Here is a 109704-nt window from a genome sequence, read left to right on the forward strand (position 1 = left end):
TGCCGGTTCGCTCTATCTCGCCGGCGTTGCCCTCGCGCTCAACGGCACGCCGCCCGATTGATATTATTGCGATTGACTTGCAATAGCGTCCTATGGTGTGATTTGACCCTGATAACCAAGGGAGTCGTCCATGCCCGCTGCCGCCGATTTCTCGACCATGCTGCCGCACCCGATCCCCACCGACGATCGGGCGCGGCTGCTGCTGTTCGCGATCCGGCGGATGGCGGCGGGCGGCCTCGCTGATGCCCACGCCGCCGCCGCCTTCCTCGGCGCCTTCGGCAAGAGCTACCGCCGCCCCCTCGTCCTGCTGCGCGCGTTGATGGCGGAAATGGCGCGTGCCGCCGCCAACCCGATCATCGTCGCCCCCTGCTGCTGCCCGCGCATGACCGATGGCGAATCGACGCTGCTAACCGCGATCGCCACTTCGGAGGCCGACCCGCGCGGCGCCCGTCGCCGGCTTGGCGCGCTGCTGCCGAGCAGCCAGTCGCTCGGCGCCCTGTCGAGCGCCCAGGCGGTCAGCCGCGCCTTTGCCGATCTAGGCCGGCCGCTCCTTGCCTGAATCGGTACCCGCCGTCCCGATCGACGCATCGATCAGCCCGGAACGCATCATCAGCCAGAACAGCAATATTCCCGGCACCGCCGCCAGCGTGGTCAGCAGATAGAAATTCACATAGCCGAAGCCTTCGAGCAGCGCCCCGGCAGTCGTGCCGGTCAGGAAGCGCCCGACGACACTCGCCGCCGCCGAGATCAGCGCATATTGCGCGGCGGTGAAGCGCAGGTCGGTCAACGCCGAGAAATAGGCGACCACCGTCACCCCGCCGACGCCGCTGGCGAAGTTCTCGAAGCCGATCGCCGCCGCCATCCCGGCATTGCTGTGGCCGGCCGCCGCCAACGCGGCAAAGCTGAGGTTCGACACCGCCATCAGGATCAGGCTGAGCAACACCGATCGCTTCATCCCCATCCGCGCGTAGACGATGCCGCCGACGAAGATGCCGATCAGATAGGCCCAGAAGCCCAGACCGACATCGTAGAGCGCGATCTCGTCGTTGGTGAATCCAAGCCAGTCGAACAGCAGCCGCAGCGTCAGATTGGCGAGCGTGTCGCCGATCTTGTGGAGGAGGATGAACAGCAGAACGAGAAACGCCCCCTGCCGACGGAAGAACTCGACCAGCGGCCCCGAAATCGCCTGCCAGCTTTCCGCCAGCCCGTGCCTGCCACCCGGCGCGCGGTGCCGCTCCGGCTCTCCGGCGATCAGCCCGGCCAGCATCGCCGGCAGCGCCAGCGCCGCGCAGGCGAGATAGGCCGCCTCCCACCCGATCCGCGCCGCAACCACCAGCGCGATCGCCCCGGCGCCCGCCGATCCGATTCGCCAGCCATACTGCGACATGCCAGACCCGACGCCCAGTTGCTCCGGCTTCAGCAGTTCGATCCGATAGGCGTCGATGACGATGTCGAACGTCGCGCCGGCGATGCCGACCAGCACCGCCGCATAGGCGGTCTGCAACAGGCTCGTCTTGGGATCGACCAGTGCCAGATTGGCGACCGCCGCCATCACCAGAACCCCGGCAAAGATCAGCCAGGACACGCGCTGGCCCAGCCGCCCGATCAGCGGCAAGCGCACGCCGTCGACCACCCAGGCCCACAGGAATTTCAGGTTGTAGACCAGGAAGGCCAGGCTGAACGCCGTCACCGCTTTCTTGTCGATGCCGTCCTGCGCCAGCCGGGTGGTTAGCGTCGCGCCGATCATCGCATAGGGAAAACCGGACGATATGCCGAGGAACAACGCCGCCAACGGCGCCTTCTCCAGATAGGGCTTCACCGATTCGATCAGGGATGGCCGCGTGGCCTGCGAAGGATTGGACGCCATCGGCGGAAGTGAGCGGCCCCGCCCGGCCCCGTCAAGTCGGAACCTCCCTTGCCGTTCACGTCAACAAGGATCATCCTGCCGGCCATGACCGTGCCCATGCCCACCGCCGGCCAGCTCGCGCTCGCAGACCGCATCACTCATGGCGGGGCCGCGCCTGCCGCTGCGATCAGCCGCGTCGCCGCCGCCGCCTACACCGACCCGGCGCGCTGGGCGGCGGAGAAAGCGGCGCTTTTCGACCGGCTACCGCAGGTCATCGCTCCATCCGCTCTGCTTCCCCAGCCGAATACCGCGGTGCCCCATGACGGCTTCGGCAAGCCATTGCTCATCACCCGTGACGCCGATGGCCGTGCTCATGTTTTCATGAACGTCTGCCGTCATCGCGGTACGCGGTTGGTCGAGGGGACGACGGCGCAGCACGCCCCGCGTCTGGTCTGCCCCTATCATGCCTGGAGCTACGCGCTCGACGGCCGACTGGTCGGCCTGCCCCGCGCCGACAGCTTCCCCGGCCTCGACAAGGTGGGCTACGGGCTGGTCGAGCTGCCCAGCCGCGAAATCGGCGGGCTTATCTGGTTCGCCTTCGCCACGGATGCCGATTTCACTGCCGCAGAGGCGGTCGGCCCGGATTTCGACGCGTTCGCGCTCGGCGCGCTACACCTGTTCAGGCGCCATACCCACGACGTCGCCGCGAACTGGAAGCTGATCATGGACGCGTTTCTGGAAAGCTATCATGTCCAGCGGTTGCATGCCGAGACGATCGGTCCGTTCTTCAAGGATGGGGTAACCGCCGCCGATACGATCGGCCCCCATCAGCGCTCGGCAGTCGGGCGGGTGGCGGATCTGGCGGCACTCGACCCCGGCGATTGGCCGGCGCTGCGCTCCGCCGTCACCTTCGCCTATCAGCTATTCCCCGCGACGGTGATCGTCATCAGTCCCGACTACGTGAACCTGATGGTGCTGATGCCACGCGGCCATGACCGCGTTCTGGTCGAGGATTTCATGCTGATCCCGGCGGCGCCCGCGACCGACAAGGCCCGCGACCATTGGCAACGCAGTTGGGAGCTTCTCGATACCGGCGTGTTCGGCGGCGAGGACTTTCGCGCCGCCATGCTCGGCCAGCAGGGCCTGGAAGCCGGCGCGATCGAACAATTGACGCTGGGTACGCTGGAAAGCGGCGTCCGCCATTTCCACGACGAGGTCGAATCGCGGCTCAATACAGGCTGAGGCCGGCGGGCAATTGCTCCGGGGTTTCACCACGCATCACCGCCTGCACCGTATCGATCACCTGCCGCAACTGGCGATGGCCATAGGGCTTGGCCAGACAGCCGATGGCGAATTGCCGCGCGTCCGGCGGACAGGCGCCGGTGACGAACAGCGTGGCGATCCCGCGCGCATGCGCCGCTTGCGCCACCGCCACCCCATCGCCGTCATCGGACAGCGAGACATCGGCTAGCACCAGATCGATCTGTTCGGCTGCGATCACCGCGAGCGCCTGCGCGACACTGTCGACGGTCGCTACCACCTGATAACCCTGCTCGATCAGGAAATGCTCGCTGTCGAACGCAACCAGCGGCTCGTCCTCGACGATCAACACCCGCTCGATCATCCGCGCCTTTCGGTCAAACAGCATTGCCGCTCCGTCCCGTTTGGGCCATTGCCGCGCTTGGCCAGCCTTGCGCGACATCGCCCGCCGGGGAAGACAACGCCGCAGGCGCCGGTTCGTCGCACCCGCACCCCGGCCCCGTGTGAATTTTTCGAAGGACAAGGTTGATGCCGCCGCCCCGTCGCCAGAAACCCACCCAGCCCCGCCGTTCTGCGGTGGAGAGCGGCGACCAGCGTATCGCCAAGCTGCTCGCCCGCGCCGGAGTCGCATCGCGGCGAGAGGTCGAACGGATGATCGCCGAAGGCCGGATCGCTCTCGACGGCAAGGTGCTCGATACCCCGGCGACCATTCTCGCTTCACTGAAAGGCGTGACAGTTGACGGCAAGCAGGTGGCGCCGGCGGCGCCCGCCCGGCTGTTCCGCTACCACAAGGCCGCCGGCCTGCTGACAACGGAGCGCGACCCGAAAGGCCGGCCGACGATCTACACCCGCCTGCCCGACGGCCTGCCGCGGGTAATGCCGGTCGGCCGCCTTGACCTCAGCACGGAAGGGTTGCTGCTGCTCACCACCGACGGTGGCCTCAAACGCCAACTGGAACTGCCGGCAACCGGAGTTGAACGGACCTACCGCGCCCGCGCCTATGGCCAGGTCAGCCAGGCGGCGCTGGAGGACCTGATCGAGGGGGTGACGATCGATGGCGTCCGCTACGGATCGATCGACGCGAATCTGGAACGCCGGACCGGCGCCAATGTCTGGATCGAACTGAAGCTGCGCGAGGGCAAGAACCGCGAGGTGCGCCGCGTACTGGAGCATCTGGGCCTGAAGGTGTCGCGCCTGATCCGTACCGCCTATGGCCCGTTCGCGCTCACCGACCTGCCGGTCGGGGCGGTGGACGAAGTCCGCCCGCACGATCTTGCCGCCTTCCGAAAGACGCTGGGCTGATGCGCGTCATTGCCGGCACCTGGCGCGGACGGTCGCTGACCGCTCCGGCTGGCCAGGCCACCCGCCCGACCAGCGACCGCACCCGCGAGGCGCTGTTCTCCATGCTGGCGAGCCGGCTGGGGACGTTCGAGGGGCTGCGCGCCCTAGACCTGTTCGCCGGCAGCGGTGCGCTGGGCTTTGAGGCGCTGTCGCGCGGCGCCGCCCACTGCACCTTCGTCGAGCAGGATTCGGCGGCGATTGCCGCGATCCGCGCCAATGCGGCCAAACTGGGCGCCACGGTGGATATCCGCGTCCAATCGGCCACCGCCTTGGCGGGCGGGCCGTTCGACCTGATCTTCGCCGACGCGCCGTATGGCAGCGGCCTTGCGCAGCAGGCGCTGACGCAGGTGGTCCTGGCCCCCGGCGGCTGGGCCAGCATCGAAACTGCGCGGGACGAAGCAGTTACCGTTCCCGGCTTCGTCGTCGCCGCGGAGCGGACGCACGGCAAGGCCCGACTGACCCTGCTGCAACCGGCGTGATCCGGCCGCGCCGTGCCGCCGGCTGCCGTTGCGCTTGCCGCCACTGTTCCCTAACTGTTCGCCAATGACTCTCCCCGCCCCTTCACCGGACGACCCGCCCTATCTGGCCGGCCTCAACGGACCGCAGCGGCAGGCGGTGCTGACCACCGACGGCCCGGTGCTGGTGCTGGCTGGCGCCGGGACCGGCAAGACGGCGGCGCTGACCGCGCGCCTCGCCCACCTGCTCTACACCCGCAAGGCCTGGCCGTCGGAACTGCTCGCCGTCACCTTCACCAACCGCGCGGCTCGGGAGATGCGCGAGCGCGTCGGCCGACTGGTCGGCGAAGCGGTGGAAGGGATGCCCTGGCTCGGCACCTTCCACGCGATCGGCGCGAAGATGCTCCGCCGCCACGCCGAACTGGTCGGGCTGGAAAGCAATTTCACCATCCTCGACACCGACGATCAGCTGCGGCTGATGAAGCAGCTGATCCAGTCCGCGAATATCGACGAAAAGCGCTGGCCCGCGCGCCAGCTCGGTGGGCTGATCGACCGGTGGAAGAACAGGGGCTGGACCCCGGCGGATGTTGATTCCGGCGAAGCGGCGGGTTTCGCCGACGGTGCCGGCCAGCGCCTGTACGCCGCCTATCAGGACCGGCTGCGGGCGTTGAACGCGTGCGATTTCGGCGATCTGCTGCTCCACATGCTGACCATCCTGAAACGCGACCGGGCGGTGCTCGCCCGCTATCAGGAGCGGTTCCGCTACATTCTAGTCGACGAATATCAGGATACCAACAGCGCCCAGTATCTGTGGCTGCGCCTGCTCGCGCAGGAACGGAAGAATATCTGCTGCGTCGGCGACGACGACCAGTCGATCTATTCATGGCGCGGGGCGGAGGTCGCCAACATCCTGCGCTTCGAGCTGGATTTCCCCGGCGCGACGATCATCCGGCTGGAGCAGAATTACCGCTCCACCCCGCATATTCTCGCCGCCGCATCAGCCGTCATCGCCCATAACGGCAGCCGCCTAGGCAAGACGCTATGGACCGAGGCCGACGCCGGCGAGAAGGTGCAGGTTCTGGGCGTATGGGACGGGCCGGAGGAGGCGCGTCGCGTCGGCGAGTTGATTGAGGACGGTCAGCGCCGGGGCGAGCCGCTCGATCAGCACGCCATCCTCGTCCGCGCCCAGCACCAGACCCGCGAGTTCGAGGACCGTTTCATCTCGATCGGCCTGCCCTATCGCATCGTCGGCGGCTTCCGCTTCTACGAGCGCGCCGAGATCCGCGATGCGCTTGCCTATCTCCGCTTGGTCAACCAGCCGGCTGACGACCTGGCGTTCGAACGGATCATCAACGTGCCGAAGCGCGGTCTTGGCGCCAAGGCGGTCGAGACCATCCACCGCGCCGCGCGCGCCACGGACATGCCCCTTGCGGTGGCCGCCGCCCAATTGCTTGACAGCGACGAACTGACTGCCGCGGCCCGCCGCTCCCTTGGCAGCTTCGTCGCGGCAATCGCGCGCTGGCGCGACATGGCGCAAAGCCTGCCGCACCCGGAACTGGCACGGCAGATACTGGAGGAATCGGGCTATACCGCGATGCTCCAGGCCGACCGCACGGCGGAATCGGCGGGGCGGCTCGAAAACCTGACCGAGCTGGTTCGGGCGATGGAGGAATACGAAACGCTCGGCGCCTTCCTGGAGCATGTCAGCCTGGTCATGGACAATGACGCGCGCGCCGACGAGGCGAAGGTGACGATCATGACCATCCACGCCGCCAAGGGGCTGGAATTCCCGACTGTCTATCTTGCGGGGTGGGAAGAAGGCATTTTTCCGTCGCAGCGCGCGCTGGACGAGGGCGGCCTGGCCGCGCTGGAGGAGGAGCGCCGCCTTGCCTATGTTGCGCTAACCCGGGCGCGGCGGCAGGCGATTATCCTCCACGCCGCGAACCGCCGCATCTACGGCCAGTGGACCAGCGCGATCCCGTCGCGCTTCGTCGACGAACTACCCGCCGAGCATATCGACGTGCAGACCAGCATGACCGGTGGCGAAAGCTTGTGGCGCGCCAACTGGTCCGGCCATTCCGACCCGTTCGCCAACGTCGCACGCGCCACGGGACGCGGGCCCGGCTGGCAGCGCGCCGCAACCGGTGGCTCACCTCGCGCGCCTGCCCGTGTCGTCGAGGCTCGTACCAGCGCTGTCAGCCTCGGCAACAAGGGACGCAGTGACCTTGCCGTCGGCATGCGCGTGTTCCATCAGAAATTCGGCTATGGCCGGATTGACGCGATCGAAGGCAACAAGCTGGAGATCCAGTTCGAGCAGGCTGGATCGAAACGGGTGATTGACAGCTTCGTTACCGTTGCCTGACGGCCGATCCGGCTTCCCTATTGCGGGCGAAGTCGTAAAGGTCGCTGCATGCTGACAGCCTCAAAAGCAGACCGCATGATCCGCGAAGGTGTTGCCGCCCTTCAACGCGGCGATGCGCCCACGGCATTGCGCCTGTTCCACGCCGCAAAGGACACGCCCGGCGTGCCGCAGCCGCATATCCTGATCGCGCGTGCGTGCCACATGCTGGGTGATGAGGCTGGTGAAGAATCCGCCCTGGATCTCGTTCTGGCCGAGCGGCCGCGCGATGTTCGCGCCCTCCTGATGAAAGGCGAACGGCGGGCGGGGCAAGGCGACGACCGCGCCGCAACCGCCTTCTACAAGATTGCGCTTGCCAGCGCGCGGGCGAGTGGCCCCCCACCCGCCGGGCTTGTTGCAGATCTGCGCCGTGCGGAATCCTATCTGGCTGGCGCGATGGAGCGCTATCAGGCTCATCTCGCTGAACAACTGGCAGGCGCAGGTTTTTCACCCACCTGGCAAGCGCCGCGCGTAAGGCAGGCGCTGGACATTCTGCTGGGCAAGCGAGGCGTCTATCTTCAACAGCCGAACAGCTTCTATTTTCCCGGCCTGCCCAACATCGAATTCTACGAGCGCAGCGATTTTCCATGGCTCGCCACCCTGGAGGCAGCCGCCCCCGCCATTCGCGCCGAACTCGAAGCGGTCATCCACGCCGATGGCGCCTTTCCACCGTATGTAGAGGCTCATCCCGATCGACCGCCGCCGCCCAATCCGTTATTGAACGACCCGAGCTGGGGCGCCTTCTATCTGTGGCGCGGTGGGGCGCCTGTCGCGGACAATGCCGCACGCTGTCCGGTAACGATGGCCGCATTGGAAGCCGCACCGCTTCCCAGAATTGACGGGCGTTCGCCGATGGCCTTGTTCTCGCTGCTGAAGCCGGGGACCCACATTCGGCCGCATCACGGACTGCTCAACACCCGGCTGATCTGCCATATTCCGATCATCACCGCGCCGGATTGCGCGTTGCGCGTTGGCGCCGAGACCCGCGAATGGCGTGACGGCGAAGCGTTGGTGTTCGACGATTCAATCGAGCATGAGGCATGGAATCGCGGGGACCGGACGCGGGTGGTGCTGCTCTTCGAAATCTGGCGCCCGGAACTTTCCGGCGAAGAACGCTCTGCCCTTACCGCGTTGTTCGAAGCAATCAGCGTTTATGACACTACTGAATAGCCGCGGCTCCTTACCAAAGACGGATGCTGCGCCGACGCTTCCCCATCCCTTCGCCTTCCCGGCCTTCCGTGCCTATTTCGTCGCGCGGTTGACGGCGACGCTGGCGCAGATGGCGATGGTGATCGTCATCGGCTGGCAGGTGTACGACATCGCGCGCGGCAAGCTCGGCATGACGCCGAAGGAAGCGGCGTTTCAACTCGGGCTGGTCGGCGTCGCGCAATTCCTGCCACTGTTACTGCTGACGCTGGTCGTCGGCTGGGTGGCCGACCGGATCGACCGGCGCTGGATCGCCCGCGCGGCCGTCTGCCTGGAATTGGGCTGCGCGCTGGCGCTGATGCTGCTGACCTGGACCGATACGATCAGCTTGCCGGCGATCTTCGCCGTTGCCGCCCTGCTCGGAGTGGCCCGCGCCTTTGCCGGGCCGGCGTTGCAGGCGCTGGCGCCCAATCTGGTGCCGCCGCCGGTGCTGCCGACCGCGATCGCGATGAGTTCGATCGCCTGGCAGGCGGGCGCGGTATTCGGCCCCGCGCTGGGCGGCCTGCTCTATGCGCGCTCCCATGCCCTGCCTTATGAGATGTCGGCGCTGTTGTTCACCGCCTCGTTCCTCGCGCTGATGCTGATCGGGCGAGTCCGCCTGCCCACCTTCGCCGCCGATTCGCCATGGCGCCAGATGATCGACGGGCTACGCTACGTCAGGCGCAACCGGCTGGTTCTCGGTGCAATCTCGCTCGATCTGTTCGCGGTGCTGCTCGGCGGCGCGACGGCCATGCTGCCGATCTACGCGCGCGACATCCTCCATGTCGGGGCCCAAGGGCTGGGCGAATTGCGCGCTGCCCCGGCGGTCGGCGCGGTGCTGACCGCACTCTGGTTTTCCTGGCGCCCGCTCAGATATCACGTCGGCGTCAAGCTGCTGGTCGGCGTCGCGGTATTCGGCGGTGCGACGGTGGTATTCGGCTTTTCCCGCTCGATGCCGCTGTCGCTGGCGATGCTGACCCTGCTCGGCGCCGCCGACATGCTGTCCGTCTATGTTCGTCAGTCGCTGATCCAGATCTACACGCCGGATGCGATGCGCGGCCGGGTCGGCGCTGTTTCTACCCTGTTCGTATCCGGCTCGAACGAGCTGGGCGAAGCGGAGTCCGGCTTTCTCGCCGCGCTGATCGGCCCGGTCGCCGCCGTCGTCGCGGGGGGCGCCGGCGCGATAGCAGTTGCCATTTTGTGGGCCCGCTGGTTTCCCGAACTGCGCAACGCCTATACATTCGATCCGCCCGCGTCCTTGGAGGACGTTCCGATCAAGGAGACCGTTACATGAAGGCCGAGAGCATTCTCGACACCATCGGCAATACCCCCCATGTCCGCATGCGCCGGCTGTTCGGCGACGCGGAGGTGTGGATCAAGTCGGAACGCACCAACCCCGGCGGGTCGATCAAAGACCGCATCGCATTGTCGATGATCGAGGATGCCGAGCGTTCGGGCGCGCTGAAGCCGGGTGGCACGATCGTCGAGCCGACCAGCGGCAACACCGGCATCGGCCTCGCCATGGTCGCGGCGGTCAAGGGCTATCGGCTGATCCTGGTCATGCCGGAAAGCATGTCGCTGGAGCGGCGGCGACTGATGCTCGCCTATGGCGCGAGCTTCGATCTGACGCCGCGCGACAAGGGCATGAAGGGCGCGATCGAGCGCGCGATCGAACTGGTCGAGGGCACGCCCGGCGCCTGGATGCCGCAGCAGTTCGAGAATCCGGCCAATGTTGCCGTTCACGCCCGGACCACGGCGGAGGAAATCCTCGCCGACTTCCGCGATACGCCGATCGATGTGATCATTACCGGCGTCGGCACCGGCGGCCACATCAGCGGCGTCGCCGAGCGGCTGAAGCCGGAATGGCCGGGTCTAAAGGTCTTCGCCGTAGAGCCGGCGCTGTCACCGGTGATCTCCGGTGGCCGCCCCGGCCCGCACCCGATCCAGGGGCTGGGTGCCGGTTTCATCCCGGACAACCTTCACACCAAGGCGATCGACGGCACCATTCTGGTCGACGCCAACGACTCGAAGGAAATGGCCCGCCGCGCCGCGCGTGAGGAAGGCATGCTGGTCGGTATCTCGTCCGGGGCGACGCTGGTCGCGATCGCGCAGAAGCTGAAGGACCTGCCCGCCGGCACCCGCGTCCTCGGCTTCAACTACGACACTGGCGAGCGCTATCTGTCGCTGCCTGATTTCCTGCCGGAAGGGTAGGCGGCGGCACCCGGGTGCGCCGGGCGCGCGCTTCCTTGCCACCGACGGCGTGGGCGATCGTCGCGTTGCTCCTGCTTGCGACGGGGCTCGGGGTGGCAAGCTGGACAAAGTCCCGCCCCGCCCCAGCGCCCGGCGGTGCAAGCCCGCCGCCCCGTAACGCATCGCCACCGCCGCCTGTCGAACCGCTGGAACTGCGCGTGCTGAGCCGGGAGCAGGCGATGGCGATCAACGCCGCGGTGCCGTTCGTCCGCGGGCCGAACCCGGCGGCGCGGCCGTTTCGATTGAAGGGCAGCGGCGACGACCTCGCCCGCGCCATCGACTGCCTGGCGGCGGCGATGCTGTACGAAGCCGGCGGCGCCGATGCCGACGGGCAGCGGGCCGTCGCCCAGGTCGTCATCAACCGGCTGCGCCACCCGGCCTTTCCCAAGACGGTCTGCGGCGTCGTGTTTCAGGGGCAGGAACGCTCGACCGGCTGCCAGTTCACCTTCACCTGCGACGGCGCGCTTGCCCGCGTGCCTGCGCCGGCGGCCTGGCGAGTGGCGCAGGCGCGGGCGCGCCAGGCGCTGACCGGCAAGGTGTTCAAGCCGGTCGGCCACGCCACGCATTACCATACCGACTGGGTCGTGCCCTATTGGAGCGCGAGCCTCGACAAGGTGGCGGCGGTGAACAGCCATCTGTTCTTCCGTTGGACGGGGTGGTGGGGCACGCCGCCTGCCTTTCGTTTCAGTCCTGCCGGGCGGGAACCGATGATCGCGAAGATCGCCTTTCTGTCAGCGGCGCATCGGCCAGCCCCGTCGCCGGCCCTGGTACCCGGCGCGATGGGAGCCGCGGCGCTGGCGGTGCTGCCCGCCAGCAAGCCCATCCGACTGTTGACGGCTTCGGCGGCGGGCGACACGTTCCTCGTCGTCCTCGACCGCACCGCCTCGCCAGACAGCTACCCGGCGCTGGCACTAGAGACATGCGGCGACCGCCCGTTCTGCAAGTTCGTCGGCTGGACCAGCGCGGCGAAGGCGGCGGACGCCCTGCCGCTTAACGACACGCAGGTCGCCGATCAGGCGTTCAGTTATCTGCGCAACCGCACTAACAGCTTCGAGAAGATGCTGTGGAACTGCACGCAGTTCAAACGCCCGCATCCGGATCAATGCATGAAGACGCCGCCGCCGGTGCTCCGGCCCTCGCCGGTCGCTACGCCGCGAACTGCCCCGGTTCCAGCGCCATCAGCGTCTCCGCCCCCGCTTCGATCTCCCGCCTGAGCGCGCCCGCCTGGGGCATCATCCGGCCGGCGAAGAAGCGCGCGGTCGTGCGCTTGGCCTGCGCGAAATCGCTGTCGTCGCCGCTGACCGCCCGCACCGCGCGCAGCCACATCAATCCGACGGCGACGATACCCATCAGGTGCAGGTACGGCGTCGCCGCCGCGCCGGCATTGTTCGGATTGGTTATGCCGTTCTGCACCAGCCACATCGTCGCCGCCTGCAACTGACCCAGGGCCTTCTCCAGCGCCCCCGCAACCTCCGCCGCATCGGTGTCGTCCTTGCCGTCGGCTGCCTCCGCCGCAACCAGCGCGAAGAAAGCCTGGACCGCACGGCCGCCGTTCTGGGCCAGCTTACGCCCGACCAGGTCCATCGCCTGCACGCCGTTGGCACCTTCGTAAATCATCGCGATCCGGGCATCGCGGACATACTGCTCAACCCCGGTCTCGACGATGTAGCCGTGGCCGCCGAACACCTGCTGGGCGTTGGTAGCGATGCGATAGCCCATGTCGGTGCCGTAGCCCTTGATCACCGGGGTCAGCAGCGAGATCAGGTCGTCGGCCGCCTGCCGCTCCTCCTCGCTCTCCGCCTTGTGGCTGAGGTCAACCTGGAGAGCACCCCACAGGCACAGTGCCCGCAACCCTTCGGTCAGCGCCTTGCCTTCCATAAGGATGCGGCGGATGTCAGGGTGGGCGAACAGGGTATCCGCCTTCTCATCCGGTTCGGCGGCGCCGGTCAGCGCCCGCCCCTGCCGCCGCTCTCCGGCGTAGGCGACCGCGTTCTGATGGGCGATCTCGCCCTGTGCCAGCCCTTGCAGGCCGACACCGAGGCGCGCCGCGTTCATCATGATGAACATCGCCGCCAACCCCTTGTTGGCCTCCCCAACCAGATAGCCGGTCGCCCCATCATAATTCATCACGCAGGTGGCGTTGCCGTGGATGCCCATCTTGTGCTCGATCGAGCCGCAGGACACGCCGTTGCGCGCGCCGAGGCTGCCATCGTCGTTGACCAGCAGCTTCGGCACGATGAACAGCGAGATGCCCTTCACATTGTCTGGCGCGCCGCTGATCTTGGCGAGGACAAGGTGGATGATGTTGCTGGTCAGATCATGCTCGCCAGCAGAGATGAAGATCTTGGTGCCGGTGATGCGGTAGCTGCCATCCTCAGCCGGCTCGGCGCGGGTGCGGATCAAACCCAGGTCGGTGCCGCATTGCGGCTCCGTCAGGTTCATCGTGCCGCCCCATTCGCCGGAGACCATCTTCGGTACGTACAGTGCCTTCTGCGCATCCGAGCCCTTGGCGAGGATCGCGGCGACCGCGCCCATCGTCAGCCCGTTATACATGGCGAAGGCCATGTTGGCCGAACACAGATATTCCTCGAAGGCGGTGGCGACGACATGCGGCATACCCTGCCCGCCGAATTCCTCCGCGCCGCCCAGCGTCCCCCATCCGGCGGCGACAAACTGGTCATAGGCGCCCTTGAACCCGGCCGGCGTCGTCACCGCACCATCGGCATGGCGGGTGCAACCTTCGGCGTCGCCGCTCTGGTTCAGCGGGAACAGCACTTCCTCGACGAATTTCGCGCCTTCGGTCAGTACCGCCTCGACCACGTCCGGCGTGGCGTTCTGGAAGCCGGCGAGGTTGCTGTAGCGGTCTAGCCTCAGAATCCTGTCGAGCACGAAGCGGGTGTCGCGGATCGGCGCGGTGTAGATCGGCATGTCCAAACTCTCTCCAGAAGAACGACGGACTAGATTCAGTCGGCGGCGTCGACCTGGGCAACCGCATCGATGAAACGCCGCAGTTCATCGATCGTCGCATCGATGTCCCGCTTCTGCGCCTCAAGCATCTTCACCCGGGCGGAGCATTTCTCGATCGTCACCCGGCGCTGCTCCTGCCGCCCGTCGCCGATATCGTAGAGATCGATCATCTCGCGGATTTCGCCGAGCGAGAAACCGACGCGCTTGCCACGCAATATCCACGCCAGCCGGGCGCGATCACGCTTCGAGTATATTCGGGCGGTACCACGCCGCTGCGGCGCGATCAGCCCTTCGTCCTCGTAGAAGCGCAACGCGCGGGCCGTGACGTGAAACTCCTCCGACAGGTCGGAGATCGAATACTGATGCCGGTTGCGCGTGTCCGGCGTGTCAACGGTCGCGTGATGCTGCGTAGCCATACGTCATCATAGATTGACGTTTACGGAATGATCAATTGACAATATTGACAGCAGCGCAGCCCTCAGTCGCGGACCAGCCCGTCCCCGTCGATCCGCCGGTAGAAGCAGCTTCGCTCACCGGTATGGCAGGCCGGACCGGCCGCGTTCACCCTCAGCCATATCGCGTCCTGATCGCAGTCAATCCGCATGTCGACGACGCGCAGCACGTTACCGGACGTTTCGCCCTTTTTCCACAAGCGCCCACGGCTGCGCGACCAGAAGTGCGCCTCGCCGGTCGACCGCGTCAGCGCCAGCGCCGCCGCGTTCATGTGCGCGACCATCAGCACCGTTCCGTCCGCCGCGTCGGTCGCCACCGCGGTGATCAGCCCGGCCGCATCGAATTTCGGCGCCAGCACGACGCCCTGCTCATGATCGTCGTTCATGTCCTTTTGGCTAGCCGTGGTTGCGAATCCCGTCCAGCCGTTCGTGGCCTCGAAGCATTATGTGACAAGAGGGCGACAAACCGGCCCGGCATTCCTATATGGCAGGCAACGTGCTTCCGTGGGCCGCGATTCCATGCTGACTACCAATCCGTTCGACGACGATAAACTACATGAGGAGTGCGGTATTTTCGGCATCTGGAATGCCGAAACCGCGTCGGCGATGACCGCCTTGGGCCTCCATGCGCTCCAGCATCGCGGCCAGGAAGCGGCCGGCATCACGAGTTGGGACGGCGAACATTTCCACACCCACCGCGCGATGGGCCATGTCGCCGGCAATTTCGACCGCGACGAAGTGATCCGCGGCCTGCCGGGCCGGGTCGCCTGCGGCCATGTCCGCTATTCGACGACCGGCGAGACAGCACTGCGCAATGTCCAGCCGCTCTATGCCGACCTCGCCAGCGGCGGTTTCGCCGTCGCCCATAACGGCAACATCTCCAACGCGCTGAAATTGCGGCGGGAACTTGTCCAGCGTGGCAGCATCTTCCAATCGACTTCGGACACCGAAACGATCATCCACCTCGTTGCGACCAGCGCCTACCGTACGCTGCTCGACAAATTCATCGACGCGCTTCGTCAGGTCGAGGGCGCCTATTCATTGATCTGTCTGACGCCGGAAGGGCTGATTGCCTGCCGCGACCCGCTCGGCATCCGGCCGCTGGTCATGGGCAAGCTTGGCGACGCCATCATCTTCGCGTCGGAAACCGTCGCGCTCGATGTCGTCGGCGCCGAATATGTTCGCGCCGTCGACCCCGGCGAGATCGTCATCGTCACCGAGGGCGAGGTCCGTTCGATCCGCCCGTTCGCGCCGATGAACCCTCGCCCGTGCATCTTCGAGCATGTCTATTTCTCGCGGCCCGACTCGATCGTCGACGGCGCGTCGGTCTACACCGTGCGCAAGGCGATCGGCGCGCAGTTAGCGACGGAAGCGCCGGTTGACGCCGACCTGGTCATTCCCGTCCCCGATTCCGGCGTGCCCGCCGCGATCGGCTATGCGCAGCAATCGGGCATTCCGTTCGAACTCGGTATCATCCGCTCCCACTATGTCGGCCGTACCTTCATCCAGCCCGGCGACAAGGTCCGTCACCTCGGCGTCAAGCTGAAGCACAATGCCAACCGTGCGCTGATTGCCGGCCAGCGCATCGTGCTGATCGACGATTCGATCGTGCGTGGCACCACCTCGCTCAAGATCGTCCAGATGATGCGCGATGCCGGGGCGAAGGAGGTGCATATGCGCATCGCCAGCCCGCCGACGCGGCACAGCTGCTTCTACGGCGTAGACACGCCAGAACGCGCCAAACTGCTTGCCGCCAAGCTCGATGTGCCGGGGATGAACGACTATATCCACGCCGACAGCCTTGCCTTCGTATCGATCGACGGGCTCTACAAAGCGCTCGGGCAGGAACGCCGTGCCACCGTTCGCCCGCAGTTCTGCGATGCGTGCTTCACCGGCGACTATCCTACGACTTTGACCGATCAGGACGATCTCGGCGCGTCGACCGACCAGCTTTCACTGCTCGCCGAACGGGTGATCTGACCGTCCCGGCCTTCTCCCGTTCCCAAGCGAGACTTTCATGACCGACACCAAACCCCTTGCCGACCGCCTTGTCCTAGTCACCGGCGCAAGCCGCGGCATCGGCGCCGCGACCGCCGAGGCGCTTGCCCGCGCAGGCGCGCATGTTCTGCTCACCGCCCGCACCAGCGGCGGGCTGGAGGAAGTGGAGGAGCGGGTCCACGCAGCGGGCGGCAGCGCGACGATCGCGCCTATGGACCTGACTGACAGCGACGGCGTCGCCCGCCTCGCAGCCGCGATCGCCGAACGCTGGACGGCGCTAGACGCGCTTGTCCTCAATGCCGCGATGCTCGGCAGCCTGGGGCCGGTCCAGACGATCGACCCGAAGGAGTTCGCACGTCTGCTGACGCTCAACATCGCTGCCCAGCAGGCGCTGATCGCGGCGTTTGACCCGATGTTGCGGGTGGCGCCGGGCGGCGGCAACCTGATCGCCGTCACCTCCAGCGTCGGCCGGGCGCCGCGCGCTTTCTGGGGCGCCTATGGCGCATCGAAGGCGGCACTCGAAACGCTGGTCGGCGCCTATGCGGAGGAACAGCGCAACCTTGGCAAGGTCCGCGTCGCGATCGTCGACCCCGGCGCAACCCGGACGCGTATGCGCGCAAAGGCGTTCCCCGGAGAGGATGAAACGACCGTCAAGCCGCCGGAAGTCGTCGGCGGCCGCATCGCGGCGCTGCTCGCCAGCGGATTCGACACCGGCCATTTCGAGCGGGTCACCGGCTGACCCTCCAACCGCGCCGTTAAGTGGCGAACGTCACCTCGACCGCCGGCACGCCCGCGATCTCGCCACGTACCGTTTCTCCCCGCCGGATCGGACCGACGCCAGACGGGGTGCCGGTGAAGATCAGGTCTCCGGGTGCAAGCGCGACCCAGGTTGACAGCCCGGCGATGATTTCCTCGACGCTCCAGATCAACCGATCGAGGTCCGCATCCTGGCGGGTATCGCCATCGACGCTCAGGCTGATCCGGCCCGATCGGGGCGGCGGTCCCTGCACGATCGCGCCGACCGGGGCCGAATTGTCGAACCCCTTGGCCATGTCCCACGGCTCGCCGGCAGCTTTGGCCGCCGCCTGCAGGTCGCGCCGGGTCAGGTCCAGTCCGGCGGCGTGGCCGAAGATCAACGCCCCTGCTTCGGCGGCCGGGACATTCTCGCCGGTCGCGCCGATCGCGACGACCAGTTCGATCTCATGGTGCAGATTGTCGGTGCGGCTGGGAAACGGCAATATCGCCCCGCTCGCCACCACCGCACTGGCCGGCTTGGAGAAGAAGAACGGGAATTCGCGATCCGGGTCCGCCCCCATCTCGCGGGCATGGTCGGCGTAATTTCGTCCGACGCAGTAGATACGCCGGACCGGAAAGCGCGCTGTCGCGCCGTCGATTGCAATCGTCACCGGTTCCAATGTGAACATCGCCAATGCCCCTCCCTTACCCTGCGGCAGCCGTGGCGCCGGGGCGCCGACGCGGGCATATACACGCGATGACGACAGAACACAGCCATGCAACGCCGCCACTGATCGCCGATATGATCGAACAGACTCTCGCCGCCGCCATCACCGAACGCGGCGCGGCGTTGATCGCCGTTTCGGGCGGCCGCTCACCGATCCCGATATTCCACGCGTTGCGCGGCCGGCGGCTGCCTTGGGATCGCGTCACCGTCGCGTTGGTCGACGAGCGCTGGGTCGCGCCCGATCATCCCGACAGCAACGAACGGCTGGTGCGCGACGAATTGCTCGCGGACTGCGCCGCGGCGGCCCGGTTCGTGCCGATGAAGAACGCGGCGGTGGATGCGACGAGCGGTCAGCCCGCTTGCGAAGCGGCCTATCGTGCCCTGCCCCGCCCGTTCGACATCATGCTGCTCGGCATGGGCGAGGACGGGCACACCGCATCGCTATTCCCAGGCGCGCCGCAGCTTTGCGAGGGGCTGGAGACCGATGCGCTGACCATCGCCGTCACCCCGCCGGCGGCGGCGCATCAGCGCCTGTCGCTTACCCTCTCCGCCATCCTCGCCAGCCGGCGCATCGTCCTGCCGATCAGCGGCGCGGCGAAACGGGCCACCTATCAGACGGCCCGCAACCCGGGTCCGGTGAAAGCGATGCCGATCCGTGCCGTCCTGCGCCAGAGCGGCACGCCGGTCGAGGTGTGGATCGGCGAGTGACGCCGGGCGTCAGGCGTCAGGCGACACGCGGCGCCGACTGGCGGACACCGTCATCGACATGCGCCTCGAACTGGGCGAAGTTGGCGATGAACTGGCTGACCAGCTTCTGCGCGGTGGCATCATAGGCCGCCTTGTCTGCCCAGGTTTCCCGCGGGTCGAGGATCTTCGGGTCGACGCCCGGGGCGCTGACGGGAACCTGGAAACCGAAATGCGGGTCGGTGCGGAAGGCGACGGTGTTCAGGCTGCCGTCGAGCGCGGCGTTGAGCAGCGCGCGGGTTGCCTTGATCGGCATCCGGCTGCCGGTGCCGTAGCTGCCGCCGGTCCAGCCGGTGTTGACCAGCCAGCAATTGACGCCGCCCTTGGCGATCCGTTCTTTCAGCAGATTGCCGTAGGCCGAGGGATGGCGCGGCATGAACGGCGCGCCGAAGCAGGTGGAGAAGGTGGCGGTCGGTTCGGTCACGCCGATCTCGGTGCCGGCGACGCGGGCAGTGTAGCCGGACAGGAAATGATACATCGCCTGCTCGGGTGTCAACTGGGCTATCGGGGGTAACACACCATATGCATCGGCGGTGAGCATGATAACGTTGCGGGGTACCGGCCCCATATTGTTTGCCGACGCATTCGGAATGAAATCAATGGGATAGGAGCCGCGACTGTTTTCCGCGAGCGTCGCATCGTCCAGGTCGATCTCTCGCGTGTCGCGGTCGATGACGACGTTCTCGAGGATCGTGCCGAACCGCCGGGTCGTCGCGTAGATCTCCGGCTCCGCCTCGGCCGACAGGCGGATCATCTTGGCATAGCAGCCGCCTTCGAAGTTGAACACGGCGGTGTCCGACCAGCCATGCTCGTCATCGCCGATCAGCGTGCGGCTGGCGTCGGCGGACAGCGTCGTCTTGCCGGTGCCGGACAGGCCGAAGAACACCGCCGTATCGCCGTCCGGTCCGATATTCGCCGAACAGTGCATCGGCATCACCCCCTGCACCGGCAGGCGGTAGTTGAGCAGGCCGAACACCGACTTCTTCATCTCGCCGGCATATTTGGTGCCGCCGATCAGGATCAGCTTTTCCGACAGGCTGACGCCGATGATCGTTTCCCCGCGCGAGCCGTGCCGGACAGGGTCGGCGCGGAAGCTGGGCAGGTCGATGATCGTGTATTCGGGGATGAAGGCGGCCAGTTCAGCGCGCTCCGGCCGCACCAGCATCGTGCGGATGAACTGGCTGTGCCAGGCCAGTTCGGTGATGACGCGTACGTTCAGTCGGTATTCCGGCTGTGATCCGCCATAGAGGTCCTGCACGAACAGCGTGTCGCTGGCACCGAGCGCGGCGAGGAAATCGGCCTTCAGCGCGGTGAATTGTTCCGGCGTCATGCTCTTGTTGGTGTCGCCCCACCAGATCGTGTCCTCGGTTTCAGCGTCGCGGACGAAGAATTTGTCCTTGGCCGCCCGGCCGGTATGGGCACCGGTCTCGACGACCAGCGGCCCGTCCTTGGCGAGGATACCCTCGCCCCGCGCCAGCGCCAGCTCGACCAACTGCGCGGGCAGCAGGTTCCAGTGGACGGTGGCGCTGGTGGTAATGCCCTGTTCGGCAAGCGTGAACGACGGTTTGGTGATGGACACGATGAAAACACTCCCGGTCGACGAGCGTCTGCCCGCACCGGAGCACGCCCGCTGAATTGCCATGCAGGGGGATTTCACTAGTCGAAACGCGCCAGACCGGTCAAACGACGAACGTCATTAACTCCGCGCGATTGCCGCGCGCTGCCCGTTGGTCTAGCACGCGACGGAGGCCGTTTTGCAGGAGGATCGGGATGTCCGCGGTGATCGCCCTGGTCGACGACGATCGCAACATCCTTACGTCCGTATCGATCGCGCTGCAGGCCGAGGGCTTCGTCACACGGCTGTATTCGGATGGAGAAGCCGCGCTGAAGGCGCTGCTCGACAACCCGCCGGACCTGGCGGTGTGCGACATCAAGATGCCGCGCATGGACGGGCTGGAGCTTCTGCGCCGGCTGCGCGAGAAATCGTCGCTGCCGGTGATTTTCCTGACCTCGCGCGACGACGAACTGGACGAGGCGCTGGGTCTGGCGATGGGCGCCGACGATTATATCGCCAAGCCGTTTTCGCAACGCCTGCTGATCGCCCGCATCCGTGCGATCCTGCGCCGGGCCGACCTGACCCGGCTCGGCCCGGCCGGTGACGGAGATGGCGAGCCGACCGCCGAGCCGATCGTGCGCGGCCGGCTGTCGATGGACCCGGCGCGGCACCGGGTGACCTGGGCGGACAAGGAGGTGACGCTGACCGTCACCGAGTTCCTGATCCTGGAATCGCTGGCCCAGCGCCCCGGCGTCGTCAAATCGCGCAACCAGTTGATGGATGCCGCCTATCAGGACGACGTTTATGTCGACGACCGCACGATAGACAGCCACATCAAGCGCTTGCGCCGCAAGTTCCGCCAGGCCGACCCACAATTCGAGGCGATCGAGACGCTTTATGGCGCCGGCTACCGATTTTCCGAAGACTGAGGACGACGCCCTCAAGCTGCGCTGGTCGGCGCGCGTCTCGCTGACGTCGCGGATCCTTGCGGTCAACATCTTCGCGCTGGCCATGCTCGCCGGCGGCTTCTTCTACCTCGACAGCTATCGGTCGCGGCTGATCGATTCGCGCCTGCACGCGGCAGTACGCGAAGCAGCGTTCATGGCGGAGGCGCTGTCCGCCGCCAGTCCGGCGGCACGTCCCGCATTGATCCTGCGCCTTGCCGATCGCAGTGGCGCCCGGCTGCGCACCTACGGCGCCGACGGCGCGTTGCAACTGGATAGCTGGCGGCTGGGGCCGCCCAACTACATATTGCGCGACCCGGACGAGGAGGCATGGCAGCGCCATGTCGCCCGCTTCATGGACCGGACAATCGATTTCGTCGTCGGTGCCGACCAGCCGCCATCGTTTCACGAGCCAGCGCGCGATACCGCCGATGCATGGCCGCTGCTGCGCGAGGCGCGGCAGCAACAGCGCATCGCCGCCGGCCTGGCGCGCGCGCCGGACAGCACGCCGATGGTCACCGCCGCATCCCCGCTGGCCGGCGGCGGCGGACTGGTCGTCACCGCCAACGAGCGCGCTATCACCCGCACCGTCCGCGCCGAACGGTTCCGCCTGGGCGTGGTGCTGGCGCTGATCATCCTGGTGTCGGTGCTGCTGTCGCTGTTCCTGGCGCGCACCATCGTTCGTCCGCTGCGCCGGCTGGCGCGCGCCGCCGTCCGCGTGCGGTTGGGCCGGGCGCGCGAGGTGGTGGTGCCGCGCCTGCCGTCGCGCCGCGACGAGATCGGCCTGCTTGCCCGGGCGGTGTCCGACATGAGCCAGGCGTTGCGCCAGCGGATCGACGCAACCGAGGCGTTTGCCGCGGACGTGACCCATGAATTGAAAAACCCCCTCGCCTCGCTGCGTTCCGCCGCCGACACATTGGCCAGCGTCAGGGACCCGGCCGCGCAGGCGCAGATGCTGTCGATCGTGCAGGACGACATCCGCCGGCTCGACCGGCTGATCACCGACATCGCCGAGGCGGCACGCGCCGACGCCCAACTGTCCCGCGCAAAGTTCGAGCCGATCGACCTTGGCCAGCATCTGGAGAAGCTGATCCGCAACTGGGAAGCGCGCCAGCCGGACAGCGGCGTCCGCGTTGCCTTCGCCCGACCGCGCATCGGCGTGGCGGTGGTGATGGGCGAGCCGTCCCGGCTGGTTAGGGTGTTTGAGAATTTGCTCGACAACGCCGTTTCCTTCTCACCGCCGGGCGGCGTCGTTCGCGTGCTCGCTACCCAGGTCGACGGCGATGTCGTCGTCCGGGTCGAGGACGAGGGGCCGGGCGTGCCCGTCGCCCAGCGCGACGAGATATTCCGCCGTTTCCACAGCCTGCGGCCCGAAGGCGAGAGCTTCGGTCGCCATTCCGGCCTTGGTCTCGCCATTGCCCGGACGATCGTCGAAGCCCATGATGGCACGATTTCCGCCGAGGACCGTGCCGACGGCATGGCGGGCGCCAGCTTCGTCATCCGCCTGCCGGCCGTGGGAGCGCCGCAACCATGACCACCCTGTCGACCGAGATGGCGCACGCAACCGCCGTATCGATCCACGGCCGCGGCGTGCTGATCGAGGGACTGTCGGGCAGCGGCAAGTCCGATCTGGCGCTGCGGCTGATCGACCGGGGCGCGCTGCTGGTGTCCGACGATCAGGTGCTGCTGACCCGCGAGGGCGCCCGGCTGATCGCGGCCCCGCCCGCCACGATCGCCGGCAAGATCGAGGTGCGTGGCCTTGGCATCGTCGACCATTACCACCGCGACCGGGTGGCGATTGCCCTGATCGTCCGGCTGGACGATGCGGTCGAGCGGATGCCGGACGCGCCGGAGACCCGCAGCATCGCCGGCGTCGCGGTGCCGGTGGTGACGGTATTGCCGTTCGAGGCGTCCGCGCCGATCAAGGTCGAACTGGCGCTGCGCGCCTACGGTCTGCCGGCATGACCACGCCCAAGCGCATCCTGCTGATCACCGGCATGTCCGGCGCCGGCAAGTCGACCGCGCTCGACACGCTGGAGGACATGGGCTGGGAGGTCGTCGACAACCTGCCGCTGACCCTGCTCGACCGCCTGTTGCGCACGCCGCCGGCCGAGGGTTCCGACGAAGGGCGCCCGCTCGCCGTGGGCCTGGACAGCCGGACGCGGGGGTTTGCCGCCGATGGCATCATCCGCCGTATCCAGGTGCTGCGCGATGACCCGCTCTACGAGATCACGACGCTGTTCCTCGACTGCTCCGGCGCGGAACTGGAGCGCCGCTATTCCGAGACGCGCCGCCGCCACCCGATGGCGCTCGACCGGCCGGCCGCCGACGGCATCGCCCGTGAGCGCGAGCTGCTCGCGCCGTTGCGGCGTGATTTCGGCGTCATCCTCGACACCACCGGCTTCAGCCGCAACGACCTGCAGCACGACATCCGCGCCCGCTTCTCAGGCGAGAAGGGCGCGACCACGACGCTCTTGATCCAGTCCTTCGGCTTCGCGCGCGGGCTGCCGCGCAACGCCGACCTGGTGTTCGACATGCGGTTTCTGCGCAATCCGCACTGGGACCGGGAGCTGCGGCCGCTGACCGGCCTCGACGGCGACGTCGCCACCTATGTGGCGGAGGACCCCGCCTATGCCCAGGCGGTGGCTCAGATCGAATCGCTGCTGCTGCTGCTGCTTCCGCGCTATGCCCTTGAAGGCAAATCCTATGTCAGCGTCGCCTTCGGCTGTACCGGGGGGAGACACCGTTCCGTCCATGTCGCCGAGCGGGTTGCCGCCACCTTGCGCGCCGCCGGTTTTTCCCCCACGGTTCAGCATCGCGACTTGGCCACACCGCCCAAGGACACGATCGAGGATCGCCGCAACGGCAGGCCATGAACGGTATGAACCGCAGTTTCCAGAGGATTAGATGATCGGTTTAGTGCTGGTTACGCACGGCAGGCTTGCCGCCGAGTTCGTGGTGGCGATGGAGCATGTCGTCGGCCCGCAATCCGCGATCGAGACGATCTGCATCGGCCCCGAAGACGACATGGAACTGCGCCGCGCCGAAATCGCCAAGGCGATCGAGGCGGTCGACACCGGCCAGGGCGTCATCGTGCTGACCGACCTGTTCGGCGGCACACCGTCCAACCTCGCGATATCGCTGATGGTACCGGGCAAGGTCGAGGTGATCGCCGGCGTCAACCTGCCGATGCTGATCAGGCTGGAGGGCGCGCGCCGGACGATGGAGGTCAAGGACGCGATCGCCGCCGCGCGCGAGGCGGGGCGCAAGTATATCTCCGTCGCGTCGGAAGTGCTCGGGGAGACGGCGTGAGCCGGATCGTCCGTACCGTTCGCATCACCAACAAGCGCGGCCTGCACGCCCGGGCCAGCGCCCGCTTCGTGACGATGGCCAGCGGACTCGAGGCGACCGTCCGGGTCGAGAAGGACGGCGCCAGCGTTACCGGCACCTCAATCATGGGCCTGATGATGCTGGGCGCAGCGATGGGCGACGAGGTGACGATCAGCGCCGAAGGCGACGGCGCCGAACTGGCGGTCGCCCAGCTGGCGCAGCTGGTCGAGGACCGTTTCGGCGAGGACTGAGATGCCGCGCGAGATTACCGCCTATTCCAACCCGCTGATCAAACGCGTCCGCAGCCTGCGCGACAAGAAGCACCGCCGGGCGGAGGGACTGTTCCTGGCCGAGGGGCTGCGCATACTGGCCGAAGCGGAGGAAGCGGGCACCCTGCCCCTGATGCTGTTCCACGCCCGCGACAGCGCCGACCACCCGATCGTCCGCCGCCTGTCCGCCGCGACCGAGGCGGCCGGGGGTGACGTGATCCGGACCGTGCCGGATATCCTCCATAAGCTCTCCGGCAAGGACAATCCGCAGACGGTGATCGGCGTCTATGCCGAGCGGCTGACCCCGCTCGATGCCATCGACCGGACGGCGGCGCCGATCTGGATCGTCGCGCAAAGCCTGCGCGACCCCGGCAACCTCGGCACCATCCTGCGCACCGGTGATGCGGTTGGCGCCGGCGGCCTGATCCTGCTCGACGAAAGTGCGGACCCGTTCTCGGTCGAGGCGGTGCGCGCCAGCATGGGAGCGCTGTTCACCCAGGCGATAGCCCATGCCGCATGGCCGGACTTCATCGCGTGGCTGCGCGCCGGGCCGGGGCAGCTGGTCGGCACCAGCCTCAACACCGAAACCGACTATCAGGCGCCCGCCTACCAAGCGCCGGTGTTCATCCTGGTCGGCAACGAATCCCATGGCCTGCCCCCCGCTTACGAGGCGGCGTGTGATCTGCTGGTCAAGATGCCGATGCGCGGCAAGGCCGACAGCCTGAACGCGGCGGTGGCGACGGCGGTGATGGCCTACGAGGTGCTGAACCAGCAGCGGCGGGCAGGAGGCTTGCGGTAAAGCCCGTCTTTTCGGGCTGAAAGCTTCGCTGCCCTTGACCCGCAATGCCGTGTTAAGGCACTAAGTCAGTATGGCCGAGACCGATCGCCCCGTCTATCTGCAGTTGCGCGACCGTATCGCCGAATCGATCCTCGACGGCCGCTACCGGGATGGCGACATGCTGCCTTCCGTGCGCGCCTTCGCCGCCGAACAGGGTGCCAACCCGCTGACCGTGGCCAAGGCGTACCAGTTGTTCCAGGACGAGGCGCTGGTCGTCGTTCGCCGCGGCGTCGGCATGTTCGTCGCCGACGGCGCCACCGCGCGGCTCCGCGCCAGCGAGCGGCAGGCGTTCCTGACCGAGGAGTGGCCGCGCATCCGCCGCACCATCGACCGGCTGGGGCTGGACGCCGCCAACCTGCTCGACCGGGCGGACGCCTGAAACGAATCACCTGAATTGCGGGTTATGCGGGTGTATTCGTAACCATCGACGCCTATAGCACCCCTCATTCATCTTTCTGGACGAACATGGTGTTGAAACGCCTTTTGAAGCGCATGGCCGACCCGCAACCCGAATATGCGGTGCCGCCGGGCGAAAGGGTCTATGCGATCGGCGATATCCACGGCCGCCGCGACCTGCTCGATCAGCTTCTCGACCGCATCGCCGATGACGACCGCGCACGCGGCCCGGCCGCGACCACGCTGATCTTCCTCGGCGACCTGATCGACCGCGGCCCGGATTCGGCCGGGGTCGTCGCTCGCGTCAAGGAGGTGGCAACTGGGCCGATGCGGGTCAGGATGCTGCTCGGCAACCATGAGGAAGTGTTCCTGAAGGCGCTCGGCGGCGACCGGCAAGCCTTGCGCTTCCTGGTCCGCATCGGTGGGCGCAGCACGATCATCAGCTACGGCATCCCCCCGGCCGAATATGACGGGATGGATTTCGACACGCTCGGCGCCCGCCTCGGCAAGCAGGTGCCGGACGAGGACATCGCCTTCCTGAAGGGGTTCGAGGACCAGATCCGCATCGGCGACTATCTGTTCGTCCACGCCGGTATCCGCCCCCGCGTCGCCCTCGACCAGCAGAGCGGCAGCGACCTGCGCTGGATCAGGGGCGACTTCCTCGACTATCGCGGCGATCATGGCTGCATGATCGTCCACGGCCACACGATCACCGAGGCAGTCGACGAACAGCCGAACCGCATCGGCATCGATACCGGCGCCTTTGCCAGCGACCGGCTGACTGCGCTGGGATTGGAAGGCCGCCAGCGCTGGTATCTGTCGACCTGACCGGCAGCGCGGTCAGCGCAGGTAGACCGCTTCGAAGCGCGCCAGCGGCGCCATCCGCGCCCGGTTGAGCGTCAGGCGGTCGCCGTTCAGCGAATAGTTGTCGACAGTGCGTAGCACCTGATGGAAGGCACCCTCGACATCCATTCCGGACGTGCAGGCCATCATCGTCGATGCAACCTGACCGAAGCGGATCCGCGATGCCGCCTCGTCCAATTCATACGAGCCGCTAAAGCTGTTGCAGCCGCCGAAACCGTTCACCCGCGTCCCTTCGGCCTTCAGGATCATGTAGGGTTCGCGCTGTAACGCCGGCACCGGCTTGCCGTTCAGTTCGACCAGCTTCCAATAGCGTTCGGTCAACCCTTCACCGATCCTGGTCAACACGTAATTCTCCGCAAGGGCGCCGGTGACCCGCGATCCGTCCTGCGCCAGACGGGTCAGCCGGTTCTCGCCGACGAAATAGCGCGACGGTTCCGCACCGGCGAGCGTCACCGTGTCGCCGGCATCGTTCCAGGCGAAGCGGCCTTCCTCCGAGAACAGTTGATCGCCCTTGCCGAGATATTTGGCCTGCGACCGGAACGTGCCGTCACCCGCCAGAACCACGACGGTCTCGATCCCCTGGCAATCGGCACATGGCAGCACCCCGCGATAGGCCCCGGCCCAGTCGAGCGCGTTGCGGGCGTTGTGCGTCGGATCCGGGTTGCCGGCCGTCGCGACATCCGTCGCTGGCGCGCAAGCACCGACAGCCAGCGCCGCGACCACGGCAAACATCAGTCCAGGATTGGCCTTCATGTGTCGCTCCTCCGCAATCGCCTGTAAACACTATGTTCCGAACGGGCCGCACGCCGCAATCGCCCAGCATTCGCGCAAACGCACAGATGCCCGATGCGTTGCCACGCCCACGCTGCCGGAGTGGTTGATTAACGCGGCCATGCTGGCAGTCACGATGTCGGGAATGGCGCACCCGACAGGATTCGAACCTGTGACCTCTGCCTTCGGAGGGCAGCGCTCTATCCAGCTGAGCTACGGGTGCGTTGGCGGGCGCTTAGCAAAGCGGGATCAGCTCCGCCAGCGTTAGTTGGCCGGGCGGTCGATTGGCTGGAACGGGCCGAGACCGCAGCTTGCTCCCCGACCAACGCCGGAGGAATGGAGCACGGTGATGATGTCGACCGAGCAGAGTTGCGACGTCGATGTCTTGTAGGCGAAACGCTGTTCGAAACCCAGCGACGGGCAGGCGCTGGGCAGGACGTTGCGCAGTACCTTGCCGCCCGCCATCTCGAAATCGATAACCCGGTCGCCGCGCACTCTGGTCGAGCGGATGTTGATCGTCGGCACGCAATCCCGCGCGGCGCCGGCCTTGGTTGCGCCGTCGCCATAGCGGGTGCCGCCTGCATCGAGGTCCGCCGCGCGGGCGTCTGCCGAGCGTTGCTCTGCACGCTGAGTGGCGGTGCCGGCGCAGGCGGTGAGCAGGGCCAGCGGCACGGCGGCGATCAGCAATAGGCGCATCGTCATTCTCCTCAGGCGGCCGGTGCCGGCGTTTTCGGCCGGTAGCGGCACAGATCGGCAACCACGCAACGCCAGCATTCCGGGCGCCGCGCCTTGCAGACATAGCGCCCATGCAGGATAAGCCAGTGATGGGCGCCCAGCCGGAACGGCTGTGGAACGCGCCGTTCAAGCTTTTGCTCCACCGCCAGCGGCGTTTTTCCCGGAGCGAGACTGGTGCGGTTGCCGACCCGGAAGATATGGGTGTCGACAGCGAAGGTCTCCTGCGCGAAGGCGACGTTCAGCACGACGTTCGCGGTCTTGCGGCCGACACCGGGCAGCCGCTCCAGCGCGGCGCGGTCGGCCGGCACGGCGCCACCATGTTCGGCGAGCAGCGCCTGGCTGAGCGCGATCACGTTCTTCGCCTTGGTGTTGAACAGGCCGATCGTGCGGATGTGCTGCTTCAGCCCCTCCTCGCCGAGCGCGACCATCTTGTCGGGCGTATCGACCGTCTCGAACAGCGCCTGCGTCGCCTTGTTGACGCCGACGTCGGTCGCCTGCGCCGACAGCACGACGGCGACGAGCAGGGTGTAGGGGTTGGTCCAGCGCAACTCGGTCTCGGGCGAGGGATTCGCCTCGGCCAGCCGCCGGAAGAATTCGAACGTCTCGGCCCCGGTCATTTAAAGGCCGAGTACGTCGTTCATCGTGTAGCGTCCCGCCGGGCGGCCGATCAGCCATTCCGCCGCCGCGACCGCGCCGCGCGCGAAGATGGCGCGACTCTCGGCGCGGTGGCCAAGCTCGATCCGCTCGCCCTCCCCGGCCAGCACGACCAGATGGTCGCCGGCGACCGAGCCGCCGCGCAACGACGCGAAACCGATCGCCCCTTCCGCGCGCCGGCCGTTGCGGTCTGTGCTGGCGACGGCATCAAGCGCTACGCCGCGCCCCCTCGCAGCCGCGGCGCCAAGCAGCAGGGCGGTGCCCGACGGCGCGTCGACCTTGTGGCGGTGGTGCATCTCGACCACCTCTATGTCCCAGTCGGGGCCAAGCCGGGCCGCCGCCTGCTCGACCAGGCTGGCGAGCAGGTTGACGCCGAGCGAGGTGTTGGCGGATTGCAGCACCGCGACAGATGCGGCGGCGCGGTCGATGCGGGCATGATCGTCGGCGCGGAGGCCAGTGGTACCGATAAGGATCGGCGTTCCGGCGGCGGCCGCTGCGTCGAGATGGCCGGGTAGCGCGGCGGGGACCGAGAAATCGATCAGCACCGCACTGGCGCGGGCGAGTGCGGCGGCGTCGGCATGCGGGCCGACGATCGCTTCGCCCCGGTCGACCCCGCCAGCGACGCTGACGCCCTTTTCCGCCGCGACCGCCGTGATCGCCCTGCCCATTCGGCCCGCCGCCCCCAAGATCCCGATGCCCGTCACCCGTCACTCCCGTTCGATCATTCAAACCCGCGCCGCGCCGTTCTGGCAGAGGATCGCAGGGCGGAACAGGCGATAATGCGCGGCGCCCGCCTTGCGTTATGCCGCGATCGCTGGCCTATGCGGGCAAATGACCGATCGCCGCAACATCGTCGTGCTGACTGGCGCCGGCATTTCCGCCGAAAGCGGCCTTGCGACCTTTCGCGGGCCGGACGGGTTGTGGGAAGGCCACCGGGTCGAGGATGTCTGCACGCCGGAGGCGCTGGCGCGGGATCCGGTGCTGGTTCACCGCTTCTACGACGCGCGGCGGGCGGCGCTGACGCGGGTGGCGCCGAACCCGGCGCATATCGCGCTGGCCCGGCTCGACGCAGCGTGGCCGGGCGAACTGCTGATCGTCACCCAGAATGTCGACGACCTGCACGAGCGCGCCGGGGCGCGGCGGATGCTCCACATGCACGGCGAACTGCGGTCGGCGCTGTGCGCTGCTTGCGGGCGGCGGTATCGCTGGGACGGGCCGATGGGGGCACGGCCGCCCTGCCCCGCCTGCGGTGTGGCAGCGCTGCGCCCGGACATCGTGTTCTTCGGCGAGATGCCCTACGGCATGACGCGGATCGAGCAGGCGCTGGCGACGGCCGACCTGTTCGTCTCGATCGGCACGTCGGGCGCGGTCTACCCTGCCGCCGGCTTCGTGCGGACCGCGCGGATGCACGGCGCCGCGACGCTGGAGATCAACCTGGAACCGTCACAGGGCAGCGCGCTGTTCGACGAGATCCGGGTCGGCCCGGCGGGCGTGCTGGTGCCTGAATGGGTCGAAGCGGTGCTGGGCGAGGCGTCGTTGCCGTAGCGGGACGGTCAGCGGCTCCAGTCGCCGCTGGTATCGGCGCCGCCGGCAACGCGGAGCATCTCCAGCGCGCGGAAGGCGCGGATGCGAAACAGCACCGCCAGCCCGCCCATCCGCCCCCGCCAGCCCGGCAGGCGGGAAGAGACGAGCAGCCGCACGCCATGCGGGATCGCGGACAGCAAGGTAGCGGCGGTCAGCCCCAGCCAACGCAGGCGCGAGCGGCCACGCGGCCCGGCCCGATCATGGGCGATATGGCGGCGCCATTTCGATTCGAGGTCGGCGAAGGCGGCGCGCGCGGGGTGATAAACGACCATCCCCGGCACATAACGCGCCGGATGGCCGGCGGCGGCGGCGCGCTGGCCCCAGTCGCGGTCCTCGGCGATGCCGATGCCGCCGAACGGGCCGACCTGCGCCCAGACATCCGCCACGACCGCGAGGTTGCCGGTGCCGGAAAAACGCATTTTGTCGATATATTCGCGCTGGCGGAAGGCGAAGACCGCCTCGTAACCCTCCAGCGCGGTTGGACGTGCCGGGTCGACGAAATCGATGCGGACGTCACCGCCGACGACGCCAGTCGAATCAGGAGCGGCGAGCGCGGCGACCGCCTGCCGCAGCCAGTCCGGATCGGCGCGGCAATCGGCGTCGATAAAGGCAAGCAGGCTGCCGCGCGCGGTACGCGCGCCGAGATTGCGCGCCGGGCCGGGGCCGGCCTGCGTCTCGACCAGGAAGGTGACCTCGGGAAAGGCGGAGCGCAACGGCGCCAAGTCCTGTATCGACCCGTTGTCGACCAGGATGACCTCGGTCTGCTCCACCGGCCAACTCTGCTCGCGCAGCGACTGCAGGCAGCGCGCCGCCGCGGTCACCTGATTGAAATGCGGGATGACGACGCTGACCAGCGCCGGCATGCCATCGATCGCGCCGGTCACCGCCGCCCCGGTCAGGCGGCGCCGACCTGCCGCCGCGCCGGCCGCGGCTCGCCGCTGGCGCTGAACTGGTCGCGCGCGACCCGCATCAGCAGATAGGTCGGCAGCGCCTCGTCGCGGAAGCGGTAGCGGCGCGGGTCGACCGAGGCGTCGACGTCGAACAACTCGCCGGTTTCGGCCAGTTCGGCGAGCAGCGAGGCGGCATCGGTCCGCCCGTCGACCAGCGGGCCGACATCCTCGGCGGCGAACCAGCCGTCCGGGGTGCTGGCGGCACGGGCCACGGCGGCGAGCGCGCTGCCGTCCCTGCTCTCCAGCAACTGCTTTGTCGCCGCCTTGCTGAGCGGCGTGATGCGGCTCTGCGCTTCGTCGACGATGCTGTCGAGCGCGCCCCAGACATCGGCGAGCGAGACCGACAGCCGGCCCTCGTCCATCGCGCGGAGGCTGGAATGGTGGCAGATCAGCCGCGCCAGATAGGGCGAGCCGTTGGACAGCAGGCGGACCATCTTGACCGCGGGCTCCTCGAAGGAGACGCCGGCGGCGTTTTCGCCGATGCGGATCAGCGCATCGACTTCCGCGTCGGTCAGCCGCGGCATCGGCAGGCCGACGATGTTGCGGCGGATCGATGGGATATAGCCGATCAGTTCCTGCAGGTTGGAGGCGACGCCGGTCAGGATCAGCTGGACGCGCGCGGCGCGGTCCGACAGATTCTTGATCAGTTCCGCCACCGACTGGCGGAATTCCGGGTCGGTGATCCGGTCATATTCGTCGAGGATGATCAGCACCCGGGTGCCGACGATCTGCGAGCAGAGTTCGCTCAGCTCGCGCGGACCAAACGGCCCCTGGGGCAGCCGGTCGGCCATTACCGCACCGCCCTCCGCCTCCGGCGCGGTCGGTGCGACGTTGCGCAGGTAAAGCTGCGGAATTTCGTTCAGGATTGCGCGGAATATTTCGTCGAAGCGGGAATTGGCGCCGCAGGACGCATAGACGACCTGATAGCGCGAATCGCGCGCGACGTCGGCCAGGATATGGACCAGCGAGGTCTTGCCGATGCCGCGTTCGCCATAGACGACGACGTGGCTGCGCTGCTCCTCCAGATCCTCGATCAGCTTGGCTAGAACGCCAAGCCGCCCGGCAAAGCGAGTGCGCTCGGTTACCGGCTGGGCCGGCGTGAACACGTCGCGCAGCGCAAGGCGAGCGCGCATCAGCTTGTTGTTGTCCGCAAGCGTATTCAACTGGTCTATCGCGGTGGCGCGGAACGATGGGAATTGCGCCTCCGCCGCCGGCTCCGTGTCGTCGGTGCCCCATCCCATGCGGAGATGGCGATGCTCGCCCGCGCGGAAGGACACGCGCTCCGGCCGATCGAAAGTGCGTTTCCGCCGGCGGAACAGGCGAGGAATCCAGTTGAACAACGCTGCCACTCTTTACTCCCCGGCACCGGCCGCCCGAAAGCGGGGCGGCCGCATGCCTGTGCTATTTCCTTCGCCCGAACGGCTTCAGGACGAAGTAGCTGTACGCAAGAACTGCTACGATTACGATAACGGCAAAGGCGTCATAGCCTTCATTACCCAGATAATTGGCCACGGCGCAGCCGACCGACGGCGGCAGGTAGCTCCAGATCGAATCCTGCGGTTCGTCGTCAGGCACCGACCGCTGCAAGAAAATGACGATCAGGCCCGCGAAGATCGCGATCGTGATCCAGTCATACGGTGTCTGCATCGTCATCACCCCCAAATGCCGGTGGTGCGACCGCCTAACATCGAACCCCGGTCAAGACAAAGCCCCCTCGCGTTCACGGGGGAGCGAAAATGCGTTAACAGTGCGATCCGGGTGACATCCGTACCAAAACCGACGCGCTGACCCGGTGTGGCCCGAAAAACCGCTGATCATGGAATCATGGTTTCCAAAAGGCCAACGATATTGTGTCGTCGCCCGCAAAAGGTTAGCTCACCCGCTGGCCGGGCTTCTTCACCCGGCTGCCGGATGGCCTGTGGCGTAACTTTTGGGGTGGCACTGTGAGACTGGCTTCGATCATCGCACTCGGGCTGCTGTCCACCAGCAGCGCCGCTTTCGCGCAACTCAAGGCGCCGGTGGAGCGACAGGTCAACATCCAGGCCGCGACCACGCTTACCTATGATTCCAACGTGTTCAACACGAACCCGGCGACGCAGCATTTGTTCGGCAAGGGTGGCAGCGACATCCGCGCGACACCGTCGCTGGATTTCGACGTGGTGCTGCCGGTCAGCCGTCAGTCGATCTACGCCCATGGGACGGTCGGCTATGATTTCTACAAGCGCAATCACCGGCTGAATCGCGAACGGATAGGGGTCGACGCCGGCGCCAATCTGGATATGGCCGGCTGCGCGCCGAACCTGAACGTCAGCTATAGCCGGGCGCAGAGCAACTTCGCCGATATCTTCACGCCGACGAACAACGGCAATGTCGAGACACGCACGACGATGGGCGGGAGCGCGGTGTGCGGCGGGCCGCTCGGCCTGCAGGCGGGCGCCAGCTACAGCCACACCGAATCGCGCAACAGCGGCGCGTTCTTCGACCGGCAGAGCTACAATTCCGACACGATCGGCGCCAATGTCGGCTATATCCGGCCGACCTTCGGCGTGCTGTCGCTCTACGGCAACTACACGACCACCTCCTATCTGAGCCGCCGGTTCCTGGTGCCGGGCGTAGGCATCATCAACGACGGCATCGAGACCTATGCCGCCGGCGTCGAGTTCCAGCGCAACATCGGGTCGCGAATCAGCGGCTCAGTCTCGCTCGGCTACACCTGGGTTCGGCCCAAGCTGCCGATCTCCCCGCGGTTCAACGGCGCCTCCTACGGCGCCGACATCACGCTGATGCCGACCGAAGGCTTTCAGGTCGGCCTGTCTGCCGGGCGGGACATTTCGGCGTCCAACCTGCTCGACGTCAGCTACACGATAACGGATCTTTATTCGTTGAGCGGTACTTATGCGCTCGGGCAGTCGCTGACCCTGACCTTCGACGCAAGCCACCGCAGCCGCAAGCTGCGCGGGCCGGCGGTGGTCCAGGGCCTCGTGCTGCAGGATGACAAGGTTATCAGCGGGGGGGTCGGGCTACGCTATCGCATGAATGAAAGACTGATGTTCGATACCAATTTCGTTCAGGAGCGGCGCGATTCGGACGCGCTGTTCCAGCGGTATCACGACAGTCGGGTCAGCTTCGGCGTAAGCCTCCGTCTCTAGTAGTATGAGGATGAGTAGAATGAGAACGACCACCGCCTGGCTCCTTGCCGCTGCCAGCCTGTGGGCGACCGGCGCGGTTGCCCAGGTTCCGGCGGCGGCCCCGGCCGAACAGCCCGCGCTCGCCAGTCAGGAAAAGGATGCTCTCAAGGGCTATATCCTTGGCCCGGACGATGTGATCGAGGTCGACGTTCTCGGCCAGCCGGAGTTCAAGACCCGCGCCCGCATCCGCACCGACGGGATGATCGCCCTGCCCTTCCTGGGCGAGGTGAAGGCATCCGGCATGACGCCGATCAGCTTCGGCGACATGATCGGCGAGCGGCTGAAGGCAGGCGGTTTCTATGCCAAGCCGATCATGAACGTCGAAGTGGTCAGCTTCGCCAGCCGTTACGTCATCGTCCTCGGCCAGATCGCCAGCCCCGGCCTGCAGCCGGTCGACCGCTCCTATCGCGTGTCGGAAGTGATCGCGCGCGCCGGCGGGCTGCGCGAAACCGGCGCCGACTACGTCATCGTCCGCCGCGCCAGCGGCGAGGAGCTGAAGCTGCCGTTCGAGAAGCTGGCGGCCGGCGGGCCGGAAGACGACCCGATGATCCAGCCGGGCGACAAGCTGTTCGTCCCGCAGGCGGACCTGTTCTACATCTACGGCCAGATCAACGCGCCGGGCGCCTACCCGCTGAAGCCGGGAATGACGCTGCGCAAGGTCATCGCCCGCGGCGGCGGCCTGACCCAGTCGGGCTCGGAAAAGCGGATCAAGGTCTATCACGACGGCGAAGAGCTGAAAGTCAATCTCGACCATGTCATCGCCGCCGGCGATGTCGTCGTCGTCGGCGAACGGGTCTTCTGATCCGGCAGGCGAGAGGAACCCTCCGTGAATATCATCCAGTTCTTTCGTATCCTGCTGGCACGGCGCGCCATCATCCTGGTGACGCTGCTCGCATCGCTGATCACCGCGATCGTTGTGTCGCAGCTGCTGCCGCCGCGCTACGAGGCGCGCAGCCGCGTGATCCTGAACACGCTGAAGGCGGATCCGGCGACCGGGCAGCTGATTGCCACCAACATGCTGCGCAACTACATCAGCACCCAGGTCCAGCTGATCAAGGACATGCAGATCGCCGGCCCGGTCATCGACAAGCTGGGCTGGGCGAACGACCCGGCGCTGATCCAGAGCTATGCCAACGCGACCGACGGCCGCGGCACCGACATCCGGCGCTGGCTGGCGCAGCAGATCATCGACAGCACGACGGTCAGCAGCGTCGAGGGCAGCAACATCCTCGAGATTGGCTATCAGGGCTCGTCGCCGGAATTTGCCAAGCAGATCGCCGACCTGATCCGCGACACCTTCATCGAGCAGAATCTGCGCAGCCAGCGCGACACTGCGGCGCGCAGCGCCGACTGGTATCGCGACCAGGCCGACCGCACCCTGCGCGCGCTGGCGGTGGCTGAGAACGCCCGCACCGCCTACGCCAAGGAAAACGGCATCGTCCTCGACGCCAACAACGTCGACCTTGAAAGCTCGAAGCTGCAGGCGCTGTCCGCGTCGAGCGCGATGCCGACGGCGGCGCTGGCGGCGCCGATCTCTCCGGCCAAGGTCCAGCTCGACCAGATCGACCAGCAACTCGCACAGGCGGCGAGCACGCTCGGCCCGAACCACCCGACCTTCCAGGCGCTGCAGCGGCAGCGCGCGGTTGTCGCGGCGGAAGTCGCCCGCTCGGGCGGCGGCATCAGCGGCGTCAGCCAGGGGCAGATCCAGAGCGCTTATGCCGCGCAAAAATCGCGCGTGCTGGGCGAGCGCGACAAGATCGATCAGCTGAACCAGATGCAGCGCGACATCGACATCAGGCGCGAACAGTATCAGAAATTCGCCGAATCGGCGTCGACCCTGCGCGCGCAGGCCGACGTCGGCGAGACCAGCCTAGAGCCGTTGGGCAACGCCACCGCGCCGACCCGGCCGAGCTTCCCCAACGTGCCGCTGATCATCATGGGCTCCGTCGCCCTCGGCGCGATCCTCGGCGTCTGCCTGGCGCTGCTCGTCGAGCTGCTCAATCGGCGGGTACGCAGCGACACCGACCTGGAGCACGCGGCCGACGCGCCGGTATTCGCGATCGTCGGCAACCGCCGCAACCCCAACGGCTGGGTCAGCCGGCTCATCGCCTGGTACAACCGACGCAGGCAAAGCGATCAACTGGTGGAGGCGTGAGCGTGAGCGAGTCCGTTATGACCGACGAAGCCGACCACGACGCGGCTGCCCCGGACATCGACGCCGAGGCCGCGCGCGAAGCCGCCGAGGCCGACCGCGAGTACCATATCGCGTCGGTCATGCTGTCCGACCCGACCGGGCTGGAAGCGGAGGCCATTCGCGGCCTGCGTACGCGCATCGTCGCGCAGCATGTCCGCGAGGGCCGGCGCGCGATCGCCTTCTGCACCCCGTCGACCGAATCGGGCTGCACTTTCGTCGCGTTCAACCTCGCAGTGGCGATGGCGCAGATCGGCATCCCGACGGTGATCGTCGACTGCGACCTGCGTAATCCCGGCGTCGCCGAACTGTGCGGCATCGGCGAGCACGAACCCGGCCTGGCGGAGCTTCTCGGCGACGACGCGACCCACATGGCGCAGATCATCCATGGCGACGTGCTGCCGAACCTGTCGGTGCTGCCGGCCGGCAACCGCCCCGCCAACCCGCAGGAGTTGCTGTCCAGCGATCGTTTCCGCACGCTGGTCGATCAGTTGCTGCGCCAGTTCCAGCTGACCATCCTCGACACCACACCGGCCAATACCTGCACCGACGCGCAACGCGTCGCTACCGTCGCCGGCTACAGCGCGATCGTCGCGCGCAAGCACCAGACGCATTATTCCGACATCCAGACGCTGGCGCGACTGCTCCGCGCCGATCGTTCGGCGGTCGTCGGCACCGTGCTGAACGATTTTTGATGGAAGCGGCCGTTCCCGCCCCGCGCACCCCCTTCCCGCTGCTCGCCGCGCATTGGCCGCTGGCGATCGGGCTGCTGGCGCTGCTGATCCCGACACTGATCTCGCTCGGCGAGCAGACCTGGTCGACCGACGCCGGCGTCCACGGACCGATCATCCTTGCCACCGGCATCTGGCTGTTCGCCCGGCGCTGGCACGAATTGCAGGCGATCCGCACGCCCGGCAATGGCGTGCTGGTCGCCGCCGGCACCGCCTTCGCCCTGCTCGCCTATGTGTTCGGCCGGGCGTTCGATTTCCTGGCGATCGAGGTCGGCGCGCTGATTCTGCAGTTCGTCGTGCTGTTCTATGCGCTGTTCGGCTTCGAGGCGACGAAGCGCATGTGGTTTCCGATTCTCTACCTGTTCTTCGTCGTGCCGATCCCAGGCTGGGTGGTGGATTCGCTGACCGCACCGCTGAAATCCTACGTCTCGCACAGCGCCACCTGGCTGCTGTCGGCGGCCGGCTATCCAATCATCCGCGAAGGCGTCGTCCTCTACATCGCCCAATACCAGTTGCTGGTCGAGGATGCCTGCGCCGGGCTCAATTCGCTTATCAGCCTGACCGCGATCAGCCTGTTCTACATCTACATCCTCCACAATGCGTCGTGGCGTTATTCGCTGTTGCTCATGCTGTGGGTTATCCCGGCGGCGCTGCTCGCCAACCTGGTGCGGGTGATCGCGCTGGTGCTGATCACCTATTACCTGGGCAATGAGGCGGCGCAGGGCTTCCTGCACTCGACCGCCGGGCTGATCATGTTCGTGACGGCGCTGCTCGGCATCTTCGCCGCCGACAGCCTGATGACCCCGCTCCGCAAGGCGCTGACCCGGGAGAGCGCAGCATGAACCGGCGCGACGTCCTGATCGGCGGTGCCTGCCTCGTCGCGGCCGGCAGCGCGCACGCGCTGCGCCCGCGCGACCGCATGTCGCTGGTCCACGGCCGCAAGATCGCCGACGCGATCCCCGAGAGCTTCGCCGGCTGGCGGAAGATGGACAGCAACGCCATCATCGCGCCGGAAAGCGACAACAGCCTAGCCGCCAAGCTGTATTCGGAGCAGGTATCGCGGCTCTACGTGCTCGACGAGCGCAACTACGTGATGCTGCTGATCGCCTATGGCGACACGCAGAGCGACACGCTGCAGTTGCACCGGCCGGAGGTCTGCTACCCGGCCTTCGGATTCCAGGTGTCCGACAGCACGCGGACGGAGGTGGCGCTGGCCCCCGGCCTGTCCGTCCCCGGCCGGCGGCTGACCGCGTCGACCCCCGACCGGGTCGAACATATCAGCTACTGGACCCGGATCGGCGAATATCTGCCGGTCGACGGCAACGAGCAGCGAGTGATGAAGCTGCGCACCGCCTTTCAGGGCAGGATTCCCGACGGCGTGCTGGTCCGCCTGTCCAACGGCCTGACCGACGCGAACGCCGCGACCGAACTGAACGAGCGTTTTGCCGCCGCGATGGTTCGGGCGATGCGCCCCGACATGCGAGCCGCCCTGATCACCACCGAGAAGGCGCAGGAACTGGCACGGCGCCTGGGTCTAGGCTGACCCCGCGATGCCGGACACCGACCGCATCGGGCTGGAGCCCGCCGCTACCGATCCATCGGCTGCGCATCCGCCGGCACCGGCGCCGGCGCACGCGCCGATATCGGACCTGCCACCGCGCACGCCAGTCCTGCTCGACCTGACGACTTTCCTGATGCGCATCGCCGAACTGCTGACCATTCCGGCGGCGGCAGCAGCGGCGGCACTGCTCACCCTCGATTTCATCCCGGACGGGATGAGGTCCGCCTACGTCAACACCGCGCTGATCGCGACGTTGTTCTTCGGTGGGCTGGCGGAGATCACTGGCTGCTACGACGTTGACGTGCGCTTCTCCGCACGGGCGGCATGGGCGCGGGTGATGACCGCGTGGACGGCAACGTCGATCTTCCTGCTCACCCTCGGCTTCCTGCTGAAGGTGTCGGGCGACTATTCGCGCGGCTGGGCACTTGCCTGGTTCGCGATCGGTGGCATCGCGCTGCTCGTCGTCCGTGCGGCCGGTACCGCCTGGATGCTGCGGATGAAGCGGCGCGGCGTGTTCAACCAGCGGGTGGCGATCTTCGGTGCGGCCGCCCAGGGCGACCGGCTTGCCCGCTACATCAGCGGCAACGAGAAGCTGACCATCGACCTGGTCGGCTTCTTCGACGACCGTATGCCCGACCGCCTGCCGGAACGCGAAACCGCGCTGGCGCTGCGCGGCAACCTGCACGACCTGATCGACCTGATCCGGCGCGGCAATGTCGACCAGGTCATCGTCGCCCTGCCCTGGTCGGCGGAATCGCGGCTGCAGGAGATTGTCGGCGAACTGGCGATCACCCCGGTCCGCATCCGCCTGGCGCCTGACCTGGCCAGCTTCGCCTTTGCCCAGCGACAGGTGGTGCTGCTCGGCGACCTGCCGGTGATGACGTTGTTCGAACGGCCGATCTCCGGCTTCGACCAGATCGTCAAGAAGGTCGAGGATCTGGCGTTCGCCAGCGTAGCACTGATCCTGCTGGCGCCGCTGCTGCTGCTGACCGCAATCGCGATCAAGCTCGACAGCCGCGGCCCGGTGTTCTTCCGCCAGGAGCGCGAGGGCTTCAACAACCGCCACTTCCGCATCTGGAAATTCCGGTCGATGCGGATCGACCGCTGCGAGGCCGACGCAATCGTCCAGGCGACCCGTGACGACCCGCGCGTCACCCGCGTCGGGCGCTTCCTGCGCCGAACCAGCATCGACGAGCTGCCGCAACTGTTCAACGTGATGACCGGCGAGATGTCACTAGTCGGCCCGCGCCCGCACGCCCCCTCGACCCGCGCCGGCCAGCGGCTGTTCTCCGAAGTCGTCGGCCATTACGCGGCCCGCCACAAGGTGAAGCCGGGAATCACCGGCTGGGCGCAGGTGCATGGCTGGCGCGGCGAGACCGACACCGAGGAGAAGCTGCTCCGTCGGCTGGAGCACGACCTCTATTACATCGAGAACTGGTCGGTCGGCCTGGATATCTACATCATGGCCCGCACCGCGGTATCGCTGGCGTTTCAGCGCACCGCCTACTGACCAGCCGGCGTAACCGCGCCGCACCGGAAAGTTCCCTGATAGGATCGCGTCGCCAACGCTTCGCCCCGAAAGGCCGGCGACTCGCCGTCGTTTACCATATTTTACTTGCGTCAACCCGCCAATCCGAACGAGATAAATCAAGTCAAATTGCTCGGAATGGACAACGCTACCGAAATGAATTGGGTGTGCCGACCTAAATTCAATAATACCGCCTAATTATTTCTTGAAAATCCTGATCGTTAACCAACGCCGCAATTGGAATCCAATTGTGACGGCGGCGGAATATTGCCTGCTTTCAACCAAGTTAATTGGTTTCTGGAAATTAACTATTGAAATGAACCGATATATAATGCTCACCACGGTAAATCCCAAACCCTCAACAGATGCGTCGACCTCGCAATCGGTCGACGAGTGGGGGTCGCGAGTGGACGAAATTCAAATCAACGGCCGGGCCGCGCTGCTCGACGCGCTGAGCCACGCCAAGGGCGGTGAGACCTTCATTCTCGCCGCGGGCGATTACGGCACGCTGTCCTTGTCCAACCGCAGCTTCCTCGACACGGTGACCATCAAGGCCGCCAGCGCCGGGGATTCGGTCCATTTCGACGGCATCAAGCTGCTCAACGTCGCCAACATGGCATTCGACGGCATCGACATGGGCCGCGCGCTCCAGGCGGGCGAGCCGGACTATACCCAGATCAACCGGGTCGACGGGTCGAGCAACATCAGCTTCAACGACGTCCACATCCATACCTCAACGGACGGAGACGTTTCGAACGATGCCTGGGGCATGTATGTGGCGCGTTCCAGCCAGATCAGCATCACCAATTCCGAGATCAGTGACGTCGTCCGCGGCGTGATCTTCGACAAGACCAACGACATCGTCTTCCAGAATAATTTCGTCCACACCGTCCGCAGCGACGCCGCCGACTTCAGCGCGGTGAGCAACGTTCTAATAGATGGCAATACCTTCACCGACTTTTTTCCGGTAGCCGGCGATCACCCAGACACGATCCAGTTCTGGACCAATGGGCAGACTATCGGTTCGTCGAACATCGTCATTACCAACAACGTTATGCTACAAGGTAGTGGCGTCGGCCCGCAGGGTATTTTCATGGCCGACGAGGTCGGTACGCTGCCCTATTCGAACGTGCTGATCCAGAACAATCTGTTGTTTTCGGCCGACCAGTATCATGGCATCGCCGTCTATCACGGTGACAATGTCCGGATCATCGGCAATACGGTCGCCTCGCCTGGCGATGACAGCAAGATGTACTGGATCCTGGTCGATCGCCTGACGAACAGCACGGTCAGCCACAATGTCGCCGACAAGATCCTGAACCAGAGCTCCACCGACCTGGTCACCGACGGCAACCTGCTGTTGAACGGCAACGCCGATGCTACGGCGCTGATCCCCAACCTGTTCGCAGGGGCCGGGACGACGATCGCCGACCTGCTGGTTGCCGGCTACGGCTATCATCGCCCGACGGAGTCAGCACCCGAGACACCGGCGTCGAAGCCGGATTCAACGCCGACCCCGGAGCCCACGCCCGAGCCGACGCCGGAACCAACCCCGACACCGGAGCCAACTCCAACGCCCGAACCCACGCCCACGCCTGAGCCGACGCCAGAACCAACCCCGACACCGGAGCCGACTCCAACGCCGGAACCCACGCCCACGCCCGAGCCGACCCTACCGGTGGTCGGGCACAATGCGGGTAGCCTGTTCGGCACCGCGATCATCCACGCGCTGCAGGACCTGATGCTGTCGCCGAGTTCACGCGCGGCCACCACACTGTCGCTGTCCAGGGCGCTGAACGTGATCGACGCCGCCGACAGCCGCGATGCAACGCCGGAAACACCGAGCCCGCAGGACATACAGCATGCGGTGACCGCCGGTATCGGCGAGAGCCTGGCGGCGGCGGGGATCGGCGGGCTGATCGGCCATGCCCTGCCCGGTTTCGGCTCTGGCTTCGGCACCGCGCACGAGGCATCCGGCAACCCCTATCTGCAACTGGGCCATGACAGCCGCGGCGGCATGCCGTGGCTGCGGACCGAGAATTTCGCCTGATCCGGTAAGGCGGACGGCCGCCGTCGGCCGGCCCCCTACTCCGTCCAGTCGAGGCCGATGTCGCGATAGACCGCGCGGTCCTCATCCCAGTCGGGCTTGACCTTGACGTGCAGATAGAGGTGGACGCGGCGGCCGAGCAACTGCATCAGCTCGGCACGGGCGCGAGCGCCGATCTCGCGGATGCGCTGGCCGCCCTTGCCGAGCACGATTGCTCGCTGGGTCGGCCGCGCGACCAGAATTTGCTGGTGGATCTCGACCGATCCGTCGTCCTGTTCCCGATATTGCTCGGTCTCGACGACGCTGGCATAGGGCAGCTCGGCGTGGAGTTGGAGGAAGATCTGCTCGCGTGTCACCTCGGCGGCGAGCATCCGGTCGGTGGCGTCGGACACCTGATCTTCCGGGAAATGCCATGGGCCGGGCGGCATCCGCTCCGCCAGTTCCCGCTTCAGGTCGACGATGCCGTCGCCGGTCGCCGCGCTGACCATGAACACCGCATCGAACGGCAACGCCGCACTCAGCCGCTCGGCATGGACGAGCAGCTTGTCCTTTGCCGCGATGTCGACCTTGTTCAACACCAGCAGCTTCGGTTCCCGGCGCCTGGCCAGTGCCTCGACGATCGCCATCACCTTCGGGCCCAGGCCGGCGCGCGCGTCGACGACCAGCGCGATCAGGTCGGCATCCTCCGCACCGCTCCAAGCGGCGGCGACCATCGCCCGGTCGAGGCGGCGGCGCGGCTCGAAGATGCCGGGCGTGTCGACCAGCATGATCTGCGCCTCCCCGGCGATCGCAACGCCGAGCAGGCGGGTCCGCGTCGTCTGCGCCTTCGGGCTGACGATCGCCACTTTCTGGCCAACCAGTGCGTTGACCAGCGTCGACTTGCCCGCATTGGGCGCGCCGACGACGGCGACCAACCCGCAGGATGGGCCGCCGCTCATCGCTCACCCCCCTCGCCGCCGGTCAACATCGCGAGCAGAGCGCGCGCGGCCGCCGTCTCCGCCTCCTGCTTGGAACTGCCCTCCGCCTGCGTTTCTCCCGCACCCTTGATCGAGACGGCAACGGTGAAGCGCGGCGAATGGTGGGGGCCGGAGCGCCCGGCCAGCGCGTAGACCGGCGGCTTGCGGCGGTTGGCGGCAGCCCATTCCTGCAGCGCCGATTTTGGGTGCTGGGGCGCCCGTTCGCGGGCGATCCGCTCACCCCAGGCGGCGCGAACGAAGCCGTCGGCGGCGGCAAACCCGCCGTCCAGATAGAGGGCGCCGATCAGCGCCTCGACCACGTCGCCCAGCACATGGTCGCTTTCCATCGCCCCGTCGTCGCGCGCCTGCTTGCCGAGGCGCAGGTGCGGGCCGACGCCGATCTCCCGCGCGATTTTGGCGCAGGTCTCGCCGGAGACCAGCAGGTTCAGCCGGCGGGATAGGTTGCCTTCCGGTTCGTCCGGGAAGCGGGCATAAAGCCAGCGCGCGACGATCAGCCCCAGCACCCGGTCGCCAAGAAACTCCAGTCGCTGGTAATCCTCCGCTTCCCGGCTGCCATGGGTCAGCGCGCGCCGGAACAGCGCCTCGTCAACGGGCCGATAGCCGAGCGCGGCGGCCAGCCAGGTGGTCAGATCGCCGCTCATCAGAATCGCCCCCCGATCCGTTCGGCCCGTACAGCCGGCCACCAGGTCCACGGCCGGACCGGACTGGCGGAACCGTCGGTCGAATAGACGACGACCAGCGCCCGGCCGACCAGATTGTCCTGCGGGACCAGCCCGATGCCGCCGGCATCGGTCGCGACCCGGCTATCCTCGCTGCGATCGCGGTTGTCGCCCATGACGAACATATGCCCCACCGGCACGTTGAACACCGGCGTATCGTCGACCCCGGTTACGCCGATGTCGAGCGTCTCGTAACTACGCCCGCCGGGCAGCGTCTCCCGGTAGCGGGGATAGCGGCAGGCGCCGCCGCCACCCGCCGCCGGCTCGCTGTACAGGGTGGAGAAGCACGGACTGTTGGGACTGGCCGGCACCACCAGATCCGCGATCCGCTCGCGCGGTAGCCGCCGGCCGTTCAGAATGACGCGCCCGCCGCGCAGTTGCACGCTGTCGCCCGGCAGGCCGATCACCCGCTTGATATAGTCGCGCTGGTTGCTTGGCGGCGCGCGGAAGATGACGACGTCGCCGCGCTCCGGCTGGGCGGCCAGCACGCGGCGCGGCAGCAGCGGCACGTCGAACGGCAGGCTGTAGCGCGAATAGCCGTAGGGCCATTTGGCGGCGAGCAGATAGTCGCCGATCAGCAGGCGCGGCTGCATCGATTCCGACGGGATGGTGAACGGCGCGACGACGAAGCTGCGCACGACGAACACGACAAGCGCGAGCTTGACGAGGAAGTAGAGGAAGTCGCGCATCTCGGACCGGGATCGCGAGCGGCGCCGGGCGCGATCGCCGGCGGCGTTTCTGGGCATCGGCGGCCTTTGCGGCGGTCGGCCGCGATCGTCAAGGATGGCGGCGCGCGACGGCCGGGTTCGGCGGGAAAGCGGCCTTCCATGGTTGACAACCAGCCGCTTGTCCCGTAGCGGGCCTGCTTTCCGCGCCGGGCTTGCGCTTGGTCGCGGAACTCAGTCTTGAAGAAGTGATGAGAGCCATGTTCGCAGTCGTGCGCACGGGCGGCAAGCAATATCGCGTTGCCGCAGGAGACAAGATCGTCGTCGAGAAGCTTGCCGGTGAGGCGGGCGACACCATCGCGCTCGGCGATGTGCTGCTGGCGGGGGACGGCGCTGAGCTGAAGCCCACCGACGGACTGACCGTTTCGGCCGAGATCGTCGCGCAGGCGAAGGGCGAGAAGGTCATCGTCTTCAAGAAACGTCGCCGGCATAACTACCGGCGCCGCAACGGCCATCGCCAGCAGCTGACGATCCTGAAGATCGTCGCGATCGGCGAGGAAAAGAAGAAGGCAGCGCCGAAGAAGGCCGCCGCCGAAGACAAGCCGGCCGCCCCCGCCAAGGCCGAGGCCGCCGCGGAAACCGCGGCGCCCGTCGAGGCGAAGAAGGCTCCGGCAAAGAAGGCCCCGGCGAAGAAGCCGGCGGCTGATAAGGAGTAACGGGCAATGGCACACAAGAAAGCAGGCGGCTCGTCGCGCAACGGTCGTGATTCCGCTGGCCGTCGCCTTGGCGTGAAGAAGTATGGCGGCCAGGAAGTCGTTGGCGGCAACATCATCGTGCGCCAGCGCGGCACCCGCGTCTATCCGGGCCGTAATGTCGGCATCGGCAAGGATCATACCTTGTTTGCGCTGACCGCTGGCCGCGTGGCGTTCCACGAAGGCAAGCTCGGCCGCAAATACGTATCCGTGGATATTATGGCCGAGGCGGCCGAATAGCGGACGAACCGGTTATCGGGTCGTCCTGGGGGCGACCCGAAAGCCTGCTGCGGCAGGTGTAGAGGGAGACGGGTAGCCCCCGCTCCCTTTTTGCATATCTCCCTCAAATCCCTGTCGCACCGCTGTCATGCCCGGCTGGCATGGCGGCGCCGGAATTTGGAGAGAGATATGTTCGCGCGGACCGATAGACTGCTGCTGCGGCCCGGCTGGGCCGAGGACGCGCCGGCCCTGCATGCCGCGATCGCCGAACCGGCGGTGGTGCGCAACCTAGCGCGAGCGCCCTGGCCGTACCGGCTGACCGACGCGCAGGCCTTTCTTGCCGGCGCCGATACGCCCCTGCCCACCTGCCTGATGTTCGCGCGCACCCACGGCGCCCCACGTCTGGTCGGGGGCGTCGGACTGCACCCGGCCGCTGACGGACGGATTGAACTGGGTTTCTGGGTCGCGCGGCGGTTCTGGGGCCTCGGCTATGCGACAGAGGCCGGCCAGGCAATGCTGGCAGCGGCACGCGATACGCTACGCCTGTCGGCGATCGAGGCCGTCCACTTCGTCGACAATCCGGCCGCCGGGCGGGTGTTGCACAAGCTCGGCTTCCGCCCGATCGGGTGCCCTGCCCCGCGCTTCAGCGCCGGGCGGGGCGAGGCGGCTCCCAGCCGGCGCTATATCAGCGAAGGCGACGGAATGCCCTGTGACGGGGACATGCCGCAGCTGAAGGCCGCCTGATCGGGGAACCCCGGCGCGACCGCATTCGTTGCTTTTTTTGCCTGTTTTACAAGCGTTGGAGTTCAGTCGATGTCGAAATTCCGTTTTTCCGCCCTTGCCGCCGCTGCGGCGATGCTCGCCGCCAGCCCGGCGCTGGCCGCCGGGACCAGCGCCAGCCGCCTGTCCGTCACCGGCGCGCGCACGGCGGCGCCTGTGGCCCAGACGAGCGAAGCCGCGGGCGGCAATGTGATCGCGCTGGCGCTGGCCGCCGGCATTGCGGCGATCGTCGTTCTGGCCGTTATCAACAACGACAATGACGACAAGCCCGCCAGCGCCTGAACCGGCTGTCGAGCGGGAAGCGGCGCCGTCCCGGCCCAGGCCGGGGCGGCGCTTCGCTGTTCAGGCGGCGCTGGGCATCAGCGCGGCTTCGTAGGCGCTGTCGGCCAGACGGATCAGCGCCCGGTCGTCATGATTCCACGGGTGGAAACCCGGCATGAAATAGGCGATCCACGCCGGTACCAGCCGACGCAGCACACCAGGGCTGCCAATCAGGTAGCGAGCGATCCCCCAATAGGCGCGGGCGCCGATAATCCCGTCCTGCCGCAACAGGTGGAGCATGCCCTGCACCCGACGAATCCAGAATTCACGGGTAACAAGCAGCATCATGATCGAGCGGACTTTCCACCGCTTCCACGCGCTCCAGTCGCGGGTCGCATGCATCCAGGTGTCGTAGGCGACGCCCTTGTGCTCGATCTCCTCGACCGCATGCCAGCGCCACATCTCGGCGATTTCGGGGTCGGCGCCCTCGAACAGGTCGCTGCGCAGGATCATCGCCGCCATCATCGCGGTGTAATGCTCCAGCGCCATCGTCACCGCGAGGTTCAGGATCTGCGGCCGGTCCCTGGTCATATCCAGCGATTCGGTGACCCGGTCCTCCAGCACGGAAACATCGTAGCCGGCGTCGGTCACCCGCTTGTTGAACGCGACATGCTCGCGGCTGTGCATCACCTCCTGCATGGTGAACGCCTTGATCTCGCGTTCCAGCTTCGGCGACGCGCCGTCGCGGAATGCCTTCACCGATTCGATGAAGAACGCCTCGCCGCGCGGAAAGGTGATCGATAGCGCGTTGTAGAAGGCGGTGCCGATCGGGTCGCCGTTCATCCACCAGCGCTTCTGCGCCATCCCGCGCCCGAAACGCCGATCACGCGGGGTGATCGTCAAGTCGACGGGTGTTTTGTCCTGCGCCATGCTATCGGCTCCGTTGCTTGCAACAATCTGGTTTTTGTTTACATAAATGTCAATAGTGAGAAAGAGGCTATCGCCTGAGGAAAGCCGCGCTGCGGCGCTGGTAGCAGCACGCGCGCTGCTGATCGAAGCGGGGCCGCAGGCGGTGACGCTGAAAGCGGTTGCGGCGCGGGTCGGGCGCACCCACGCCAACCTGCTCCACCATTTCGGCTCGGCCGCCGGCCTGCAGAAAGCGCTGGCGCAGCACCTGGCCGAAACGGTTACGCTCAGCATCGGCGAGGCGGTGCTGCGCGAACGGCGCGGCGACGCGGAACCGGACGAGATCGTCGATTTGACCTTCGATGCGTTCGACAAGGAGGGGGCCGGCGCGCTGGCATCATGGATGATCCTGTCGGGCAGTCATGAGGCGCTTGACCCGATCCTCGACGCGATCCGCCAGTTGGTCGAGGATCTGTCGGTCGAGCACGGCCATGCCTTCGTCGCCGAACGGACGCTGTCGCTGGTATTGATGGCGCTGGGCGACGCACTGCTCGGCGCGCCGATGGCCCGCGCGCTCGGCCTGCCGCGCGGCAAGGCGCGCGAGTTGGCGCTGCGCCAACTCGCCGAGACGGGGCTGGGCGCGGCGGATGTTGTCGCCTAGGGGGCGGCGCGACCCCCTTTCCCACCCCCATTTCCTTTCCGGGGCGGCGGCCAGTTCCGTGCGCGCCCGAAATGCTCTAGGCACCCGGCGATGCACTTCCTCGATCAAGCCAAGATTTTCATCCGGTCCGGTGCCGGTGGCGGGGGCGCCGTCAGCTTCCGGCGCGAGAAGTTCATCGAATTCGGCGGACCGGACGGCGGCAACGGCGGCAAGGGCGGCGACATTGTGTTCGAAGCGGTGCCCGGCCTGAACACGCTGATCGATTTCCGTTACACTCAGCATTTCCGCGCCCTGCGTGGCAATGGCGGTTCCGGCAGCAACCGGACTGGTGCCGGTGGCCCGGACCTGATCATCAAGGTTCCGGTCGGCACGCAGGTGCTGTCGGAAAACAGGGAGCATGTGCTGGCCGATTTCACCCGCGCCGGCCAGCGCGTCGTGCTGCTGAAGGGCGGTGACGGCGGGCGCGGCAACCTCAGCTACAAGACATCGACCAACCGCGCGCCGCGCCAGCACGGCACTGGCTGGCCGGGCGAGGAGATGTGGGTCTGGTTGCGGCTGAAGTTGCTTGCCGATGTCGGGCTCGTCGGCCTGCCCAACGCCGGCAAATCGACCTTCATCAACGCGGTCACCAATGCCCGCGCCAAGGTGGGCGCCTATGCTTTCACCACCACGCGCCCGCAGCTCGGCGTCGTCAGCCGCCACCAGCGCGAATTCGTCGTCGCCGACATCCCCGGCCTGATCGAGGGCGCGGCGGAAGGCGCCGGGATCGGCGACCGCTTCCTCGGCCATATCGAGCGCTGCCAGGTGCTGCTCCACCTTGTCGACGCGGAGAGCGAGGATCCGGCCGAGGCCTATCGCATCGTCCGCGAGGAACTGGCTCGCTACGGCGCCGGTCTGCCCGACAAGCCGGAGGTGATCGCGCTGAACAAGGTCGACCTGCTCGATGCCGAGCTGATCGCCGCGCTCAGCGCCGAGCTGGCGGCGGCCAGCGGCGCTGAAATACTGCCGCTGTCCGGCGCCGCCGGCATCGGCCTGGAGGCGGTACTCGACCGGCTGGAGGCCGCCCTGCCCCCGCCGGTGGCGGACGACCCGGCCGCCGACGGCGAAACCGACGGTGAATGGTCGCCGCTGTGAGCGATACCAGCATGCCGTTCACACCAGGCGCTTGCCCGCGGCTGGTGGTCAAGATCGGCTCGTCGCTGCTCGTCGACCGCGAAGGCGCGGTACGGCGGGAGTGGCTGGCCGGGCTGGCCGACGACCTCGCCGCGCGCCACGCCGCCGGGCAGCGGCTGGTCATCGTCTCGTCCGGCGCGATCGCGCTCGGCGCGCGCCGGCTGGCGCTGGCCAAGGGCGGCCGCGCCAGCCTGGAGGACGCGCAGGCGGCGGCGGCGGTCGGCCAGATCGCCCTGTCGCAGGCCTGGGCCGAACTGCTCGGCGCGCGCGGGCTGACCGCCGCGCAGATGCTCGTCACCCTCGACGACCTCGAGGATCGACGCCGCTACCTGAACGCCAGCGCCACCCTAGGCCGGCTGCTCAGTCTGGGCGCGGTGCCGGTGATCAACGAGAACGACAGCGTTGCCACCGCCGAAATACGCTTCGGCGACAATGATCGGCTGGCGGCGCGGGTCGGCCAGGCGGCGGGCGCCGACGGGGTGATCCTGCTGTCCGACGTCGATGGCCTGTTCACCGCCAACCCCGGTCGCGACCCGAGCGCGAAGCTGGTCAAACGGGTTGAGGCGGTCGACGATCAGATCCGGGCGATGGCCGGCGCCGATAGCGGATCGGGCATGGGTTCCGGCGGCATGGCGTCAAAGCTGCAGGCGGCGGAGATCGCCACCCGCGCCGGCATCGCACTTGCCATCACCTCCGGGACCCGCGCCAACCCGCTCGCCGCCTTCGCCGCCGATGGGCGCGGCACGTTGTTCGTCGCCAGCGGCCGGGCACGGGCGCGGCAGGGCTGGCTCGGCGGCCGGCTGACCGCGCGCGGGCGCATCCGCGTCGACGCCGGCGCGGTTGCCGCGCTGCGCGTCGGCAAGAGCCTGCTTCCCGCCGGCGCGGTCGGTGTCGAAGGGCGGTTCGAACGCGGCCAGGTCGTCGACATCGTCGGGCCGGACGGCGCCGCGGTCGCGCGTGGGCTGGCCGAATACCCGGCGGCGGAGGCGGCGCTGATCGCCGGGCGGCGCAGCGGCGAACTGGCCGACCTGCTCGGCCACGCCCCGCGCTCCGCCCTCGTCCACCGCGACCATCTGGTGCTCCTGTGAAGCCGCCCCGCCCAACGCTGGCGATCACCGGCGGCACCGGCTTCGTCGGGTCGACGCTGATCCGCCACGCCGCCCGGCGCGGCCACCCGGTCAGCGCCCTGACCCGGCGTCCGCAGGAGGCGTTGAAGGGCGTCAACTGGATCGACGGCGCCCTCGACCGGCCGGACAGCCTGAAGCGGCTGGTGGAAGGGGCGGACGCGGTGATCCACGTTGCCGGCGTCGTCAACGCCCGCGACCGTGCCGGCTTCGCCGCCGGCAACGCCGAGGGCACGCTGGCGATGGTCGAGGCGACGAAGGCGGCCGGGGTGCGGCGCTTCGTCCATGTCTCGTCGCTGGCGGCGCGCGAGCCGGAGCTGTCCGACTATGGCTGGTCGAAGGCGCGGGCCGAGCAGATCGTCGCAGCGAGCGGCCTGGACTGGACGGCGGTGCGCCCACCCGCCGTCTACGGCCCCGGCGACCTGGAGCTGCTGGAGCTGTTCCGCATGGCGAAGCGGCGGCTGATCCTGCTGCCGCCGCCCGGCCGCATCTCGGTCATAGAGGTAAGCGACCTGTCACGGCTGCTGTTGTCGCTGGTCCCGGAAAGCGAGGAGACGCTGACCCGGGTGTTCGAGGCCGATGACGGCCGCCCCGGCGGTTGGAGCCATGCCGAGTTCGCCGAGGCGATCGCCGCCGCCGTCGGCCGCCGCGCCGCCGCTGTCCATGCCCCGCCCGGCCTGCTTCGCCTCGCTGCCCGCGCCGACCGGCTGATCCGGCGCGGGCGGGCCAAGCTGACGCCCGACCGCGCCGCCTATTTCTGCCACCCCGACTGGGTGATCGACCCGGCGCAGCGACCGCCCGTCGCCATCTGGCAGCCGCATATCGCGACGCTGATCGGACTGAAAGCGACGGCCAATGCCTACCGCGCCGCCCGGCTGCTGTAGCACATCGCGATCCTGCCCCATCGCTGCCGCAATCCCTTGGCAAGCCGCGACCATCCCCTTTAAGGACGGACGATGACCGACCGCGCACAGATATTCGACACGATTGCCGCCCAGATCGCGCCGTTCAACAAGAAGGGCATCGCGCTGACGGAGACGACGACCTTCGCCGGCGATCTGGAGTGGGACAGCTTGACCGTGATGGATTTCGTCGCCGCCATCGAGGACGAGTTCGACATCATCATCACGATGAACATGCAGGCGGAAATCGAAACCGTCGGCCAGCTTGTCGACGCGGTCGCGAAGCTGAGGGGCTGAATGACAATGCGCGCCACCCGGCCGCGCCCAGGGACACCGAAATGACCGATCTGCTTTCCAAATTCGATCCGCTGATCGCGGAGCGGCAGGCGCTGCTCGACACCGGCGTGCGCGATCCGTTCTCGATCGTGATGGACGAGGTGAAATCGCCCACCCTTGCCGTCATCAAGGGCAAGGAGACGATCCTGCTCGGTACCTATAATTATATGGGCATGACCTTCGACCCGGACGTGATCCAGGCGGGCAAGGACGCGCTCGACGCTTTCGGGTCCGGCACCACCGGCAGCCGGGTGCTGAACGGCACCTATCAGGGTCACAAGGAATGCGAGGAGGCGCTGAAAGCCTTCTACGGCACCCGCCACGCGATGGTGTTCTCGACCGGCTATCAGGCCAATCTGGGGATGATGTCGACGCTGGCCGGCAAGGGCGAATACATCATCCTCGACGCCGACAGCCACGCGTCGATCTATGACGGCTGCGCGCTCGGCAACGCGGAGATCGTCCGCTTCCGCCACAATTCGGTCGAAGACCTCGACAAGCGGCTCGGCCGGCTGCCCGCCGAGGCCGGCAAGCTGGTCGTGCTCGAAGGCGTCTATTCGATGGTCGGCGACATCGCCCCGCTGAAGGAGATGGTCGCCGTCGCCAAGAAGCACGGCGCGATGATCCTGTGCGATGAGGCACACGGCATGGGCTTTTTCGGCCCCAACGGTCGCGGCGTGTTCGAGGAGGCCGGGGTCGAGGACGATGTCGATTTCGTCGTCGGCACCTTCTCCAAGTCGGTCGGCACGGTCGGCGGCTTCTGCGTATCCAACCACCCGAAGTTCGAGGTGCTACGGCTGGTCTGCCGACCCTATGTGTTCACCGCCTCGCTGCCGCCGTCGGTGGTGGCGACCGCCGCCGCGTCGATCCGCAAGCTGATGCACGCCGGCAACAAGCGGCAGCATCTGTGGGAAAACAGCCGGCGCCTGCACGGCGGCCTGCGCGAACTGGGCTTCACGCTGGGGACGGAAACGCCGCAATCGGCGATCATCGCGGTGATGCTGCCCGATCAGGAGCAGGCGGTCGGCATGTGGGCGGCGCTGCTGGAGCTTGGCCTCTACGTCAACATGGCGCGGCCGCCGGCGACGCCGGCCGGCACATTCCTGCTGCGCTGCTCGCTGTGCGCGGAGCACTCCGCCGAGCAGGTCGAGCAGATCCTTGGCATGTTCGCGGCGGCGGGCCGCGCGGTTGGCGTTATCGCGCCGGCTGTGTAGGATATCGAAAGGCGATGGCCTTTTGGACCCTGATTGATGGACGAAGACGCGCTTCCGGCTAACGGCGGGGAAACGACATCGATCGGCTGGCGCCAGGTCCTGCTCGCGATCGGCGGCGTTGCTGCGGCGGTTGCCCTCGTTGTCCTGATCGTCATGGTCGCCATGTCCAACCGCGACCGCGACCGCGCCCTCGCCGCCCAGCGCCACAGCTTCGAGGTGATGATCCTCGCCCGCACGCTGGAAAGCACGATGACGCGGGCGGAGGCGGCGCTCGGCCGCTTCGTGGTCAGCGGCGACAAGCAGGTCGGCCGCTTCTATTACGACGAATGGCGTCGGGCCGGGACGATCATCGACCGGCTCGACACCGTCACCCGCGACAATGCGGAACACACCGCGCTGATCGCGACGCTGCGCGGCATCTATCGCGAGCGCGGGCAGCAACTGTCCGAAACCGCGCTGCGCACCAATTACGGCCAGGGCTGGAACGCGCTGTCCAAATACTACCAGGCCGGGCAGGCGCGCAGCCTGGAACAGCTTTCGACCACGCTTGAGAAGATCATCGCCAACGAGGCGTCGGTCCTCGACCAGCGCAACGGCGTGGCGGCCCGCTCGATCGCCTATTCCAACCGGTTGGCCAAGACGCTGTCGCTGTTCGGCATCGCGGCGGTGATCGGCGCGATCCTGCTCGGCTGGGCGACGCTGGAGGCGCTGGCGCAGCGCCGTCTTGCCCGCCGCGATACCGAAGAAGTGTCTCGCCACGCCGACGAGATGGAGGAGGCGGTACGTGCCCGCACCGAAGAGTTGCGCGACGCGAACCGGCGGCTCCTGGCGGAAGCGGCGGAGCGAAAGCAGGCGGAGGCGCAGCTTCGCCAAGTCCAGAAAATGGAGGTTGTCGGCCAGCTGACTGGTGGTATAGCCCATGATTTCAACAATATGCTGGCGGTTGTCGTCGGCGGACTGGAACTGGCGGGGCGGCGGCTGAGCGACAACACCGCCGAGGCCGCCCGCCATATTGACAGCGCGATGGACGGTGCCAAGCGTGCCGCCGCCCTCACCCGCCGGCTGCTGTCCTTCGCCCGTTCGGCGCCGCTGCTGCCCCGCGCCGTCGATCCGCATCAGCTGATCCAGGGCATGTCGGACCTGCTCGACCGCACGCTGGGTGAACGGATCACCGTCACCGTCCGCAACGACGATAACGGGCCGCCCTGGCTGATCTGGGTCGATTCCCATCAGCTGGAGAACGCTCTGCTCAACCTGGCGGTCAATGCTCGCGACGCGATGGACGGCGAAGGTGTGCTGACCATCGCGCTCGGCCAGAAACGGCTGGTGGCTGGCGAGCGGCCGGACACGCCTGCCGGCGATTACGCGACGATCAGCGTCATCGACAACGGCGGCGGGATGACGCCCGACGTGCTGGAGCATGTGTTCGAGCCGTTCTTCACTACCAAGCCGGCCGGCAAAGGCACCGGCCTCGGTCTTAGCCAGATATTCGGTTTCGTCCGCCAGTCGCGCGGCGGCATCGATATTGCCTCCACCCCCGGAGAGGGCACCACGGTGACGGTGCTACTGCCGCGCCACGCCGGGCCGGCGCCGGCGGCGCGGCCAGCCGGTACCCCCGTCACCGCTGCCGGCGCGGCGCAGCGCGTGCTGGTGGTCGAGGATGATCCGCGTGTCCTCGCCGCGACGACGGAAACGCTTGCCGAACTGGGCTATGTGCCGGTGCCCTGCGCCAACTCCGCCGATGCGGCAGCGATGATGATCGCCCATCCCGACGTCGCGCTGATCGTCAGCGACGTGGTGATGCCGGGCGTGTCCGGGCCGGACATGATCGCTGCCCTGCGCCCCGATTATCCCGATGTCGCGGTGCTGTTCGTCACCGGCTTCGCCGGCGAGGTCGAGAAGGCGGACGCCTTTGGCGGGCATGAGGTGCTGCGCAAGCCGTTTACAATGGCAGCGCTGGCTCGCGCGGTCGAAAAAGCGCTGGCAGCCGGTGCCCGGCCGGAGGCGGTCAGCGGATCGAGCCGGATCGCAACAGCCGGGGCAGCAGGCTGATCGCGCCGAGGATCGGCCAGCGCCGTTGCCATGGGCGAAGCACGATCGGCGTGCCCGAATGGCGGCCGATCTTCCACACCAGATAATCGATGCCGCCGGCGAAGGTCAGCGACGCCTTGGCCAGCCGCACCAGCGTCAGCGCCTTACCGCGCCGGCGCAGGCCGCGCCAGCGCCGGTCGAGGCCGGGCAGCGGCGCGACGTCGGGCAGCGCGACGGACAGGGCACGATACCAGTCCGGCGCAAAATCGACGATCGCGCCGGGCCGATCGCCGCGCTCGGCGCGCAATTCGGCGCCGTAGGTCAATGTAAAGCCGCGCCGCCAGCGGTCGAGCGGCCCGTCCGCCGCCTCCGCCGGGGTCAGTGCCAGCAGGCTTTCCGGCGCCTGGGCGACCGCTGCCGCCACGACCTCCGCCGCCATCGGGTCCGCCCGCCAGACCAGCCGGACCGGCTGGGCAAAGCGCGCCCAGACCGAAACCGTCGCCGCATCCGGTCGGCACAGCCGAACCAGATCCGCCTCGCTCAGCACTGCATATTTGGCCGCGATTCCATCCGCCTCGAACGGAAAGACGTTCGGCGGGATCAGCCGGTTAGCCGATGCCAGCCAGCCGCCGCCATAGGCCGCGCTATAGCTGGATACGATCAGGTAGAAATCGAGCATCTGCCCGTCGATCTCGCCACTGCGCAGGCAGGAACCGTAGAACAGCACCGCCCGCGCCGCGCCGGGGAAGCGGGCGGCAATCGCGGCAGCGGCGGCGCCAGCGCGCGGATCGACCGGCTTGTCCAGCTCGGCCGCGACCAGCCGCTCGATCGGGGTCGAGGTCATGGGCGGCGGGGCGGTGTCAGGCCGCCAGCTTGACGAAGGACACCGGCTGGGTGGTGCGTAGCACGATCGGCTGGCCGACCCGCGCCTCGAACAGTTCACCGTCGAGGATCACGCTCGACCGGTCGCCGTCGATGCGGATCTCGTCACCGCGCTCGACATGCACGCCGGTCAGCAGCCCGCGTCCCAGCCTGCCGAGCAGGCTGGCATAGGCGGCGCGCAGCAGCGCCATCGGGCTCTGATCCACCGCCATCAGCTTCAGCCGGCCATCGTCGCCGGTTTCGGTCCGGCTGCCGAACAGCATCCGTTCCAGCGTGGTGACGATCAAAAGGGTAAAGCGCCCGCTGATCTGCCCTTCGCGGATCAGCGAGACACTGATCGGGCGCGGGCGGGGAGGAAGAAATCCAGCGCTGCCGAACACCAGCGAGACCAGAACCGCCAGGAAGGCAAGCACATGGCTGATCCCGTTGGGCAGGCCGAGCGGGTAGATCTTGTTACGGCAATAGAGCATCGCATCGGCCAGCCCGGCACCGCCGAGGAACATGCCGAGCACCGGCCGGGCGTCCTCCTCGCCATTGCTGAGGGCGATCAGCTCGCGCAGGACGATATGCGGCGCCATATCCGCCTTGGCGATCTCCACCACCCGGTCGAGCGCGGCCAGCGGGTCACCATGCGCGCCCAGGTCGAGCGCGATCAAGTTGGTCTTGCCGTTGGGCAGCACCGCCACCGGCGGCGGCGCGCCGTTGAAATGGTCGCCGGCGTGCAGTTCGGTCAGCGCCGCCTGCACCGTGCCGTCGCCGCCGTTGATGACCAGAACGCGCGGATTGACGCAGGCGATGGAACGCATCGCGTCGGCGATCTGGTCGACATGCTCGACCTCATAATGGAAAATGTCCGGGTGGCGGGCGCAATAGCTGCGCACCTTCGGCAATAGCGCGCGGTTGCCCGTCGACTTGGGATTGGACAGAAGCGCGACACTGACCATCTGGCTAGCGAGCCTCCCTGATCGGCCCGATCGACAGGCCCCGGACATAATTGAGGACCACGTCCACCGGCTTCGGCTGCCCGCCGACGGTGATGACGACATCGCGGTAATTCGGCTTCAGGCTGAGCAGCGACAGGCCGGGATTGCGCGAGAAGCCACCGCCGTCGCTGCGGTCGCCGGACTTGCCGTTGCCATTCACGTCGTGCCGGACGGCGACGGCATAGGCGCCCGGCCGCGGCAGGCCGACGCACACCTCCATCGGCCCGGCTCGCACCGGCACCGGCACCTCGATCCGCTTCAGCCAGCGGCCCTTGGCCAGGAAATCCTCCGGCTTGTCGCCATAGATCTGGACACGCAGCGTGCCGGTGTGTGCTTTGAACCCGTCCACGCGGACCAGGACAGCCGGTTCGCCGCCGCGCGAACAGATCGCCGCATCCGGCCCCGACGGCGCCGCATGCGCCTCCGCCAACGGCGCAACCATCGCCGTAACGGCGGTGACGGCGATGAAAGCGAATTTCGACATGACCAAGCCACTCCTGGAAGCTATAGGCTCTGCCTGACGGCAGGCATTGCGTGCCCCCAATGCCGTTCTAGATCGGCTGCGTTTGCGGCCAAAACATGGTCGCGAGGCGTCGAAATCCTGAAATGCTGACCGCCATGGACCGCTATATCGCCCGGCTGATCGCCCTGCCCCTGTTCGGGACGCTGGTGATCGCCGCGATGCTGCTCGTCCTCGACAAGATGCTGCGCCTGTTCGACTTCGTCGCGCAGGAAGGCGGACCGGTCAGCGTCGTCTGGCGGATGCTGGCCAACCTGATTCCGGAATATCTGTCGCTCGGCATCCCGATCGGGCTGATGCTGGGCATCCTCCTCGCCTTCCGTCGGATCGCGATGTCGTCGGAACTGGACGTGATGCGCGCGCTCGGCCTCAGCTACGGCCGGCTGCTGCGCGTGCCCTATCTGTATGCGATCGGGCTCGCGCTGGTGAATCTGGCGATCGTCGGCTTCGTCCAGCCGCACGCCCGCTATGCCTATGAAGGGCTGCAGTTCGAACTGCGCTCGGGCGCGCTCGGCGCCTCGATCAAGGTCGGCGAATTCACCAATCTCGGCCGCAAGATGACGCTCAGAGTTGAGCAGAGCCGCGATAACGGCACCCAGCTTTCCGGCCTGTTCGTGCGGGCGGAGGGCAAGGATGGCAACACTGTTGCGGTGACCGCGCAGCACGGCCGCTTCCTCGCCACCGACGACCCCAATGTCATCATCCTGCGGCTGACCAACGGCACGCTGGTCAACAATGCCCCGGAATTCGCCGCGCCCCGCGTGCTTAGTTTCTCGTCGCACGACCTGCCGATCAACCTACCGAAGATCGAAAGTTTCCGCGGCCGCGGCCAGGCCGATCGCGAACTGACCATCCCCGAACTAGTCCGCATCGGCGGCGCGCCGGATACCAGCCTTGCCGTGCGCAACGAAAGCCGGGCCAATTTCCATTTCCGCGTCGCGGAGGTGGCGATGATGATGCTGTTGCCGTTGCTCGCGGTGGCGCTGGCGGTGCCGCCGAAACGCTCGTCATCCGCCCTAGGGGTTTTCCTGTCGATCGTGATGGTCGTCACCTACCACAAGATCAACGAATATGGGGAGGCGATCGGCACGCTCGGCCGGGTCGATCCGGCGCTGGCGCTGTGGGGGCCGTTCCTGTTGTTCGCGCTACTGATCTTCTGGATGTACCGGCAGATCGCCTATGTTCCGGGCGGCCAGCCGATCGGCGGGCTGGAACGGATCGCGGCCAAGATCGGCGGTGCGGTGCGGCGCTGGCTGCACATCCGCAAACGCCGGACGACGGGGGCCTGATCCGCGATGCAGACCCAATTCTTTCCATCACGCACCACCACCCTTTACATGGCGCGGATGTTCCTCGTCCGCACCTTCTCGGTGCTGGCGGCGCTCGTCCTGGTCCTGCTGGCGCTCGACCTGCTCGGCGAATCCGGCGACGTTCTCGCCTACCCCGGCAATGGCGACGCCCAGCTATGGTATTATGCCAGCCTACGCACACCGCAGATCATCGCGCGCTTCCTGCCCTTCTCGGTGCTGCTCGGCACGCTGGTCACGCTGACCACGCTCAACCAGAACAGCGAGATCATCTCGCTGAAAAGCGCCGGCCTCTCGGCTCACCAGATCCTGGCGCCGCTGATTGTCGCCAGCCTCGGTGTCGCCGCCATCTCCTTTGCATTCAACGAGCGGGTTGTCGCCCGCTCGACCGCAACGCTCAGCCGCTGGCAGGCAGTGAACTACGGTCCGCTGCCGCCCGGCACCGGCGTGCTGACCAACATCTGGGCGCGCGAGGGCGACGACTTGATCCATGTCGACACGGTGTCGGGACGCGGCGATGCTACCCGCCTCAGCGGCGTCACTGTCTATGACCGGACCAGCGGCGCCCTGTCGGCGATCATTCGCGGCAAGGAAGCCCGCCGCGCCGCCAACGGCTGGCAGTTGACCGAGGCATCGCGGTTCAGCGTCGCGACCGGGGAGGTAGAGACGCTCGGTACGGCGCGGATCGCGCGCGGCGTCAGGCCGGACCAGTTCACCCTGACCCGGGTTGACCCGGATGGGCTGTCCTTCACCGAACTGGCCGCCGCGGTGAACGACCTGAAGGCGGCCGGACGACCGACCGACGCGCTGGAGGCCAGCCTGTGGCATAAATTCTCAGGCCCGCTGTCGTCGGTGCTGATGCCATTGCTCGGCGCGGTCGCCGGCTTCGGGCTGGCGCGCTCCGGCCAGTTGTTCCTGCGCGCGGTGATCGGCATGGGGCTTGGCTTCGCCTATTTCGTCGCCGATAATTTTGCGCTGGCGATGGGCAATCTCGGCGCCTACCCGCCATTTCTGGCCGCCTGGGCGCCCTTCCTGCTATTCCTGCTGATCGGCGAAACCGTCCTGGTCCGCACAGAGGAATGAGCGGCACCATCGGGCGCCGGGACGTTGCCCGAGGCGCCGGGCTGGCCGCCCTGTCCCGACTGGGCGCGCTGATCGAGGTCGTCTCCCAGCCCGCCTTCACCTGGATGTTCGGCATTGCCACCTACGGCATCTACACGGTGCTGTGGGCGGTGGTGAACATCGTCGAGAACGTCATCGACCTGTCGATGACCCAGGCGCTGCAGCGCATCGTGCCGCGCGAGGACGAACGCGGCGCCCATGCCGCCGTCCGCTTCGCGCTGATCGTTTCAGTGTTGCCGGCAACAGCGATCGCCCTCGTCGTCACCCTGTTCGCGGTACCGCTTTCCGGCTTTCTCCAGACGGCAGCGGCGGATCGCGCCACTTTGCCGCTCGGCATCGCGCTGTTCGCCTGGGCGCTGCCGCTGTGGACGTTCATCGAAGTGGCGACGTCGGCGGCGCGGGCGCGACGCGCCTTCGGCCCGGAAATCCGGCTGCGGATCTTCTGGGAACAAGTGGCGCGGCTGGCCTTCGCCGTGCTGCTGTTCGCCGTCGGTTTCCAGAGCCTTGGCCTGCTTATCGCGCACCTGCTGTCGCTAACCCTGACCGCGCTGCTCGCGGTGCGGCTGCTCGGCCGATACTACGACCTGTCGCTGCTGCTGTCGGTGCGCGCCAGCCCGGAGTTGCGTCGCGAATTGCTGATCACCGGCTTCGCGCTGCTGCCGACCAACATCGCACGCCGGCTGTTCATCGACCTGCCACCGGTGATCCTGAACCTGGTGCTGCCCGGCGCGAAGGGGGCGACCGCCGCCGGCCTGTTCGGCATCGCCCGCAAGATCGCGACGATCCCACTGATCGTGCGCCAGGCGTTCCAGTACGTGCTGGCACCGCTCGCCTCGGCGCAGGCGGCGGTCGACCGTGCCGGCATCGCCCCGCTCTATGCCTTTTCGACCCGGCTGTCGGTGGCGGTCGTCGTGCCGTTGTCGACGCTGCTGATCCTGACCGGCCGCGACATATTGAGCGCGTTCGCGCCCGGCACGATCGCCGGCCTGCCGCTGCTCGTCATCCTCGTCCTCGGCCGGGCGATGGAGACCATCGTCGGCCCGGCGACGCCGGTGATCGAAATGATCGGCCACCGTCTGCTGCCGCTGGTCAACACCGTTGCCGGTTTCCTCGCCTGGGCGGCGTTCGGTTACTGGCTGATCCCTTCTCACGGGGCGACCGGCATGGCGATCGCGGTCAGCATCGGCACGGTGCTGATCGCGTGGATGGCCAGCGTCGAACTGCGGATCAGCGACGGGCTGTCGGCATTCGATCGCGGCACATGGCGGGCGCTGGCCGCCGCCGGGGTGGCGGCGCTGCTGCTGGTCACCCTCGCGTTTATCGTGCCTCGGCCTGCGCCTCTGCGCGCGGCATTGCTGCTGATCGCCTTCTTTCCCGCACTGTGGATCGGCCTGCGCGCCGGCCTGAACGGGGAGGACCGCCGCGCGCTCGGCCCGATCGCCCGCCGGCTGCGTCTTGTCCGCGGCTGAATATGGCATCATATCGGTGAGGCGGTCGCAAAACCGCCGCATTGCACCGCCAGAAGCGCCCGACGCGCATGACAAGGAACGTCCCGTGAAGACTGCCGACGCCAATGCTTCCGGTTTCTGGAAGCGATCGCATCATCTGGACCGGATGACCTTCCGCGAGTTGGTCGTCGCCTATTTCCAGTATCCGGCGATCATCGCCTATCTGACGCTGGCGGCGGTGATGATCGGCGTCTGGGTGTGGCAGCCGGCCGGGCTGCTGGCGACGACGGTGGCGGTCGCGGCGTCGATCCTCGCCTACCCCCTCGCCTGGTACCTGCTGCACCGCTATGTTCTGCACAGTCGCTGGATGTTCAAGTCGCCGCTGCTCGCCGCGACCTGGAAGCGTATCCATTACGACCATCATCAGGACCCCAATCATCTGGAGGTGCTGTTCGGCGCGCTGCACACCACGCTGCCGACGATCGCGCTGGTGACGGCGCCGTTCGGCTATCTGGTCGGCGGCATCGGCGGTGCGGCGGCGGCGATGGCGACCGGCCTGCTGACCACCTGCTTCTACGAATTCTGCCACTGCATCCAGCACCTGTCCTACAAGCCCAAGAACAAGCAGCTTGCGCTGATGAAGCAGCGCCACATGATGCACCATTTCCACGACGAGGACGGGAATTACGGCATCACCAATTTCTTCTGGGACCGGCTGTTCGGCACGATGTACGAGCGGTCCGGCGACCGGCCGAAAAGCCCGACGGTGTTCAACCTCGGCTACACGCAGGAAGCGGCGGAGCGCTATCCGTGGGTGTCGCGGTTGTCGGGCGGCGTCGCCGTCGGCCATCCGCGCTACCGCGACCAGCAGCAGGACTAGCTACAGCGCCGAAAAGGCCGGTGCATGGACGATCTCGCCCGTGGTCACCGGCAGGTTGCCGCCCACGAGCGCCGCAACCATCAGATGCGGCCCGGCATAGGGTGAGGCAAAGCCGCGTGCGGATTCGGCGCTGAAGCCGAAGCGGCGGTAATAGGCCGGGTCGCCCAGCACGAACACCGCCTGGCACCCCTCCGCCGCCGCCCGCGCCATTCCGGCCCGGACCAGGGCCGCGCCGATCCCGCGGCGCTGGTGCTCCGGCGCAACGGCAAGCGGCGCCAGCGCCTGCGCCCGCATCGGCGCGATCATCGGCGAAAACAGAATATGGCCGGCGACAGCGCCACCGATACAGGCGACGAGGGCGATCGCGGCGGCACCGTCGGCGTGCAGCCGGGCAACCAGCGCTGCTTCGTTCGGGCCGCCGAACGCCCGCGTCAGCAGCACCGCGACGGCCGCCGCATCGGCAGGGCGTTCAGGGCGTATGTCCATGCCCGCTTGTCGCAGCGGCCGTCACCGGCGGCAAGCGCCTCGCCGCATGACAAGCGGCCAAGCTTGGGCTAGCTCCCGGCAATGACATCTGCGCTCACCATCGCCCCCGCCGACGGCAAGGCCGGCCGCGCCGCCTTCGTCGCCTTCGCCTTCCAGCATTACGCCAATGACCCGAACTGGGTGCCGCCGTTGCGCGGCGAGGCGATCGGCATGCTCGATCCGGCGAAGAACCCGTTCTTCGGCCATGCCGAGGTGCAGCTGTTCCTCGCCCGGCGGGGCGGCCGCGTGGTCGGCCGGATCGCCGCGCATATTGATCGGCTGGCGCTGGCCCAGCCGCCGGAACAGGGCATGGGGCCGGGCACCGGCTTCTGGGGTTTCATGGATGCCGACAATGAAGCGGACGCCCACGCGCTGATCGCGACCGCCGAGGACTGGCTGCGCGCGCGCGGCATGACCCGGGTTCTCGGCCCGATGAGCCTGTCGATCTGGGAGGAGCCGGGCCTGCTGGTCACCGGCTTCGACCACCCGCCGACGGTGATGATGGGCCATGCCGATCCCCGCTACCGCGCGTGGATCGAAAGCGCCGGCTACCGCCCGGTCAAGACGCTCAGCACCTATGAGCTGGACATCACCAACGGCTTCCCGCCAATCGTCGGGCGGATCGTCGCCGCCGGCGAAAAGAACGCGCGCATTCGCATCCGCCAGGTCAACAAGCGCCGCTTCGCTGACGAAGCGGCGGTCATCCTCGGCATTCTGAACGATGCGTGGTCGCACAACTGGGGCTTCGTACCGCTGACCGACGCCGAAATCGCCGATGTCGGCAAGAAGCTGAAGCCGATCGTCCGCGAGGACCTGATCCGCATCGCCGAGGTCGACGGCGAAGCGGTTGCGTTCATGATGACGCTCCCCGACCTGAACGAAGCGATCAAACCACTCAACGGTGCACTGCTGCCGTTCGGCTGGGCGAAGCTGCTGTTATGGCTGCGCAAGCCGCGGGCGCGGACAATGCGCGTGCCGCTGATGGGCGTGGTCAGCCGCCTGCAATCGTCGCGGCTGGCCAGCCAGCTTGCCTTCATGATGATCGAATATATCCGCCGCGATGCGATCGCCCGGTACGGCGCCAGCCGCGGCGAGATCGGCTGGGTGCTCGATGACAACCAGGGTATGATCGCCATCGCCGACGCAATCGAAAGCAAGATCAATAAGCAATATGTGGTCTTTGAGAAAGCGCTGTAACGCTGCCGGGCGCGGCGTTCTTCACATCGCGCACCCGCTTCGTAGCAGCACCGCCTTTACCGCAGGGTGATCCAGGTCGGTGCGTGGTCGCTGGCCTTTTCCCGCCCGCGATAGGCCTTGTCGACACCGGCGGCGGTCAGCCGGTCAGCCGCCTCCGGGCTGAGCAGCAGATGGTCGATACGGAAACCGGCGTCGCGCTGCCACGCCCCCGCCTGATAGTCCCAGAAGGTATAGAGAGCCCCCTCAGGCTGGCGCGCGCGCAGCGCATCGGTCCAGCCCGTCGTCAGCAATCGGCGGAACGCCTGCTGGCTTTCCGGCTGCATCAGCGCATCCTCGGCCATTGCCCGCACCGAATAGGTGTCGTCGTGGCTGCGCGTCGGGATGACGTTGTAATCGCCGGCCAGCACCACCGGCACCTCCCGCGCCAGCAATTCGGCGGCCCGCGCCGCCAGCCGTTCCATCCACGCCAGTTTATAGTCGAATTTCGGTCCCGGCTGCGGGTTGCCGTTGGGCAGGTAGAGCGACGCAACGACGATATCGCCGACCCGTGCCTCGATATAGCGGCTATGGCTGTCTTCCGGGTCTCCGGCCAGACCGCGCCGAACCGCCTGCGGCTCTGCCCCGCGGGTCAGGATAGCGACGCCGTTGAACCCCTTCTGCCCGTGCCAGGCAACGCCATAGCCGGCGGCGCGGATATCCGCTTCCGGCACGGTTTCATCGCTGCTCTTCAATTCCTGAAGGCAGACGATGTCCGGCTGCTGCTCGGCAAGATACTCGATCAGGCGGGGCAGCCGCGCCTTGATGCCGTTGACGTTGTAGGTGACGATGCGCATCGCCCGGTCATGCCCCAGCCGGCGCTGTGGCGCCAGAGCAAGGGCGCGTTTTCAGACCGAGAAGCTGGATCCGCAGCCGCAGCCGGACGCGGCGTTGGGGTTGGTGACCTTGAACGCCGCACCGCCCAGATCCTCGACATAATCGACACTGGCGCCGCGCACGAGGTCAAGGCTGACCGGGTCGACGACCAGAGTGACCGAATCGCGCTCGATGCGGATGTCGTCGGCCTCGACACTGTCCGCCAGGCCGAAACGATACTGAAAGCCGGAGCAGCCGCCGCCTTCAACCGCAAGACGCAGGATGGCGGGTTTGCCCTGACGCGCAGCGATCGCCGCGACGCGCGCGGCGGCCGATCCGGTCAGGTCCATGGTAGGGGTTTCGCTCACCCCCCGGAGATAGGCGCGCAGGCCGCGCGCCGCAAGGTCACTCGGCCGGGCCGCCCAGCGCCAGCGCGCTACTGCCGGTGCGCTCGCGCACGGCCAGCACGTAATCGGCGGACTGCAGGAACGGCATCGGGTTCACCGCCCGTCCGTCGAGCCGCACCTCGTAATGCAGATGCGGGCCGGTCGACCGGCCGGTCGAACCGACGCGGGCGATCAACTGACCGCGCTTTACCCGCGCGCCGGGCGCAACCAGAATACGCGAAAGATGGCCGTAGCGGGTCTGAACGCCACGACCGTGGTTTAGCTCGACAAGATTGCCATAGCCACCGTTCCAGCCGGCCCGCTCGACCATGCCGTCGGCGGTCGCGTAGACTTCGGTACCGGTCGGGCCGGGGATGTCGACGCCGGCATGCATCGCCGCACCGCCACGGAACGGATCGGAACGAACGCCGTACATGCTGCTGAACGCCATTTCAGCAACCGGCTTGCGCGACGGGACTGCCATCACGCCCTGGCTGGCATTGTCGCTGCGCGACCAGGACTGGAACAGCGCCTTGAACTGCGGGTCGCCAGCGCTCGCGTCGATCGCTTCGAACGGACCGCCGGTTCCGCCGTCTACGGTCGCGTCGGTCGGCGCTGCCGTTTCGCCAGCGGCAAGAGCCGGCGTGGTCGCGATAAGGCCGGACAGCGCGGCAGCCCAGATGCAGGCGGAAATCGGGAACCGCACGGCACGGCGATCGTTACAGCTGGACGACAAGAGAACCATAGCGATGCGGCGCGACCTTTTTCTTGCGCCGCCCATCGGGTCGACGCCTGATTATTCCAGCGAGTGCGGATCAAGCCCCCCGCATTCGGTATTGACGGTGTGTCTTGGCCGGGTGGGTAGATCAATAGCGGTGTAATAATCGCGCGTTAAACCGGCTGCGCCGCGCGCCGAGTCGTTGAATGGCGGCTTAATGGCGCCCGGAACATGGCGTTCGACCTGCATTTTCCACTGCGTCACCGGGTCGAGCCCGGACGATTCGCAGGCGTATCGAAACCACGCCGTGCCGATGCCGACACGGCCGATCTCGTCGCGCAGGATGCGGGCGAGAACCTGTGCCGTCGTCGAATCACCAGCTGCCTCGCATTGCGCGATCATCGTCGGCGTCACGTCCAGCCCGCGTGCCTCCAGCACCATCGGTACCACCGCCAGCCGCGCTACCGGGTCGCCCGCCGTCGCCGCCGCCGCTTCCCATAGCCCGTCATGCGCCGGAAACGCGCCATAATGGCTGCCGAACGCGCGTAGCCGGCGCTGGAGCAGCGCGAAGTGCATCGCCTCCTCCGCGCCGACGCGAAACCAGTCGGCGACGAACGCAGGCGGGAAGCCGCCACCGAACCGCCCGGCCATGTCGAACGCCAGGTCGATCGCAACGCATTCGATATGGGCGATCGCGTGGAGCAGCGCGATCCGCCCGCGCAGCGACCCGCCCCTCCCCCGCTTCGGCATCCGGCCGGGCGACAGCAGCAACGGACGGTCCGGGCGCGCCGGCCGGTCGGGCATCGCCGTATCGAAACGCAGCGCAAGTCGCCCGGCGTGCAGCGCTCGCGCCGCCGCGCGCGCCGCCTTCACCTTCACGGCCGGATCGGCAGCGTCGAGCACCGCACGGGCAGCGTCGGCAACGCTCGCCCGCTCCCCCGGCGTCAATCGCCGAGCGCCTTTGCCGCCGCCAGCACGGCTTCGGCATGGCCGGCGACCTTCACCTTGCGCCAGACCTTTGCAACCTTGCCGTCCGCATCAATCAGGAAGGTCGCGCGCTCGATCCCCATATATTTGCGGCCGTAGAGGTTCTTTTCCACCCACACGCCGAATGCCTCGCACAGCGCGCCGTCCTCGTCGCTGGCCAGTGTCACCTTCAGCCCGTGCTTGGCTGCAAACTTGCGGTGGGAGTCGAGGGAATCGCGCGACACACCGAGCAACTGGACGCCCGCGTCCGCGAATTCCCCGGCCAATGCGGTGAAGTCCAACGCCTCGCGGGTGCAACCGCTGGTATCGTCCTTGGGATAGAAATACAGGACGAGCGGGCGGCCGAGATAATCGGAAATCTTGCCGCTGCCGACATCGCCGAGCGCGAACGGCACGTCGGGGGCGCGCTCACCGGGTTGGATCATGGCCTTATCTCCTCCTCGATACTGGCAGCGATCGGCCGCCACAGGGCACTGACCGTCTGCCGCGCCCGCGCATAGGCGGCAAGCAGCGCCGCCCAGTCGGCAAAGCCACAGGCCCGTGCCGCCAGTGCCTGGGTCGCCGGCGCCGGCTCCTGTCCGATCAGCCGCAGCACGACCAGCAAACGCGTCAGCATCTCATTGGCTTCACCGAGCGCGGCGGGCAGGTGCCCGGCGGCGGCCAGCGCCGCGATCGCACCCGGCAGATGCGGGTCGAAGCCGGCGCGGTTCTCAAGCTGCGCGACATGGACGCAGAACTCCAGATCGACCAGCCCGCCGGGAACCAGCTTGGCGTCGAGCGGGCCGGCGGGCGGCTTGTGACGGGTAATTTCCGCCCGCATCTCCGCCGCCGCCCGCTGCGCCTCACCCGCTTCACGCGAGCGATGGAGCACGTCGGAGACGATCCCCGCCAGCGCCTCCCGCGCTTCCGCCGAGCCATAGACCGGCCGGGCACGAGCCAGCGCCATATGCTCCCAGGTCCAGGCGCTCTCCCGCTGATACTGGGCGAAACTATCGAACGACACCGCCAGCAGACCCTGATTGCCGGACGGGCGCAGCCGGGTATCGACCTCGTAAAGCGGTCCGGCGGCGGTCGGCACCGACAGGGCGGCGCTGACCCGCTGGGCCAGCCGGTTGTAATAGAGCGTGGCGTCGAGCGGTCGCCGCCCGTCCGAACTGGCGGTGAAATCGCCGGTGAACAGATAGACCAGATCAAGGTCGGACGCATGGGTCAGCGCCTCGCCGCCAAACCGGCCAAGGGCGAGGATGACCAGCTCGCTGCCCGGCACTCGCCCGTGTGCTTCCTCGAACGCGGCGACCGCCGCATCGGCGAGCACGGTCAGCGCCGCCTCCGCTACCCGCGAATAATCGGCGGCGACCGCTAGCGGATCGCGCCCGCCCTCGATCAGCTGCACGCCCAGCGCAAAGCGCTTCTCGTTGACCCGGCGCCGCACCCCGTCGAGCAGCGCCTGATAATCCTCGCCCTCTTCGCCGGCGGCGAATGCCGCGACCAGCGCGGGCACGTCGCCCGGCGGGGCGAGCGCGGTCGCGTCGATCAATCCGTCGAGCAGTTCCGGCCGCCGCCCGATCTGTTCGGCCAACGTTGGCGCGTGGCTCAATATGTCGGCGACCATCCGCGTCAGGCCCGGCCGCGCCTCCATCAGCCGGAAGAAATTGATCGCGCTCGGCAGCCCGCCGACCAGCGCGTCGAACCGGTTGATCGCCGCGTCGGGGTCCGGCGCCGCGCCGAACGCCGCGACCAGCACCGGCAGCACGCCTTCCAGCGCGGCGCGCGCCGGCTCGCTGCGCAGCACCCGGATCGTGCCGTCGCGCCAACGCGTGATCCGCGCCGCCGCCGCGTCGGTGGCAAAGCCGGCCTTGGCCAGCGCGGCCGCCAGCAGCGCTGGGTCGCGCGGCAGCCGCGGCGCAGACCCGTCGTCCAGTGCGTCGTAGACATGACCGACCCGCTCAACATGCGGGGTGAGCGCGGCGACCAGCGCCGCCCCGTCGGCCAGTCCGTGCAGCGCCGCGACATTGTCCAGCGCTTCCGCCTGAACCGGCAGGCTGTGGGTCTGGCGATCGTCGACCATCTGCAGCCTGTGCTCGACAGTGCGCAGCACACGGTAGGCGGTGGCCAGCGCCGTCGCATCGCGCGGGTCGATCCGCCCGGCATCGGCCAGCGCGGCGAGCGCGGCCAGCGTCGCCGGCGCGCGCAGTTCCGGTTCGCGCCCGCCGTGGATCATCTGGTGGATCTGGGCGAAGAACTCAACCTCGCGGATCCCCCCGCGCCCGCGCTTCAGGTCGTATCCGGCGCCGAGGACCTGCCCTTGGGCATGGTGGTCGCGGATGCGCGACGACATCGCCCGGATCTGGCCGATCGCGCCGAAATCCAGCGTCCGCCGCCAGACGAACGGCCGGATCGCATCAAGGAAATAGCCGCCGAGCGCCCGGTCGCCGGCGCAGGCGCGGGCGCGGATGAAAGCGGCCCGCTCCCACGGCAGCGCGCTGGATTCGTAATGGCTGATCGCCGCGTTGACCGGCAGCACGATCGGCGTCACTTCCGGCGCCGGGCGCAGGCGCAGGTCGACGCGAAAGACATGGCCGTCGGCATCGCGCGCCTGCAACAGTTCGACGATCCGGCGGCCGATCCGGACCGCCGCCTCCTCCGGCTCCTCGCGCGGCCGGGTCGGCAGGGTTTCGGGGTCGAACAACAGGATCGGGTCGATGTCGGAGGAAAAATTCAGTTCCCGGCTGCCGTGCTTGCCGAGCGCGATCACCGCAAAGCCACGCGGTTCGGCGTCCGGCGTGCGCTCGGCGACAGCAGCGGCGATCGCCGCGTCCAGCGCCTGGTCGGCCAGATCGGACAGCGGCTCGACCACCTGTTCCAGCGTATAGGCCCCGGCAAGGTCGCCGATCGCCAGCACCAGCATCACCCCCTCGCGCAACCGGCGCAGCCGTCGCGCGATCGGCGCATCCGGGTCCTCGTCGCCGCGCCAAGCCAGCGCCAGCGCCGCATCGAGCGGCCCATCGGCGAGCAGCGCGACTATGTCCGGTCGCCGGCCGAGCGCGTGGCGCAGGAACGGGGAATGGCGCTCCGCCCGCGCGAGCGCGCCGGCGATGCCGTCTGTGGGCGTGTCGGTCATCGGCGCTGTTTCGCGTGCCCGGCGGCGAGAGGCAATGGGGCGCTGTCCACCGGCGCATTTTCGGTGCTCGAGACGCCGCTCAGTGCTGGCCGCTCAGCTCGTCGACTTCCGCCATGATCGTATCGAGGGCACTGCGCCCGCCGTTCGACGGCCCGTCACGCCGTGACGGCAGGGTGCCGCCGTTCAGCAACCCTTCTAGCGCGACACGACCGCGCGCCACCCGGCTCTTGATCGTGCCGACGGCGACGCCGCAGATCTCCGCCGCTTCCTCGTAGGCGAAACCACCCGCACCGACGAGGATCAGCGCCTCGCGCTGCGGCTGCGGGAGGTGGAGCAGCGCGCGCTGCATGTCGGCGAGCTCGATCTGCTTGTCCTGTCCGGCCGGTGCCGCGAGGATGCGGTCGGCAACCAGATCGTCCCATTCACCGCGAAAGCGCGCCCGACGCATTTGCGACAGGTACAGGTTACGCAGGATAATGAAGGTCCAAGCGCGCATGTTGGTGCCCGCCTGAAACCGCTTGCGCGCCGCCCACGCCTTCATCAGCGTTTCCTGAACGAGATCGTCGGCAGTGTCGCGGTTGCCCGACAATGAGCGCCCGAAGGCGCGCAGATGCGGGATGACCATCGACAATTCCGTCTTGAAGTCAGCGTCCGACAGGCTTTGGTGCGGCGGCGCCGGCGCCTCGACGCTATCCGATGTCGCAGTCATGCAAGTCCGATCAGTTGACCAGCGCGGCGGCGATCATCGCCAGCACTGCCAGTGCCAGTGAAATCAGCAGGATATACCGCACGACATGCGGAGTGATCCCGGCGCGCGCTTCGGTCTTGCTGCGATGTATTTCCTCATCCTGCATGGCCGCACACGCTCCTCTCCATTTCGGCAGCAGAACGCCTTTTCACGGGTTGGGTTCCACCCGTTTCTATGCCGGAACGGTTTCCGTGTCGAAGAATAGCGCCTGAGCGATCGCCGCCTTCACCGTCGCCCGCTGAAACGGCTTGGTAATCAGGAAGGTCGGCTCCGGCCGCTCCCCGGTCAGCAGTCGTTCGGGGAAGGCAGTGATGAAGATGACCGGTACGGTGAAGCGGGCCAGGATGTCCTTGACCGCGTCGATGCCGGAACTGTCGTCCGCCAATTGGATGTCAGCCAGCACCAGCCCCGGCCGATCGGCCAGCGCTTGCGCCACCGCCTCGTCTCGGGTCACGGCGATACCCGTGACGTCGTGGCCCAGATCGCGCACGATCGTCTCCAGGTCCATCGCGATGATCGGTTCGTCCTCGATGATCAGCACGCGCGACCGGGTCTGCCGCGCGATCTCGGCGAGCGCATCGGCGACCAGTTCGTCGACCTCGGCCGGGGTCGAATCGACCAGATAGGCAGCGTCCTCGGCGGTAAACCCTTCCATCGCGGTCAGCAGCAGAGCCTGGCGCGACAGCGGCGTGATCCGGCTGAGCCGGGCGCTGGCGATGCCTTCGCGCCCCACCGCTTGCGCGCCGCCGTCGTCCAATTCGGGGTTGGCGGAACTCCAGATCGCCTGAAATGTTCGATAGAGACCAAGCCGTGGGTCGACATCGGCGGGGAACTGCTCCGGCGCCTCGATGATCGCCTCCAGCGCGGCTTTTACGTAGGAATCCCCGTGGGACTGGCTACCGGTCAGAGCCCGCGCATAGCGGCGCAGGAAGGGCAGATGGGGCGCCAGTTTCTGGCCAAGCGACATGGGTTCCTGCACTCCTTTTTCTTGCTGACTCGTCACGCAGCCAAGGGGATTGGGGCAGGCCCTCGCCCCCCGGCCAGAGTTGAATGTCCGCTTTTCACACAGAAAGCGCAATTGACGTGGAACAAACAAGCGGTGATTTGGTTTCACCGCAGTTACAGATAGTGTGCTCGACGGCCCCCGGGTAGCCGCCGAGACGGGTGAGAGAATGACATGCTGGAAACGGCGTACATGAATGGGGGGTCTGCCTTGGTTTCCGACACCGCCAACCGGGCACCGGGCACAAAAGGCAAGAGACGCAGGCGGGATGTCGAAAATGCCAATGGCAGCATCGGCCGCGCACTGCGGACGGTGTATCAGCAGGCCGTGGACGAGCGCGTGCCCGACGACATGCTTGAACTTCTGCGGAAGCTGGACTGACGGCTGACTGAGGTGAGCGGCCTGGCGCCCGCGCCCCCCGACGGCATTCTCGACCGACTGGGCCGGCTGTCTACCGCCGCCAAGATGCTGGGCTTGCTCAGTGTTGCGCTGCTGCCGCTCGGCCTGATCATCCTGCTCGCCTCGCTGCAGACCAGCCGTACCGCCGATCTTGAGCGTCGCGCGGCGCTGCGCGTCGCGCTCAGCGAAAGCACGCGGAGGGTCGCCTCCGAAATTGCCGTTGATATAGAGGCGATACGCGCCGCGACCCTCGCTCTCGACGCCGGGCAGCCTTCCGAGAGCGTCTGTACCCGCACCCGGACGGTCATTCACACTGCTGCCGGCGACTCCGCCAGTTTCGTCCTCGTCGACCCGGCCGGCAATCCAATCTGCGGCACGCCGGGGGTAACAGCGCCAGCACGCGGCAGCGGGCCGCTCGGCCCGCCAGCAACGCTGGTACTCGACGGCAACGTGCTGCAGATCGGGCTGACCGGCGCAATAGGCGGCCATGCCGGCGCCGTCGCGCTGACCACAAACCAGCTCGCCCGCCTCGCACGCCCGCTCGACTTCCAGCTACCCTACCGGCTCGAGATGTCTGACGGTCGCCATGTCGCCGTCCTCGCCGACACCGCCCGCCTGCCGCCGCTCTCCCGGTCGGAGGAGATGACCAACCGAATCCGCAATACCGACCTGGCGCTGACAATGCAGGTCCGGGCAATCCCGCTGACCCCGCCACAACTGCTGACCATGCTCGTGCCGTTACTGATGTGGGTGGCAGCCTCGCTGATCGGCTGGCTGGTCGTCGACCGGCTGGTGCTGCGGCCACTGGCGGAACTGCGCGCCGCGATCGAATCCTTCCAGCCGGGCGAGCCGTTCGGCGAAGGGCGCAAGCTCGCCACGCCGGCCCGCGAGATCCGTGCGCTCGGCGACACGTTCAGGACGATCACCGAATCGCTCGCCGCGCACGAAACCGAGCTGGCGCTCGGCCTGCGCGAACAGACCCGGCTGACCCGCGAGGTCCACCACCGGGTCAAGAACAACCTTCAGATCATCGCCAGCCTGATCAACCTGCACGCGCGCGGCGCAAAGTCGGCTGAAACCATCGCCGCCTATGCGTCGATCCAGCGGCGCGTCGACGCCCTCGCCGTCGTCCACCGCAACCATTATGCGGAGCTGGAGAACAGCCGCGGCGTCGCCCTTCGGCCGCTGGTCGGCGAAATCGCCGCCAGCCTGCGGGCGACTGCGCCGACGGCGTCGGGCATGGAGCTGAGCGTCGAGGCGACGGCGGATCACGTCACCCAGGATGTCGCGGTCGCGCTCGCCTTCCTGATCACCGAACTGGTCGAACTGGCGATGCTGACCGACCCGACCGCCGCGATCCGCATCACCGTCACCGCGACCGACGCGCCGGGGCAAAGCCGGCTGACCATCACCTCCGCCGCGTTTACCGACAGCCGCCGCCTGCGCGCCCGGCTCGATGAACGCTATGGCCGGGTGCTGGAGGGACTGGCCCGCCAGTTGCGCGCGCCGCTCCATGTCGACCCGCTATCGTCCAGCTACGCCATTGTTTTCACGCGGATGGCCGGCAGTTGATCGTGCCGTTCCGAAAAATGCGAAAATGCCGGGAACCCGCCCTCACATCGGGCGTTCTACGGCACGGATAGTGACCTTTTGCCCCCCGCTCTCGCTATCCAAGGAACGGACCCGGAGTCGTCGCCATCCCCCCCGGCGGCGGTTCCGGGTCCAATTCGTTTATTTCGGTATCGGAACGAAATGCGCGCCCGCGCATTGTCTCCTTCACGCCTCCCCGGCTGGGGAGCCATAGGACGAGGAGACAGGATATGACCCGTAAGATCATCGCCGTGGCGCTGGTCGCCGCTGCGTTCGCCGTGTCGGCGTGCAATACGGTTTCCGGCGCCGGCGACGACCTGAAATCCGCCAGCCAGGAAACCAAGGACGCGATCAACAAGTAAACCGACGCGCCCTTCGCCGGATCAGCGCGGGCGGCCCCCCGCCCCGCCGATCCGGTAGAAATCGGCGAGCCGGTCGAGCGCCAGGCCAAGCACCAGCTTGCCCGCCCGCGCCGGCCAACCCAGCGCCCGCTCCGCCGGTGCCAGTCCCTCGCCGGCGCACACGACCCGCCAGGCGATGTCGGCGAGGCCGGGGCCCACCGCGGCGATCGCCGCCTCGAACCGCCTCTTGGCATCGAGTGCGGCCAGCGCCGGATCGGGCGCCGCCCCGCCCCGATCACCCCGCCCCGCTCCGTCCCAGCGCATTGTCACTCGCGGCGCCAGCCCGGCACGCTCCCAGTCGGCACGCAATTGCTCGCTGGCGTCGAACTGGCGGGCGCTCAGCCGCCCGCGTGCGCGCAGCCAGACCAGCGGCGATTCCGCCACGTTCACCGTCACCACCCGCGTCGCCGCCGCACCCGCCCGGTCTTCTGCCCCGCCGTCCGCGCGCACCGCCCGTTCCGCCAGCAACCGCGCCCCGTCCCGCCTGATCCCGCTCGTCGCCATCACGCCCTCCCATTCTCATGTCCACCGCCGTCTTGCCATGTCGGCAATTATGTAGGAAAGAGAGGAACCAATAAGGTTCGAATCCTATCTGGTGAGGATTGCCGATGATTACCGCCATCCGCGAGATTCGCCGCGCCCGGGGTCTGACCCTGGCCGATGTCGCCGCCCGCTGCCGGCCGCCGACGACGGCGCAGACGATCGGGCGGCTCGAAACCGGCACCCGTACGGTTTCGGTCGCCTGGCTGAACCGGATCGCCGACGCACTCGGCGTCACCGCCGCCGACCTCGTCCAGCTACCGGAGCGGCCCGACCTGCCGGTCGCCGCGATCCTCGCCGCGGACGGCGCCCACGCCCCCCGCCACGCCGGTGCCGTGGCCCCGCCGCTTCCCACCCCCGGCCTGGTCGCCTTGCTGGTCGAGGCCGGGATCGGCGATTATCGCGCCGGGGACGAGATCTGGTGCGACCGGCTGGCACCGGACGCCTTCGCGACGGCGCTCAATTGCGACGTGCTGGTGCCGCGCCCGGCTGGGCGCTTCCTGTTCGGCCGGCTGATCGGTCGCGACGGCGAGCGATTGCACCTGCTGCCGCTCGGCGCCGGCGCCCGCCAGCAAGTCGTCGCCGATCCGCCCTGGCTTGCACGCGCCATCCGCCTGGTCCGTCCGCTCTAAACGGGCAACACCTCCAATTGCCGTGCGAGTAGATACCGTCTGAGTCGCCTCTCCGTGCTCCTGCTTGCGCAGGAGCACGGAAGCTTAACCTGGCTTCAATCCGCCTTACAGCGCCGCGCCGCCCAGCTTGTAGGTCAGTTGAAGGAACATGCTGCGGCCGACGCTGTCATACCAACTGGCGTTGTAATAAGGATAGGACGACCATGTCGGGTCCTTGACCGGCATCTTGTCCAGCAGGTTCCGCACGGTCAGCGATCCGCGCAGATAATCGGTGAAATCATACTGCAGCGTCGCGTTGAACAGGTAGCTTGCCTTGATATAGGCGTCCTCGTCATAATTGGGCAGCTTGCCGAGCCGGGTGCCGGACAGGGTGAACTTCACCGCATCCTGCGACCAGGTCAGGCTGGCGTTCGATTTGTCGCGCGGGATGTAATAACTGCTGTCGTATGCCAGCTTGTTGATCACCGGATCGCCCGGATATTGCTGGAAGCTGTGCTTGAACACATGGCTGTGCCCGATGGACAGGGTGAAATCGCCGATCCCGGTCGGCAGCGTGCCGCGCAGCGCGACGTCGATGCCACTGGTCTTCTCGCGGGCGATATTGACCGGATTGATCAGGATCGACGCGACCTGCCCGTCCAGCGCGCCGCCCGAGAAGCGCTTGATGCGGGCGAAGGCGTCCTGGCAGCTTGGCGAGTTCGGATCGAGCGTTGCCGCACCGCCGGGGGTTGCCGGCACGCAATCCGCCTCGATCCGCATCAGCCGCTCGGCATCCAGATCGTCGACCTGGTTGGTCAGGGTGACGCGGAAATAGTCGACCGACAGATGCAGGCGCGGCGTCGGCGAGAACACCATGCCGGCGGTGAGCGTACGACCGGTTTCCGGCTTCAGGTCGCGGTTGCCCGAACGACTGGCAACCACGCCGGTATCGGCATAATCGCACTCATCGATCGCCTGGTTGTTCTCCTGGCACAGGCGATAATCGTTGACGCTGGTTTCGACGTTACCTGGGCCGGTGAACAGATAATGCAGATCCGGCGCCCGAAACGCAGTGCCATAGGCGGCGCGGAACAGCAGGCTTTCCACCGGCCGCACCTCGATGCCGCCGTTGTAGGTGAACTTGCCGACATTGCGGCCGGCGAAGCCAAAGCGGTCGTAGCGGGCGGCGCCGGTCAGCGTCACGCCGTCGATCACCGGTGCACGAACCTCGCCGCCGACTGCCGCATGGCTGCGCTTGCCGACGCCGTCGCTGTCCTGCCAACTATAGTAGTAGTCGGTCAGCGCCAGCGGATCGGGCCGCAGATTGTACCCCTGCTTGCCGTATTCGGCGACCAGCGCGACGCCCAGCGCTCCGCCGGGTAGCTGGAACAGCTCACCGTTGGTTAGCGTCGCCTGAAGGTTGTTGGTCCAGCTATACGGGCGATAGGTGGTATAGGCGAAAATGCTGTCATATTCGGCGCGGGTCAGCGCGGTGTAGAGCCGTGTCGGATCAGCATCGTAAATCGGGTAGCCGGTGCCGGCGTCGATGCCCAGGCGCGGCCCCAGGAACAGATCCTGCGCTTTCTTGCCGACGATCTGCGGCCAGCGCACGGTCGACGAATAGCGGCTGTAGTTGAACGACAGTTCGTAATTCCAGCTCTTGCCGAAATCGCCGCGAATGCCGGGGGTGATGCTGTAGGTGGTCTGCTTGGTGTGCTGCATCTGCAGCCCGCCGGTCTCCTCCGGCGTGAACTGGCGCGACCAGTCCTCAAGCTGCCCGGTAAAGGCATTGAAGAAATAGTTGTCCGAGCTGCTCGACGTCTGCTCGAACGCCCAGCTGGTCACGTCATACATCAGCCGCAGCTTGCTGATCCCCAGCTGGAAATCGGCGAACAGCTTGGCATTGTCCGACAGTTCGTAGGACATGGTGCCGAAGCTGTTGAACCCCTTGCGGCCGGAAACGATGGTGCCGTAGCCGATCGACGTCTTGCTGCCGCAATAATTGCCGTAGCGCGGCCGGAAAGCGGTGATGATCGACCCATAATTCAGTCCGGCCAGCGCGTCGCAGGCGCCCACCGGCGGGTCGATATAATCGACATTCTCGTCGATGCGCAGGAAGGTGCGACGCGGGATCGCCGTCGACGCGACCGGGCTGTCGTCGGTGCCGTCCTGAATGCTGCGGCTATACGCCCAGAGCGGCCGTTGATCGATATATTCGATGCCGCCGGCAATGGTGAAGCGGTCGGTGGACCAGCCGGCGGTCGCCGTGATCCTGTGCGATGCACCACCGCCGTGCTGGGTGCGGCCGTAGCGGTAGTCGAGGGTGACGCCGTCCAGCTTCTCCTTCATCTTGAAATTGATCACGCCGGCGATCGCGTCCGATCCGTAAATGGCGGAAGCGGCGCCGCTCAATATCTCGACACGGTCGATCAGGCTGACCGGAATATTGGAAATATCGGTGAAATTGCTGCGCCCGACATAGGGCAGCGGGAAATCGGCGATGCGCCGGCCGTTGACCAGCACCAGCGTGTGGTTGGGACCAAGGCCGCGCAGGTCGACCTGCTGCGCGCCCGGGGTGAAATCTGCGCTGTTGCCCGACTGCGGGCTCATCGTCTCGCCGCTGTTCTGGGTCATCGACGCCAGCAGTTCGGGAACGGTGGTGTAGCCGTTGGCGCGAATCGCATTCGAGTCGATCACGGTGACGGCAGAAGGCCCCTCGTCGCGAATCGTCGGAATGCGCGATCCGGTAACGATGATCTCGTCCGGGGCAGCGGCAGCCGGCGCCTCGTTCGCCTGGCCATATGCCGGCGCAGCCAATGCCGGCAGGCAGCACCCAATACCCAGCATGATGCGAAATGCGCGGCGTTCAACAGCATTCATGGCGATGCCCCCTTGTCGCATAAGGGCGGGCATTCCCGACCCTTTCTCTCCTAGCCATGCCACGCTCGCAGGAATCCCCGGATATTTCAATCATTATGACATAATCAACGATCATATTGTTTTTTTGTGCGCTCATTATGTAACATACGAGTTTCAATATGCCTGTCACGGGATGGGCACGAGGGGGAGAAAGACCATGCTGCGATCCACGCCGTTTCGGATGGCTGCGCTACTCATAGCCGGGGCAATGCTGGTCCTGTCGCCGGCGATGGCGCGCGAGCCGGCCTATCGGCGCCATGTGATCGGCACGCTTTCCACCCCTACTCCTGCCCCGGTTTCCGGCGGACTGCTGCTGATGGGCGGCGGCGACCGCAACCTCGACGCGATGCGCTGGTTCACCGCCAAGGCCGGGCACGGCCATATCGTCATCCTGCGCGCGTCGCAGGGGCCGGAAATCGGCGAGGAATTCTATCGCGACGTCGGCGGCATCCAGTCGGCGGAAACCTTCGTCTTCGCCAGCCGCACCGCCGCCACTGATCCGAAGATACTCACCAGTCTCAGGAAGGCGGACGGCATCTTCATCGCTGGCGGCGACCAGGCCCGCTACGTCCGCTACTGGCGCGGCACGCCGGTGGCCGAAATCCTCGACGCCCATGTTGCCGCCGGCAAACCGCTGGCCGGGACCAGCGCCGGGCTGGCGATCCTCGGCGAGCGGCTCTACGGCGCAATGGACGACGGCAGCATCACCAGCCCGGAAGCGCTCGCCGCGCCGTTCGGCCCGGCCAACACGATCGAGGGCGATTTCCTCCATATCGCGCTGCTGAAGGGCATCGTCACCGACACCCATTTCAAGGAACGTGACCGGCTCGGCCGGCTGTTCGCCTTCGTCGCGAAAGCGCAGGAATCGCTTCCCGCCGACCAGCCGGCGATGCTCGGCCTCGGTGTCGACGAAAGCGCGGCGCTGGCGGTCGAACCGGACGGCACCGGTCGCATCTATGCAACGGAGCCGGGCGGCGGCGCCTGGCTGGTCGACGGCACCGCGCTGCGCGGCCTGGACCGGCGCGGCCCGCTCAACGCGCCGCGCATACGGGTGACCGGCATCGACACGCGTTCCATCATCCACTTGCCCGCCGGCACGGTCGAGCGACCCAGCTTCGTGCGCCACTACGCGGCGCGGGCCGGCGGGCTGGCGGAGGTGCCGCGCTGGTCGCTTGCCATCCACGGCGGCGCCGGCGTCGTCCAACGCGCCACCCTCACCCCGGACAAGGAGCGCGCCTACCGCGCTGCGCTTGACCAGGCGCTGCGCGCCGGCGGCGCCGTGCTCGACCGCGGCGGCCCGGCGCTCGACGCGGTCGCCGCCGCGGTCCGGGTGCTGGAGGACGACCCGCTGTTCAACGCCGGGCGCGGTGCGGTGTTCACCGCCGAAGGCCGCAACGAACTGGACGCCGCGATCATGGACGGCAGGACGTTGAAGGCCGGGGCCGTCGCCGGCGCCACCCGCACCCGCCATCCGGTCGACCTCGCCCGCGCGGTGATGGACCATAGTCCGCACGTCATGCTGATCGGCGCCGGTGCCGACCGCTTCTCGGCCGAACAGGGCCTGGAACAAGTAGACCCCAGTTGGTTCCGTACCGAGGAGCGCTGGCGGCAATTGGAGACCTGGCGCCGCAAGCCACAGACGGCGGTCGACCCGACCCACCTGTTCGGCACTGTCGGCGCGGTCGCGCTGGACGCGGACGGCAACCTCGCCGCCGCAACCTCGACCGGCGGCATGACCGGCAAGCGTTGGGGTCGGGTCGGCGATTCGCCGATCATCGGCGCCGGCACCTATGCGAAGAACGGCCAGTGCGCCGTCTCCGCCACCGGCTCCGGCGAATATTTCATCCGCGAAAGCGCCGCCCGCCAGCTCTGCGACCGGGTCGCCTGGCACGGCGAAAGCCTGGCCGACGCGGCGCAGGCGACGATCATGGCGGTCGGAGCGATCGGCGGCGACGGCGGCCTGATCGCCATGGGGCCGGACGGGCAGCCGGCCTTCGCCATAAACGATCTCGGCATGTACAGGGGCAGGATGACTGCAAACACCGCCCCCGCCACCGCGATCTTCGCCGACGAAAGGATCAGCGAATGATGGCGACGCCCCGCCCGGTGCTCGACGATATCGACGAACGACTGCTCGCCCGGCTGCGCGAGGATGCGCGCCAGTCGATCGCCCAACTGGCGAAGGATCTCGGCATCTCGCGCGGGCAGCTCTATTCCCGCCTGTCACGGCTGGAATCGGAGGGGGTGATCGCCGGCTACACTGTCCGGCTGGGGTCGGCCTTCGTCGCCAGCCGCCTGCGCGCGCATATGATGATCAAGACCCGCCCGCGCTTCCACCGAGAGGTCGAACAGGCGCTGGCCGAAATCACCCTGATCCAGGCGATCCACGCGATCAGCGGCGAATACGACATCATCGCCGTGCTGGAGACCGAAGACGGCACACAGATGAACGAGCTGATCGACCAGATCGGCCTGCTCGACGGCGTCGAGCGCACCACCACCTCGATCATCCTGGCGACCAAGCTGGAACGCTAGACGCCACTGCCCGATCGCACTCCACCTCAACATACTCCCGCGAAAGCAGGAGCCTCCGGGACATACGGCACGCCCGACTCCAGCTTTCATCGGGCAGGACTGGACGCCTAAAACGTCCTGCGGTCGCGGGTCAGCCGTGCCGCCAGTGCCAACAGGCCGAAGCCGACGATGGCGGCCAGCGTGGTAACGATCGCCATCGCCTGGCCGATCATCATGTCGTCGGCAAACAGCAGCGCGTTGGTGGCCGCGACGATCGTCGGCCCGGCGCCAAGCCCCACCACGGTCGCCGCCAGCAGATAGATCGCGATCAACTGGCCGCGATGCTCGTTCGGCGTCAACTGGTAGAGCGCGAGCGGCGCAAGCCCGGTCGGCATCGCGAGGAGGAAGCTGCTGGCCGCCAGCGCCGCGAGCGACACACCTTCGCTGACGGCCAGCCCGACCCACAACGATGTCGGAATCACCAGCGCCAGCGCCCAACAGGCCAGGGCCAGCGGACGAGGGCCGTCGCGTTTCGCCATCCTGTCGGCCAGCCAGCCGGCAAACATGATCCCGGCCGCACCCGGTACCGCCAGGATCAGGCCGTAAACGACGCCGATCGTGCTTGCTTCCCACCGGAACAGCCGGATGAACACCGTCGGCGTCCAGCTTATCAGCGAAAAGCTGGCAAGCGCGTTGCACGCCAGGCCGGCGATTACCACCGACAGCACGCCGATATTGGCGCGCAGGAACCGCAGGGTGGACGGCGCCGCGCCCGTCGTCGCCCGCTCGCGCCGCACAGGTTCCCGCACCGAGAGCATCGCGGCGACGACCAGCAGGCCGGGCAGACCGACGACGATGAATGCTGCCTGCCAGTTGGTCATCGGGCCGATGATCGGCACTTGCACGCTACTGCCGCCCATCGTCGACAGGATAGCCAGCGCGCCGGCGATCATCGCCACGCCGGAGCCGACGAACGTTCCCATCGTGTAGACGCCCATCGCCCGGCCCCGCCGCTCGGGCGCGAAATAGTCGGCGATCAGCGAATAGGCGGCCGGGGACAACGCCGCCTCGCCTACCCCCACCGCCATGCGCGCGGCGAACAGCTCGGCGAAATTGCGGGCCAAGCCGCAGCCGGCGGTGGCCAGGCACCAGATCAACATGCCGATGATGATCAGGTTGCGGCGGTTGCCGCGATCCGCCACCCGCCCGAAGAACAGGCCGAGCGCGGTGAAGGTAATGACGAAGGCGAAGCCGTGGAGCAGGCTGACCTGGGTGTCGGTGATGCCCAGGTCCCGCCGGATCGGCTGGACCATCAGGCTCAATATCTGCCGATCCATGACCGCGACGATATAGGCGAGCAACAGCAGCACGACGACGCGCCACGCTGTGCCTGTGGCGGGATAAGGAAGCTCGCGGCCCGCAACGCCGGTCATCTCGACGTCTCCTCGCCGTCGTGGAGCGGAACGCGGATCAGCGCACCGCAATCTATGTCGGTCAGCCGGCGGCGGCCGGTCATCGCCATCGCCGCTCGCAGATCCTGCCCGAAGCCCTCGATGAGCGCGGACACGCCCCGCTCCCCCTCCGCCGCCAGCGCATGAACCCAGGACCGGCCGAGCAGCACGCCATCGGCACCCAGCGCCAGCATCCTGAACAGATCGATCCCGGAGCGCACGCCGCCGTCCGCCAGCACCGTCACCCGCCCGCCCACGCGGGCGGCTACCGCGGGCAGCGCCTCGGCGGTCGCCGGTGCGCCATCGAGCTGGCGGCCGCCGTGATTGGAAACGACGATGCCGTCGGCACCAGCGGCAACAGCAGCCTCCGCGTCGTCGGGATCGAGCACGCCCTTGATCACCAGCGGCCCCGGCCAATGCGCGCGGACGAAGGCCAGGTCGTCCCACGTGACCGATGGGTCGAAATTGCGCATGATCCAGGCAGCGAAATCTTCCGTTCCCGCCTGTCGGCCGAGCACCGGCACCAGGTTGCCTAGGACATGCGGCCGGCCGCGCAGCCCGACGCGCCAGCTCCAGCCCGGCCGAAGCGCGGCATGGAAACCACGCCGCAACGCGCCGCGCAGCCCCGGCGCACCCGACATGCCGGAGCGGAAATCGCGGTGGCGGGTGGCGGCCACCGGCATGTCGACCGTGAACAGCAGAACCGTGCAGTGCCGGGCCGCCTGGGCCAGCAGGTCGACCATGAACGCCCGGTCGCGGATCATGTAGAGTTGAAACCAGAACAGCGTCGACGTGCCCGCCGCCACTTCCGCCATGTCGCAGACCGAAACGGTCGACAGGCAGAAGGGGATGCCGGCCCGCTCGGCGGCATGCGCCGCCTTCACCTCGCCGCGCCGCGCGCACATCCCCGCCAAGCCGACCGGGCCGAGGGCAAGCGGCAACGGCATGTCGCGGCCGAACAGCCGGGTCGTCGTGTCGATTGCGGACACATCGCACATCACTCGCTGGCGCAAGCGGACCGACTGCAGCGCCGATCGGTTGGCGCGGAGCGTCAGTTCGTCATAAGCGCCGCCCTCGATATAGTGGAACAGGAAGTGCGGCAGGCGGCGCCGCGCACGCTCGCGCAGTTGCTGGTGGTCGACGGGCATCGGTCAGTACACCACGTCGGCGGCACCCGCCTCGAACGGGATCAGTTCCGAGAACCGGCCGTCGCGGACCTTTTCGATCCAATGGGGGTCGGCAAGCAGGACGCGGCCGAGGCCGACCAGGTCGAAATCCCCGCGCGCGAACCGCTCGACCAGGCCGGTCAGCGGCGCCGGCGCCGCCCGATCGCCAGCAAAGGAGGCGGTGACGTCGCGATCCAAGCCGATCGACCCGATCGTCATCGTCCGCGCCCCGGTCAGCCTCTTGACCCAACCGGCAAGATTCATGTCGGATCCCTCGAATTCCGGTTCCCAGAAGCGCCGCTGCGAGCAGTTGACGAAATCGACCCCGGCGTCGACGAACGGACCGATCCAGCGGGCCAACGCATCGGGCGTCGTCGCCAGCCGCGCTTTGTAATCCTGTTCCTTCCACTGCGAAATCCGCATCGACACCGGCATGCCCGGTCCCACCGCCGCGCGGACCGCACGGTAGACCGCCAGCGCGAAGGCAAGCCGGTCTTCGATATGGACTCCGCCCCAGCGGTCGGTCCGCATATTGGTCCGGTCCCAGAAGAACTGGTCGATCAGGAAGCCGTGCGCGGCGTGGATCTCGACCGCATCGAAGCCGACACGCCTGGCATCCGCCGCCGCCCGGCCGAAACGGTCGACCAGATCGACAATCGCCTCGTCGCTCAGCGGTTCGCCGACGACGAAGGCCGGGCCGCCCAGCCCCGACGGGCTGACCAGGGGTGCCGGGTGCCACCACGGCTCACGGTTGAACCGCCCGCCGGCATGCCACAGTTGCAGTGCGATCCGCCCGCCGGCATCGTGCGTTTCGCGCACCAGTCGCTGCCACGCCGGTTGCGCTTCGGCACGGAAATCCGCGAGGACCGGTGAATTGTTCGCGGCCGGATGGTCGATCGCCGCGGCGCCGGTCAGCATCAGGCCGACCCTGCCTTCCGCCCGGCGCCGGTGATAGGCGGACAGTTCCGGCGTCGGGATGCGGTCCGGGCAGGCATAGCGCGACATCGGCGCCATCACGAAGCGATTGGGCAGCGTCAGCGCGCCAAAGCTGACCGGCTGGAACAGGGCATCAAGCTTCATCGCGCGCCGGTCCACGGATGCTCGGCCACGGCGTCCTCGTTGACGTCCGCGCCCCAGCCTGGCGTGTCGGGGAGCATGAAGCAACCGCCGGCGATCGTCGGCGCCGCGGTCAGCAGCGCGTATTTCCACGGCACATCGTCGCCTTCGATCTCCATGATCTCGAAATTGGCGACGGCGGCGCAGAAGTGTGCGGCCATCAGGTCGGCGAGCGGCCCATAGAAATTATGCGGCGCGACATTGATCTCGCCGATCTCGGCAAGCGCGGCGATCCGCACCGACTCGGCTATGCCGTTCCACGCGACGTCGACGATCGCTACGTCGGCGGCACGCACGGCGAGATAGGGTTGGAAGCCACGGCGCCCGTAAAGCGTTTCCAGTGACGCAAGCGGCATCGGCAAGCGTTCGCGCAGGGCGGCGAGCGCGTCCGGCGCGTGCGCGTCCGCTTCCAACCAGCGTAGGCCATGGCCGGCAAGCGCCCGGCCGATCCGGGCGGTTCCTTCCGGCGTCGCGCCGAAATTGGCGTCGAGCATGATATCGAGGCCGGGCCCGCCGCCATCGCGAAAAGCGGCGATCTGGTCGGTGATCGCCGCGATCGTCGCCGCATCCACCGCCCGCCCCGGATCGCCGCCAGGCACGAAGCCGGGGTTGAGCAGCACCGCCCCGTCGGCCGTGAAGGCGATCGGATTGGTCTTGGCCGCGCCGAAGCCGCGCGCCGCCGCCTCCGCCGCCAGCGCCTTCATGTCGTCGAGCGTTTCCAGGCGCGGGCGGCCGAGGATCCTTTCGAAATAGGCGCTGTCGCGGACGCGGAAGCTGCCGCAATGCGACCAATAGAGCGGCAATCGGTCGCGGAACGGGCCACCGAGCAGGCGGGCGACCGGCACGCCCGCCGCCTTGGCCGCCAGATCGACGCAGGCATTTTCGATCGCGGCGATCGCCTGGGCGTTCAGGCCGCCGGGGGCGAAACGCGCCCCTGCATGGAGTTCGGCAGCAAGGCGGGCGAAGCCTCGCGGGTCCTGCCCGATTACTCTTGCCGCCAGTGTGTCGATCATCTGCGGCAGCGCCGGCGCCCAGGCGCCCCGGCCATATTCGGACCAGCCGACCAGCCCCTCGTCGGTCTCGATCTTCAGGAAGCTGAACGGCCGCCAGCCGCCATCGGCATGGATACTGGCGGCGCGGGTGATCCGCATTTGCCTCCCCCTCCCCTATGCCGCTTCGCGCGCGGCGCAATCGACGACGTGCAACAACGGCTCGTCCTGCGCGAAACGTCTGGCGTTTTCCGCGGTCAATGCAACCATGTGCGCGCGGTCGTGCGGCGTCGGGCCGGCGGCGGCGGTGTGCGGGGTGATGATCAGGTTCGGCGCCGACCATAGAGGATGCCCGGCCGGCAGCGGCTCCGGCGACGCAACGTCGATCGCGGCGCCCGCCAGCCCGCCCGCTTCGAGCCGCGTCGCCAACGCCGCCGCATCGACGATACCGCCGCGCGACAGATTGACGAGGAACGCGCCGGGGCTGAGCAGAGCCAGTCGAGCCGCATCGAAGAAGCGGTCGGTCTCCGGCGTCAGCGGCAAGGCGATCGCGACGAAATCGACTTGTGGCAGGTGGGTGTCGACGCCGGCCAGCGTGCAACTGGCGTCGGCAAGGCCATCGGCGTCGCCGCGCCGGCTGACCGCGATCACCCGCATCCCGAACGCGCGCAGCAGCCTGGCCAGCGCCTTGCCGATATGGCCGAAGCCGAGAATCATCGCCGTCCGCCCCTGCAACGAAACCAGGCGGCCGCCGAGCGCGTAGTTCCAGTGCCGCCGCCGCTGCTCGTCGAGTGCATCCGGAATCCCGCGGCCGAGCGCCAGCATCAGCCCGACGCCATGTTCCGCCACCGTCGTCGCCCCCGCCCCCGGCGTGTGGGTAACGACCAGGCCGGCGGGCAGCGGCTGGCCCTGCACGTTGTCGTAACCAGCGTTGGTCAGATGGATCCAGCGCAGACGCGGCGCGTCGCGGCACAGCCGCTCCAGCAACGCCGCTGAAATCTGGGCCGCCGACAGGATCAGCCCGTCGATGTCGGCGACACCTATGGCCGCGGCGGGCACCGGCGCGCCGGCGTCGTCGCACGCGACCGACAATCGGATATCGAGTGCGCCCAGCGCCCTTTCCAGTTCGCCGTCATCGGCGTTCCACAACAGCACATGGGGACGGAGACGGGTGGTCATCAGACATGCTACTCGATCGGACTCGACACGGGCTTGGGACGGGGCGGCCGACCGGACGGCGGGTTTCGTCCGGCCGGCCATACGGCGTCAGAAGTCCCGTTTGACCGTGAGCAGCCATTCGCGCGGCCGGGTCGGCTGGCCAATCTGGGCGTTGTAGACTGGCGTGCCTGTCTGGTAATAATTGATATATTTGAATGTGCCGAACACGTTCGTAACGCCCAGCGTGACGATCCAGTCCTTCTTCGTGTCCCACATGATCTGGGCATCGGCCAACGCACGCGGCGTGATCCGCGTCAGCGGGGTATTGACCGGATCCGAATAGGTCGCGCTCAGATAGCTAATATCGAAGCGCGGCGTGATCTCGCCCGCGCCACCGGCATCGAAGCTGTACTGGATGCCACCGGACGCCGTCCATTTCGGCGTGTAGACGTTGGTCATGTCCAGCGTCACGCCGGTGAACGGCAGCACCCGCTTGTACTTGAAATCGAGATAGCCGACCGACGCGCTGGCCAGCAGCCCGCCGCTGCGCAATTCAAGCTCCGCCTCGGCGCCGTTGATCCGCGCGTCGCCGATGTTGGTCGCCGCGGCGCAGGGTCCGGCGGCATTGTTTGGCGTGATCGCCGGGCAGGAGTTGATCTTGCCCTGAACATTCTTGAACTGATTGTGAAACACCGCTGCGTTGAGGCGCAGGACCCGATCGAACAGGTCGCTCTTGAAGCCGACCTCGTAGCTCGTCAGCGTTTCCGGATCGAACGGCACGACCTGGCTGGGGAAATACGGGCGCGGGTTGATGCCGCCGCCTTTGAAGCCCGTCGCGTACTGCGCGTAGACCAAGGCATCGTTGCCGATCTTGTAGTCGGCGGCGACGCGCACGTCGACGCGGTTTCCGTCATAGACGCCCGTCACCCCGTCGAGGATGCCGAGCGTCGGATGCAGCCCGCCGTCGACGGCATAACGGTGAAACAGGTAGGTCTTCCTGTCGTTGGTATAGCGCAGCGCGCCGGTCAGCGACAGGCCGTCGACCGGGTGGACGATCGCCTGCCCGAACACCGATTTCGACGATGTGTTGATCGGGTCGTCGGTGATCGCGCGCAGATCGACACCGCCGCCGCCCAGTGCGAGGCCGCCGCGTAGATTGAGCCGAGTGCGCGACACGCCCTTCGCGTCATAATAGAAGCCGCCGATCGTCCACTCGACCATCTTGTCGGCGAAGTCGCCCGACAGGCGGATCTCCTGCGTGAACTGCTTGTGGTTCAGCCGCCAGATCTGGTCGAGGATGTTGGCGGGCGATACGTCGAGGTCGACCGGAAAATAGGTATTGGATACCCGATAGCCGGTGATCGACGTCAGTGTCACGCCGCCGAGATCGGCGGTAAGGTTGTTGGACAGGCCCCAGCCGTGCAGCGTCGTCTTCGGTTCATAACTGAACTGGGTCGGCAGGCCGGGGTCGCCGATGTAAGTGGCGTAGTTGGTGTAGCTGCCCTTCGGCGTCATATAGTTGTTGGTGCCGGCCCAGATCGGGTTCTGCACCGTCAGCTTGCCGGCCGGATTCTCCGAATCGTCCTGGATCGTGTCGACAATCAGGTTGTTCTCGATCCCGTCCGCCAGCAGAAAGCGGAAGGCGGCACGGCCGGTGAACAGTTGCTGCCCGCCCTCGCTGCCGATCTTGCAGCCTTTCATCGTCCGCTGCGTCGGTCCGCTGGCGATGCCGGTTGCACAGCCATAGTCGAGCCGGGTCAGGTAGCCGTCGGCTCGCCGGCCGGAGGCGGACACACGGACATAGAGCCGGTCGGGGATCAGCGTGAAGTTGGAGGCCGCCCGAATGTTGACGCGGTTGAACCGGCCATAGCCGACTTCGATAGAGCCGTTGGTCGTGTCGTCCGGCTTCTTGGAATAGAGCTTGATCGCGCCGCCGATCGAATTCTTGCCGGCCAGCGTTCCCTGCGGCCCGCGCAGGATTTCGGCACGCTCGAGATCCATGGTTTCGAACAGGCTGCCGGAAATGACGCCGTAATAGACATCGTCGACATAGATGCCGACACCGGGCTCGACCGCGAAATGCGGGTCGGACTGGCCGATGCCGCGAATATAGGCGCTGGCCCCCGCCCCCGTGCCGGCGACCTGGCGCTCGACGAAGACGTTCGGCACGCTCTTGGCCGCTTCCGCTACGTCGCGGATGCCGCGATCGTCCATCAGGTCGCCGGAGAGCGCCGAGATCGACAGCGGCGTGTCCTGCACCCGCTGCGCCTTGAACTGCGCAGTGACGACGATGTCGCCGGCGGAAAGATCCCGGTCGACCTGTGCCGCTGGGGCGGCCGCGTCCTGCGCCGCTGCTGGCTGCACCGCGGCGATCGCCGCACCGAGCGCCAGCAGCGAAGCTGCGAAGCGCACGCTTCCAAGCGCATTATTCCCTGTATCCTGCATCGCGTTCTCATCCAGCCGATCGTTGCGTGCCACGCCGCGTCTAAGCCGCGACAGCACGATCGCTTGGTAGGCGGCGAACAGCCTAAACTCTTGCCTCGCCGTGACAGGGAATGTTGTTGTTGCGGGACAGACGGCACTCGCGGCGGTGCTCACGTGGCGACGCCCCATAAGCCTCGCGGAAGCTGCGGCTGAAATGCGCGGCGTCGTTGAAACCCCAGCGGAACGCAATCTGGATGATCGACAGGCCAGCCAGCGTCGGGTCGAGCAGATCGCGGCGACACGCTTCCAGCCGGCAATGACGGATCCAACTGCACACCGACCATTCGGTGCCTGCAAACGCGCGATGCAACCGGCGCACGGAAATGCCGCAGCCGCGGGCGATCCGCGCCGGGCTCAGTTCCGGATCGGCCAACCGCGCGTCGATGAACGCGCGGATCCGGCCGCCGGGCAGCCCCTCGGCCTCCGCCCGCGGCCGGCCTTCGCGGCCGATCATCCGGCGAACGACGCCGGTCAGCATCTCTCGGGCGACGACGGCATCGTCGTCGAGCAACCGGTCCGCCGATCGCGCGATCGTCAGCAACGTCGAACGGGCGAGCGCGCCAAGCCCCTCCTGACCCGACATCGCATAGGGGCGTGCCAGTCCGCTCGATGCGGTCGGGCCAGTGAATTCGGCCGCGGGCAGATAGGCGATCAGCTGCGATGTCGGCCCGTCGAAGCGGGTGACGAACGGGCGAAAGCTGTCGATGATCGCAAATGCCCCGGCGGACAGCATCAAGTCGTTGTTCGATTGGCTGACCTGGCTTCGCCCGCCGAGCTGCATGATCAGCATTATGTAGCGGCTCTGGTCGGCTTCCAGCGACCGCCTGTCCTGCGCAAGCTGGCGGATATTATGCTTGAAATGGCAGATGCTGACGCCGCCGACCTCACGATGGCGGATCGACCCGGTAAACGGCTCCGGCGAAAACTGCACCGCTGCGCGCCGGCCGCAGAGCGCCGCCATCCGCTCGCGCCATGCCTCGCGCCCATCGTCCGGATGCATCACCGCCGTCGTGAAATCGGCCATCCGCGCCCCCTCTCAGGCTCCACCGGCTCCGGCTATCTCGTGCCGGCTGCCATCGCGGCGGGACCATAGGCCGTTCGCAACCGCCGGTCGATCACCGAGATTCCGGGTCGAGCGACCAAAATAGCCGCCTACGCCGCTGCCGGAATCACGCGAATGTGCCACCATTCCTCCAATCGATCGACCAGCGCATCGCTGGCGAAGCGGCAGCGGAACATGCCGTCCAGGTCGATGGTTTCGCCGCCCGGCACGCCCTTGAAGGCGGCGTGCCAGTGGCACAGGCCGGTATCGCCGGCACAGGTCACGCCGTCGTAGGTGAAGACGACGTCGGCTTGCCCGGCCGTCACCTTTTCCCAATAGGCACGGACCCCCGCCTGCCCTTCCAGCGGCGGGTCGTAGGGCGTTTCGTGATAGCGAGCATCGGGCGTGAACAGGGCGGCGGCGGCATCCGGGTCGCGCCGTTCCCACGCCGCCTTGTAGCCGTCAAGCCAGGCGGTGAACACCGCTTCGGTCACTGCGTGGGTCATCAGTCTCGCCCTCCCCTTTCCATGCGTGCAGCGATCTCGGCGACATGCCGTCCCTGGAAGCGCGCGCCGTCCAGTTCGTTGCCGCTCGGCCGGCGGCTGCCGTCGGCGCCGGCAATGGTGCTCGCGCCATAGGGGGTGCCGCCGCTGATCTCGGTCATGATCGTGTTGCCGGCAAAGCTATACGGCAGGCCGACGATGACCATGCCGTGGTGCAGCAGGGTGGTGTGGATCGACGTGATCGTCATTTCCTGCCCGCCATGCTGGCTGGCGGTGGAGGTGAACGCGCTACCGACCTTGCCGACCAGCGCGCCCTTCACCCACAACGGCCCGGTCTGGTCCAGAAAGTTGCGCATCTGCGCCGCCATATTGCCGAACCGGGTCGGCGAGCCGATTATGATCGCGTCGTAATCGCCCAGTTCCTGCGGGTCCGCGATCGGCGCCACCTGATCCAGCAGCACGCCGGCGCTGCGCGCCACCGCCTCGGGCATCAACTCGGGCACCCGCTTGACCGCCACCTCGGCGCCAGTGGTGGCGGCGCCTTCGGCCACCGCCTGCGCCATCGTCTCGACATGGCCGTAGCTGGAATAATACAGAACCAGAATACGCGGCATCACCTGCTCCCGATCGATCAGAACCTGAAGCCAAGCTCGGCGCCGTAACGACGCGGCCGGGCCTTGAACACGAACCCGCCGGGCGAGAACTCGGCATTGTATTTCTCGTTGAACAGATTGCTCGCGAAACCCGCCAGGGTGAAGCCGCCGAAATCGACGCTCAGCCGCGCGTCGACCAGGTCGACCGGCTTGCGAACCGTCGAATTCTCGACATCCCACCAGGTCTTGCCGGTCCGCCGGTAATCGACCCGCGCGGTCAGGTGGACATCATCGCTGACGGCGGTGCGGTACTGCGCGCCCGCGTTGAAAGTATAGCGCGAGATCAGCGGCGCCTCATTGCCGATCACCGCCGGGTCGGGGAAGGCCCTGATGTCGCTGGCAGTGTAACCGAAGCCAAGATTTACGTCGAAACCGGGCGCCGGCCGCGCCGTCGCCTCCAGTTCAAACCCTTTGATCCGGGTGCGCGGGACGTTGCCCAGATTCTGGGTCGAGTTGGCGGCGAGGAAGACGAAGAAATACGAATTCTTCGATTCCGTCGTATAGGCATTGGCGCTGAGCGTCAGCCGCCGGTCGAGCAGCTGGGCGCGCGTGCCGACCTCGAACGTATCGGCGGTTTCCGCCTGGAAGACATCCTCGACGCCGACGATGCCATTGGCCGCCGCGACGCCGCCGACCCCGGTCTGGTTGAAGCCGCCGCTGCGGAAGCCCCGGCTATAACCGCCGTAGACCGTCAGCATGTTGGTCGGCTTCCAGGTCAGCGTCAGCTTCGGCTGCCAGTCGTCGAAGGTGGCCTTGCGCACCTCGCCGGTGGTGCCGTCGGGCAGGCCGGGCGCGTTCATGAACTGCGGCGGCGTCAGCGTCGTGTTGCGGCGGCGGTCGCGGTCGTACCGTATGCCGAAATCGGCGCGGAACTGGTCGGAAAAGTCGTAGGACAGGTTGGCGAACACCGCCCAGGCGAAATTGTCCTGCTTGTCCGACAGGAAGCTGAACTGCGGGTTCAGCGGGTTCGTGCTCGGCTCACGATAGACCGGAAACGCGTCGTTGCCGGTATCGATCATGTTGCCGGTCGAAATGAACCGGTTGGTATCGATGAAATAGGCGCCGACAATATAGCCGAACTTGTTTTCGGCCGGCGATGTGAAGCGGATCTCCTGGCTGAACGCCTTGACGTTCAGATACTGGCTCTGGTTCAGGTCGAAACCGAAGATCTGGTAGAACAACGATTCCTGGATCGGCAGGAAGTCGAAGGCGTCACCGGTCAGTATCTCCTTCAGCGTGTCGTAGGAGGTAACGGAACTGATCACCCCGGCGCCGGTGTCATAGGTCAGCCGCAGCGACAGGTTGTTGATGTCGCGGTCGTTCTGGCCACGGTTGTTGACCCTGACCGGCAGGCTGGTGTCGTTCACGTCCGACACGATGTTGAAATACAGCGCCTGGGTGCGTAGCCGGCTGATCGATCCGCGCAGGTCGGCGGTAAATTCCGGCGTCGGGTTCCACAGCAGCGTGCCACGCAGGCCCAGGTCCTTCACCGGGTCCGCATCCTCGTTCAGATAGGCGTTCCGGATGAAACCGTTGGTGTCGTACCACGACCCGGCAAGGCGGAAACGCACCGTGTCGGACAGCGGCCCGCTGACCCCACCGCGCAGCCAGTAGCCGAAACCATTGTCGATACCGGCGCGGGCCTGCCCCTCGAAAATATCGGTCGGCTGCTTCGTGCGAATGACGATCGCGCCGCCAATCGCATTGCGGCCATAGATCGCGCCCTGCGGCCCTTTCAGCACCTCGATCTGCTCGATATCGAACAGCTCCTGGTTGAACTGGGCCGGATTGACCTGCTGCACCCCGTCGACAACGACTGCGACCGATGGCTCCGAATTGCGCGCCTGGGTGATGCCGCGGATGATGATGAAGGCGTTGCCGGCGTTCTGGGTCTCGACCAGATTGACGTTGGACGTCAGGTTGATGAAGTCGCTCGGCCGCTCGATACCCGCCGCCGCAATAGTTTCCGACGTATAGGCGGCTATCGCCGCCGGCACGTCCTGCAGGGATTCGGACCGGCGCAGCGCGGTAACGACGATGTCGCCCTCGCCGGCGGCAGCGGCCGCATCGCCGCCGGCGGATGCCGCCGACTGCGCCTCGGCCCCGCTCGCGGCGACACCGGCAATTCCCATCGCGCCCGCCAACAGCACGACACGTAGAGACCGTATCTTCCTCATCCCCATTCCCCGCTTTTATTGGCTCGGGTGGGCACCCGGCGCCGGCCGTTTTCCGGCTGGCGGACACCTATCCGATCGTTTGTCGGGGTACGAATTTCGATTATCGAAGTCAAGTTCGCATTGCGAAACCCATACGAAACCGCTCTGCTGTTGCGCACCGGAAACAATGCCAGGCGCCACAACCTTGCTGTCTTGCGATTAAGAAGGGAGTGTTAGGGTCGCAGCGCGTGCGACAGGAACGGCCAGCGCTGCAACGCGCCCTCGATCTCGACGGCGGCGCGCTGGAGCAGCGGCAGCCGGCTGGCGACCAGCTCGTCGCGCGCGATTCGGGTCGTCGATGTCGAGCAGTTGATCGCGGCGGCGATCTGCCGGTCTTTGTCGAACACCGGCACCGCGACGGAAACGACACCGTAATCCAGCTCGTCCTGGGCGGAAGCATAGCCGTCGACCCGCGTCGCGTGCAGGCTTTCGCGCAGCGCCGCCTTGTCGGTCACCGTATGTTCGGTGAACCGGTTCAGCGCGACCGATTCCAGATAGGCGTCAATCGCCGCGTCACCCTGATAGGCGAGCAGCACCTTGCCCAGCGACGTCGCATAGGCGGGAAAGCGGGTGCCGACGCTGGCGCCGATGCGGATGCGGCGGTTGGTCGAAACATGGGCGATGTACAATATGTCCTCGCCCGACAGCACCGCCATCGACGAGCTGTCGCCGGTTTCATCGCGCAGCGCCTGAAGGTGCGGTCCGGCCACGCCCTCGACATTCATCGAGGCGAGGAAGGCGGAACCGAACACCAGCACTTCCGGGCGCAGCAGGAATCGTCGGCCGTGCTGCGCGACATAGCCGAGCTGGACAAGCGTGTTCAGGCAGCGCCGCGCCACGGCCGGGTTCAGCCCCGTCGCCACTGCGACCTCGCTCAACTGCATTTCCGGACGGCTCTGGTTGAAGGCGCGCAGCACCGACAGGCCGCGCGCCAGCGTGGAGAGATATTCCGGGTCCTGCCGCACCTTCGGCGTCTCAGCCATCCTGCCGCCCCTTAGTCGTTCCGGCGGCTATAGACAGGCGCGACCGCCCGCGCCAGCCGCGCTATTCGCCGGGCGGCGTCCAGGCCGGGCGGCCCAGCACCGCCGGGTTGTCCACGCCCAGCACCGGCGGCGGCACCACCGTGTCCGCCCGCTCGCCGTCAAAGCTGACCGGCGAACGGATCGTGCGGAACAGCCCGGTCTCCGAGTGGGTGGCGGACACTTCCAGCGCCAGCGCGCGCGCCTGCTCTGTCTCCAGCACCTCGTTCGATGCATAGACCGGCGACGACGGCACGCCCTTCTCCAGCAGCAGTCGGCGCCATTCCTCCCGGTCACGGGTGCGAAAGATCGGTGCCAGAAAAGCGACGACATCGTCATAATGGGCGATGCGCGCGTTGCGGTCGGCGAACTCGGGCAGCGCCAGCATGTCCGGCCGCCCGACCGCCTCGGCCAATGCCTCCCAGAATTTGGTCGGCGACGACATGTGCAGCGCGATCCAGCCGCCGTCGGCGCACTGGAAAACATAGGATTGCGACACGTTGGGCCGGCTGTACGGCCCCATCACCTCGCCGGCCGAGAAATAATGGGTGAAGTCATCAAGGTTGAAATGGCACATCGCCTCCAGCATCGATACCTCGACCACCCGGCCGCGGCCGGTCGTCGCCCGCTCGTGCAACGCGCCCAATATGCCGTAAGCGGCGTAGAAGCCGGTGATGGAATCGGCGATCGCCGGGCCGACGACGCGCGGCTGCGCCGGGTTGAGCAGCAGGCGCAGGAACCCGCTCGCCGCCTGCGCCACCGTGTCGAAGGCCGGGCGCTTGCGGTCGGGTCCGGACGCGCCGAACCCGGAAATCGCGCAATAGATCAGCTTCGGGTTGATCGCCTGCAGCCGCGCCGCATCGACGCCCAACCGGGCGGCGACGCCGGGCCGGAAATTCTGGATGAACACGTCGGCGTCGGCGATCAGCGCGTCGAGTGCCGCCAGATCCTCCGGCTGCTTGGTGTTCAGCGTGATGCTTTTCTTGTTGCGGTTGTAGGTCTGGAAATGCGGGCTGTAGAGCCCGCCCTTGAACGCGCGGAACGGGTCACCGCCGTCACTGTTCTCCACCTTGACCACGTCGGCGCCCAGATCGGCGAGCAGCATCCCGGCGGCCGGGCCGGTGATGAACGTACCCATTTCCAGGACACGGACATCGCCAAGAACCTTCGCCATCACCGACCCTCCCAAACGAATCATGCCGGCCGGCCGCAGTGTCGTGCTGCGGGGCCGGATCGCCGCATATAAGAAAATTCGTATAGCGAAAACAACTTCGAAATGCGAAAGGTTGTGAGTCGGCATGTCGGCCGATAGCCTTGTCGCCCTGCCCGCCCCGGATTTCCGGGCCGGATCGCGGCGGCCGGGCCGGGCACAGACTAGTGAGATGGCGATGAGAATAGGCAAGCAGGATCAACCGTACAGCGCGATTTCCACCTCCACCCCGGCCGCGATCACCGTGCGCGGCAAGGACCTGTGCAGCGAGGTGATCGGCCAGACCGACTTCACCAGCTATTTCTGGCTGCTCGTCACCGGCACCGAGCCGAGTGCCGACCAGTTGTTCTTCGCCAATGCCGTGCTGACCGCGCTCGCCGAACATGGCCTGGTGCCCAGCGTCGTCGCCGCGCGGATGACCTACGCCGCCGCGCCGGAGGCATTTCAGGGCGCCGTCGCCGCCGGGCTGCTCGGCTGCGGATCGGTCGTGCTCGGCAGCGCGGAGGTTTCCGGCGCCTTTCTCGCCGACATCGTCGCGAACGACCGGGTGCCGGAAGAAGCGGTGCGGGCCCTGCGGGCGGAGGGCAAGGCGGTGCCCGGCTTCGGCCATCCGCTGCACAATGCCGGCGACCCCCGCGCCAACCTGCTGCTACGGCTGGCGGCGGAGCGCGGTACCGAAGGGCCGCATATCGCCGCCCTGCGCGCGGTGAAGGCCGCCCTCCCCGCCACGATCGGCCGCGACCTGCCGATCAACGTCAACGGTGCGATACCGGCGGTGATGCTCGATGTCGGCTTCCCGCTTCGGGCGCTGAAGGGCATCGCCCTGCTTGCCCGCACCGCCAGCCTGATCGGCCATCTGCAGGAGGAAAGCGAAAGGCCGATCGGCTTCATCCTGTCCGGGCAGGCGGCGGCGGCGATCGCCTATGACGGCCCCGGCCCCGACGCCGATGCCGGCGGCGACGCGGACGCCGGCACCGCCGCCCATGCCTGATTTTCGTTATGCGAATTTTACTTCGCAAAACGAATTGATGCCCCCAATGGGCTGTGCTAGCTTTTGCCGCCGGGTAGAGAGCGCGCAACGCCGCGCCCGCTAAGGAGAGGAACCGACCATGACGAGATTGCCGTCGCGGCTGCACCATACCGCCTATGTCAGCAAGGACCTGGAAGCGACCCGCAAATTCTACGAAGAGGTGATCGGCCTGCCGCTGATCGCGACGTGGAGTGAAAAGGACGTGCTGTTCGGCGCAGAGCGCGTCTACTGCCACTGTTTCTTCGGCCTGGCGGATGGCGGCGCCCTCGCCTTCTTCCAGTTTGCGAAGCCGGAGGATCAGACCCTGTTCGATCCGGAGCTGAGCCCCTCACCGTTCCGCCACATCGCGCTCAACGTCGACGCGGAAACCCAGGCGGAGATCGAGCAGCGAATCAAGGCCGCCGGCTATCGGGAACCCGATACCTATGTCCTGGAGCATGGCTATTGCCGGTCGGTCTACATCACCGATCCCAACGGCATGATCCTCGAATTCACCCTCGACGCGCCCAATGCGGATGAAATCAACGCCAGACGCCGCGCCGCCGCCCATGAGGAGCTGCGCCGCTGGCTTGCCGGCGATCACGAAACCAACAACCATTTCCGCCACGAAGAGCACGCCTGACGGCACGGCCATGGCCAGCCTGCCCGCCGACGGCCCGACGATGATCCACGACATTCCGGTCGCGAACGGCGCCGTCCGTATCGAAATCGCCGGCGAGGGGCTGCCGCTGGTCCTGCTCCACGGCTGGTCGCTCGACCGTGGCGTCTGGCAGGCGCAGCTCCACGCGCTGGCCGCGCGCTTTCAGGTGATCGCGGTCGACCGGCGCGGCTTCGGCGGATCGACCGCTCCGCCGGGGCTCGCGCAAGAGGATGGCGACCTGCTCGCCATTCTCGACCGGCTGGGGCTGGCGCGCGCGGTCATCGTCGGCATGTCGCAGGGCGGCCGGGTGGCGCTGCATTTCGCCATGGCCCACCCGGACCGGGTGATCGGCATTGTGCTGCACGGCGCACCGCTTGACGGCTTCCTGCCCGCTCCGCGCGGAGAGGACTGCATACCGATCACCAGCTATGCCGCGCTTGTCCGTGGCGGGCGGATCGACCGGATGAAGGCGCTATGGCGCACCCACCCGCTGATGCGGGTGGAAGACCCCGCCGCCCGGCGCATCGTCGACCGGCTGCTCGCCGCCTATCAGGCGCGCGACCTGACCGCGCCGGCGGCGCCGCCGCTGGCTCCGCTCGCCGGCGAACTCGATGCCATCCACGCGCCGGCGCTGGTCCTGACCGGGGAACAGGATACGCCCTGGCGGCGGCTGGTCGGCGATGCGCTTGCCTATGGCCTGGCCAACGCCCGCCGCGCCACCATCGGCGGCGGGCATCTGTGCAACCTGACCGATGCCGGCGCCTATAACGCCGTCCTCGCTGGCTTCGTCGACCGCATCCGCCGCGCCGCATAGGCGCGACCGCCGGGCGCTTACCCCCAGTAGCGCCGGCTCGCCCGCCGTGCCCCTTCGGCCAGCGCGCCTAGCTTGGCCCAGACCACTTCAGGGTCCAGCCCGCCGCTGCCGACATGGATCGAAAAGCCGCAGTCGACGCCGCCGATCACCCGTTCGCGCCCGACGAGGTCGGCGTAGCGGCCGATCCGCTGGGCGACCAGGTCGGGATGCTCGATATAGGACGATTGCGGCTCGATCAGCCCCGGCGCCAGTATCTTGTCCTCGGGCGGCCGGACGGTTTCGAACAGCGCGAATTCATGGGCGTGGCGCGGGTTCGCCGCCTCGAACAACACCGTGCGCGGCTTGGCGGTCCAGACGATGTCGACGATGTCAGCCAGCGGCACGTCGCAATGGTGCGGGCCGGGGTAATTGCCCCAGCACAGGTGCATCCGCAGCCGCTCCGCCGGGATGTTGGCGACGGCGTGGTTCAGCGCCTCGATATGCAGTGCGATCTTCTTGCGGAACCCGGCAACGTCGAGGTCGGCATACTGGACATGGCGGCCCATCGCGAGGTCGGGGCAATCGATCTGCAGGTCGATCCCGCTGGCGGCGATCGTCTCATATTCGTGCCGCAGCCCTTCGGCGATCGCGAACAAATAGGCTTCATAGTCGGGATAATGGGTGTTGCCGAAGAACAGCGCCGTTGTCCCCGGCGATACCGCGCTCATGAACAACCGCCGGCCCGGCGCCGCTGTCTTCAGCCGCTCGGCGTCGCGGCGTGGCGCCTCCATGTCCTTGACGGAGATCGGGCCGTTGCACGCCGGAGCGGTGCGCCGCGCCCGCCCGGTATCGGCGAACACCTTGGCCTTGGTCCCCGGAAACTCGTCAAGGTCGCGAAAGCTGTAGCTGCCGCTCTCGCCGCCGAAGCCGTTCAGCCGATCCTTGATGTAGGTGGCATAGCTCGGCTTCGACATCTCGCCGTCGTTCAGTACGTCGATACCGGCTTCGACCTGCCGCGCGACCATCAACGCCACCGCCTCGTCGACCGCGACCGCCAGCGCCTCCGGTTCGATCGCCTCGCCGCCCTGCTGCGCGAACATCATCGCCATCAGCGCCTCGGGGCGCGGCAGGCTGCCGGTATGCGTGGTCAAAAAGCGATCGGCCGCCATTCCCCCTCCCCAATGTCTGCAAAGCTCAGGTCAATCACGCTAGGTATTCGCATATCGAAGTCAAGTTCGCTTTGCGATAAGAATACAGCCGGCGGCGCAGGCGCGAGGGATTCTGGATCTGATCGGGCACTGAGCCACGGCTCATCCCTATATATCATAGTTAATGCTCTGTTATTCGTTCCGCCGCCTCGGTAGGGAGCCGGGCGGCCGGGATAGTTCCCTGGCTTATAGGGGCAAGGACATGCGGAAATTCTCTCTGATGGCGGCGGCTGCGCTGGGCGCGATGGCAGTGGCCACACCAGCTTCGGCGGCAAAGGTGTTTGTCCTCGACGGCGTGACCCTCCAGGGCGGCGGCACGCTGACCGGCACGTTCACCACCAACGACGCGATCACCGCGCTTGAGGCGGTCAATATCACCGCGTCGGCGAACGTGTACAACCCCGGCAACGGCATCAACTACAACCTGCCGGGCTTCGTCTACGACAACATCAGCTATGTTGACTGGCAGCAGGTTCCCAACTTCTTCCGCATGACCTTCAGTGATGCCGGCAAGAATTTCCAGATGGTCCTCTACTTCACGCCAGCGCTCAGCGACGCCGGCAGCAAGATTTCGACGACGCAGTCGTTCGAGTCCGAAATCGGCGTGCATCGCTACGTCACGGCCGGCAGCGCGGCCCTCAGCGCAGGAGCCGTCCCTGAGCCGGCAACCTGGGCTCTGTTGATCGCGGGCTTCGGCCTGGTCGGCGGCGCGATGCGCAGCCGCAAGCGCGTGACCGTCGCCTTCGCCTAAGCCAGGCATTGATTGCAGCGACGCCGCCGGCCTTCGGGCTGGCGGCGTTTCTGTGCGTGGAACGGCGCTCGCAACCATCTCCATCGCGATCAGCCGCCCGCGCTAGTCGCCCAGCTTCCGCCCCATCGTCCAATTGGCCTTCATCCGCACGATCGGATTCGGCGCACACCAGATTTCGCCCGTCTCGTTGATGGCTGTCACCCAGATCAGGTTGTGCTCTTCACCGTAATCGATGACGCCGATCGCCAGGCCATCGCCTTTTCCCTGCACGTGGAGCGGAATGGACGGGTTGAGTTGGGTGAACATGAGACGCGCCCCTTTGATTTGAGGCGGCGGTAACGCGGCCGGACGGCGATGGTTGCGGACGCGTCGGCGGCGACCGGCGCAGCGCCAGTCGTTCCGGCAGGGTATCGACTCTCATTCTAAAGTCACCTCGGCTACCCTCGAGCGCAGCCTGCAAGCCTTTCCCGGAGATACGGTTGTCGACCATGATCGGGTCGACGTACGCTCCAGCATGTAGTTACAATCGTCACCACGGCCGGGGATGAATAACCAGGCTTAAAATGGTGGGCGCTGACGGGCTCGAACCGCCGACCCTCTCGGTGTAAACGAGATGCTCTACCAACTGAGCTAAGCGCCCGCCTGACGGGAATGGCGGGCTTTATGGTGTTTGGTCCGGTTAGCCAAGCCCGAACGACCCATCACCGCGTTACGCCAGAATCGCGCCCGCCTGCCGCGCGGCGGTGAAGTAGCGCTGCATCGCCTCCGCCGCCCGGTCTGCCAGCGATATGAACACCCGTCGCCCATCACGCTGGTCCGGCCGGCGTTCGATCAGATTGGCGTCGGCCAGCGTCTGGATCCAACGCAGCGCCGTCGTCGGCGGCACCGCCGCGGCGATGCACAGGCTGGACACCGCAACCGGCTGCGCCTCCAGCCGCGCCGCCATCAGGTCGAGCAGCATGTCCCAGGCCGGGTCGGCGAACAGCGCCGGCGGCAAATACTGGTCGCGCAGCCGCCGCGCGCGGATCACCGCGCGGATCGTCACCGGCTCGACCGGGTCGCTCCGCGTTTCGGCGGCGAAGCGCCCGGCGCCGTCATGCACCGCCGGCCCCGGCCCAAGCTCGCCGGCGGAGAGTTCGGCCAGCGCCTTGGCGATGCGCGCCACCTCACGGCTCAACTGCATCAACCGCTGCGCCTCGGACTCCGCGCCGATATCGGCCAGCATCAACTGGCGGGGCTGTACCGCCAGTTGCAGCGCGGCAACCCGCTCGATCATTGTCGGCGCGCACAGCAGGGCGACGCGCGCGCTGCTGATCCCCGCCGCGACGATGTCAATCAGCGACTCGGGAAAGCAGACGACCGCGTCGATGCCGGCGTCGCGCGCCGTCCGGTCGACCAGCGCGAGCAGCGCGTCCAAATCGGCGCCACCGTCGCGGTCCAGTTCGACGATCAGCGCGTCGGCATTGCCGATAGCGGCCAGCCGCCCCTCTCCCACCGCGCCCGGCTCCAGCAATTCGGAGCGCAGCACGCGCGCGCCCAGCACATCCGCGGCCTGCGCCGCGACCGACAGACCCATCGACGTATCCGCCAGCACAACGACCGCCGTTTCGGTCATCGTCGTCCCGCCGTTGCGATACCAAAGCTCCATGGCCACCCCCGTTCGTCCGCGTTTGATCCATTCTGGACCATGCCCGATCCGGGGATGGACTCCAGTGGATACGTGTCCGTTTTGGATAAAAAAATTGAGTTAAGACTGCAACATAGCAGAATTACGACGATCGCGTCCAAGTCTCTCGGCTTCGCCGATCGCGGAGTCCAGCGCGGCCAGGCAGGCCGCATGGTCGGCGCGCATCCCCGGCGGCGCACCGGTCTGCGCCAGCGCGGCGCGTGCCGCGCGCAACGCGGCGTTGATCTCGTCGATATCCACTGCTCCGTCCTCCTGTGCGAAGGACGGTCGTTGCGGCGGCGGCTTGCGCGGCGATTGCTCCGCGGCGGAGCGTCGCTGCCCGCCCCTACTCCATCGCCTTGACGATTTCCTCGACCATCTTCTTGGCGTCGGCAAGCAGCATCATCGTGTTGTCGCGGTAGAACACGTCGTTGTCGACGCCGGCATAGCCGACACCGCCCATCGACCGCTTGACGAACAGCACGGTCTTCGCCTTCTCAACGTCGAGGATCGGCATGCCGTAGATCGGCGAGCTCTTGTCGGTCTTGGCCGCCGGGTTGGTCACGTCGTTGGCGCCGATGACGAAGGCGACGTCGGTGCGCGCGAACTCGGAGTTGATGTCCTCCAGCTCGAACACCTCGTCATAGGGCACGTTCGCTTCGGCCAGCAGCACATTCATGTGCCCCGGCATCCGCCCGGCGACCGGATGGATCGCATATTTGACGGCGACGCCGTGCTCCTTCAGCTTGTCGGCCATCTCGCGCAGCGCATGCTGCGCCTGGGCGACGGCCATGCCGTAACCGGGGACGATAACGACCTGCTCGGCCTGGCTCATCAGAAAGGCGGCGTCCTCGGCCGACCCGCGCTTCCACGGCCGGTCGGTCTTGGCGGCCGCGGCACCGCCGCTGTCGCTGTCGCCAGCGCCGAAGCCGCCGGAAATCACGCTGATGAAGCTGCGGTTCATTGCCTTGCACATGATGTAGGACAGGATCGCGCCCGACGACCCGACCAGCGCGCCGGTGATGATCATCGCGGTGTTGTGCAGGGTGAAGCCCATCGCCGCCGCCGCCCAGCCGGAATAGCTGTTCAACATCGAGATGACGACCGGCATGTCCGCCCCGCCGATCGGGATGATCAGCAGGAACCCGATCAGGAAGGATAGCGCGACGATCACCCAGAACATTCCCGGCGTGTCGGCGTGGAACAGGAAGACCAGTGCCAGGATCGCCGCCAGCATGCCCAGGTTGATGACATGGCGCAGCGGCAGGATGATCGGCGCGCCGCTCATATTGCCGTTCAGCTTTAGGAAGGCGATAACCGATCCGGAAAAGGTGATCGCGCCGATCGCGACGCCAAGCCCCATCTCGATCCGGCTGTTGAACGCGATATCCAGCCCGTCGGCGGCAAGGATGCCGAACGCCTCCGGGTTCAGAAAGGCGGCCGCGCCGACCAGCACCGCCGCCATGCCGACCAGCGAGTGGAAAGCGGCGATCAGCTGCGGCATTGCGGTCATTGCGATCCGCCTGGCGACGATGAAGCCGATCGTCCCGCCGATCAGGATCGCGCCGGCGATCTCCGGCAGGCTGGCGATATCGTGGGTGACCAGCGTGGTGCCGACGGCCAGCGCCATGCCGGCCATGCCGAAACGGTTGCCCCGCCGGCTCGACGCCGGGCTGGACAGCCCGCGCAGCGCCAGGATGAAGCAGACGCCCGCTACCAGATAGGCGAGCGCGACCCAGGGATTGACGGCGAGCGCCTCGTGCATGGTCCTAGCGCCCCTTCTTCTTGTACATCGCCAACATGCGTTCGGTCACCGCGAAGCCGCCGAAGATATTGACGCTAGCCAGCACCACCGCCGCCAGCCCCAGCCATTTCGACAGGGGCGACCCCGCCGCCGCGCTGGCGATCAGCGCGCCGACGATGATCACCGACGAAATCGCATTGGTCACCGCCATCAGCGGCGTGTGCAGCGCCGGCGTCACTGACCAGACGACATAATAGCCGACGAAGCAGGCGAGCACGAAAATCGAGAGGATCGAAATGAAGTCCATCGTCGAGGTCCTTGTCTCGCGGTCAGCCGAGCAGGCGGGTGTTCACCACCTTGCCGCCCTGAGTCAGGCGGATCGCCTGGGTGATCTCGTCGTCGTCGGGCAGGATGGGCCGGCCCTGTTCCTTGTCCCAGAAGGCACTGAGGAAATTGTACAGGTTGCGCGCGAACAGCGCCGACGCGTCCGCCGCCAGCCGGCCGGGCACGTTGCGGTGGCCGACGATCCTGACGCCGTGCTTCTCGGCAATCTCGCCGGCAACCGCGCCCTCGACATTGCCGCCCTGCTCCACCGCCAGGTCGACGATCACGCTGCCCGGCCGCATCGACGCGATCTGCGCGTCGGAGATCAGCCGGGGCGCCGCCCGGCCGGGGATCAGCGCGGTGGTGATGACGATGTCCTGCTTGGCGATATGGCTGGAGACAAGATCGGCCTGCGCCGCCTTGTACTCGTCGCTCATCTCGGTGGCGTAGCCGCCGGAGCCTTCACCCTCGATGCCTTTGACCGCCTCGACGAAGATCGCCTTGGCGCCAAGGCTCTCGATCTGTTCCTTGGTCGCGGAGCGGACGTCGGTGGCGGACACCTGCGCGCCCAGCCGCCGCGCGGTGGCGATTGCCTGCAGGCCGGCCACGCCGACGCCCATCACGAACACGCGTGCGGCGGAGATCGTGCCGGCGGCGGTCATCATCATCGGAAAGGCCCGGCCGTAGACGCCGGCCGCATCGATCACCGCCTTGTAACCGGACAGGTTCGACTGCGACGACAATATGTCCATCGACTGGGCACGGGTGATGCGCGGCATGAACTCCATGGCCAGCGCGTCGACCCCCAGCGCGGCATAGGCGTCCACCCGCGCCCGCTCGCCGAACGGGTTCAACCCGGCGACCAGCCAGGCGCCTTGCTTCACGCCTTTCAGGCTGTCCGGCACCGGCCCCTGCACGCCAAGCAGGATGTCGGCATCGGCCAGCGCCGCGGCGCGCGTGCCGACGGTGGCGCCGGCATCGGCATAGGCGGTATCGGCAATCGACGCGCCGGCGCCGGCGCCGGCCTCGACCGCGACGGTGGCGCCCAACGCGATGAATTTCTTCACCGTTTCCGGGCTGGCCGAGACGCGGGTTTCGCCGGCGGCGGTTTCCTTCAGGACCGCTATCTTCATCGCAGACCGCTCAGCGCGCGATCAGCATGATGATGATCATCGTCGTTACGAAGCTGATAATCGCCGAATATTTGATCAGCGACGTGAAACCGGAATAGGTCTGCTCGTGAGCATCGAAGTCGTTGGTCGCCACGGGCGCGCCCTCCCCTTGAATCCTACGCCGCCTCCTTAGCCAGCCGGCCTGCCCTTCTCAAGCCTTTTGGCCGGCGCTGGGCGCCGAGGCGGTTTAATCCGCCATTTACACTGCGGTGCTAGATCCTGTCTCTCATAGGGACTGTGGATAGGGGATCATGGCGCGCAACGGAGTTCGCCTGTTGATGCTGGTCGATGACGAACCGGCGCAGCGCCGGCTGGTATCGGCCATCGCGGCGCGGGCCGGCTGGCGGACGATCGGCGCCGCCAACGGCGAGACCGCGATCGCCACGCTCGGCACCCAGGACGGACTGTCGCTCGACGCCGTGCTGATCGACCATGCCCTGCCTTCCGCCGATCTGACAGGGCTGATCTGCGCGATCCGCGACCGGCGACCGGCGCTGCCGGTGGTGACGATGACCGCGCTCGATTCCGCCGAGGTCGCGGTCGAGGCGATGCGTGCCGGCGCCACCGATTTCCTGCTGAAGCCGATCGCGCCAGACCGGCTGCTAGCCGCACTCGACGCGGCGGTGAACAGCGGCGCCGGTGGCGGTGAGCTGCGCCCGCTGTCCGAAAAGATCAGCGCGCCGCTCGGCTTCGACGAGATCGTCGGCGCCGCGCCGCGCTTCCGCGCCGCCCTCGCCATCGCCGCCAAGGCCGCGCGCGCGCGCGTGCCGGTGCTGATCGAAGGAGAAAGCGGCACCGGCAAGGAACTGGTGGCGGAGGCGATCCACGCCGCCTCGCCCCGCGCCAAGCGGCCGCTGATCGCGGTCAATTGCGGCGCAATTCCCGAAAACCTCGTCGAATCGGAATTGTTCGGCCATGAACGCGGCGCCTTCACCGGCGCGTTCGAACGCAAGGTCGGCCGATTCCAGGAGGCGGACGGCGGCACCCTGTTCCTCGACGAGGTCGCCGAACTGCCGCTCGATGCGCAGGTCAAGCTGCTGCGCGTGCTGGAAACCGGCGACATCCAGCCGGTCGGCGGCCGCGTCGTCCACGACATCGACGCGCGCGTCATCGCCGCGACCAACAAGGTGCTGCTCGACGAAGTCGCCGCCGGGCGCTTTCGCGAGGATCTGTATTATCGGCTGAACGTCGTCCAGCTCGTTATCCCGCCGCTGCGCGACCGCAAGGGCGACATTCCCGCCATCGCCCGCCACCTGCTCGCCCGAATCGCGCGCCAGCCGGGCCTGCGCGGCCTCGGCATCACCGACGAGGCGCTGTCGCTGCTCACCGGCTATGACTGGCCGGGCAATGTCCGCCAGCTCCAGAACGCGCTGTTCCGTGCCGCGGTGCTGTGTGAGAGCGACGCGCTGACCACCGACGATTTCCCGCAGATCGCCCAGCGGTTCAGCGGCGCAGACCAGCCGCAGGCACCGGCGACGGCGCTGAACGCCACCGGCTCCGGCGTCACCCTGTTCGAAGCGGACGGCCATCTGCGCTCGCTCGAGGCGATCGAAGCCGACGTGATCCGCCTCGCCATCGGCCATTACCGCGGCCGGATGACCGAAGTCGCCCGCCGCCTCGGCATCGGCCGCTCGACCCTCTACCGCAAGCTCGCCGAACTCGGCATCGGCGACGCGGCGGCGTAAATTCCCCCGGCCCGCGCCGCGTCCTTCAAACCCGCCGCCATGCCCCCTACATAGGCGGCAATGCCCACCGCCGCTTTGTCCGCCATGATCGTCGCCGACGGGCTGCGCCTGCCGTTGCGGCTGACCCCGCGCGCCCGGCGCAGCGCGATTACCGGTCTTGGCGCCGATGCCGACGGCCGGCCGCTGGTCCAGCTCCGCGTCGCCGCACCGCCGGTCGAGGGGGCCGCCAACGCCGCGCTCGCCACGTTTCTCGCCACCACTCTCGGCGTCCGCAAGGCTGACGTCACCCTGCTGTCCGGCGCCACTGCACGGGTGAAGATGGTGCACGTCGCCGGCGACGGGCCGGCACTCGCCGCCCGCCTCGACGCCATTCTCAGTTCCGTCCCGAAAGGAGATTCGCAATGACCGACCTGTCCGCCTTCCCGATCACCCGCCGCTGGCCCGCCGCCCATCCCGACCGGATTCAGCTCTATTCGCTGCCGACGCCCAACGGTGTGAAGGTGTCGATCATGCTGGAGGAAACCGGCCTGCCCTATGAGCCGCACCTGATTGATATCGGCAAGGACGAGACCTGGACGCCCGAATTCCTGTCGCTCAACCCCAACGGCAAGATCCCGGCGATCATCGATCCCGACGGTCCCGGCGGCAAGCCGCTCGGCCTGTTCGAATCCGGCGCGATCCTGCTCTACCTCGCCGAAAAGACCGGCAAATTCCTGCCAGCCGACCCAGCGCTGCGCTATGAAACCATCCAGTGGGTGTTCTTCCAGATGGCGGCGATCGGCCCAATGTTCGGCCAGGTCGGTTTCTTCCACCGCTTCGCCGGCAAAGAGTTCGCCGACAAACGCCCGCTGGAACGGTACGTCAACGAAACGAAGCGCCTGCTCGGCGTGCTGGAAACCCGCCTCGACGGCCGCGACTGGATCATGGGCGACGCCTATACCATCGCCGATATTGCCACCCTCGGCTGGGTGCGCAACCTGATAACCTTCTACGAAGCCCGCGACCTCGTCGCCTATGACAGCCTGACCCACGTCCCCGCCTGGCTCGAACGCGGCCTTGCCCGGCCCGCCGTCCAGCGCGGCCTGACCATCCCGGCCCGCCCAGCGGCCTGACCCACAAGTCCGTCATCGCGAGCCCCCGGATGGGGCGCTCGCGGTGGCGCGCTTACCCGACCAGCGCCTGGTCCCGCATCCCGCGCCACAGCTTCACCGCCTGCACCGTCTCCGCCGCGTCGTGGACGCGCAGCAGGTGGACGCCGCGCGCCACGCCGTGCAGCGCCACCGCCAGCGACCCGCCCAGCCGCTCCTCGGCGGGCACCTCGCCGGCCAGCGCGCCGATGAAACGTTTGCGGCTGGCGCCCAGCATTACCGCGCAGCCAAGGCCGTTCAGCATCGCCAGCCCGTTCAGCAGCGCCAGATTGTCCGCCACCCCCTTGCCGAATCCGATACCGGGGTCGACGATGATCCGGTCGCGCGCAATGCCGGCGGCGACGGCCGCGTCCACCCGGTCGGCCAGCCAGTCGTAAACCTCGATCAGCGGGTCGCTCAGCTTCGGCCCGTCATGCAGGTTGCGGCCGCTATGATGCATCAAAATGACCGGGCAGCCGGCCTTCGCCACCACTTCGGCCGCGCGCTCGTCATGGAGCAGTGCAGACACATCGTTGACCAGCCCGGCACCGGCGGCCAGCGCCGCCTCCATCACCGCCGCCTTGCGGGTGTCGATCGACACCGCGACGCCACCGGCCGCCAGCCGCTCGACCACCGGTACCACCCGCTTGATCTCGTCGCCTTCCCAGACGGTTGTCGCCCCCGGCCGCGTCGATTCCCCGCCGACGTCGATCAGCGCTGCGCCCGCCTCCGCCATCGCGAAGCCGGCATCGGCGGCGGCCTGCGGCTCCGCGGCATTGCCGTCGCCGGAAAAGCTGTCGGGCGTCACATTAAGGATCGCGGCAACCTGCGGCTGGTCAAGCCGGATTACCCTTTCGCGGACAGTGATCGGCGCGCGCGGCGCCGCGAAGCGGGCGAGCAGCGGCGCCACCTCGTCCGGCAGCCGGTCCTGTTCGGCCACCGGCACCAGCGCCCGGCCGCAGCGCGTGCCGCCGCTTTCGACGATCACCTCCCACGCCGCGTGCCACAACATCGTGCCCGCCAGCCGCGCCACCTGCCCGTCATTGCCGACCGGCGTGTCGACAAAGCCTTCCGGCCGCAGATAAACCTTGGCGCCCGGCGGAATCGCCGGCAGCGTCACGGCTGTGTCGCCAGCAGATAGGTCTGGCGCAGCGTGTCGACCGGCTTCAGCGCCCCGTCCTGTTCATGGTGCCAGAACGTCCAGCCGTTGCACGACGGCGCGCCCTGTACGCTGGCGCCGACCTTGTGGATCGACCCCGTGGCATCGCCCGACAGCAGCGATCCGTCGGCACGCACCGTCGCCCGCCAGCGCCGCCTGATGTCGGTCAGCACCGTGCCCGGCGTGATCATTCCGGTTTCGACCAGCGTGCCGAACGGCACCCGCGGCGCCGCGCGCGGCGCCTGCATCGTCGCCAGCGCGGATTCGTCCAGCGGCAGCGCGTCGGCGATCCGCTGCTCGGCAACCTCGACATAGCTCGGCTCGCGTTCGATGCCGATGAAATGCCGGCCCAGCCGCCGCGCCACCGCGCCGGTGGTGCCGGTGCCGAAGAACGGGTCGAGGATGATGTCGCCGGGCTTCGTGCAGGCCAGCAGGATGCGATAGAGCAGCGCCTCCGGCTTCTGGGTCGGGTGGGCCTTGGTGCCGCCGCGTTTCAGCCTTTCCTGCCCGCCGCAGATCGGCAGCACCCAG

General features: G+C 67.4%; 115 protein-coding genes and 2 tRNA genes (2 of these 117 only partly in view). 60 read left to right on the top strand and 57 right to left on the bottom strand.

From position 1 onward, the window contains the following. Both E4A53_RS02925 and E4A53_RS02930 read left to right on the top strand, forming a co-directional pair. Positions 1-61, top strand: partial view of a bifunctional folylpolyglutamate synthase/dihydrofolate synthase gene (locus E4A53_RS02925; RefSeq protein WP_136161620.1) — the 3' end only. Its footprint begins 1439 nt before the window's first position; 61 of the gene's 1500 nt are visible here — the last part of the coding sequence; its start codon lies beyond the left edge, outside the window; its stop codon occupies positions 59-61. 69 nt (positions 62-130) lie between these two features. Further along, entirely contained in the window at positions 131-559 is a 429-nt protein-coding gene (locus tag E4A53_RS02930; protein WP_136161621.1) for a DUF6628 family protein, read from the top strand. Here E4A53_RS02930 and E4A53_RS02935 read toward each other — a convergent pair. Next, positions 536-1867: an AmpG family muropeptide MFS transporter gene (locus E4A53_RS02935; RefSeq protein ID WP_136161622.1), complete on the bottom strand. Its 1332-nt coding sequence runs from the start codon at positions 1865-1867 to the stop codon at positions 536-538. The two genes, E4A53_RS02930 and E4A53_RS02935, sit on opposite strands and share 24 nt — an antisense overlap. An 84-nt stretch (positions 1868-1951) precedes the next feature. Between E4A53_RS02935 and E4A53_RS02940 the strand changes: the two genes are divergently transcribed. Next, positions 1952-3088 (top strand): aromatic ring-hydroxylating oxygenase subunit alpha, encoded by a 1137-nt coding sequence (locus tag E4A53_RS02940; RefSeq protein WP_136161623.1) that lies wholly within the window; start codon positions 1952-1954, stop codon positions 3086-3088. On the opposite strand, the gene E4A53_RS02945 is transcribed toward E4A53_RS02940, so the two are convergent. After that, positions 3075-3494 (bottom strand): response regulator, encoded by a 420-nt coding sequence (locus E4A53_RS02945; protein ID WP_136161624.1) that lies wholly within the window; start codon positions 3492-3494, stop codon positions 3075-3077. The two genes, E4A53_RS02940 and E4A53_RS02945, sit on opposite strands and share 14 nt — an antisense overlap. A gap of 140 nt (positions 3495-3634) precedes the next feature. Between E4A53_RS02945 and E4A53_RS02950 the strand changes: the two genes are divergently transcribed. The 7 genes from E4A53_RS02950 (at position 3635) to E4A53_RS02980 (ending at position 11949) form a co-directional block, all read left to right on the top strand. Next, complete coding sequence (locus E4A53_RS02950) at positions 3635-4408, top strand: pseudouridine synthase (protein WP_136161625.1); 774 nt, start codon at positions 3635-3637, stop codon at positions 4406-4408. Beyond that, the gene (gene rsmD / locus E4A53_RS02955; protein WP_136161626.1) at positions 4408-4926 is read left to right on the top strand and encodes a 16S rRNA (guanine(966)-N(2))-methyltransferase RsmD; all 519 of its coding nucleotides are present in this window, start codon (positions 4408-4410) and stop codon (positions 4924-4926) included. Before E4A53_RS02950 ends, rsmD begins: the two co-directional genes overlap by 1 nt. 64 nt (positions 4927-4990) lie before the next feature. Further along, positions 4991-7264, top strand: coding sequence for an ATP-dependent helicase (locus E4A53_RS02960; protein WP_136161627.1), 2274 nt, complete (start codon positions 4991-4993; stop codon positions 7262-7264). Between the two features lie 48 nt (positions 7265-7312). Next, entirely contained in the window at positions 7313-8470 is a 1158-nt protein-coding gene (locus E4A53_RS02965; RefSeq protein ID WP_136161628.1) for an aspartyl/asparaginyl beta-hydroxylase domain-containing protein, read from the top strand. Beyond that, positions 8454-9779, top strand: coding sequence for an MFS transporter (locus E4A53_RS02970; RefSeq protein WP_136161629.1), 1326 nt, complete (start codon positions 8454-8456; stop codon positions 9777-9779). The genes E4A53_RS02965 and E4A53_RS02970 overlap by 17 nt, the downstream gene beginning before the upstream one ends. Next, complete coding sequence (cysK, locus tag E4A53_RS02975; RefSeq protein ID WP_136161630.1) at positions 9776-10696, top strand: cysteine synthase A; 921 nt, start codon at positions 9776-9778, stop codon at positions 10694-10696. The genes E4A53_RS02970 and cysK overlap by 4 nt, the downstream gene beginning before the upstream one ends. Before the next feature lie 218 nt (positions 10697-10914). After that, the gene (locus E4A53_RS02980; protein ID WP_136161631.1) at positions 10915-11949 is read left to right on the top strand and encodes a cell wall hydrolase; all 1035 of its coding nucleotides are present in this window, start codon (positions 10915-10917) and stop codon (positions 11947-11949) included. Here the strand turns inward: E4A53_RS02980 and E4A53_RS02985 are convergent. The 3 genes from E4A53_RS02985 to hisI all read right to left on the bottom strand — a co-directional run bounded on the left by E4A53_RS02985 (position 11882) and on the right by hisI (position 14540). Next, complete coding sequence (locus E4A53_RS02985; RefSeq protein WP_136161632.1) at positions 11882-13663, bottom strand: acyl-CoA dehydrogenase C-terminal domain-containing protein; 1782 nt, start codon at positions 13661-13663, stop codon at positions 11882-11884. The genes E4A53_RS02980 and E4A53_RS02985 overlap by 68 nt on opposite strands. A 35-nt stretch (positions 13664-13698) precedes the next feature. Further along, positions 13699-14118, bottom strand: a complete 420-nt coding sequence (locus E4A53_RS02990; protein ID WP_136161633.1) for a MerR family transcriptional regulator — start codon at positions 14116-14118, stop codon at positions 13699-13701. Between the two features lie 62 nt (positions 14119-14180). After that, positions 14181-14540 carry a phosphoribosyl-AMP cyclohydrolase gene (gene hisI, locus E4A53_RS02995; protein ID WP_136161634.1) on the bottom strand — a complete coding sequence of 120 codons (360 nt, stop codon included), beginning with the start codon at positions 14538-14540 and terminating at the stop codon, positions 14181-14183. A 133-nt stretch (positions 14541-14673) separates the two neighbouring features. Between hisI and purF the strand changes: the two genes are divergently transcribed. Then, positions 14674-16134 carry an amidophosphoribosyltransferase gene (gene purF, locus E4A53_RS03000; RefSeq protein ID WP_136161765.1) on the top strand — a complete coding sequence of 487 codons (1461 nt, stop codon included), beginning with the start codon at positions 14674-14676 and terminating at the stop codon, positions 16132-16134. Between the two features lie 37 nt (positions 16135-16171). After that, a complete protein-coding gene (locus tag E4A53_RS03005) occupies positions 16172-16891 on the top strand; it encodes an SDR family NAD(P)-dependent oxidoreductase (RefSeq protein ID WP_136161635.1) in 720 nt (239 codons plus the stop codon). 16 nt (positions 16892-16907) lie between these two features. Here the strand turns inward: E4A53_RS03005 and E4A53_RS03010 are convergent, their stop codons facing one another. Continuing rightward, positions 16908-17576, bottom strand: coding sequence for a fumarylacetoacetate hydrolase family protein (locus E4A53_RS03010; RefSeq protein ID WP_136161636.1), 669 nt, complete (start codon positions 17574-17576; stop codon positions 16908-16910). Between the two features lie 68 nt (positions 17577-17644). Between E4A53_RS03010 and pgl the strand changes: the two genes are divergently transcribed. Beyond that, on the top strand, positions 17645-18322 hold the full coding sequence (pgl, locus tag E4A53_RS03015; protein WP_136161637.1) for a 6-phosphogluconolactonase: 678 nt from the start codon (positions 17645-17647) through the stop codon (positions 18320-18322). Positions 18323-18338: 16 nt separating this feature from the next. Here the strand turns inward: pgl and E4A53_RS03020 are convergent, their stop codons facing one another. Next, entirely contained in the window at positions 18339-19937 is a 1599-nt protein-coding gene (locus E4A53_RS03020) for a phosphoenolpyruvate carboxykinase (RefSeq protein WP_239018101.1), read from the bottom strand. 191 nt (positions 19938-20128) lie between these two features. On the opposite strand from E4A53_RS03020, the gene E4A53_RS03025 reads away from it, so the two are divergent. The 9 genes from E4A53_RS03025 (at position 20129) to E4A53_RS03065 (ending at position 26518) form a co-directional block, all read left to right on the top strand. Further along, positions 20129-20842: a response regulator transcription factor gene (locus E4A53_RS03025; protein WP_136161639.1), complete on the top strand. Its 714-nt coding sequence runs from the start codon at positions 20129-20131 to the stop codon at positions 20840-20842. Further along, positions 20811-22391 carry a sensor histidine kinase gene (locus E4A53_RS03030; protein WP_136161640.1) on the top strand — a complete coding sequence of 527 codons (1581 nt, stop codon included), beginning with the start codon at positions 20811-20813 and terminating at the stop codon, positions 22389-22391. The genes E4A53_RS03025 and E4A53_RS03030 overlap by 32 nt, the downstream gene beginning before the upstream one ends. Beyond that, the gene (locus E4A53_RS03035) at positions 22388-22822 is read left to right on the top strand and encodes an HPr kinase/phosphorylase (RefSeq protein WP_136161641.1); all 435 of its coding nucleotides are present in this window, start codon (positions 22388-22390) and stop codon (positions 22820-22822) included. The genes E4A53_RS03030 and E4A53_RS03035 overlap by 4 nt, the downstream gene beginning before the upstream one ends. Next, on the top strand, positions 22819-23733 hold the full coding sequence (gene rapZ, locus E4A53_RS03040) for an RNase adapter RapZ (RefSeq protein WP_136161642.1): 915 nt from the start codon (positions 22819-22821) through the stop codon (positions 23731-23733). Before E4A53_RS03035 ends, rapZ begins: the two co-directional genes overlap by 4 nt. 31 nt (positions 23734-23764) lie before the next feature. Continuing rightward, positions 23765-24169: a PTS sugar transporter subunit IIA gene (locus tag E4A53_RS03045; RefSeq protein WP_136161643.1), complete on the top strand. Its 405-nt coding sequence runs from the start codon at positions 23765-23767 to the stop codon at positions 24167-24169. Beyond that, a complete protein-coding gene (locus E4A53_RS03050) occupies positions 24166-24438 on the top strand; it encodes an HPr family phosphocarrier protein (RefSeq protein WP_136161644.1) in 273 nt (90 codons plus the stop codon). Before E4A53_RS03045 ends, E4A53_RS03050 begins: the two co-directional genes overlap by 4 nt. A gap of 1 nt (position 24439) precedes the next feature. Next, positions 24440-25255, top strand: a complete 816-nt coding sequence (locus tag E4A53_RS03055; protein ID WP_136161645.1) for a TrmH family RNA methyltransferase — start codon at positions 24440-24442, stop codon at positions 25253-25255. Between the two features lie 70 nt (positions 25256-25325). Then, positions 25326-25673 carry a GntR family transcriptional regulator gene (locus tag E4A53_RS03060; RefSeq protein ID WP_136161646.1) on the top strand — a complete coding sequence of 116 codons (348 nt, stop codon included), beginning with the start codon at positions 25326-25328 and terminating at the stop codon, positions 25671-25673. Positions 25674-25759: 86 nt separating this feature from the next. After that, positions 25760-26518 carry a metallophosphoesterase family protein gene (locus tag E4A53_RS03065; protein WP_206366206.1) on the top strand — a complete coding sequence of 253 codons (759 nt, stop codon included), beginning with the start codon at positions 25760-25762 and terminating at the stop codon, positions 26516-26518. A gap of 12 nt (positions 26519-26530) precedes the next feature. On the opposite strand, the gene E4A53_RS03070 is transcribed toward E4A53_RS03065, so the two are convergent. The 5 genes from E4A53_RS03070 to dapB form a co-directional block, all read right to left on the bottom strand. Then, positions 26531-27307: an META domain-containing protein gene (locus tag E4A53_RS03070; RefSeq protein ID WP_136161648.1), complete on the bottom strand. Its 777-nt coding sequence runs from the start codon at positions 27305-27307 to the stop codon at positions 26531-26533. Between the two features lie 164 nt (positions 27308-27471). Continuing rightward, positions 27472-27548: transfer RNA gene (locus tag E4A53_RS03075), tRNA-Arg, on the bottom strand. Positions 27549-27589: 41 nt separating this feature from the next. After that, on the bottom strand, positions 27590-28021 hold the full coding sequence (locus E4A53_RS14830; RefSeq protein ID WP_239018102.1) for a hypothetical protein: 432 nt from the start codon (positions 28019-28021) through the stop codon (positions 27590-27592). A gap of 11 nt (positions 28022-28032) precedes the next feature. Beyond that, positions 28033-28677: an endonuclease III gene (gene nth / locus E4A53_RS03085; protein WP_136161649.1), complete on the bottom strand. Its 645-nt coding sequence runs from the start codon at positions 28675-28677 to the stop codon at positions 28033-28035. Beyond that, a complete protein-coding gene (dapB, locus tag E4A53_RS03090; RefSeq protein ID WP_136161650.1) occupies positions 28678-29418 on the bottom strand; it encodes a 4-hydroxy-tetrahydrodipicolinate reductase in 741 nt (246 codons plus the stop codon). Between the two features lie 127 nt (positions 29419-29545). On the opposite strand from dapB, the gene E4A53_RS03095 reads away from it, so the two are divergent. Further along, a complete protein-coding gene (locus E4A53_RS03095; RefSeq protein ID WP_136161651.1) occupies positions 29546-30259 on the top strand; it encodes an NAD-dependent deacylase in 714 nt (237 codons plus the stop codon). Between the two features lie 8 nt (positions 30260-30267). Here the strand turns inward: E4A53_RS03095 and E4A53_RS03100 are convergent, their stop codons facing one another. Genes E4A53_RS03100 through E4A53_RS03110 form a run of 3 tightly spaced genes read right to left on the bottom strand, consistent with a single transcriptional unit; the run spans position 30268 to position 32895 of the window. Continuing rightward, positions 30268-31182 carry a glycosyltransferase family 2 protein gene (locus E4A53_RS03100; protein WP_206366208.1) on the bottom strand — a complete coding sequence of 305 codons (915 nt, stop codon included), beginning with the start codon at positions 31180-31182 and terminating at the stop codon, positions 30268-30270. Positions 31183-31193: 11 nt separating this feature from the next. Then, the gene (locus E4A53_RS03105) at positions 31194-32597 is read right to left on the bottom strand and encodes an ATP-binding protein (protein ID WP_239018103.1); all 1404 of its coding nucleotides are present in this window, start codon (positions 32595-32597) and stop codon (positions 31194-31196) included. Positions 32598-32649: 52 nt separating this feature from the next. Then, positions 32650-32895 (bottom strand): XrtV sorting system accessory protein, encoded by a 246-nt coding sequence (locus E4A53_RS03110; protein WP_136161768.1) that lies wholly within the window; start codon positions 32893-32895, stop codon positions 32650-32652. A 296-nt stretch (positions 32896-33191) separates the two neighbouring features. On the opposite strand from E4A53_RS03110, the gene E4A53_RS03115 reads away from it, so the two are divergent. The 8 genes from E4A53_RS03115 (at position 33192) to E4A53_RS03150 (ending at position 42497) form a co-directional block, all read left to right on the top strand. After that, positions 33192-34397 (top strand): outer membrane beta-barrel protein, encoded by a 1206-nt coding sequence (locus tag E4A53_RS03115; protein WP_168694300.1) that lies wholly within the window; start codon positions 33192-33194, stop codon positions 34395-34397. Positions 34398-34416: 19 nt separating this feature from the next. Continuing rightward, a complete protein-coding gene (locus tag E4A53_RS03120; RefSeq protein WP_239018104.1) occupies positions 34417-35238 on the top strand; it encodes an SLBB domain-containing protein in 822 nt (273 codons plus the stop codon). A 24-nt stretch (positions 35239-35262) separates the two neighbouring features. Continuing rightward, positions 35263-36591, top strand: a complete 1329-nt coding sequence (locus E4A53_RS03125; protein ID WP_136161654.1) for a GumC family protein — start codon at positions 35263-35265, stop codon at positions 36589-36591. Positions 36592-36593: 2 nt separating this feature from the next. Beyond that, positions 36594-37322, top strand: coding sequence for a CpsD/CapB family tyrosine-protein kinase (locus E4A53_RS03130; protein WP_136161655.1), 729 nt, complete (start codon positions 36594-36596; stop codon positions 37320-37322). Further along, complete coding sequence (gene xrtV, locus E4A53_RS03135; protein WP_168694301.1) at positions 37322-38200, top strand: exosortase V; 879 nt, start codon at positions 37322-37324, stop codon at positions 38198-38200. Before E4A53_RS03130 ends, xrtV begins: the two co-directional genes overlap by 1 nt. Next, the gene (epsI, locus tag E4A53_RS03140) at positions 38197-38901 is read left to right on the top strand and encodes an exosortase-associated protein EpsI, V-type (protein WP_136161656.1); all 705 of its coding nucleotides are present in this window, start codon (positions 38197-38199) and stop codon (positions 38899-38901) included. Before xrtV ends, epsI begins: the two co-directional genes overlap by 4 nt. Positions 38902-38908: 7 nt before the next feature. Next, entirely contained in the window at positions 38909-40429 is a 1521-nt protein-coding gene (locus tag E4A53_RS03145) for an undecaprenyl-phosphate glucose phosphotransferase (protein ID WP_136161657.1), read from the top strand. A gap of 223 nt (positions 40430-40652) precedes the next feature. Further along, entirely contained in the window at positions 40653-42497 is a 1845-nt protein-coding gene (locus E4A53_RS03150) for a right-handed parallel beta-helix repeat-containing protein (protein ID WP_136161658.1), read from the top strand. A 35-nt stretch (positions 42498-42532) separates the two neighbouring features. Here the strand turns inward: E4A53_RS03150 and era are convergent, their stop codons facing one another. The 3 genes from era to lepB are packed head-to-tail and all read right to left on the bottom strand — an operon-like array spanning position 42533 to position 44879. Continuing rightward, a complete protein-coding gene (era, locus tag E4A53_RS03155) occupies positions 42533-43432 on the bottom strand; it encodes a GTPase Era (protein ID WP_136161659.1) in 900 nt (299 codons plus the stop codon). Next, positions 43429-44112 (bottom strand): ribonuclease III, encoded by a 684-nt coding sequence (gene rnc, locus E4A53_RS03160; RefSeq protein WP_136161660.1) that lies wholly within the window; start codon positions 44110-44112, stop codon positions 43429-43431. Before rnc ends, era begins: the two co-directional genes overlap by 4 nt. Then, the gene (gene lepB / locus E4A53_RS03165) at positions 44112-44879 is read right to left on the bottom strand and encodes a signal peptidase I (protein WP_239018105.1); all 768 of its coding nucleotides are present in this window, start codon (positions 44877-44879) and stop codon (positions 44112-44114) included. Before lepB ends, rnc begins: the two co-directional genes overlap by 1 nt. 236 nt (positions 44880-45115) lie before the next feature. On the opposite strand from lepB, the gene rplU reads away from it, so the two are divergent. The 4 genes from rplU (at position 45116) to E4A53_RS03185 (ending at position 46888) form a co-directional block, all read left to right on the top strand. Next, positions 45116-45571, top strand: coding sequence for a 50S ribosomal protein L21 (gene rplU, locus E4A53_RS03170; protein ID WP_136161662.1), 456 nt, complete (start codon positions 45116-45118; stop codon positions 45569-45571). Between the two features lie 6 nt (positions 45572-45577). Further along, positions 45578-45847, top strand: coding sequence for a 50S ribosomal protein L27 (gene rpmA, locus E4A53_RS03175; RefSeq protein ID WP_136161663.1), 270 nt, complete (start codon positions 45578-45580; stop codon positions 45845-45847). Positions 45848-46015: 168 nt separating this feature from the next. Then, entirely contained in the window at positions 46016-46570 is a 555-nt protein-coding gene (locus tag E4A53_RS03180; protein WP_136161664.1) for a GNAT family N-acetyltransferase, read from the top strand. Between the two features lie 69 nt (positions 46571-46639). Next, the gene (locus tag E4A53_RS03185; protein WP_136161665.1) at positions 46640-46888 is read left to right on the top strand and encodes a hypothetical protein; all 249 of its coding nucleotides are present in this window, start codon (positions 46640-46642) and stop codon (positions 46886-46888) included. Between the two features lie 60 nt (positions 46889-46948). Here the strand turns inward: E4A53_RS03185 and E4A53_RS03190 are convergent, their stop codons facing one another. Then, entirely contained in the window at positions 46949-47797 is an 849-nt protein-coding gene (locus tag E4A53_RS03190) for a metal-dependent hydrolase (RefSeq protein WP_136161666.1), read from the bottom strand. Between the two features lie 46 nt (positions 47798-47843). Between E4A53_RS03190 and E4A53_RS03195 the strand changes: the two genes are divergently transcribed. The 7 genes from E4A53_RS03195 to E4A53_RS03225 all read left to right on the top strand — a co-directional run bounded on the left by E4A53_RS03195 (position 47844) and on the right by E4A53_RS03225 (position 55235). Continuing rightward, a complete protein-coding gene (locus E4A53_RS03195; RefSeq protein WP_136161667.1) occupies positions 47844-48434 on the top strand; it encodes a TetR family transcriptional regulator in 591 nt (196 codons plus the stop codon). Positions 48435-48524: 90 nt separating this feature from the next. Then, entirely contained in the window at positions 48525-49568 is a 1044-nt protein-coding gene (gene obgE / locus E4A53_RS03200) for a GTPase ObgE (RefSeq protein ID WP_136161668.1), read from the top strand. Between the two features lie 11 nt (positions 49569-49579). Continuing rightward, the gene (gene proB, locus E4A53_RS03205; RefSeq protein WP_420822596.1) at positions 49580-50695 is read left to right on the top strand and encodes a glutamate 5-kinase; all 1116 of its coding nucleotides are present in this window, start codon (positions 49580-49582) and stop codon (positions 50693-50695) included. Continuing rightward, the gene (locus E4A53_RS03210; protein ID WP_239018106.1) at positions 50692-51615 is read left to right on the top strand and encodes an NAD-dependent epimerase/dehydratase family protein; all 924 of its coding nucleotides are present in this window, start codon (positions 50692-50694) and stop codon (positions 51613-51615) included. The genes proB and E4A53_RS03210 overlap by 4 nt, the downstream gene beginning before the upstream one ends. Before the next feature lie 72 nt (positions 51616-51687). Then, entirely contained in the window at positions 51688-51930 is a 243-nt protein-coding gene (locus tag E4A53_RS03215) for an acyl carrier protein (RefSeq protein WP_136161670.1), read from the top strand. A 41-nt stretch (positions 51931-51971) separates the two neighbouring features. Then, positions 51972-53183 carry a serine palmitoyltransferase gene (spt, locus tag E4A53_RS03220; protein WP_136161671.1) on the top strand — a complete coding sequence of 404 codons (1212 nt, stop codon included), beginning with the start codon at positions 51972-51974 and terminating at the stop codon, positions 53181-53183. Positions 53184-53219: 36 nt separating this feature from the next. Further along, on the top strand, positions 53220-55235 hold the full coding sequence (locus tag E4A53_RS03225; protein WP_136161672.1) for an ATP-binding protein: 2016 nt from the start codon (positions 53220-53222) through the stop codon (positions 55233-55235). On the opposite strand, the gene E4A53_RS03230 is transcribed toward E4A53_RS03225, so the two are convergent. Genes E4A53_RS03230 through E4A53_RS03240 form a run of 3 tightly spaced genes read right to left on the bottom strand, consistent with a single transcriptional unit; the run spans position 55192 to position 57563 of the window. Continuing rightward, complete coding sequence (locus E4A53_RS03230; RefSeq protein ID WP_136161673.1) at positions 55192-56058, bottom strand: hypothetical protein; 867 nt, start codon at positions 56056-56058, stop codon at positions 55192-55194. The genes E4A53_RS03225 and E4A53_RS03230 overlap by 44 nt on opposite strands. Before the next feature lie 16 nt (positions 56059-56074). Beyond that, positions 56075-57040: a diacylglycerol/lipid kinase family protein gene (locus tag E4A53_RS03235; RefSeq protein ID WP_136161674.1), complete on the bottom strand. Its 966-nt coding sequence runs from the start codon at positions 57038-57040 to the stop codon at positions 56075-56077. 4 nt (positions 57041-57044) lie between these two features. After that, positions 57045-57563 carry a DUF2141 domain-containing protein gene (locus tag E4A53_RS03240; RefSeq protein ID WP_136161675.1) on the bottom strand — a complete coding sequence of 173 codons (519 nt, stop codon included), beginning with the start codon at positions 57561-57563 and terminating at the stop codon, positions 57045-57047. 122 nt (positions 57564-57685) lie between these two features. Between E4A53_RS03240 and lptF the strand changes: the two genes are divergently transcribed. The 4 genes from lptF (at position 57686) to E4A53_RS03260 (ending at position 62356) form a co-directional block, all read left to right on the top strand. Then, complete coding sequence (gene lptF / locus E4A53_RS03245) at positions 57686-58888, top strand: LPS export ABC transporter permease LptF (RefSeq protein WP_136161676.1); 1203 nt, start codon at positions 57686-57688, stop codon at positions 58886-58888. A 6-nt stretch (positions 58889-58894) separates the two neighbouring features. Next, positions 58895-59989, top strand: coding sequence for an LPS export ABC transporter permease LptG (gene lptG / locus E4A53_RS03250; RefSeq protein WP_136161677.1), 1095 nt, complete (start codon positions 58895-58897; stop codon positions 59987-59989). Beyond that, a complete protein-coding gene (locus E4A53_RS03255; RefSeq protein WP_136161678.1) occupies positions 59986-61497 on the top strand; it encodes a lipopolysaccharide biosynthesis protein in 1512 nt (503 codons plus the stop codon). Before lptG ends, E4A53_RS03255 begins: the two co-directional genes overlap by 4 nt. Positions 61498-61582: 85 nt before the next feature. Beyond that, positions 61583-62356, top strand: a complete 774-nt coding sequence (locus tag E4A53_RS03260) for a sterol desaturase family protein (protein WP_420822597.1) — start codon at positions 61583-61585, stop codon at positions 62354-62356. Here E4A53_RS03260 and E4A53_RS03265 read toward each other — a convergent pair whose 3' ends face one another. After that, positions 62357-62842, bottom strand: coding sequence for a GNAT family N-acetyltransferase (locus tag E4A53_RS03265; protein ID WP_136161679.1), 486 nt, complete (start codon positions 62840-62842; stop codon positions 62357-62359). 81 nt (positions 62843-62923) lie between these two features. On the opposite strand from E4A53_RS03265, the gene E4A53_RS03270 reads away from it, so the two are divergent. After that, entirely contained in the window at positions 62924-64078 is a 1155-nt protein-coding gene (locus E4A53_RS03270) for an N-acetyltransferase (protein ID WP_136161680.1), read from the top strand. 56 nt (positions 64079-64134) lie between these two features. Here E4A53_RS03270 and xth read toward each other — a convergent pair whose 3' ends face one another. From xth to E4A53_RS03310, 9 genes are all read right to left on the bottom strand, one after another. Next, positions 64135-64911: an exodeoxyribonuclease III gene (gene xth, locus E4A53_RS03275; protein ID WP_136161681.1), complete on the bottom strand. Its 777-nt coding sequence runs from the start codon at positions 64909-64911 to the stop codon at positions 64135-64137. A 51-nt stretch (positions 64912-64962) separates the two neighbouring features. Next, a complete protein-coding gene (erpA, locus tag E4A53_RS03280; RefSeq protein ID WP_136161772.1) occupies positions 64963-65280 on the bottom strand; it encodes an iron-sulfur cluster insertion protein ErpA in 318 nt (105 codons plus the stop codon). 55 nt (positions 65281-65335) lie between these two features. Then, positions 65336-66022 (bottom strand): M23 family metallopeptidase, encoded by a 687-nt coding sequence (locus E4A53_RS03285; RefSeq protein WP_239018107.1) that lies wholly within the window; start codon positions 66020-66022, stop codon positions 65336-65338. Positions 66023-66112: 90 nt separating this feature from the next. Then, positions 66113-66982: a ferritin-like domain-containing protein gene (locus E4A53_RS03290; protein WP_239018108.1), complete on the bottom strand. Its 870-nt coding sequence runs from the start codon at positions 66980-66982 to the stop codon at positions 66113-66115. After that, positions 66979-67446 carry a peroxiredoxin gene (locus E4A53_RS03295; protein WP_136161683.1) on the bottom strand — a complete coding sequence of 156 codons (468 nt, stop codon included), beginning with the start codon at positions 67444-67446 and terminating at the stop codon, positions 66979-66981. The genes E4A53_RS03290 and E4A53_RS03295 overlap by 4 nt, the downstream gene beginning before the upstream one ends. Further along, positions 67443-70142, bottom strand: a complete 2700-nt coding sequence (locus E4A53_RS03300) for a bifunctional [glutamine synthetase] adenylyltransferase/[glutamine synthetase]-adenylyl-L-tyrosine phosphorylase (protein WP_136161684.1) — start codon at positions 70140-70142, stop codon at positions 67443-67445. Before E4A53_RS03300 ends, E4A53_RS03295 begins: the two co-directional genes overlap by 4 nt. Before the next feature lie 79 nt (positions 70143-70221). Further along, on the bottom strand, positions 70222-70851 hold the full coding sequence (locus E4A53_RS03305) for a sigma-70 family RNA polymerase sigma factor (protein ID WP_136161685.1): 630 nt from the start codon (positions 70849-70851) through the stop codon (positions 70222-70224). Between the two features lie 10 nt (positions 70852-70861). Further along, the gene (locus E4A53_RS14990; RefSeq protein ID WP_275401792.1) at positions 70862-70996 is read right to left on the bottom strand and encodes a hypothetical protein; all 135 of its coding nucleotides are present in this window, start codon (positions 70994-70996) and stop codon (positions 70862-70864) included. 66 nt (positions 70997-71062) lie between these two features. Next, entirely contained in the window at positions 71063-71857 is a 795-nt protein-coding gene (locus tag E4A53_RS03310; protein ID WP_136161686.1) for a response regulator, read from the bottom strand. A 210-nt stretch (positions 71858-72067) separates the two neighbouring features. On the opposite strand from E4A53_RS03310, the gene E4A53_RS03315 reads away from it, so the two are divergent. The 3 genes from E4A53_RS03315 (at position 72068) to E4A53_RS03325 (ending at position 74244) form a co-directional block, all read left to right on the top strand. Next, positions 72068-72274, top strand: coding sequence for a NepR family anti-sigma factor (locus E4A53_RS03315; protein ID WP_136161687.1), 207 nt, complete (start codon positions 72068-72070; stop codon positions 72272-72274). A 12-nt stretch (positions 72275-72286) separates the two neighbouring features. Continuing rightward, positions 72287-73864 (top strand): sensor histidine kinase, encoded by a 1578-nt coding sequence (locus tag E4A53_RS03320; RefSeq protein ID WP_136161688.1) that lies wholly within the window; start codon positions 72287-72289, stop codon positions 73862-73864. 248 nt (positions 73865-74112) lie between these two features. After that, positions 74113-74244 (top strand): entericidin EcnA/B family protein, encoded by a 132-nt coding sequence (locus E4A53_RS03325; RefSeq protein WP_136161689.1) that lies wholly within the window; start codon positions 74113-74115, stop codon positions 74242-74244. 21 nt (positions 74245-74265) lie between these two features. Here E4A53_RS03325 and E4A53_RS03330 read toward each other — a convergent pair whose 3' ends face one another. Continuing rightward, positions 74266-74787, bottom strand: a complete 522-nt coding sequence (locus E4A53_RS03330) for a DUF6456 domain-containing protein (RefSeq protein WP_239018109.1) — start codon at positions 74785-74787, stop codon at positions 74266-74268. A gap of 104 nt (positions 74788-74891) precedes the next feature. On the opposite strand from E4A53_RS03330, the gene E4A53_RS03335 reads away from it, so the two are divergent. Continuing rightward, complete coding sequence (locus E4A53_RS03335; protein WP_136161690.1) at positions 74892-75455, top strand: helix-turn-helix domain-containing protein; 564 nt, start codon at positions 74892-74894, stop codon at positions 75453-75455. Positions 75456-75560: 105 nt separating this feature from the next. Here the strand turns inward: E4A53_RS03335 and E4A53_RS03340 are convergent, their stop codons facing one another. Then, positions 75561-78251: a TonB-dependent receptor plug domain-containing protein gene (locus E4A53_RS03340; protein WP_239018110.1), complete on the bottom strand. Its 2691-nt coding sequence runs from the start codon at positions 78249-78251 to the stop codon at positions 75561-75563. Positions 78252-78534: 283 nt separating this feature from the next. Here E4A53_RS03340 and E4A53_RS03345 point away from each other — a divergent pair, with 283 nt between their 5' ends. Both E4A53_RS03345 and E4A53_RS03350 read left to right on the top strand, forming a co-directional pair. Then, on the top strand, positions 78535-80442 hold the full coding sequence (locus E4A53_RS03345; RefSeq protein ID WP_239018111.1) for an isoaspartyl peptidase/L-asparaginase: 1908 nt from the start codon (positions 78535-78537) through the stop codon (positions 80440-80442). Then, positions 80439-80888, top strand: a complete 450-nt coding sequence (locus E4A53_RS03350) for an Lrp/AsnC family transcriptional regulator (protein WP_206366212.1) — start codon at positions 80439-80441, stop codon at positions 80886-80888. The genes E4A53_RS03345 and E4A53_RS03350 overlap by 4 nt, the downstream gene beginning before the upstream one ends. 107 nt (positions 80889-80995) lie before the next feature. Here the strand turns inward: E4A53_RS03350 and E4A53_RS03355 are convergent, their stop codons facing one another. The 12 genes from E4A53_RS03355 to E4A53_RS03410 form a co-directional block, all read right to left on the bottom strand. Further along, on the bottom strand, positions 80996-82300 hold the full coding sequence (locus tag E4A53_RS03355) for an MFS transporter (RefSeq protein ID WP_136161694.1): 1305 nt from the start codon (positions 82298-82300) through the stop codon (positions 80996-80998). After that, on the bottom strand, positions 82297-83466 hold the full coding sequence (locus E4A53_RS03360; RefSeq protein WP_136161695.1) for an L-lactate dehydrogenase: 1170 nt from the start codon (positions 83464-83466) through the stop codon (positions 82297-82299). Before E4A53_RS03360 ends, E4A53_RS03355 begins: the two co-directional genes overlap by 4 nt. Before the next feature lie 3 nt (positions 83467-83469). Continuing rightward, complete coding sequence (locus tag E4A53_RS03365) at positions 83470-84564, bottom strand: oxidoreductase (RefSeq protein WP_136161696.1); 1095 nt, start codon at positions 84562-84564, stop codon at positions 83470-83472. After that, on the bottom strand, positions 84561-85751 hold the full coding sequence (locus tag E4A53_RS03370) for a mandelate racemase/muconate lactonizing enzyme family protein (protein ID WP_136161697.1): 1191 nt from the start codon (positions 85749-85751) through the stop codon (positions 84561-84563). Before E4A53_RS03370 ends, E4A53_RS03365 begins: the two co-directional genes overlap by 4 nt. Before the next feature lie 15 nt (positions 85752-85766). Beyond that, a complete protein-coding gene (locus tag E4A53_RS03375; RefSeq protein ID WP_168694302.1) occupies positions 85767-86768 on the bottom strand; it encodes a D-2-hydroxyacid dehydrogenase in 1002 nt (333 codons plus the stop codon). Between the two features lie 87 nt (positions 86769-86855). Next, positions 86856-89159: a TonB-dependent receptor gene (locus E4A53_RS03380; protein ID WP_168694303.1), complete on the bottom strand. Its 2304-nt coding sequence runs from the start codon at positions 89157-89159 to the stop codon at positions 86856-86858. Positions 89160-89274: 115 nt separating this feature from the next. Beyond that, positions 89275-90255 carry a helix-turn-helix domain-containing protein gene (locus tag E4A53_RS03385; RefSeq protein WP_136161700.1) on the bottom strand — a complete coding sequence of 327 codons (981 nt, stop codon included), beginning with the start codon at positions 90253-90255 and terminating at the stop codon, positions 89275-89277. A gap of 128 nt (positions 90256-90383) precedes the next feature. Then, complete coding sequence (locus E4A53_RS03390) at positions 90384-90779, bottom strand: nuclear transport factor 2 family protein (protein WP_136161701.1); 396 nt, start codon at positions 90777-90779, stop codon at positions 90384-90386. Next, positions 90779-91390, bottom strand: coding sequence for an NAD(P)H:quinone oxidoreductase (gene wrbA, locus E4A53_RS03395; protein WP_136161702.1), 612 nt, complete (start codon positions 91388-91390; stop codon positions 90779-90781). Before wrbA ends, E4A53_RS03390 begins: the two co-directional genes overlap by 1 nt. A 17-nt stretch (positions 91391-91407) precedes the next feature. After that, on the bottom strand, positions 91408-93606 hold the full coding sequence (locus tag E4A53_RS03400; RefSeq protein ID WP_239018112.1) for a TonB-dependent receptor: 2199 nt from the start codon (positions 93604-93606) through the stop codon (positions 91408-91410). Positions 93607-93818: 212 nt separating this feature from the next. After that, complete coding sequence (locus E4A53_RS03405; RefSeq protein WP_136161703.1) at positions 93819-94628, bottom strand: IclR family transcriptional regulator domain-containing protein; 810 nt, start codon at positions 94626-94628, stop codon at positions 93819-93821. Positions 94629-94689: 61 nt separating this feature from the next. Next, on the bottom strand, positions 94690-95838 hold the full coding sequence (locus E4A53_RS03410) for a CaiB/BaiF CoA transferase family protein (protein ID WP_136161704.1): 1149 nt from the start codon (positions 95836-95838) through the stop codon (positions 94690-94692). A gap of 214 nt (positions 95839-96052) precedes the next feature. On the opposite strand from E4A53_RS03410, the gene E4A53_RS03415 reads away from it, so the two are divergent. The 3 genes from E4A53_RS03415 to E4A53_RS03425 all read left to right on the top strand — a co-directional run bounded on the left by E4A53_RS03415 (position 96053) and on the right by E4A53_RS03425 (position 98358). After that, complete coding sequence (locus E4A53_RS03415; RefSeq protein ID WP_136161705.1) at positions 96053-96865, top strand: citryl-CoA lyase; 813 nt, start codon at positions 96053-96055, stop codon at positions 96863-96865. Between the two features lie 118 nt (positions 96866-96983). Further along, positions 96984-97526, top strand: a complete 543-nt coding sequence (locus tag E4A53_RS03420; protein WP_136161706.1) for a VOC family protein — start codon at positions 96984-96986, stop codon at positions 97524-97526. 10 nt (positions 97527-97536) lie between these two features. Then, the gene (locus tag E4A53_RS03425; protein WP_168694304.1) at positions 97537-98358 is read left to right on the top strand and encodes an alpha/beta fold hydrolase; all 822 of its coding nucleotides are present in this window, start codon (positions 97537-97539) and stop codon (positions 98356-98358) included. A gap of 17 nt (positions 98359-98375) precedes the next feature. Here E4A53_RS03425 and E4A53_RS03430 read toward each other — a convergent pair whose 3' ends face one another. Continuing rightward, positions 98376-99488 carry a cobalamin-independent methionine synthase II family protein gene (locus E4A53_RS03430; RefSeq protein ID WP_239018113.1) on the bottom strand — a complete coding sequence of 371 codons (1113 nt, stop codon included), beginning with the start codon at positions 99486-99488 and terminating at the stop codon, positions 98376-98378. 259 nt (positions 99489-99747) lie between these two features. On the opposite strand from E4A53_RS03430, the gene E4A53_RS03435 reads away from it, so the two are divergent. Further along, positions 99748-100296: a PEPxxWA-CTERM sorting domain-containing protein gene (locus E4A53_RS03435; RefSeq protein WP_136161709.1), complete on the top strand. Its 549-nt coding sequence runs from the start codon at positions 99748-99750 to the stop codon at positions 100294-100296. 102 nt (positions 100297-100398) lie between these two features. Here the strand turns inward: E4A53_RS03435 and E4A53_RS03440 are convergent, their stop codons facing one another. The 8 genes from E4A53_RS03440 to E4A53_RS03475 form a co-directional block, all read right to left on the bottom strand. Beyond that, a complete protein-coding gene (locus E4A53_RS03440; RefSeq protein ID WP_136161710.1) occupies positions 100399-100602 on the bottom strand; it encodes a hypothetical protein in 204 nt (67 codons plus the stop codon). Between the two features lie 258 nt (positions 100603-100860). Next, positions 100861-100936 (bottom strand) — tRNA-Val (locus E4A53_RS03445). A 69-nt stretch (positions 100937-101005) separates the two neighbouring features. Next, on the bottom strand, positions 101006-101944 hold the full coding sequence (locus E4A53_RS03450) for a helix-turn-helix domain-containing protein (RefSeq protein ID WP_136161711.1): 939 nt from the start codon (positions 101942-101944) through the stop codon (positions 101006-101008). A gap of 99 nt (positions 101945-102043) precedes the next feature. Next, positions 102044-102223 (bottom strand): hypothetical protein, encoded by a 180-nt coding sequence (locus tag E4A53_RS03455; protein WP_136161712.1) that lies wholly within the window; start codon positions 102221-102223, stop codon positions 102044-102046. A gap of 85 nt (positions 102224-102308) precedes the next feature. After that, positions 102309-103727 carry an NAD(P)(+) transhydrogenase (Re/Si-specific) subunit beta gene (locus tag E4A53_RS03460; RefSeq protein ID WP_136161713.1) on the bottom strand — a complete coding sequence of 473 codons (1419 nt, stop codon included), beginning with the start codon at positions 103725-103727 and terminating at the stop codon, positions 102309-102311. 4 nt (positions 103728-103731) lie between these two features. Beyond that, positions 103732-104013 (bottom strand): NAD(P) transhydrogenase subunit alpha part 2, encoded by a 282-nt coding sequence (locus E4A53_RS03465; protein ID WP_136161714.1) that lies wholly within the window; start codon positions 104011-104013, stop codon positions 103732-103734. Positions 104014-104035: 22 nt separating this feature from the next. Continuing rightward, positions 104036-105163, bottom strand: coding sequence for an NAD(P) transhydrogenase subunit alpha (locus tag E4A53_RS03470; protein ID WP_136161715.1), 1128 nt, complete (start codon positions 105161-105163; stop codon positions 104036-104038). A 10-nt stretch (positions 105164-105173) separates the two neighbouring features. Next, on the bottom strand, positions 105174-105296 hold the full coding sequence (locus E4A53_RS03475) for an aa3-type cytochrome c oxidase subunit IV (RefSeq protein ID WP_206366214.1): 123 nt from the start codon (positions 105294-105296) through the stop codon (positions 105174-105176). Positions 105297-105453: 157 nt separating this feature from the next. Here E4A53_RS03475 and E4A53_RS03480 point away from each other — a divergent pair, with 157 nt between their 5' ends. The 3 genes from E4A53_RS03480 to E4A53_RS03490 are packed head-to-tail and all read left to right on the top strand — an operon-like array spanning position 105454 to position 107999. Then, on the top strand, positions 105454-106887 hold the full coding sequence (locus E4A53_RS03480; RefSeq protein ID WP_136161717.1) for a sigma-54-dependent transcriptional regulator: 1434 nt from the start codon (positions 105454-105456) through the stop codon (positions 106885-106887). 60 nt (positions 106888-106947) lie between these two features. Continuing rightward, the gene (locus E4A53_RS03485) at positions 106948-107292 is read left to right on the top strand and encodes a DUF167 domain-containing protein (RefSeq protein WP_239018114.1); all 345 of its coding nucleotides are present in this window, start codon (positions 106948-106950) and stop codon (positions 107290-107292) included. Further along, positions 107289-107999, top strand: coding sequence for a glutathione S-transferase N-terminal domain-containing protein (locus E4A53_RS03490; protein WP_136161718.1), 711 nt, complete (start codon positions 107289-107291; stop codon positions 107997-107999). Before E4A53_RS03485 ends, E4A53_RS03490 begins: the two co-directional genes overlap by 4 nt. Positions 108000-108051: 52 nt before the next feature. On the opposite strand, the gene folP is transcribed toward E4A53_RS03490, so the two are convergent. Both folP and E4A53_RS03500 read right to left on the bottom strand, forming a co-directional pair. Further along, positions 108052-109128 carry a dihydropteroate synthase gene (gene folP / locus E4A53_RS03495; RefSeq protein WP_239018120.1) on the bottom strand — a complete coding sequence of 359 codons (1077 nt, stop codon included), beginning with the start codon at positions 109126-109128 and terminating at the stop codon, positions 108052-108054. 2 nt (positions 109129-109130) lie between these two features. Next, positions 109131-109704, bottom strand: partial view of a site-specific DNA-methyltransferase gene (locus E4A53_RS03500; RefSeq protein ID WP_275401793.1) — the 3' portion only. The gene runs 545 nt beyond the window's last position; only the last 574 of its 1119 coding nucleotides appear in the window; its start codon lies beyond the right edge, outside the window — the gene reads right to left on this strand; the stop codon is at positions 109131-109133.

The sequence above is a fragment of the Sphingomonas flavalba genome (assembly GCF_004796535.1).
Lineage (GTDB): Bacteria > Pseudomonadota > Alphaproteobacteria > Sphingomonadales > Sphingomonadaceae > Sphingomonas_L > Sphingomonas_L flavalba.

What these genes read in the sequence shown, in the direction of transcription:
- E4A53_RS03425 (WP_168694304.1), top strand. Translation starts at nt 97,537, where the DNA reads ATGGCCAGCCTGCCCGCCGACGGCCCGACGATGATCCACGACATTCCG.
- E4A53_RS03055 (WP_136161645.1), top strand. Translation starts at nt 24,440, where the DNA reads ATGCCGCGCGAGATTACCGCCTATTCCAACCCGCTGATCAAACGCGTC.
- E4A53_RS03450 (WP_136161711.1), bottom strand. Translation starts at nt 101,944, where the DNA reads ATGGAGCTTTGGTATCGCAACGGCGGGACGACGATGACCGAAACGGCG.
- wrbA (WP_136161702.1), bottom strand. Translation starts at nt 91,390, where the DNA reads ATGCCGCGTATTCTGGTTCTGTATTATTCCAGCTACGGCCATGTCGAG.
- E4A53_RS03440 (WP_136161710.1), bottom strand. Translation starts at nt 100,602, where the DNA reads ATGTTCACCCAACTCAACCCGTCCATTCCGCTCCACGTGCAGGGAAAA.
- E4A53_RS02990 (WP_136161633.1), bottom strand. Translation starts at nt 14,118, where the DNA reads ATGGCTACGCAGCATCACGCGACCGTTGACACGCCGGACACGCGCAAC.
- E4A53_RS03470 (WP_136161715.1), bottom strand. Translation starts at nt 105,163, where the DNA reads ATGAAGATAGCGGTCCTGAAGGAAACCGCCGCCGGCGAAACCCGCGTC.
- E4A53_RS03010 (WP_136161636.1), bottom strand. Translation starts at nt 17,576, where the DNA reads ATGTTCACATTGGAACCGGTGACGATTGCAATCGACGGCGCGACAGCG.
- E4A53_RS02935 (WP_136161622.1), bottom strand. Translation starts at nt 1,867, where the DNA reads ATGGCGTCCAATCCTTCGCAGGCCACGCGGCCATCCCTGATCGAATCG.
- E4A53_RS03215 (WP_136161670.1), top strand. Translation starts at nt 51,688, where the DNA reads ATGACCGACCGCGCACAGATATTCGACACGATTGCCGCCCAGATCGCG.
- E4A53_RS03355 (WP_136161694.1), bottom strand. Translation starts at nt 82,300, where the DNA reads ATGACCGGCGTTGCGGGCCGCGAGCTTCCTTATCCCGCCACAGGCACA.
- erpA (WP_136161772.1), bottom strand. Translation starts at nt 65,280, where the DNA reads ATGGACCTGACCGGATCGGCCGCCGCGCGCGTCGCGGCGATCGCTGCG.
- E4A53_RS03460 (WP_136161713.1), bottom strand. Translation starts at nt 103,727, where the DNA reads ATGCACGAGGCGCTCGCCGTCAATCCCTGGGTCGCGCTCGCCTATCTG.
- rnc (WP_136161660.1), bottom strand. Translation starts at nt 44,112, where the DNA reads ATGAGCGGCGATCTGACCACCTGGCTGGCCGCCGCGCTCGGCTATCGG.
- E4A53_RS03300 (WP_136161684.1), bottom strand. Translation starts at nt 70,142, where the DNA reads ATGACCGACACGCCCACAGACGGCATCGCCGGCGCGCTCGCGCGGGCG.
- rplU (WP_136161662.1), top strand. Translation starts at nt 45,116, where the DNA reads ATGTTCGCAGTCGTGCGCACGGGCGGCAAGCAATATCGCGTTGCCGCA.
- E4A53_RS03265 (WP_136161679.1), bottom strand. Translation starts at nt 62,842, where the DNA reads ATGGACATACGCCCTGAACGCCCTGCCGATGCGGCGGCCGTCGCGGTG.
- cysK (WP_136161630.1), top strand. Translation starts at nt 9,776, where the DNA reads ATGAAGGCCGAGAGCATTCTCGACACCATCGGCAATACCCCCCATGTC.
- E4A53_RS03420 (WP_136161706.1), top strand. Translation starts at nt 96,984, where the DNA reads ATGACGAGATTGCCGTCGCGGCTGCACCATACCGCCTATGTCAGCAAG.
- E4A53_RS03270 (WP_136161680.1), top strand. Translation starts at nt 62,924, where the DNA reads ATGACATCTGCGCTCACCATCGCCCCCGCCGACGGCAAGGCCGGCCGC.
- E4A53_RS03195 (WP_136161667.1), top strand. Translation starts at nt 47,844, where the DNA reads ATGTCAATAGTGAGAAAGAGGCTATCGCCTGAGGAAAGCCGCGCTGCG.
- E4A53_RS03310 (WP_136161686.1), bottom strand. Translation starts at nt 71,857, where the DNA reads ATGTCGCTTGGCCAGAAACTGGCGCCCCATCTGCCCTTCCTGCGCCGC.
- E4A53_RS02970 (WP_136161629.1), top strand. Translation starts at nt 8,454, where the DNA reads ATGACACTACTGAATAGCCGCGGCTCCTTACCAAAGACGGATGCTGCG.
- E4A53_RS02930 (WP_136161621.1), top strand. Translation starts at nt 131, where the DNA reads ATGCCCGCTGCCGCCGATTTCTCGACCATGCTGCCGCACCCGATCCCC.
- E4A53_RS03230 (WP_136161673.1), bottom strand. Translation starts at nt 56,058, where the DNA reads ATGACCTCGACCCCGATCGAGCGGCTGGTCGCGGCCGAGCTGGACAAG.
- E4A53_RS02950 (WP_136161625.1), top strand. Translation starts at nt 3,635, where the DNA reads ATGCCGCCGCCCCGTCGCCAGAAACCCACCCAGCCCCGCCGTTCTGCG.
- E4A53_RS03335 (WP_136161690.1), top strand. Translation starts at nt 74,892, where the DNA reads ATGATTACCGCCATCCGCGAGATTCGCCGCGCCCGGGGTCTGACCCTG.
- E4A53_RS03255 (WP_136161678.1), top strand. Translation starts at nt 59,986, where the DNA reads ATGAGCGGCACCATCGGGCGCCGGGACGTTGCCCGAGGCGCCGGGCTG.
- E4A53_RS03180 (WP_136161664.1), top strand. Translation starts at nt 46,016, where the DNA reads ATGTTCGCGCGGACCGATAGACTGCTGCTGCGGCCCGGCTGGGCCGAG.
- E4A53_RS03345 (WP_239018111.1), top strand. Translation starts at nt 78,535, where the DNA reads ATGGCTGCGCTACTCATAGCCGGGGCAATGCTGGTCCTGTCGCCGGCG.
- obgE (WP_136161668.1), top strand. Translation starts at nt 48,525, where the DNA reads ATGCACTTCCTCGATCAAGCCAAGATTTTCATCCGGTCCGGTGCCGGT.
- E4A53_RS03315 (WP_136161687.1), top strand. Translation starts at nt 72,068, where the DNA reads ATGCTGGAAACGGCGTACATGAATGGGGGGTCTGCCTTGGTTTCCGAC.
- purF (WP_136161765.1), top strand. Translation starts at nt 14,674, where the DNA reads ATGCTGACTACCAATCCGTTCGACGACGATAAACTACATGAGGAGTGC.
- E4A53_RS03375 (WP_168694302.1), bottom strand. Translation starts at nt 86,768, where the DNA reads ATGACCACCCGTCTCCGTCCCCATGTGCTGTTGTGGAACGCCGATGAC.
- E4A53_RS03485 (WP_239018114.1), top strand. Translation starts at nt 106,948, where the DNA reads ATGCCCACCGCCGCTTTGTCCGCCATGATCGTCGCCGACGGGCTGCGC.
- era (WP_136161659.1), bottom strand. Translation starts at nt 43,432, where the DNA reads ATGAGCGGCGGCCCATCCTGCGGGTTGGTCGCCGTCGTCGGCGCGCCC.
- E4A53_RS03405 (WP_136161703.1), bottom strand. Translation starts at nt 94,628, where the DNA reads ATGGCTGAGACGCCGAAGGTGCGGCAGGACCCGGAATATCTCTCCACG.
- E4A53_RS03005 (WP_136161635.1), top strand. Translation starts at nt 16,172, where the DNA reads ATGACCGACACCAAACCCCTTGCCGACCGCCTTGTCCTAGTCACCGGC.
- E4A53_RS03385 (WP_136161700.1), bottom strand. Translation starts at nt 90,255, where the DNA reads ATGGCCGATTTCACGACGGCGGTGATGCATCCGGACGATGGGCGCGAG.
- lptF (WP_136161676.1), top strand. Translation starts at nt 57,686, where the DNA reads ATGCTGACCGCCATGGACCGCTATATCGCCCGGCTGATCGCCCTGCCC.
- E4A53_RS14990 (WP_275401792.1), bottom strand. Translation starts at nt 70,996, where the DNA reads ATGCAGGATGAGGAAATACATCGCAGCAAGACCGAAGCGCGCGCCGGG.
- E4A53_RS03325 (WP_136161689.1), top strand. Translation starts at nt 74,113, where the DNA reads ATGACCCGTAAGATCATCGCCGTGGCGCTGGTCGCCGCTGCGTTCGCC.
- E4A53_RS03465 (WP_136161714.1), bottom strand. Translation starts at nt 104,013, where the DNA reads ATGGACTTCATTTCGATCCTCTCGATTTTCGTGCTCGCCTGCTTCGTC.
- E4A53_RS03305 (WP_136161685.1), bottom strand. Translation starts at nt 70,851, where the DNA reads ATGACTGCGACATCGGATAGCGTCGAGGCGCCGGCGCCGCCGCACCAA.
- nth (WP_136161649.1), bottom strand. Translation starts at nt 28,677, where the DNA reads ATGACCGGGGCCGAGACGTTCGAATTCTTCCGGCGGCTGGCCGAGGCG.
- E4A53_RS02985 (WP_136161632.1), bottom strand. Translation starts at nt 13,663, where the DNA reads ATGCCGATCTACACCGCGCCGATCCGCGACACCCGCTTCGTGCTCGAC.
- E4A53_RS03330 (WP_239018109.1), bottom strand. Translation starts at nt 74,787, where the DNA reads ATGGCGACGAGCGGGATCAGGCGGGACGGGGCGCGGTTGCTGGCGGAA.
- E4A53_RS03190 (WP_136161666.1), bottom strand. Translation starts at nt 47,797, where the DNA reads ATGGCGCAGGACAAAACACCCGTCGACTTGACGATCACCCCGCGTGAT.
- E4A53_RS03065 (WP_206366206.1), top strand. Translation starts at nt 25,760, where the DNA reads ATGGTGTTGAAACGCCTTTTGAAGCGCATGGCCGACCCGCAACCCGAA.
- E4A53_RS02940 (WP_136161623.1), top strand. Translation starts at nt 1,952, where the DNA reads ATGACCGTGCCCATGCCCACCGCCGGCCAGCTCGCGCTCGCAGACCGC.
- E4A53_RS03095 (WP_136161651.1), top strand. Translation starts at nt 29,546, where the DNA reads ATGACCGATCGCCGCAACATCGTCGTGCTGACTGGCGCCGGCATTTCC.
- E4A53_RS03030 (WP_136161640.1), top strand. Translation starts at nt 20,811, where the DNA reads ATGGCGCCGGCTACCGATTTTCCGAAGACTGAGGACGACGCCCTCAAG.
- E4A53_RS03360 (WP_136161695.1), bottom strand. Translation starts at nt 83,466, where the DNA reads ATGCCCGTCGACCACCAGCAACTGCGCGAGCGTGCGCGGCGCCGCCTG.
- E4A53_RS03390 (WP_136161701.1), bottom strand. Translation starts at nt 90,779, where the DNA reads ATGACCCACGCAGTGACCGAAGCGGTGTTCACCGCCTGGCTTGACGGC.
- E4A53_RS03240 (WP_136161675.1), bottom strand. Translation starts at nt 57,563, where the DNA reads ATGTCGAAATTCGCTTTCATCGCCGTCACCGCCGTTACGGCGATGGTT.
- E4A53_RS03410 (WP_136161704.1), bottom strand. Translation starts at nt 95,838, where the DNA reads ATGGCGAAGGTTCTTGGCGATGTCCGTGTCCTGGAAATGGGTACGTTC.
- E4A53_RS03110 (WP_136161768.1), bottom strand. Translation starts at nt 32,895, where the DNA reads ATGCAGACACCGTATGACTGGATCACGATCGCGATCTTCGCGGGCCTG.
- E4A53_RS03060 (WP_136161646.1), top strand. Translation starts at nt 25,326, where the DNA reads ATGGCCGAGACCGATCGCCCCGTCTATCTGCAGTTGCGCGACCGTATC.
- pgl (WP_136161637.1), top strand. Translation starts at nt 17,645, where the DNA reads ATGACGACAGAACACAGCCATGCAACGCCGCCACTGATCGCCGATATG.
- lptG (WP_136161677.1), top strand. Translation starts at nt 58,895, where the DNA reads ATGCAGACCCAATTCTTTCCATCACGCACCACCACCCTTTACATGGCG.
- spt (WP_136161671.1), top strand. Translation starts at nt 51,972, where the DNA reads ATGACCGATCTGCTTTCCAAATTCGATCCGCTGATCGCGGAGCGGCAG.
- E4A53_RS03025 (WP_136161639.1), top strand. Translation starts at nt 20,129, where the DNA reads ATGTCCGCGGTGATCGCCCTGGTCGACGACGATCGCAACATCCTTACG.
- E4A53_RS03185 (WP_136161665.1), top strand. Translation starts at nt 46,640, where the DNA reads ATGTCGAAATTCCGTTTTTCCGCCCTTGCCGCCGCTGCGGCGATGCTC.
- E4A53_RS03400 (WP_239018112.1), bottom strand. Translation starts at nt 93,606, where the DNA reads ATGAGGAAGATACGGTCTCTACGTGTCGTGCTGTTGGCGGGCGCGATG.
- hisI (WP_136161634.1), bottom strand. Translation starts at nt 14,540, where the DNA reads ATGAACGACGATCATGAGCAGGGCGTCGTGCTGGCGCCGAAATTCGAT.
- lepB (WP_239018105.1), bottom strand. Translation starts at nt 44,879, where the DNA reads ATGCGCGACTTCCTCTACTTCCTCGTCAAGCTCGCGCTTGTCGTGTTC.
- E4A53_RS03435 (WP_136161709.1), top strand. Translation starts at nt 99,748, where the DNA reads ATGCGGAAATTCTCTCTGATGGCGGCGGCTGCGCTGGGCGCGATGGCA.
- E4A53_RS03225 (WP_136161672.1), top strand. Translation starts at nt 53,220, where the DNA reads ATGGACGAAGACGCGCTTCCGGCTAACGGCGGGGAAACGACATCGATC.
- E4A53_RS03045 (WP_136161643.1), top strand. Translation starts at nt 23,765, where the DNA reads ATGATCGGTTTAGTGCTGGTTACGCACGGCAGGCTTGCCGCCGAGTTC.
- E4A53_RS02980 (WP_136161631.1), top strand. Translation starts at nt 10,915, where the DNA reads ATGGCGATCAACGCCGCGGTGCCGTTCGTCCGCGGGCCGAACCCGGCG.
- E4A53_RS02960 (WP_136161627.1), top strand. Translation starts at nt 4,991, where the DNA reads ATGACTCTCCCCGCCCCTTCACCGGACGACCCGCCCTATCTGGCCGGC.
- xrtV (WP_168694301.1), top strand. Translation starts at nt 37,322, where the DNA reads ATGGAAGCGGCCGTTCCCGCCCCGCGCACCCCCTTCCCGCTGCTCGCC.
- E4A53_RS03415 (WP_136161705.1), top strand. Translation starts at nt 96,053, where the DNA reads ATGAGAATAGGCAAGCAGGATCAACCGTACAGCGCGATTTCCACCTCC.
- E4A53_RS03235 (WP_136161674.1), bottom strand. Translation starts at nt 57,040, where the DNA reads ATGGTCAGTGTCGCGCTTCTGTCCAATCCCAAGTCGACGGGCAACCGC.
- rpmA (WP_136161663.1), top strand. Translation starts at nt 45,578, where the DNA reads ATGGCACACAAGAAAGCAGGCGGCTCGTCGCGCAACGGTCGTGATTCC.
- rsmD (WP_136161626.1), top strand. Translation starts at nt 4,408, where the DNA reads ATGCGCGTCATTGCCGGCACCTGGCGCGGACGGTCGCTGACCGCTCCG.
- E4A53_RS03295 (WP_136161683.1), bottom strand. Translation starts at nt 67,446, where the DNA reads ATGATCCAACCCGGTGAGCGCGCCCCCGACGTGCCGTTCGCGCTCGGC.
- E4A53_RS03490 (WP_136161718.1), top strand. Translation starts at nt 107,289, where the DNA reads ATGACCGACCTGTCCGCCTTCCCGATCACCCGCCGCTGGCCCGCCGCC.
- rapZ (WP_136161642.1), top strand. Translation starts at nt 22,819, where the DNA reads ATGACCACGCCCAAGCGCATCCTGCTGATCACCGGCATGTCCGGCGCC.
- E4A53_RS03350 (WP_206366212.1), top strand. Translation starts at nt 80,439, where the DNA reads ATGATGGCGACGCCCCGCCCGGTGCTCGACGATATCGACGAACGACTG.
- E4A53_RS03370 (WP_136161697.1), bottom strand. Translation starts at nt 85,751, where the DNA reads ATGCGGATCACCCGCGCCGCCAGTATCCATGCCGATGGCGGCTGGCGG.
- E4A53_RS03070 (WP_136161648.1), bottom strand. Translation starts at nt 27,307, where the DNA reads ATGAAGGCCAATCCTGGACTGATGTTTGCCGTGGTCGCGGCGCTGGCT.
- E4A53_RS03145 (WP_136161657.1), top strand. Translation starts at nt 38,909, where the DNA reads ATGCCGGACACCGACCGCATCGGGCTGGAGCCCGCCGCTACCGATCCA.
- xth (WP_136161681.1), bottom strand. Translation starts at nt 64,911, where the DNA reads ATGCGCATCGTCACCTACAACGTCAACGGCATCAAGGCGCGGCTGCCC.
- E4A53_RS03480 (WP_136161717.1), top strand. Translation starts at nt 105,454, where the DNA reads ATGGCGCGCAACGGAGTTCGCCTGTTGATGCTGGTCGATGACGAACCG.
- epsI (WP_136161656.1), top strand. Translation starts at nt 38,197, where the DNA reads ATGAACCGGCGCGACGTCCTGATCGGCGGTGCCTGCCTCGTCGCGGCC.
- E4A53_RS02945 (WP_136161624.1), bottom strand. Translation starts at nt 3,494, where the DNA reads ATGCTGTTTGACCGAAAGGCGCGGATGATCGAGCGGGTGTTGATCGTC.
- proB (WP_420822596.1), top strand. Translation starts at nt 49,580, where the DNA reads ATGCCGTTCACACCAGGCGCTTGCCCGCGGCTGGTGGTCAAGATCGGC.
- E4A53_RS03120 (WP_239018104.1), top strand. Translation starts at nt 34,417, where the DNA reads ATGAGAACGACCACCGCCTGGCTCCTTGCCGCTGCCAGCCTGTGGGCG.
- E4A53_RS02965 (WP_136161628.1), top strand. Translation starts at nt 7,313, where the DNA reads ATGCTGACAGCCTCAAAAGCAGACCGCATGATCCGCGAAGGTGTTGCC.
- E4A53_RS03035 (WP_136161641.1), top strand. Translation starts at nt 22,388, where the DNA reads ATGACCACCCTGTCGACCGAGATGGCGCACGCAACCGCCGTATCGATC.
- E4A53_RS14830 (WP_239018102.1), bottom strand. Translation starts at nt 28,021, where the DNA reads ATGCGCCTATTGCTGATCGCCGCCGTGCCGCTGGCCCTGCTCACCGCC.
- E4A53_RS03365 (WP_136161696.1), bottom strand. Translation starts at nt 84,564, where the DNA reads ATGAAGCTTGATGCCCTGTTCCAGCCGGTCAGCTTTGGCGCGCTGACG.